The organism is Lentibacillus songyuanensis, assembly GCF_039548255.1.
Classification (GTDB): Bacteria; Bacillota; Bacilli; order Bacillales; family Amphibacillaceae; genus Lentibacillus_C; species Lentibacillus_C songyuanensis.
Genome location: NZ_JBCLVH010000004.1, coordinates 115,343 through 230,685, shown reverse-complemented (window position 1 = coordinate 230,685; position 115,343 = coordinate 115,343). Strand labels below are relative to the sequence as shown.

The following is a 115,343-nucleotide window of genomic DNA, read 5'->3' as shown; positions in this document are numbered from 1 at the left end:
CACCCATTATTTCACCACAGCCGAATACGGGTTATGGGACATCGTTGTCACAACAGTTACATTGCTTACACCATTTATTACGTTTGAATTGGTCGCTGCCGTATACCGGTGGTTGCTGGTGGAAAAGTCAATGGCGGCCAAACAGCGCATTATTACAACAGGTGCGATCACTATCCTGCGCAACCTGATTATTTTTAATGGACTCTGTGCCATCCTGTTCACGTTTATATCGATTCCCTACGACTGGCAAGCATTACTATTCGCTGATATCTCGATCTTTACCAGTTTTATGCAGCAATGTGCCAGAGGATTGGGTTATAATAAGCTTTTTGCCCTGATCGGCATCCTGCAAACGACGATCACGGTAATCCTTAATCTAATTTTTATCTTGCTACTCAACTGGCGATTGGAAGCATTTTTTTATTCGGCTATTATTGCTGGAACATGTGTCGTTATCATGGCCTGGATTGTCATGCGTTTTAACGGCTACATCACGAAAACATCCTATTCAAAAGCCATAGTCAAATCCTTTCTTGTTTACTCGATACCCATTATCCCTGGAGCAGCCAGCTGGTGGGTCATGACTATGTCTGACAGGTACATGATTGGTCTATTTTTAGGGATGGAAGCAAACGGTATTTATGCGATCGCCAATAAAATTCCCGCAATTCTGCTGATGGTAAGCTCCGTTTTTTCACTTGCCTGGAAGGACCATGCCATCTTAGCATTCGATTCCGAGGATAAAAATACTTACTACTCGAAGGTTTTCAAACACTTTTTCCGCCTCATGACAACCTCGGTCATCTGCCTGACATTATTGACCAAGCCAATTTTGGCACTTGTGATCGCCAGCGGATTCTACAGTTCGTGGAAATATATCGGTGTCCTCTTGCTGGCAACCCTGTTCAGTGCTTTTTCCCAATTTTGGGGAGCGGGTTTTCATGGAGCGAGGAAAACAAATGTTATTTTCATATCTTCGCTGGTTGGAGCGGTTGTAAATGTGGTCATTAACCTGCTGTTGATCCAGTATATCGGATTATATGCCGTGGCGATTTCGTCTTTTATCGCCTTCTTAGTGATGTGGCTGATACGGGTCTATTTTGCAGGAGCATACTTTCATATTAAAATAAATGCTCGGGATTTGCTGATTTTATTACCTATCATAGCAATCGCCATCACTGTTCCTTTTATCGTTAACTGGATCGGAATTGGAATTAGTATTTTTCTTGGTGTCTTGTTATTTTTCGTCTATAACTGGAGGTTGATTAGATTGGTGTATGCGAATATCAAAGAGATAATTATGAAGCCGAGCAGAAATCTGTGAAAAAATAGACCGTGCTCTGATCGTACTGGATCCAAGATAACTCCTCCCCTGCCTTGGATCCATACCATTCAATTCAACCCCTTTTGTAGCTGCTCAATATCCTTTTCATCCAAATGTGTCACTTCGGCAATCAAACCAATGGACATCCCTTTTTTCAACATCTCACATGCTACTTCCTTAATTCCATTTTTCTTTCCTAGTTCTTTTCCAATTTCTTTTCCAATTTCTTTTCCTAATTCTTTCCCCTTCTCTATCCCACGTTCTTCATACGAAATCGGCAACTCCATAATCTTATCCGCATTATCCAATTGTTTAATTTCCTTCATTAGCTCTTCCCCCTGTTTGGCGATTAATGTTTGAACATGTATCAAAAAAAGCTTTAAATCGATTAGATCCAAAACATTTCCCCACTGTCTTGGATCTATTACAATTAATTCAAGTTTTTCTTTAATTCCTCAATTTCCTCTTTGTCCAAATGTGTCACTTCGGCAATCAAACCAATGGACATCCCTTTTTTCAACATCTCACATGCTACTTCCTTAATTCCATTTTTCTTTCCTAGTTCTTTTCCAATTTCTTTTCCAATTTCTTTTCCTAATTCTTTTCCTAATTCTTTCCCCTTCTCTATCCCACGTTCTTCATACGAAATCGGCAATTCCATAATCTTATCTGCATTATCCAATTGTTTAATTTCCTTCATCAGCTCTTCCTCCTGTTCATCGCTTAGCGTTAAATAGGTTTCAAAAAATCCATATATCAGCCGTTGTCTTGCTGGATCTAATTCCATTCGGGCCATCATCTGCAAAAATTCCTTTTTCACCTGTATCTTCTCTTTTTCCGTATATCCCATTTTACTGAGCAATGCCGCAGCAGCTGGATTATTAGATTGAATATAGTCTCTCCAGTTCTTTGTGTGTAAAAGCAATGTTTTATAATGAAATGTTAGCACATGAAAAAAGGGAAACCCTATCGTAAATGCATCTTTCTCCCAATTTTCCTTATAACTAAAAACCGCTATTGGGATAATCGGCTTCCTGTACTTATTGTACAACAAAGTAAAATACAGAAACATCCGCTCATGGAAGTCTGGCTCTTGATAGCTTTGCGGTTCGATATGGACGATAATAACCGAATCCGTGCCCTTAAGTGTGGTCTCAACAACGATATCGAGTCTTCTGTTTCTACCTTTAACAATATCCGTATGGGTCTCCTCTGAGATTGGACTGACTGCGTGAAAATCAAGATGATCGTGAATGTCAGGAAAGAATGCTTCCAAAAACTCTTCGAAAAATGTGTGAATTAATTGTTTGAACAGCTGATCGTGCTTGGTGTAACTCGGGGAATCTTCCTTGACAAATGTTGTTACTGTCAAATAAGCACATCCTTTATGAGGGTATGAAGCGGGGGAACAGAGGTGTTCTATCTAGGTATAATGTATCAGAAGATTAACGAAAGTGCAAGAATAATGAACAGCAAAAAAGAGATGGTCTCCCACCTCTTTCGCCATTCATTCACTTCATTATGCGGTTCGAAATGATCGGAACAAAAAGCTCAAAATCAGTACGAGGATAACCGCACCGATAATGGCCGGAATAATGGAAATACCTGCAAGCTCCGGACCCCAGGATCCTAGTATTAATGTTCCCAACCATGAACCAACAAGGCCAGCTATAATATTCCCAATAATTCCTCCTGGTACGTTCCGACTAGCGATTAACCCGCCTAGCCAGCCAATCACACCACCAACAATAAGCATCCAGATTATACCCATTATATCACTCCTTACGTAAAAATATAATTGGAATCATTCAACAGTAAAACCTGTAACCAGCTATTATCGAAGGCAACTCCTTCAAATAATTAATCCTATTATTTGTTATCTCATCCAATTTATACGATGCACCGTTGAAAAAGCTATTACCTTCACGTCTGGTCACAGAAAGAATGGTTTCACTTGCTAAACAAGCGTTTGTTTCTTAAATTTTACCTTCCTTTTTGAGTTAAAACGTACATGTCCACTCGCACATCTTCTTCATTTGTAACATTCCACATCGATTTGATTTTAAAACCAGCCAGTCACATCTCTTGTACCATCTGTTCATCAAACACCCCTTCCGAATTGCAAGGTTACTTATCCTTTTCCCGTTCTTTTCCAAATTTATGCCTATCTTGGAGAAACAATCCCTAGATATGTTATGATTTAGCTAGCAAATTTTTATAGGAGAGATGCGGTTTGGCACTAAATTTTGCACATAGAGGTTCGCTTACCGAAGCACCGGAAAACACATTGCCAGCCTTCCAAAAAGCAATGGGCCATGGCGCGCAGGCATTAGAATTAGATGTCCAATTGACAAAGGATCAGCAGCTTATCATCTGTCACGACCATAAGCTTTCAAGGTTCAATAAGGAAGCTGTGGGGCTGATTAAAGATTTCACACTCGCAGAAATCAAGAACATTGACGTTGGCTCTGCTTTCTCTGAGGAATATCAAGGCACCACGCTGATAACGCTGGATGAGCTGTTGGAAATATGCCCCAGTGATCTATTGCTAAATATTGAAATTAAAAACATTCCCGTCATTTATCCAGGTATTGAACGTCTACTGCTCAATTGCTTGCAGCGGCATAATCGACTGGATAATGTGATTATCTCTTCCTTTGACCATGTCGCATTAGCGAACGTGCAGCAGCTGGCACCAGATATGCCGCTTGGAATGCTGTTTTATTATCGGATATTACGAGCATGGGAATATGTCAAAGCGAGCGGTCTTCGTATCCAGAGCATTCATCCGAATCAGGTATATGTTGATCAAACGTTTGTTCAGGAGTGTAAACGGCTTGGTTATAAGGTTTATCCATATACGGTGAATGCTGTTGAGCGGTATAAGGAATTGCTTTCATTTGGGGTAGATGGTGTGTTTTCAAATGAGCCGGGGATATTTGGGCGGTAAATTTGAATGGCTCCAGTGTACTTTTTGTGTACTGGAGCCCTAACGCCTATTTTTATATCTAGTTAGAATACTGTATATACTCTAACTTCACCAACTGCAATAATAGTTGGTCATGCGCTTTTTAACTAAGCCATCAGGGCCTTTTGTTGTTTTTCTAAAGCTTCTTTTTTATATGTCTCCTTATCTTCCTTGGACATCTTTTTATATTTCTTTAAAAACTCCTCGTACTTCGGCATAACATCCTCAACCATTCCAAAGTCTTTCACCATTCCATATTCCAACCAAAGGATCTTCTCGCAAAACTTTTTCATTTGTCCAATGGAATGACTAACAAAGATCATTGTTTTTCCCATTTCTTTAAATTCTTTCATTTTGTCTAAACTTTTTTCGGCAAACGCTTTATCACCTACAGACAATGCTTCATCAATAATTAATATATCAGGATCAACATTAACAGAGATGGCAAAGCCAAGCCGGGACTTCATTCCACTTGAATAAGATTTCACCGGTTGATCGATAAACTTCCCTAATTCAGAGAACTCAATAATTTCCGGCTCCAGTTTCTTTATTTCAGTCTTGTTAAATCCTAACATAAGACACTTTAATTCAATATTATCTCTGCCTGTAAGATCCCCTTTCAAACCAGAGGAAACTGCAATCAAAGATGCCTGTCCATTTACCTGAACGCTACCCGATGTTTCTGGGACGATGCCGGCAATAATGTTAGACAACGTGGATTTTCCGGACCCATTTATCCCAACAAAACCGACAACATCCCCCTTTTCCGCTTCAAAATCGACATCCGTTAGTGCATAAAAAGATTCGCCATAGCTTTTTGGGGTAATCAAGTCTAATATGCGTTCTTTATTCCCACTATATAACTTATACTTTTTTGTAACGTTTTTTGCAATAATTGCTTTTTCCATCGTTATCACTAGCCCCTATAAATAATCAATAAAGTGTCTGCGAAATTTTACATGCATTGTAGAGCCCACTATAAACAGTACAATAACTAGTCCCCAAAAATAAAGCGTGTAGTGCCAGTGCTCAATAAAATACCAGCCCGCTCCAAAAAATGCGGAACGATACCCCTCGATTAAATAAAGCAAAGGGTTCAACTTTAACAATTGCATTATTGTCGGAAATTGGTCGGTTAATATCGTGATTGGCCATAACACACCCGAAACATAGAGAAACATACGTAATGTAGAATTTAATAACATGTGTATATCCCTTATTATAGTTGATAGTGTCGATGTTATAAGTGATATAGCGAAAATCAAACAAAATGCAGCAAAAATAAAATAGATGAGTTGTAAATAATATATATTCACATAAAAACCATTCAATTGGAAAATGAGTATCGTGATGATTATCATGATTAGATGCACATAGAACTGCGAAAAAATAACATAGTTCGGTATAACACTCATTGGAAAGTTCATTTTTGATAACATGCGTAATCTCGTGTAAATGGATTTAGACCCTTGAATCGTTGCTTGATAAAAGAAATTCCATAGAAAAAAAGCAGCCATTAACCAGATAAAGAACGGGATTTCAACTCCCCCGACTTCCACAGGCTCTCTATTCCTTAGCGTTCCAAACACAAACCAATAAATTAATATTTGGATTGCAGGGTTAAGAATCTCCCAAGTCATGCCTAAATAATTGTTTTTATTTTGGCTTTTTAATTCATACATAGAAAGTCTTTTAATTAAGTAAAAGTTTTTTATTTGTTCTCTTAATACGGTGATTGCCGAGTTCATATTGGCTTTTCCTTTCTGTCTACTTACAATAAAAGTTCTATAAGAAAACTCTATCGAAACCTTTTGTTCTTGCCAAAGTACGATTATACCACAATATAGAGCCTAAACAACATCTATTTTGAAACATCCTATCAATAATAAACCTTCAATTAAAAACTTAATTATCAGGGAACGAATAGTGTCATAAGCACATCATCCGCTTATATGTTAAAAGCATAAAATATATCTAAATGATGTACTCATTTTACTACAGTACCTAAGCAAATGTTGGGTTCAAGTTCTTACCAGCTTTGTAAAGTTTCATATTATTTCCCTAAGGTATACTGTTTTTTAAAGTATTCCTTATATTCCCCGCTAATGATTTGTTCCCACCATTCTTTATTTTGTAAATACCATTCAATTGTTTGAGCTATACCTGTCTTAAATGTATAGGTTGGATTCCAACCGAGCTCTTCTAATTTTGTGGGATCAATTGCATATCTTTTATCATGGCCTAACCGATCCTTAACAAACTTTATAAGGCTTTCTGATTTACCAAGGGTTTCTATAATTGTTTTCACAACTTCAAGATTAGTCTTTTCATTATGGCCGCCTACATTATATACCTCCCCATTTAAGCCCTTATGAAGGACTAGGTCAATAGCTGAACAATGATCATAGACGTGAAGCCAATCTCTTATGTTTTTTCCATCGCCGTATACAGGTACAGTCTCATCATTCAACACTCTTGATATTGTGAGTGGGATTAATTTCTCCGGAAAATGATAAGGCCCGTAATTATTCGAGCAACGGGTAATATTAATCGGCAAATTATATGTTTCATGATATGCACGAACTAAAAAGTCGGAAGAAGCCTTGCTAGCACTATATGGGCTATTCGGGTTTAGCGGAGTATCCTCAGTAAAAAACTTCGCAGGATCAAAATCCAACTCCCCATACACTTCGTCTGTAGATACATGGAGAAATTTAGTAACTCCGATTTGTTTTGCTGCATCTAGTAATATTTGCGTTCCCAATACATTCGTTTTGATAAAAACCTCTGGGTCTGTAATTGAACGATCCACATGACTTTCAGCTGCGAAATGAATGATGTAATCAAACTTTTCTGTTTCAAAGTGATTCATTATTGCTTCTCTATCACTAATGTCAGCTTTTATAAAATGATAATTTCCCTTATCTTCAATTTTTTTGTGTTTCGTTAAATCGCCGGCGTATGTTAGTAAATCAAGATTAAAGATATCATATTCTTGGTATTTATCAACTATATATTGGACAAAATTCCCGCCAATAAAACCAGATCCACCAGTAACTAATACTTTTTTTCTATTCATGTCGATTACACCTCATGTTTCAGCATATTTAAATAATAGGCCAATGAATCTTGCCATTTTGGTAATGGAGTAAATCCGTTATGTTTAAGTTTTTCTTTAGACAATCGTGAATTTTTTGGTCTTGCAGCACGAGTAGGAAAATCTTTTGTAGGAATGACGTTGACAAGAACATCATTATGAGATTGCTTAAATATTTCTTCAGCAAATTCCGCCCAACTACAAATACCCTCATTAGTTGCATGATAAATTCCGTATGTTTCACTTTGAATCATTTCTAATAATAACTTCGCGAGGTCATATGTATAAGTAGGAGAGCCAATTTGATCACCTACTACATTAACCTCATTATGAGATTCGGCTAAGCGTAGCATCGTTTTAACAAAATTGTTTCCATTAATACCAAATACCCATGAAGTTCTTACAACAAAACCTTCTGTGATCCTTTGAACAATCTTTTCGCCTTCCAATTTTGTTAAGCCATAGTAGTTAACAGGATCTGTTTTATCAGTTTCTTTAAATGGGCTTTCTCCCTTACCGTCAAAAACATAATCTGTGCTAACGTACAAAAATTTGACACCGATTTTTTTTGCGACATCAACAAGATTTTTTGTTCCTATAACATTTACCTTCCAACAAAAATCCTTATCATCCTCTGCTTTATCTACTGCGGTATAAGCTGCACAATGAATAATTGCGTCTGGATTAAGCTGTTCAATATAGCTTATAACTTCATTTCTTTTAGTAATATCCAGACTTTCGCTTCCAACACCAAACATTGTAAAACCTTGCTTTGTTCCTTCGTTTACCAGATCATACCCCAATTGCCCCGTATAACCCGTAACTAAGATTTTCATTTAAAACTACTCCCCATAGGTAAAATTATTCTTTGCTTTATCCAAAGTTAGAGCTACTTTATCCTTTTCAGATAAAATAGGTTCAACATCCACCGGCCATTCAATACCAATTGTTGGGTCATTCCAGATTACCCCACCTTCACATTCAGGTGCATAATCATTATCAACCTTATATTGAACCTCAACGTCTTTGGTAATGGTTATAAATCCATGAGCAAATCCTTTTGGTATCAACAATTGCTTTTTGTTTTCTTCAGTAAGTTCAACGCCAACCCATTTCCCAAATTCAGGGCTGCCCTTTCTAATATCTACAGCAACGTCAAAAATTGCACCTCTTGTACATCTTACAATTTTTGCTTGCGCTTTAGGATTGAGCTGATAGTGCAAACCCCGTAATGTTCCTTTTACCGCTGAGTATGATTGGTTATCTTGAATAAAATTTATATTAATACCTTCTTCTTTTAACTTAGTATAATTATGTGTTTCCATAAACCAACCGCGATGATCTCCGAAAACACTTGGTTCAATTACTTTAACGCCTGTTAAGTTTGTTTCAATAATTTTCATTACGTTCACCTCTAGTATTTTATATCACCGTTTGCAACTTTTAATAAGTACTGCCCGTAACCTGTTTTGGAAAATATTTTTCCTGAGCGAAGCAATTCTTCCCGAGCAATCCATTCATTTACATATGCAATTTCTTCGGGAGCAGATATTTTGATATCTTGATGCTCCTCAATAGTTCTTACAAAATTTGTAGCGTCAACTAAGCTTTCATGAGTGCCCGTATCTAACCATGTGTAACCACGTCCCAAAAGTTCGACATGAAGGTCTCCTTGATTTAAATATGCTTCATTAATTGAGGTGATTTCCAATTCACCGCGCTCTGAGGGTTTGACATTTTTCGCAATATCTACAACTCGATTATCATAAAAGTATAAACCTGTAATGGCATAATTAGATTTAGGTACTTCCGGTTTTTCTTCCACACTTATAACTTTTCCACCCTTATCAAACTCAACAACACCAAAACGTTCTGGGTCTGAAACATGGTATCCAAAAACAGTTGCTCCCGATTTTCTTTTACTTGCACTAATAAGCTTGTTCCGTAATCCACTCCCATAATAAATATTATCACCTAAAATCATCGCAACCGAGTCACCGCCAATAAATTCCTCACCAATAATAAATGCCTGTGCTAACCCATCTGGGCTTTCTTGGACCGCAAACTGAAAACTTACTCCAAATTGTGATCCATCACCTAATAACGCTTGAAAACGTGGTATATCTTCTGGTGTTGAAATTATTAAGATATCCTTAATACCTGCAAGCATTAATGTTGATAGAGGATAATATATCATTGGTTTATCATATACAGGGAGTAACTGTTTACTCGTTACCATAGTTAGTGGATACAATCGTGTGCCACTTCCACCTGCTAAAATTATGCCTTTCATATTTTCATCTCCCGCTCTACTTCTTAAAAACTGTTTATATTTCCTATTACTTTCTTTAATTTCTCGATTCGAGAATAAGATACGTCAACATATAATTTGATATTTGACTTTCTTCCTTCAAATATTGTTGTAATCCAGTACTTACCTTCAGGTAATTTTGATGTTGCTGTAATACGTGCCCCATCATCATCCCCCACTAAATATGCCGGGTATTTAAATGAAACCTTATCCTCATCATCATTATCAAATATTATTTGACCCTTTATTTTAGTATAACCATGCACATAAGTATCCTTTAGATCAACAGTTATCTCTCCATTTTGTTTATTATAAATTAAATCTGACTGGGCTGGTTTTGATATTTTCACCACACTTTTAACTTTACTGCCTATATCTACTGTCAATAATTGGGACTTGTTTTGATAAGCAACAACTGAATAACCATTTATTAAAGCTGCTTTACTAAAACCTTTTGGAGCGACTAATCCTTTATGGAAAGTATAACCTAAGGCAGAAAACCTTGTTGCAACATCCCATGGCTGTTTATCTAAAGGATTTCCTAATGCTGCTTTTTGCAAATTGATTTTCGTTACTAGTGTTCCCGTTAATTTAACCTCATCGGAACTAATTCGTGTTGTTTCAACCTTTGATTTTTCAGCAGGAATTGACCAAGAAACTCTAGTCTTCCTCCCCAATATACTTGCTTCGTAAGTAGATGAAGCAATAAAATCAGTTATATCAAGTAAACGATCGGGAATTTCATCTTTTAATTCATTTGGGATCGCCCTATCAAGTTTATTTTGATCAATTGATAACTTATATGGTTCTTTCTCTGCTAAAGTCAGATCAGCATTCATATGAATCAACAACTCTCCATCAATCCACTTTATATCCGACACATAACTCCTAGCTGTGATACTTTCATCCTGCCTAGCTAACATTCTGAGTTCATCTATTTTTCCACGTCTTAAAAAATATGATCTTGCCTGGTCTATCAGGGTCATTTCATAATCGATTGACTCGGGCACAAAATCCTCAGCTATTTTTTTCGCATACATAAATTCCACATCAATACGTTCATCGTTTATATGGAGTAACCTGGACCCCAAAATGCCAAGTGCCCGTGTTCGATACCAATGCTTGATCATGTACTTTAAATCATCTCTATCTGCTATAGTTTCATTAAAAAATGTAAAAAGATTACGGATTTGCTCCCATTTTTCATGGGGGTCTCTGCCGAAACTGCTCGAACTATTTGATCCTGTCGCAATCCAATAATATGTTGGATAATCCGAGAGAACTGCTACCTTTGCACCGCTCACGAAGACTTTAGTATTAAAGTATACATCTTCCCATAAAACTCTTGCGCCTTCGTTAAACTTTATATCGTTCTCTAAAAGAAACTTTCTCCGATAAAATTTATGAGGAGTCATTGGCAATAACGAACTAATCCCCAGTTTTTCTGCAGATGGAATATTTTCTTTAAAGTTATTCCAGCCCCAAGACCATCCTTTAGTGCGCACTTCTTTTCCGTTTACCACATCAGCATTATTACGTATTCCAAATTCATAAACTCGCTCGAACGCTTCCGGAAATATATAATCATCGTGATCTAAAAAGAGTATGTAATCTCCACTAGCCATATTAACCCCAATATTTCTTGGCCTGCTTCCCCATCCAGAATTGGGTATTTGTTTTGTTAGAACATTTTTGCGTGAATCCTCTAAATTCTTCAATTCATCATATATATCCGTTGTCGATCCATCATCTACAAATATAAGTTCATACTCGTCTTTATTCATTGTTTGTTTATCAATAGAATCAACTAATCGCGCTAAGGCTATCGGATCTGTGTTATATGTGGGTACTACAGCACTAATCTTCATTAATTCCCATCCCTTTCAAAGTATTTCATTTACATCGTAAATAAGTGTAAAATCTCACTAACCCTTAAGACTAAGCCAACAAATTTTCCCATAAGAAACACTTATTACTAACTAACAAATTTCATAAGGTAACTCCAGATTTCATCATATCTGAATTCAATATTTTTATGGATAGTTATATAAAAACCGTATATCTGATTTCAAAAACCCTAAATTATTATAACAAAAATATATTTACAATGCATAAATACATTTCTTATAAAGATATTTTTAATTCAAAAGGTGCATCTTGCAAATTCAAAATGCACCTTTTCGTCTTCATATTATTTTAATTTATAAACCCACTAAACTCATTTGCTATATTTACAATCTTGCTTACCCAAGCTTCATCAGTTGAGTATTGATGCCAGCTGCCATCAAAACGCATATTATTAATAGTAGGTTGAGAATATGGATAACTGGATGCATACAATTCCCTGTTCACATAATTTTTGTTAATCCAAATTGCCCCGGCAACAATTCCTCCCTTTTGGGAATCAAAGGTATATGCACCTTGTGCAGGTTGTGAATCTATTGCTCCAATACCATAATAATTATACTTTTTATTTACTATACTTGACCTTCCCCAATCGGATTCAAGTGCGGAGTGAGCCAATAAATATATAGCATTTAATCCACTCTCTTTTTGAGCTGAAAGATATGCATCACCCATACCAGTCATTGATGTATTTTGTCCACCAGTCTTATAATCTATAAATTTATTGATTTGGTTTGCAGTAACAGAAGATTTAGTATCTAAAGGCGTAAAAGGTGTAATTGAATTTGTAACTTTATCCTTTTTATCAAATTCATATCTAATTAGATTGTATCCTGAATTTTCATCATCAGAAAATAGCCCTCCCCAAATCCAGCCTTTTTCACCTGAAGTTGTTTGAATTTGATACCATTTTTTATAGTTGGGATCTAATAGTTCTGAATAACCTAACACGTAAACTCCTGTACCATTATCAATGGTTCCTATGTTTTCACCAGACGTACCTGGACTAGTTCTGAAATTCCTAGTATCTTTTACAAGCCATAAATTATCCGTTAATTTGTTTGCTAAATCTTTTGTATGAACCCAACCGATTTTACCATCAGTTGTTTTTATTTGAGTAGCATATTGCTGTTCTTTTATTTTATAAACAGTATCACCATATTTCAAGGTGTCATAACGTTCATAATTAGGATTTAAATGTATATGATAATCGCTTAGTTCCTCAAAGCTCCGATATACTGGAAGTTCAATAGCTGTAACCACCAAATTATTTGTTGCCTTCTTAAATGCATCACCTTGGCTAACTGATTCACCTTTCCCTTTTGAGACTAGCTTGATTTCGATGGCCTCTACTCTTTTTGAGAGCCCCTCCGAACCAGCTTTCATCCCATTCTTTGCCCAACCTAACCAGCCAAAGTCTTGTACATGTCCACGATAATACACATCATAATGCTTTGCCATTTCACCAGTTAAGTTGATTTTTATAGCTTCCATTCGTTTACTTTGTCCAGTTGTACCGGCTATGTCACCATTGGATTTGCTTTTCATCCAGCCTTTGTTTTGCACATGGGCTGAGTAGGTGATTCCTCCGCTATATGGTGCATCCTTTAAATCAACCTTAATTGCCTCTATTCGTTTCTTCTGTCCAGTTGTGCCACCCTTTTTTCCATCTGCTACAAAGTCCATCCAACCTTTACTTTGAACATGGGTGGAATAAACGACAGATGGTTTAGTAAGTAGTGGTTTAGTTGTTGAACCGGGTGCCTTCTCACCTTTTTCAACCAACACAACTTCAATTGCTTCCATTCGTTTGGATAGCCCTTCCGTTCCCGCCGCTTGACCATTTTTCGCCCAATCTAACCACCCAAAATCTTGGACATGCCCACGATAATAGACATCATAGTGTTTTGCCATTTCGCCTGTTAAATTAATTTTAATGGCTTCCATTCGCTTCTTCTGTCCAGTTGTACCGGCTATGTCACCATTGGATTTGCTTTTCATCCAGCCTTTGTCTTGCACATGGGCTGAGTAGGTGATTCCTCCGCTATATGGTGCATCCTTTAAATCAACCTTAATTGCCTCTATTCGTTTCTTCTGTCCAGTTGTGCCACCCTTTTTTCCATCTGCTACAAAGTCCATCCAACCTTTACTTTGAACATGGGTGGAATAAACGACAGATGGTTTAGTAAGTAGTGGTTTAGTTGTTGAACCGGGTGCCTTCTCACCTTTTTCAACCAACACAACTTCAATTGCTTCCATTCGTTTGGATAGCCCTTCCGTTCCCGCCGCTTGACCATTTTTCGCCCAATCTAACCACCCAAAATCTTGGACATGCCCACGATAATAGACATCATAGTGTTTTGCCATTTCGCCTGTTAAATTAATTTTAATGGCTTCCATTCGCTTGCTTTCTCCAGTTGTACCTGATATGGCATCATTGGATTTGCTTTGCATCCAGCCTTTGCTTTGAACATGACTTGAATATGTAATCCCTCCCTTATAGGGGGTGTTATTCAAATCAATTTTAATTGCTTCTATACGTTTCTTTTTCCCTGTAGTTCCACTCTTTTCCCCATCCGCTACGTAGTCCATCCAACCCTTACTTTGAACATGCGTGGAATAAGTAATAGAAGCCGAATTACCCGCTGCCTTTTTCAAACTCCTTTCCTTTGCCACATCAGGGTTTTCTTTTTTCGCAGTCGAACTATCTTTGGAAGACCCTTTATCTTTTTGCGCATCTTTAACTTGGTCTTGTTTGTCCTCATCCGAATTTAATGTGTCATATTCTTCCTTCGTAATATCTTTCTTTTGACCATTTTCATCCGTTGAATAATAAACTAGTTCTTGTTTAATTATAGTATCATTTTCATCAATTGTTTTAACTTCTTCAATGGAAGTACCATTTTCATTTTCAGTAACTACGGTAGTCTGATTATTTAATTCCTGGGGCTTTACTTCCTCCGCTTTAAATGAATCAGATGCAACTAGTCTATATTGGAAACCTTCATTTTCCATGAAAGTAATTCCTTTTAGTTCATCGGTAACGTCTAATACAACTTCATTTATGGTTTTGGACGAATCTTTTTGATTCACAATTTTACCCTTAACAGATGTTTTCGATTCATCAGTCCAACCTGTTAGTAGTAATTGGATATTTTCATTAATTACTATTTCTTGTTCTCCACCTTCGTAATAAATAAAATAGTAGCTTAAGTCATCTGTTTCTTCATCTTTCCCACTTGGGTTCTCTAATGCATAAGCAATGTTTGTTTGTGAAACTATTACTAACAGCACTAATAACATACTGATCAACGAAAATATCTTTTTTGGCATACTCATTCTCCCTATGTAATATTAAATTCATAAAAACTTGAATGATGTTTAGTTGTAAACCAACACAATTCGAGCCTTTATCCTATTATTCTATCACAAAATCAGCAGAAGTAATTACCAATTTCGACAATGTTTAGAAATTAAAACAAACTGCTATAAAGATTGATTGAACAATTGTGACATTTAAAATAAAAAAGGGGAAGAAATCGCTATAAATTTCCATCCCTTTTAATTCGCTTTATTATTGCTAATTGAGTAAAAGACTACTTAACGTATTTAGAGTAGTTATCAACTCCATTAGTAATAGCCTTAGCTAATTTCTTCTGATAGGAACCACTTATTAAATTCTGGCGTTCGCTTGGATTAGTAATAAAACCAAGTTCTAGCAAAACTGCAGGCATTGCAGATTCGCGTAAAACTGAAAATGTGTTCCTTTTGACTCCTCGATTATACGCCCTTGTGTAGTTAATCATATATTCTTGAATTTTGTTTGCGAGCACCCCGCTTTTTAAAAGCCTTTGTGAATTATTATGCATAATCCCATTTATCTTCGAAGGATAATCTGGATCATATTCATAAAAATAGGACTCAATACCATAAGCCGCAGTTGGCCCGGAATTAATATGAATACTAATGAAAATATCAGCTTTTAAATCATTGGCCATTTGTGAACGTTCTAGTAATGATAGATAGGTATTATTATGACGGGACATATACACCGTATAGCCACGTTTTAATAATAACGATTGGACTTTTTTAGCTATAGCCAAATTTAAATCTGCTTCATGATATCCTCCACTGGTTGCACCAGAGTCATATCCACCATGTCCAGGGTCTAGAAACACCACTAACCCTTTCCGAAATGCATCACCTTGGCTAACTGATTCACCTTTCCCTTTTGAGACTAGCTTGATTTCGATGGCCTCTACTCTTTTTGAGAGCCCTTCCGAACCAGCATTCATTCCATTCTTTGCCCAGCCTAGCCATCCAAAGTCTTGAACATGTCCACGATAATACACATCATAATGTTTAGCCATTTCTCCAGTTAAATTGATTTTAATGGCTTCCATTCGTTTACTTTGTCCAGTTGTACCGGCTATGTCACCATTGGATGTACTTTTCATCCACCCTTTGCTTTGAACATGGGCTGAGTAGGTAATATCACCACTGTATGGGGCATCCTTTAAATCTATCTTAATGGCTTCTATCCGTTTCTTCTGTCCAGTTGTACCACCTTTTTTACCATCTGCTACAAAGTCCATCCAGCCTTTACTTTGAACATGGGTGGAATAAACGACAGATGGTTTGGTAAGTAATGGTTTAGTTGTTGAACCGGGGGCCTTTTTTCCTTTTTTTACTAAAACTATTTCAATGGCTTCCATTCGTTTATACAGCCCTTGTGTCCCAGATGCCTGGCCATTTTTTGCCCAATCTAACCATCCAAAGTCTTGAACATGTCCACGATAATATACGTCATAATGCTTTGCGATATCACCTGTTAATTCTATCTTAACTGCTTCCATCCGTTTCTTCTGTCCAGTTGTACCAGCTATGTCACCATTGGATGTACTTTCCATCCAGCCTTTATCTTGAACATGAGCCGAATAGGTAATTCCTCCACTATAGGGTGCATCCTTTAAATCAACCTTAATGGCTTCTATCCGTTTCTTCTGTCCAGTTGTACCACCTTTTTTACCATCTGCTACAAAATCCATCCAGCCTTTACTTTGAACATGGGTGGAATAAACGACAGATGGTTTGGTAAGTAATGGTTTAGTTGTTGAACCAGGGGCCTTTTTTCCTTTTTCAACCAACACTATTTCGATGGCCTCCATTCGTTTATACAGCCCTTCTGTTCCTGCTGCTTGACCATTTTTAGCCCAATCTAACCATCCAAAGTCTTGCACATGCCCCCGATAATATACATCATAGTGTTTGGCCATTTCTCCGGTTAAATTGATTTTAATGGCTTCCATTCGTTTGTTGTTTCCTGTTGTACCAGATATGTCACCATTGGATACACTATTTAACCAACCTTTGTCTTGAACGTGGCTTGAATATGTGATCCCCCCACTATAAGAAGCATTTTTTATATCAATCTTAATAGCTTCCATTCGTTTGTTGTTTCCTGTTGTACCGCCCATATCACCATCCGCCACAGAATCCATCCAACCTTTACTTTGAACATGGGTGGAATAAACGACAGAAGGGGTTTCTACCGCTGACTTTTTCATTAACGCTTGAGCGCTCTCTTCTTTTGTAATTGACTTTTCTTTACTAGGCTCTTTTACACTTTGTGAATCCTCAATTGGCTTTTGCTTATCCTCAGCTGAATTTAATGTCTCATATTCTTCTTTTGTAATTTCTACTTTTTGATCATTATCATCCGTTGAATAGTAAACTAATTCTTGTTTAATTATAGTATTGTTTTCATCAATTGTTTTAACTTTTTCAATGGAAGTTCCATTTTCATTTTCGGCCTCCACCGTAGCCTGCTTATTTAGTTCCTGGGGTTTTACTTCCTCAACCTTAAATGAATCGGAATCATCTAACCGATATTGGATACTTTCGTTTTCTGTTAAAGTAATTTCATCTAATTCGGGGGTAACATCCAACACAATATCATCATTTATGGTTTTAGACTCATCCTTTTGATTTACAATCTTACCATTAATTGCTGACTTCGACTTATCAGTCCAACCCGTTAATAGTAATTGGGTATTTTCATTAATTACTATTTCTTGTTCTTCTCCATCGTAATGAATGAAATAATAGCTTAAATCTCCCTCATCTTCACTTGAATTGGCTAATGCATAGGTGATATTAAGTTGAGAAACAGGCACTAAAAACACTAATAACATACTAATAAGTATAAATACTTTCTTTTGCATCCTCATTCTCCCTTGTGTAGTAAGTTCAATTATTTGTAATAAATCAGCGACATTCGGGCTCCATGTTATTTTCTATTGTTAGAATTATAAATCTGATAGATCTTGGCAACGCAAAGCAGCGTTTTAAATTCAGAAAAGGAATCACTTCACCTAATCCTGTATAATGGTAGCCAACTATGACATATGTATGTATATCAATCTCAAGAGTTTTCCATTTAAATCAATACCTACGCCTATTGTGTTTTGTTCATTATTTTGACCACCATTATGTTCCCTTTTTAGCCCATTAGACTTAGAACCGTCAGTATGTGCTAATTATGACTGCTAAAGAAACTTAAATAGACCTCAAAATATTCTTGATAAACTATTCCCCTCCTCCTATTTATTGCAAATAAGGCATTTGGTTAGTAAATTAATGAACCCCACACCTTATTATTTCGACATTTTTTTCAAATTTTAAAGTCTCATTCTTATTTTCAGGGGAGAGCATAATAGAACTTAATTTATCTATTTTAAAATACCGCATTATTATGCAGTTCTTTCATATCTAAATTAAATTTTGTTTGAAGCTGTATAAATATTGTCATTTTTAACATCCTTACCTTCAAACTTTTGATACTCATCCCACTAGCGTTGCATAAATGTAGTCAAAATGTTCAGTAAACATTGTTCTCGTAAATTTTGCCAAAAAGTCAAAGTCCAATCAAAGGTGGCTCTGCCCATTTGGTAAAATTATACAGTTAATGCTAAATTGCAACGACGACAATCACTTATTACGGAACTGTCTTGTTTTCAAATCGGTGTAGCCAAATGTAAGCCGGCTTCCAAAGCGCAGCCTTTAACCAACGGGTAATTCGGAGCAACGATTTCTTGCTTTTTGTTTCCAGTTGGATGAGCACATGCAAACAATAGGTGATGAGTGCAATATAGATTTGATTTTGTAACGCTGTTTCACTCATTCCGTAAAAATGTTTGATTTCTACGTGCTGCTTTAACCATTTGAAAAATAATTCAATGGCCCAGCGTGATCGATATATATCGCTAATTTCTTGCGGTTTCAAGTCAAATCGATTAGTGATTAATCGAAGAATGTTTCCCTTCGTATCCATCACTTCAAGAAGACGAAATATGTTTTCGCACCGATTTTGTGTGGATCCTATGTAAACCATTCTGTCGGATAGAACTGTTGATTCAGCTAGAACTGAAAACGAACATACCTCACGAATGACGGCATTTTTCTTTATTCTGGATGCAAAAAAGTATCCATCATCTGTCATTCGATCAAAGCGTTCGTAATCCACATAGCCACGATCAAAGACATACATGGCGTCCTTGTCATCGACGAGGATTTCAAGCTGATTACGGTCATGTTCTTTGGCTACTGTGATCTCAGCTTTCTCAGGATAAACAGTATCTTTATCCATGAAAACGAGACGTAAATGCAGCTTCACACCGGCCTTTGTTTTACGGAACTTTGCCCACTTATAATTGGTTAAGTTAAGTGGCAAGGTGCTAGAATCAATGATTTTTAATGGCATATTCTTGTAGGCCTTATTGTGATATCCGCGTATCTGCTGCACAAGATCAGAAAACAGGGTCGCTAATATGGATGGATCAATTTCTTTATTCTTTCGGGAAAGCTGGGATGCACTAATCGATTCGAAACCAACAGCTTTCTGAAAGTCTGCATCCAATAAAGCGTCACTTAATGCTTGAAGCCCTTCCATTTCGTGTACTTGTGCATAAAGCATCAGTTTAATATAAGCTTCCGTCGTAAGTTTTTTGGTATAGCTATCTTGTTTCAGGTTTTTAACTTGATCACAAAGTTTTTTAGAATTTATAGGCGCAATCCATTTACCAAATGCTGATTTTAGTGTATTCTTGTCCATATGTTGGTCCTTTATATTGGATTTGGACAGGAAACCACCTGACCAATTCATTATAAAGGATTTTTTGTTGTCTATACAGTCAAATATTGAACGTTACCAATATTTTTTATTATTGGATTTAATTAATGCAACGCTAGTGTCATCCCTAGACTAAATAATGAATGTCATTATTTAGTCTTATGGAGAGATAGAATACAACACATAATATATCCAAACAATAAACACCATCAGTGATTTCTAGCCATAAGTATCAAATACACTTTTCAGACATAAAAAAATAAGTAAAATTGCGTACAACAGATAAAAGTTAAACAATAAAATTGAATGACTAAATCATCGTTCGTAATACTTTTCCTCTACTAAAACTTCATTCAGGATAATTTTAATAAGAATAGTATTACGAAGATCTTATTCCAATATGATTAGAAAGGTACGTATATTGTTTCCCTTTTAATAAATATGAAGTTCTTCGACAATATGTTATAATATCCGCATCAACCATTTATGAGGTGAAAATAATTGATTTATGCAGGTATTCTAGCCGGTGGAAAAGGAACGAGAATGGGAAACGTTCCAATGCCGAAACAATTTTTGACTTTAAATGACAAACCAATCATTGTGCATACGATTGAAAAATTTTTGCTAAACGATAATTTCGAGAAAATTATCATAGCAACACCAAAAGAGTGGATCAACCACACGAATGATATACTGAAAAAATATAACATTGACCTTCCAAAAGTCGAGGTTATCAGTGGGGGATCTGACCGGAACGGAACGATTATGAACGTTATTGATTTCATTGAATTAGAAAACGGCTTGAATGATGATGATATCATTGTAACGCACGATGCAGTTAGACCTTTCTTGACACATCGTATTATTCAAGAAAACATTGATTTTGGTTTGAAGCATACAGCCGTTGATACAGTAATCAACGCTGTCGATACCATTGTGGAATCGACAGATGAAGAATTTATTTCCTCTATTCCACGCAGGGATTATATGTATCAAGGCCAAACACCACAAACGTTTCAAATCAAAAAACTAAAAGAACTTTACGGTGACTTAACAAAGGAAGATAAAGAAATTCTTTCCGATGCATGTAAAATATTTTCCATAAGTGGGGAAAAAGTAAAACTTGTACAAGGAGAGGTATTCAATATCAAGGTGACTACCCCATATGATTTAAAAGTTGCAAATGCTATTATTAAAGGGAGCTTGGATAAATGATTAATCAAGTTTATCGTCTTGTTTCGCCTAGACAATTTGAAGTTACTTATAAGGATAAAAGTATTATATCCGATGATGTCGTGGTACGTCCGACTCATTTATCAATATGTGCCGCAGATCAACGATATTATACAGGTTCTAGAGGGAAAGAAGCGATGAAAAAGAAGTTGCCAATGGCCTTAATCCACGAAGGTGTTGGCGAAGTGGTTTTTGATCCAGTTAAAAAATTGCCTGTAGGAACCAAAGTAGTGATGGTCCCCAATACACCAACAGAGAAAGATGCACATATAGCAGAAAACTATTTGCGATCAAGTAAGTTCAGATCCAGTGGTTATGACGGATATATGCAGGATTACGTTTTCATGGGACGAGATCGTTTAGTAGAGCTTCCACAGGAATTAAACATGGAAGTTGCTGCATTTACTGAACTTGTAACCATAGCTGTGCATGCGGTCAGCCGATTTGAAAACAAGGCTCATAAAAAGAGAAATACGTTTGGTGTATGGGGTGATGGCAATTTAGGTTTCATTTCCTGCCTTATTCTCAAAAAGCTGTACCCGGACAGCAAAGTAATCATCTTTGGAAAAACGGATTATAAATTAAATCATTTTTCCTTTGTGGATGATGCCATTAAAATTGACGAAATTCCCGAAGAGCTTGCCATCGACCATGCAATTGAATGCGCAGGTGGCAAAGGAAGTCAATATGCGATTGATCAAATTATTGACCATATCAACCCTGAAGGCACTATCTGCTTGCTCGGTGTTAGCGAGTATCCTATTGAAGTGAATACAAGGATGGTGTTGGAGAAAGGCTTAACACTGCTTGGAAGCAGCAGGAGTGGTACGGCAGACTTTCAAAGAGCAGTTAATATTTATAAGGAATATCCTGATGTCGTCGATTATTTAAGTACGCTGGTAGGTAATGTGCACAATGTCTCTAAGCTTGGGGAAGTGACCAATGCATTTGAAAATGACCTATCAAGTTCTTGGGGAAAGACGGTCATGAGGTGGAAAATCTAAATGAAGTATCTTCGTTTTATGAAGAATATGTATATTATGTTTTATAAAATATGCTTTCGAGCAGTTTATACATTCTTTTGTCTTGTTAGAAAAACAGATAGCAATAAAATGATTATTGCACTGTACAGAACAGATCATTTGGATGATAATTTACGCTTGATATATGAAGAAGTGCGTAGACAGGAACCTGATATTAAGATTCATCTTGTTCAAGGAGTAAACAAGATGAATCTTAAGCTGTTTAAGGAAATTATAGCGTTGGCAGATGCCCGGTATTTAATTCTGGATGACTATTATTTACCAGTATATCTTGTCAAGCAAAGAAAAAGCTTAAAGGTGATCCAATTATGGCATGCTGCAGGTGCTTTAAAAAAATTTGGACATAGTACAGTTGGAACAAAATTCGGACCATCACAATCGTACATTAACCTTGTCCCTGTTCATTCAAACTATAACTTTGTATATATTTCAGCAAAGAAATTCGTTAAATATTATGCTGAAGCATTTTATATGGATCCAAATAGAATTTTTGCGCTTGGTATCCCAAGGACAGATTTACTCACTGATGAAAAACATACTACAAAAATAAGAAATAACATGTATAGTACATATCCTTTTTTAAAAAATAAAGATATCGTTAATATCTTAATGGCGCCCACATACAGAGCAAATGGTTCCTATTTGGAATCACAACTTGATGTTGTAAAGTCAATTATGCATTTATCTCGTTTGGTGGGAAGTAACAGAAGGATAATATTTAAAGCACATCCGTATATGGATCCATCATCCGTTGAGAAACTCAAGAATTGTTCAAATGTATTTGTTGCGGAACGACAAGGCATCAATGAATGGATGCTCGTTGCTGATGCGTTCATCACAGATTATTCATCTTCTATTTTTGAATTTGCATTACTGGAAAAGCCAATGGCTCATTTTGTACCAGATTTAGCCGAATATAAGAATAACCGAGGCTTCTATGCAGAAATGGAAGAAATGTCTGATGCCGCAATAATACAGGATTTACCAAAACTGTCCGCTTGGATTAACGTTAGAAAAACAAATGAGTATTTTGATTCCAACCGGATGATTGCTTATAATTTTGATCATATTGATAACGTAACTGCCAGGATTGTTAGACATTTCCTATCAACTGATAAATAGAGGTGATTTTATTGTTTATATCTTCAATTGATAATAAAGAAGCTAATATTAAACGACACGCTAAGGTAAATATTGATATTACAAAGCTTAGTATATATGGTCCGTATTTTGATATTGAAGGCTACGCAACCATTGAAGGTTTGGCTACATATGAAGAGGACAGAATTAGAAAAACATTACTTATCATCCCCAAAATAGATTTTGATAATTATCGACAAAAACAGAAAGAATGCGCTCCAGAAAATGAATCCTATGAAGAAATGACAGATGATGAAATCCTTGAAAAAGAGATGTACCAAATTCCTTTAATGAATTGCACGCTAAGTGACGTATTAAATGATCAAGATGGTCACGCAGATAAGGAACAATTAAGTGGGTTTAAAGGCAGCATTGATTTATCATCGATTAACTTGGAAAGACCGTTAGAAGCTGGCGATTATGATGTATATATCAAATTAGAACAAATGGTCACTAATCAGGATGATGTGAAGTATGAAAAAATTATTCCACTATCAAGTGCAAAGAAATTTCTCGGGGATAAACTTTTTACAACAAAACTTCATTTTTTCTCCACTAATAAAGTGTTGAAATATAACTTACTAGTTGTAATGGATAAGTATACGAAAACGATGCGCTTCAAAAACTCCCTACTCCAATCATATGATCCGAGAGATCTTGATGACGAAAGCGAGGCAAATGAGGGCAGGTATATAAAGGCAATCAAGCGCAGGTTTTTTAAACTATTATACATTTTATTTAGCATATTTCCGATTAAGAAAAAAAAGGTTGTATTTGCTTCTGACAGCCGTTCAGATCTAAATGGGAATTTCTTTTTTGTGTATGAAGAATTATATAAACGGAACTTAGATTTGGATATCAAATTTTTGTTTAATGAACGAATTAACAATAAAAAATCATTTTTTGTTTTGATTCGAATTGCATTTCACTTTGCAACTGCAAAGATCATTTTGTTGGATGACTTTTATCCAATGGTGTATCCCTTAAATATTCGCAAAAATGCAGACCTTATCCAAGTATGGCACGCGGCAGGGGCTTTTAAAACTTTTGGTTTCAGCAGATTGGGAAGACCAGGAGGACCATCACCAAGATCGAAAAACCACCGGAACTATACAAAAGTTGCTGTAAGTAGTGAAGGTGTAAGAAAGAATTATGCAGAAGGATTTGGAATAACAATGGACAAAGTTTATGCCACTGGGGTAGCGAGATCAGACATTTTTTTTGATGAAGAATATAAAAAATACGTTGTGAATACTTTACATCAAAAATACCCTTTTTTGAAGAACAAAAAGGTTATTTTATTCGCACCAACCTTTCGTGGCAACGGTCAAGCTTCGGCGCATTACCCATTTGAAGTACTTAATTTAAAAAAGCTATATGACGCACTGCACAAAGAGTACGTATTTTTATTCAAAATCCACCCTTTCGTACAAAACAAATTGGATATCCCCTATGCATTTGCAGACTTTTTTTATGATTTAAGTGATTATAGGGAAATCAATGATTTATTGTTAATAACGGATCTTCTAGTAACCGATTATTCTTCTGTCTGCTTTGAATATGCGCTCTTAAATAAGCCGATGCTGTTCTTTGCTTATGACGTGGAAAAATATATTCAGGATCGCGATTTTTATTACAATTATTTTGATTTTATCCCAGGGCCATTGGTAAAGTCCACAGAAGAAATGCTTAAAGCAATAGATAAAAAAGACTTTGAAATGGAAAAAATCAAGCCGTTTGTACAATACTTCTTCGGTAATACGCTGGGGAGTGCATCCAGAAATGTTGTGGATGAGTTAATTATTCCAAGCCTTGAAGACCGTAATGAAGAAGGTAAAGAGATAAATGTTAAACTGTCTCCTCCAACCTCAAGAATAGAACTGTTTGAACGCTCGATTGCCGAGCAGGAAGAACAGCTATAGAACTAAATGGGTATAAGTCAATTTATGTTGTAAATATGAAAACAGCGTATATAATAAATTTGACTTTGCCCATTTTTTCTATTGTAATTCCTTAGCGATCCCCGCCATTCTTAATTTTAAGTAATCTAAATTCTCTCCTGGTGCATTAATTGTCCAAATACTAGATCAAAATATATAAAAAGTCTAAAAAATTTCTTACACATAAATTACATTGAATTCGAATGATGGATAAGTATCTCCCCCCTTTTATAAATATATTGGTAGTGTTCATCAATGCATTGGAAAAAGATTTGTGTAATTTGATGGGAAGTCAAAGTAAAATCCTCATCTATCTAGATGGGGATTTTATATATGATTAATTTAGTTGGATTCGTTGGAAACCCGACAATCTTGATTTGAAAGGAATAAACATTGTTAGTATAGTCTACCACGATGAAGAATATTTCCATAATACAACATCACAAATCTAAAGCATTAGTCGTCGGAATATTCTCTCGTAAGGCATTCCAGTAATCAGAATTGGTTTCATAATTAAAAACTTGATCAAACTGGCTATCACCAAATAGTCGTCTAGCTTCTCGCTTATATGCCCGCTTATAATAGACCTCCATTTCTTGACCGATAAACTTTCCGTGAGATTGAAAATAGTTAATTGCAGAAGCTTCTTCAAGCGTTGTTGGCATGTTCTTGTCATGTGCTATAAGGTTAATATCTGAGTTTAGCATTTCCAACATTCTTAACCTATCTTTATCCTTCGACAAAGACTTCTTCAACATTATAGAAACGATACTGTCATTTTGCTTAAGGTAATTAAGTTTATTGACGAGATTGAGGATTCCTGATTGATCACTTAACATACCACCCAAAAAGAGGCAGGATCTAACAGCTTTTTCCCGATCGACAAACCTTATATTACGGTTATCGCCATAAAAAAACCAATTTACAATCCGTTCAGTGGATTTGCCATCATCATAAGGGCAAAATCTGCTTTTTGCAGTTAAGTAATGCGAACTAGGTTTGTCATATCGAAGTTTGTCCTCAATTACAGATACCAATTGTTTGCTGGTTTTTGCCACACTCCCAGGCAATTCATCCTCATTTAGGTTTAGGCCACGTTCTTTTGTATAATCATCCACATCATAGAGGTAATGAATAATTGGACGTTCTGTCACCAAAAAGTCAAAGAACACACTCGAATAGTCACTGATAAGTATGTCAGCCAGTCCCAACAGTTCATTAGTTAGAATATCCGGTGATGGGACGATTATATTCTTTGGAAGTTCCACTTCCTTTAGCAGACGATTTGATATTGGATGCCCACGAAATACAACGTTCACATTCAAGTCCGACAACATTTTTAAGTCATGAATCAATTTGGTTGAATCAAATTTACTGTCAGACTTTGTCCCTCGCCACGTTGGTGCATAAACAACGATCTTTTTTGATGTGTCAATTCCTAATTTAGATATGATTCGACGCTTAGCATCATTCGTAATATTGAGTGTTACGTCAATACGCGGATAGCCAATCTTAGCAATTTCTCCATAATTTATACCTTTTATTGAATAACTTTTTGGCTGTTTTTCGGCCATATATTCATTAGGCACGATAATATGAGTTGCTTGCAATAAGTTACGGGTGCTCCCCGCGACACCGACCGGTGAACTTGCACTATCACGACCAACTGTTTTGTAAAATATTCCATGGCTTGTCTGCAAATAAAGTTGCTCGGGCTTACGCACAACGTAAGGATCAAATGTTGAGTTGCATATAAGGTATTTAGCGCTACTAATATATTTAAAGTATGCATCAGACCCTTTTTTCACGAATATTATGTTATTCATAGATCTGATTTCATTAGGTATTACTTGAAAAGAGTTCACTACCCATACATGGATGTAATTTTTAAAGTCATTATCATTCACAATATACTCAAAAACCGCATAGGGGCTATCCATCATTCGAGTACCACCCATACTTTCATAAAAAATCATCTTATCGTTTACGGAATAATGCTCATAACTTATAGCATAGCGAACTTTAGCGTTAGTGATATTTTTTTTATAAAAGTTCTGATCAATGGTGCTGGGATTATCAAAAAGCTTGGCTTCCCTGTATGCTATTGTGGATTCCCCAGTTCTTTCAAGCTGTTCCAGAACAAAGCCTAATCGTCTGTAGTTTCCAGGGCGATGTTTTTGTTGTCGTGCAATGGCGCTTTCGTACCATTTAACCGCATTTGAATAATCCTTTAATTGTTCATAACAGTTGGCTAGTGCGTAGTGCCACGGCGAACGGACTTTATCAAATTCCAAAGCCTCTTTATAAAGCTTTAGGGCTTGTTCAGGGATACGTAACTTCTTATCTATTAATGAAGCTAATTTAAATTTCAGTTCTGCATCCTTACAATTTTGTGACAATTGATTTTTATATTCCTCCACTGCGTATTCCCATTGCTTATAGTGTTCATGGAAAATGCCTATACCAAAACGCTGACTATTTAATTCTCGGTCAAAATTAATGACCTTATTAAACAACTTAAGAGCTTGTTTAGGGTTATTATCCTTAATTTGTATTAAGCCTAGCCAGTAATAAGAGATGGCAAGACGTTGAGCATCATATTTAGGATCGAGACTCTTCGTGGCTTGTTGATAATTGGTTTCAGCCTGCTGATAATCTTGTAATTCACGAAAACATTCAGCTAACTGAAATCTAACCCTTGAGTTTTCCGGGCACAACTTAAGGTAAGACTCGAAGCTGTTGACTGCATCTTCCCATTGGTGAAGTTTAATAAATTCATTTCCCAACTTATACCAAACTTGTTCGTTAGTTGAATCAGCCGATAAATACTCCTTTAAGCACGATACGGCTTTCGACGATTCCTCTAATTGAATTAAACAGTCGGCTTTACATAGGTAAAACTCTTTAGGAGAATTGCTTTCTGTTAGTTGAATAGCCATACTAATATGCTCTAAAGACTGCTTCCACTTTTTTTGCCGATTAGCAAGTTTTGCCAAACGATAATAATAGTGAGGATTTTTCTTATAAATGGGTTTTAATTGTTTTAGATTATGATACATCCCTTGTACATTATCACGTTTTGTATATACCTTTAGAGCCACATAACGGGGCAGCAAATCAAACAGTCTCATTGATTTTGCTTTCTTTTTATTATCCGTTTTATTTTTCATTAAATTGCACCTCTTAATATAGAAGTTAATTTGGATTTAAACGAGAATCTCGTTTAAATCTTTCCGTCAAATCAAGTGAGATTGGGCTTACTGTTTGTGTACCCTATTGTTCCCCTCAACAAGTGAACTATACGGACATTATAACTTATACGATGTAATTTGGAAAGATAGTAGTCATTACCCCATTTTCTACAATTGTTTATACAACCTGTCTAAGATAATGCGGCCTCCCCAAAAAAATAGCTTACTGAATCTATTGGCATTGTATTATGTCGCGATCAATTAGTTAAAAAATAAAATAAAAACACCTCAACTGATAGAGGCATCAACAGTTTAGAGTTAAGTGATTCTAGCAAAATTAGGGAGTATAATTTCGTTAGTTTTGTGTGTTATAATTCAGCATAGAAAAAAATCCTCTCTTTTATATTTTTATTTTATACAAAAGACCAAATTAAACAGTACAATATATTAATTTTCAAAAGACTAAAGAAAACGCAATTATTAAGAAAGGCGAGGAACGAATGAGACGCTACCTATACATTTGCATTGCTGTGTTTATAGTTATTACTTTTGCTTTTATAGGCTTAAAAGCTGCGCAAAAAGATTGGATATCCGCGTGGACAGCCAGCCTCCAGACCCCATCCGATGATGGGATTTCTTCTGAAGGATTTAAAAATCAGACGTTACGATTTATTGTCAAACCGCATATTGATGGGAAAAAAATGCGAATTCGTTTATCCAATATATTTGGATCCAATTCACTTACGATTAACCAAGTAAACGTGGCGATTATGAAAAATGGTGCTGAAAATATTCCTAGTTCAGGGAAACAACTCACCTTTAAAGGAGATGGGAAAGTGACCATTCCAAAAGGTGGACGGGTTTTCAGTGATCCGATTAATTTTGAAGTGGATACCGAGGAAACACTTTCTATCAGTGTATACGTTAAGGATTCAACTGGTCCAGCTTCATGGCATCCACATTCCCTACAAACAAGTTATATCGCTTCCGGTAACCACGCTGCAACATCTGATGCTTCAAATTTTGATAAGGGAAAAGAAGCGTGGTTTTGGCTGGATGGGATCGATGTTAAGCCTACATCATCTATAGATGGAGCAGTTGCAGTTGTTGGGGATTCGATAGCAAATGGAAATCATTCTACATTAGATAAGAACCGCCGATGGCCAGATTATTTGTCAAAAAGATTTAATAAAAAAAAGTCACAAGCTCATCTGTCCGTATTAAATGCTGGAATTTCTGCAAATCAATTGCTAAAAACGGAAAAAGGTGAACATGTGCTGGCAAGACTTGATCATGATGTATTCAACCAGTCTGGAATAGAATCTATTATCTTACATGCCGGAATTAATGATATTAGATATCATCCCGAGTATCCTGCAGAAAATTTAATTAAACGCATGAAGAAGGTAATCGATGTTACCCATAAGAAAGGGCTGAAAATTTACGGGGCAACACTAACACCTTTTAAGGATTCTGGAAAATATACAGCTGAAGGGGAACGAACAAGACAGAAGATAAATCATTGGATTCGCTCAAGTGGCGAATTTGACGGAGTAATTGACTTTGATAAAGCACTGTCGGACCCAGAAGCGCCGGAACAATTCCTACCTGAATATGATGAAGGGGATCATTTCCATCCGAATGATAAGGGATACAAGAAAATGGCTAAAATAATCGATTTATCAATGTTTAAATAACAACCGGCATACTTATTGGTGTGCTGGTTGTTCCACTGCACACTATATTAGTACCTGGTACTATTACATTCTGAGATTACTTTTTTAGTTATCGTGATGATTAGTCAAGTGAAAAAGTGACCTATTAAATCATTAAAAATAGCGCTGTTATTGATTTATAAGGTCTATCTTATTATAAAAAGATCCTCATTTGTTTTATCTTTCCATATAAGTTAATCCAGAAACTTCAATTTCTAGAGGGGGTTTCTATTCTCCGTTTTTCATAGTATACTAAGTATAGTTTTTCAATAACTGAATACCATCTTGTTAATGATTGTAAAAATTGTGTTCATACTCGGAGGTATATCAATGAAAAAAGTAATCACATACGGAACATTTGACTTACTTCACACTGGTCATATCAATATATTGCGCCGTGCGAAAGAATACGGTGACTACTTGATCGTCGCTATTTCCTCGGATGAATTTAATGCAATAAAAGGTAAAAAAGCATACTACTCATTTGAGCAGCGCAAAGCTATTCTTGAAGCTATCCGCTATGTAGATGAAGTGATCCCGGAAGATAATTGGGAACAGAAGGTGCAGGATGTTCAAAAACATAATATCAATACCTTTGTCATGGGAGACGACTGGGAAGGTAAATTCGACTTTCTTAGCGAATATTGTAAAGTCGTTTATTTGCCACGGACAGTCGGAATATCAACAACAAAGATCAAAAAAGATTTGAAGTTGTCGACGAATGGCTAGAGAACTGACAATCACCATATATTTGTTTGTTTTCCGTTTATTGTTCGACGTTTTTAAAAGCTTTCCCCAAAAGAAGAAAACGGTGTTCGTTGCTTCGTTTGGGGATAATATTTTGTATACGCTAAACGAACTGGAAAAACAAACAGATGAACCTGCTATTATTCTTAAAACCTCCCAGTGCAAAGGAAACTTTGAACAAATAACCGCCCACATACTAAATTTTAACCCTGGTAATCTGGTTCAATGGCTTCAATCGATCTATCATCTAGCTACAGCGGATAAAATATTTATAGATAACTATTTTGGATTTTTGGCGGTGACAGACTTTAAAGCGAATGTCCAATGTATTCAGCTGTGGCATGCGGCTGGAGCAATTAAACAGTTTGGGTTAAAGGACCACTCTATCACCAATCGATCCAGTCGTGCACATGAACGTTTTCAGAAGGTTTACAACCGATTTACTCATGTTGTGGTTGGTTCCGAGAAAATGGCAGAGATATTTAAAGAAAGCTTCGGACTTTCCAATAACGCCATATTACGCAGTGGGATACCACGAACGGATTTATTTTATGATAAAGAAGAACGCAAGAACGTCGAGCAAACAATACGGCAATTATATCCAATAATTAATCAGAAAAAAGTTATCCTTTATGCACCAACATATCGTGATGATCAACTGGATAATGCTACGATTGCGCTTGATATAGAGCGACTCTATCAGCACTTCCATGAAGAATATGTCTTGTTCCTCCGATTGCACCCAGCAATTAAACATGCTTTTGTCAACAATTATACTGATTTTGTTTATGACGGATCAGATATTACGGATGTCAACCATCTGTTACTAGTGACAGATATTCTGATCACGGATTACTCCTCGATTCCGTTCGAATTTGCTTTATTGGAACGTCCAATGATTTTCTTCGCTTATGATCTAGAAAAGTATGAACAAGCACGTGGATTTTGGGAGGATTACGAGACACTCGTACCAGGCCCTGTGGTAACAAAGACGGATGATATCATCGACGTTATCAAGAACGAAATTTTTGATATGAATCGTGTAAAAGACTTCGCCAATCAATGGAACCAATACTCTACAGGGAATGCGAGCAAAATACTGATCAGCACATTTTATAAAGAAGAAGAGGAACAATATCAAACGGTGGATCAGAGATAAAGTTATGAACAAGAACACTTCTTTTCAATGAAAAGAAGTGTTCTTTATTAACCTGATGTTTTCTTAATGTCCTACGTATCGCCGAACTCATGTTAACCTGATCAAATCAAATTCCAACATAACATGGAGGGGTTTTTCGCTCTTTTTTAAGAAATTCATCTAAAACAACCATTCAAAACATCGCTTTTCATTCGAAGTATTTAAATGACTGATCCTCCTTCCAAAATATATATGTTTTAGAAACTCAAATTCAGTCTAATATATTATATTATGTAAAATATCTCTATCCAATTAAGAAAGGCGAGGAATAAATGAAACGCTTATTATACATTGTCATATTCGCAACCATCCTCTTGACCATCATCAATACAACAGGGTGGAATCCCATAAATGAAGAAGAACCCAAAATAAAAAGCACAAATATAGAAAAACCTAAGAAAGACGATTGGATAGCTGCATGGACAGCAAGTCTTCAAACGCCATTAAAAGATGGTGTTTCCTCGGAAGGATTTCAAAATCAGACATTGCGATTTATCCTCAAACCGCATATCGATGGGAAGAAAATGCGAATTCGTTTATCCAATATGTTTGGATCCAATGCATTGACGATTGACCAAGTGCATGTGGCCGTTTCAAAAAATGGAGCAGAAAATGTTTCGGAAACGGATAAGCAGCTTACCTTTGGAGGAGATGAAAAGGTGACCATTCCACAAGGCAAGCGAGCCTTCAGTGATCCGATCGACCTTGATGTGAGCAGTGAAGAGAAACTCGCTGTAAGTGTATATGTAAAAGACGCCACTGGTCCAACCTCTTGGCATCCGCATTCCATACAAACAAGCTATATAGCTTCAGGCAACCATACTGCCTCGACTAACGCTTCCCCTTTTGACAAGGATGAAGAAGCGTGGTTCTGGCTGGATGGGGTTGATGTTAAACCTGAGTCGTCTATCGATGGGGCAGTTGCTGTTGTTGGGAGTTCGATTGCCAATGGAAATTATTCTACATTAAACGAGGACCACCGATGGCCGGACTATCTGGCAAAACGGTTCAAGGATGAAAATCCAAAAGCCTATTTGTCCGTATTGAATGCAGGGATTTCTGCCAATCAAATACTCAATAGCCCTTCTGATAAGGGAGAGCATGTGTTAGCGAGGCTTGACCGCGATGTGTTTAGCCAGTCAGGAATAGAATCTGTCATCTTGCATGCCGGCCTCAATGATATACGGCATCATCCTGAGTATCCTGCAGTGAAAACTATTGCACGGATGAAGGAAATTATCGATACTGCACATAAGAAAGGAATTAAAATTTATGGTGCAACACTGACACCCTTCAAGGACTCGGGTATGTATACAGAAGCTGGGGAACAGACCAGGCAGAAGGTAAATGATTGGATTCGTACGAGCGGTAATTTTGATGGCGTGATTGATTTTGATAAGGCATTGCAGGACCCGGAAGAACCAGAACGATTCCGGCCTGAATTAGATTCTGGAGACCATTTGCATCCGAATGACAAGGGATATGAGAAAATGGCTGAGGCAGTCGATCTGTCGATGTTTTGATAAAGGAACTGGTCTTTTTAAATAGCATTTCGCGAAGAATGAAGCTGCATTGGGAAATTGGAAGAGCAATAAACGAAACTTTTCAAGTAACGAATATGATATTTTTTCATGGGTAAATATAACCTGACAACTTTCATATAATAAGGCAACAAACGAAATACATCTCGGAGGTAATTCCCATGAAAAAAGTAATCACATACGGAACTTTTGATCTGCTTCATACAGGACATATCAATTTATTGCGCCGGGCCAAGGAATATGGTGACTACCTGATTGTTGCTATTTCTTCGGATGCGTTTAATGAGATGAAACATAAGCGTGCGTATTACAGCTTTGAACAGCGCAAAGTTATCTTGGAAGCCGTTCGTTATGTAGATAAAGTTATTCCAGAGAACGCCTGGGAACAAAAGGCGGATGATGTGCTGAAATATGATATCGATGTGTTCGTAATGGGTGATGACTGGAAAGGTAAGTTCGACTTTTTAACGGAATATTGCGAGGTAGTATACTTGCCGCGAACAGTTGGGATCTCCACAACCAAAATCAAGAATGACTTTAACCGGAATAATGTTTAGTGGAAAATGTCGCCATTTGGTATGTAATTACCCACAGGGACTTTTTTTGGATTAACTGCATTTCTCCGTTTGACAGTATATTGAGTAGCGTCAACTACACAGTACTGACAACTACTTACTGCATAAAGAGCAGTTGACCAGTTTAAAATTATGCCTTACATTGAAGTAATCGCTGACCTTGGTGGATGAGCGGTTACTTTTTTTATCAGGTAAACGACAGTCATAAAAATTAACGTCAGCATGGCTATTTGTAATAATCCAAATTGCGCTAGCAGACTTAATACTTTATATGTCGTCATCCTGCCACCTTCTCTCCTTAAGCATATTGCATGACTTAAGGGTCAAGGAAGGATGGCCAACCGCCCACTATACCTTTGTAGTTGCTTTATATTTTATCACAACTTGCCGGTAAATTAATAGAAAAGGTGAAGCGTTTGTTCTGTTTTTATGTTAAGGTAACACCCTTCTTTTAATTTTCCTCAACAACATAATGAACAAATTCCCTTTTACTATCTCCAGGTACATACTTGCAACAATAAGACTCATTTGTCATCTCCGAATAAAGGGAAAACGAATAATGATACACATCCCGCTTTTGCATAAAAATGCTCTGCTCTACAGTATTGGTTTGTACAAATTTTTTTAATCCGATCACCGTGTTTTTTGTAAATAATGTGACATATCGAACTGCAATAAAGGCGCCGTTAAATGTTATTCCTGCGTGCTTCCATTTTAAATAACCGCTGAACATTGCAACTGGCACCAGACAAATAACCCTTCCTAAACCAGGATGAAGCCAGGCTAAGCCGAGCGACAAAATAATGATCGGCACTGCCGGTTTCATGACGAACACAAATAATGATTGCTTATCTGGACGGTGATCAAACAATTGTGTCTGAAATTCCGGCGTATATTCATTTAAATAATGAGGAATGTCACGTTTCTTGATCATTGGATGAAAGGTTGTCCTTCCCTCATCAAGTCCGATGGTGTCCACAGCCAATTCAGCATAGCCAAACAAACGAGCAAACAATGGTTCAACAATCCGAACGGAGCGAATGCTCTCACGTGGAATATGATATTGTTTCCGATTTAGAAGGCCTCGTTCAATCGAAATAGTTGTTTTGTCATGATCAATCCGAAATCTGCCATACGCAAAGAAAATATAAATAAACGAAAAGAAATACGTGACCACCACCATAAACAACATGACGGAACCAAGCATTAGAAACGTATGAATAGCAAACCAATTCGTCTCCTTAGCGACCCCGATTATCCCAGATGGATTCTGCTTTTCGGCTTCCCCATTGAAGCGGATATACAGTTTACTGGCGAATGCAATCAATGCAGCAGCTACCGGAAAGGCCGCCAATAATATATTTTTATTAAACGATAACAGAAAAAAGCCGGTTGCAGATATATGATGTATGTTGTTCTTTCCCTTGTTATGGAGGATCATATCAGGAAACAACGCTTTTTTCAGTTCGTGGATTTCCTTATTTTGAAGAACAAATTCGTGTTTTTTGCCACCAATTAATTCGATCTGCAAATCACCAAGATGAAAGAATCGTTTCATCAGCGTATCATGGATATTAATTGACTTCACCCGATGATAAGGGAGGTCATTACTGTTTTTTGTGAATACGCCTTCTGAAATACGGATCATATCATCACCAAATTCAAATGTACGTTTGTACCACTTAAAAAATGAAAACACAACAATAAACACAACAAGAAAGTAAAAAGCGAATCGAATATATAGCGTGAACCGATTTTGTTCCCCGATGAAGCCGACTAACAGTGCCAGCAAAGGAAACATTTGGTTGCGAATCAGTTGAAAGTTGTAATACATAAATGCGATAACATGATCTCTTCGCCTAGTCATTTAAATGTACCTTTTGCTGTTTCAAATAACTAATAAGTTTATCACGCAATTGCTCTGCATCATCCTGATTTATAAATTCTATATGATGATCATCGCCAGCGGTGAAGATATGTACGCTATACTTATCGTAAAAACGCGAGGCAAATGTTTGCTCCACTGCCACATGTTGAACTTTCTTCAAAGGTATTGCCGTCTTTGATAAGATAAACACACCATCATTGATGAATAAACTCTCTTCTTCCAGCATATACAATCTATTTTTATATCGAACGGGGGAACTTATCAATTGAACGAGAACATGCAACCCTACATAAATAATAGTCAGGTAAATAATCTTGCGTAGCACATCGTATTCCCTTAGAAAATACAATGCCAGTCCCAAAATCACACCTAGAAGCAGTTTGTCAACTATGCTTTCGATCATCCATATCACAATGCTTTTTTTATGTACTTTCTGCATGAGGAAAGTGTCTCCTTTGTGCGTCTTTTTACCTATTTTAAATGATTATCTTTATTTATGAAAGTGTATGTTTCGGAAAGGACTCAAAATCATCGTTAAAACTCCATTACCATTTTAAAGAGCCCCGGTGTTGACCGGAGCTCTAAAGAATCACTGGAATGGAAACATTATGTCCCAAGCTTCACGATTACTCTTCCATCACAGAAAAGTCTAAATCATTATCAGATCCAATTTCGGATATAATCTGATACGTCCTCTTATTGCCATCCACCTCAAGCAGATAATAGTTAAAATTTGGATCATTATCATCCGGCTTACCTGTTAACGGAATATCTACTTCTTGATGATCCTCACTTCCGATACCACGAATATTTGGGACCTTCACGGCAATTCCAGTATGGCCATCATCCAATTCCACGGCCAACACCCCGTTTGTCATCGCACGCTTATCAGCAACTTCCACACCTTTTGGCAACGCAAATGCTAACCATTTATCTACAACGTCCTGGTTAGTCCAATTGTAAAATCCAGCCGTTAAAGGCAATATGTAATAACCCTCCGTATCGTCATACTCTATATCTCCTCTCGTAGAACCGTGTATTTCGGAATATTTCAGATCTTCCTCCTTTCCATTGTCGGTGTTTTCACTGTCAACTTTGGTATATTGCTCGGGTTCGTCGTCCGCTTCTTCGTCCTCGTTTTCCTCTCCCTGCTCATCATCCTTGTTCAATACGTCGTCGGATTCTGTTTCATCCTTCTCAGCTTCTTCTTCATCGCCCGCTGTTTCTGGTTCTTTCCCATCGGCCTCAACCGTTTGCACATCAGTTGAACTGTCATCCTTAGATGAATCTGCCGTCCCACAAGCCGCCATGAACGATGCAATTCCCATCAGCATTAAACTGATTATGGTTAGCTTTTTGATCATGCCATCACTCCTATTTGATTCGTATGGGTTACCCAATGCAAAGCTCGTATTTTGTATAAGTTCGGATTCCTGAAGACTTTTGCTTAAATATGTATCATTCCCAATCCCACTTTCAGCAAGCCCATCAAACGTAGTATAAGGTATTTTGTCTGCGATTGAATGAGAAAAAAGAACTATTCACGTCATGAAGTGGCTGCATTTATCATGTTTTTGCCGCAATAAGGGATAATAAGGATGATAGGAGACATTTAGCAACAGGTATTAAGAAAGGTGTTCATTAAAATCATGTTTAGAGAATGGATTATCACAGGGTATCTGCTTCTTTTTCAATTGGTATTTCAGCTGTTTCGTATCCTTCCATTACAACGGAAAATCACGCTTGTTGCGACGTTCGGCGATAATATCGTCTATACCATTCGCACGCTGGAAAAGAAAACAGGTCAATCGTTTGTGATCGTGAAAACGCCAAAATGCGCCATTCCTTTTTCCGACATCACATCGCACAAGGTATTGGATTTAAAGTCACCAACACAATGGATTGCTTCGGTTTACCATTTAGCAACTTCCCGCATCATTTTTGTTGATAATTATCTTGGAATGTTGGCCAAAATGAAAGTAAAACCACAGGTTCTGTGCATCCAATTATGGCACGCAGCCGGTGCGATTAAACGTTTTGGTCTGGAGGATCCCGCTTATCAAACACGTTCAACAAATGCTCAAAAGCGAATAAAAGCCGTTTATCAGCGGATCACCCACGTGGTTATTGGATCAGAAAAGATGGCCCCCATTTTCCAACAAAGCTTTTGCAACCCGGAACTTTCCATGTTGCGATGCGGAATACCACGCACAGATTTTTTCTTTCGCCCTATTGAAATGAAAAGCGTGGAATTAGTACTCCATCGAAAATATCCTGTTACCCAAGAGAAAAAAATTGTGTTATATGCGCCAACCTTTCGCGACCATAATAACGCAGATCCGCACATCCCGATCGATGTAGACCAATTCTGTGATGCGTTTTGTGATGATTATGTACTGTTTCTGCGACTGCACCCGGCGATAAAACATAACTTCCATAATAAATATCCTGGTGTTGTCTATGATGTATCGGACGTGAAGGACGTCAGCAAATTACTCGTACTAACGGATATCTTAATTACCGATTACTCCTCCATCCCCTTTGAATTTGCCATACTGGAACGACCAATGATCTTCTTCGCCTATGATTTGGCAGAATATCAGCAGACACGAGGTTTTTGGGAGGATTACGAGATGCTGGTCCCCGGTCCAGTTGTCATGAATTCCGAGCAATTAATTAAAGTCATGCAAGCCGCAAATTACGACTTTGCACAAATTCGCACATTTGCAGCAACGTGGAACCAATACTCGAATGGACATTCTAGTGACGATCTTGTGAAGGAAATCGTACGGAACTTATAAAATGAAACTTCATTCAGTGGGGTTCCGCACGTTTCGGGGCGGGGTTCGCACGTTTCAGGCTTCATCCCGCACGTTTCGGGGCGGGGCTCGCACGTTTTAGGCTTGATCCCGCACGTTTGGAGGTGAGGTTCGCACGTTTTGGGCTTCATCTCGCACGTTTCGGGACGGGGTTCGCACGTTTCAGACTTGATCCCGCACGTTTTGGGGCGGGGTTCGCACGTTTTAGACTTGATCCCGCACGTTTCGGGGCCGGGTTCGCACGTTTTGGGACGATTCCCGCACGTTTCGGGGCCGGGTTCGCACGTTTTAGGCCTGATCCCGCACGTTTGGAGGCGGGGTTCGCACGTTTTGGGACGATTCCCGCACGTTTCGGGGCCGGGTTCGCACGTTTTAGGCCTGATCCCGCACGTTTGGAGGCGGGGTTCGCACGTTTCAGACTTGATCTCGCACGTTTCGAGGCGGGCTCGCACGTTTTGGGACGATTCCCGCACGTTTCGGGACGGGGTTCGCACGTTTCAGACTTGATCCCGCACGTTTCGGGGCCGGGTTCGCACGTTTCAGGCTTCATCCCGCACGTTTCGGGGCGGGGTTCGCACGTTTCGGGGCGATTCCCGCACGTTTGGATGCAAGTTCCATACGTTTCAATGCAGACCTCGCCCAAAGTCAATGCAGATCCTCCCCGAATCGAGCAGTCCCTTGCCCATTGGTAACTTTTAAACCTCTCACCCCCTCTATTTCGTATCCCCTTAAAAAGGTAAAATAACCCATCTACAAATATCCTGAATTCAAGATAACTTTGTTGCATTCCTGTTCGTTAAACGATAAAGTGGAATCAACCAACGGGAATAACAAAACGCTTGAATATACAATGAAGCATAGGAGGAATCGTTTATGCCTGCCATTTCAGGACATCATCATATTTCCATGATTACAAAAGATGCAACAAAAAATAACCGTTTTTATCGTGATGTACTTGGATTACGCCGTGTGAAAATGACGGTCAATCAGGATGATCCATCAATGTATCACTTATTTTACGGGGACAAAACAGGCAGTCCAGGCACAGCGTTGACATTCTTTGAAATCCCGCCTGTCGGACATACCTACCGAGGTACAAACGCTATCACAAGAATTGGTCTGCTTGTACCAACAGAAGCGAGCTTAACCTATTGGAAAACGCGTTTTGAAGCGTATCACATACAGCATGGGGACATTACCATGTACGCCAACCGGCCCGCACTAAACTTTGAAGATCCTGAAGGTCTGTGCATGGTGCTGCTTGTATCAAACGGGGAAAAAGTGGAGCACTGGAAATCATGGGAAAAATCAAACATACCCACAGAACATCAAATTCAAGGCATGGGTTCCGTGGAAATAACTGTAAGAAGGCGTGATAAATTAGCACGAACATTAACCGAGTTGCTTGGCTACACGGCAGTATCTCGTACGGATGATGAAGCAGTTTTCCAATCCGTACAAGGAGAAGTATTTGGAGAAATCATTGTAAAACATTTAGAGGGGTCTGCTGAAAAGCCCGGACGCGGCAGTATTCATCACTTAGCCATTCGTGTGAAGGATGAGGCAGCGCTTGCCTACTGGGAAAAACAAGTACAAGCACGAGGATTCCATTCATCTGGCATTGTAGATCGTTTCTACTTTAAGAGCATATATTTCCGTGAATCAAACGGTATCCTATTTGAAATTGCAACCGACGGGCCTGGGTTCACTGCAGACGAAGATATCGAAACATTGGGTGAAACATTGGATTTACCACCATTTTTAGAGGATCGTCGAGCGGAAATTGAAGAGAATCTAAAGCCGGTCGAATAAGTCACCTTGATTCCATTAAAGGTTTAAGGATTGTTTACCCGAAGACATACCAGTCCCCGTTCTTGCCCAGCATTAGGTAATGTGATAACGTAAAATTGGGATAAAAGCAGGCAAATCTTAGGGGGAGATGCCATGAACTCATCGAAAAAAATCATTGTTGGTATCGCCATATTTGTATACACACTTGCAGTTATTGGGCTAACGACCATGATCGTGCTGCCAAATCCAAATCAGAAAACACCGCCAACACATCAAGATTGTGATTGCAATTGTTCAGACGAAACTGTGACGGATAAGTAACCAATCATTCGAAGCGGATAGCAGTTAAGCTAATGGGAGATATCTTCTGTTAGCTTTTCGTTTTATATATATCTTTATCGTTTATCATACCTCTTATTACGGGACAGCTGTCATCAGTTTGCGATTCCAGTGAGTCAAGAAAAGCTATAGTGCTTGGAATACCCCTGCGTACAATGAAATGGCTAAAGCAACGCTTGTCCAAAAGCAACTATTGTCATCTCGCAATGTACGTGGATAGAATCCTTTCGCCCAAGATAATAAAAAACATCTCCTCACCACCATCAACTACCGTGGCAAAGAGCTGTCCTTTTCATCATTCATTCTCTACTTCAATTTTCTTATCCCCCAGAATTAAGTAATTCAACTCTTCTTTTGGGATTTTATTAAATTCGGTCCGCTTCACCAAATAGAATATGGCGCCAAGGACAACCCAGGCGATCAGGGCGATTCTTGATTGGATCCCGAGGAAAGCCGGTGAGCCGGGTATCAATAATAAGGCGATAAACGATAGACTGGCCAGCATGCCAACGAGTGAAATGAATTTCTTTCCCGGGGCGATCACATTTTTCGCCGGGTTGTAGTTTTTATCCATCGAGCCTTTAAAGATAGTAAATGCCGTATAGCACGTATAGAAATAGGCAATCGACACGCCAATGGATGACATGTCTACCACCCACAATAGTGCTTCACGCCCAAACCACGGGGCAAGCATGGCGATGATCACAGTGAAAATGATGCCCACATATGGTGTTTCATTTTTTGCATGCACCTTGGAAAAAATAGCTGGCAATATTTTCGCCCGTGACATGGCAAACAACAGGCGACTGGACGAAATAATAAATCCATTCAATCCGGTAAAAATCCCCATACTTAAAGCCAACACCAGAAGTGCAATACCAAGTGTTCCGATCACATCTTTAATCGCTACGGCCGTTCCCCATAGATAATGCCCCGCAACGAGTTCTTCCCACGGACTGGCCATCGCTGTAACGAGCGTCATTAAGCTATATAAAATTCCTGAAACGAGAATAGCCAGGATAATCAGGCTAAATGCTTTTTTGGACGAAAAATTGAACTCCTCCGCTGCTTGTGGTACATTATCAAATCCAACATATGCCCATGGTGCAATTGCGACAATGGAGATGATCGCGGCAATGGAGGTCGTATTTGTCGGAAATAATGGCGCAATCGTTGCGATCTCCGTTTTAGGACTTCCCCCAACGAAAACGACAATTGCGAGCACTCCTGCCAGCATAATGCAGCAAAAGATAAATTGCATGCGGCCGGTTAGCCCAGTCCCACGCACGTTTAAAAAACCAAACACCACCAAGACAAGCATGGCAGTGATCACTTCTACACCATATACTTCCCAGCCAGCAATATGATACAGGGGCAAGTTTTCAATGATTTTTGGGAAAACAAATTTGAACATTAACGCAAACGCAGATGCATTGAGGGCTACGATGCAGATGTATCCAAGGGTTAGGAACCACCCACATATGAAGGCATGGGTCCGTCCTAGACTAATGAAGGCATAAGCAAATTCCCCGCCGGAAACGGGAAAACTTTTGATTAAAAATCCATAACTGACAGCAATCAGCATCATCAGTGCCGCTCCAATCAAAAAGCCAATCACAACCCCGAGCGGTCCGCCATCCTCCATCCAGATCGTCGGCTGTACAAACGCACCCCAGCCAATCGACGAACCAAGGGCAATCGCCCAGACCCAGTGTGGCTTCAATGATTTCTTTAATTCCTGTCGCTCTTCCATAAGTAACTAAACTCCTCGTATCTATTTTCTATCTCTTTGGTGCAAGTTCTAATCGTTTACCCCTTTTCGCTGCACGGAAAACTTTCTAAATAGTCTATTTTAGGGAATCGCTTGCATAGAAAGGCTTTTGTAACCGGATTTTGATTTACCTTAGTTGATAAAGTGCCGGTTATTGAAGAAGTTAGGAATCCGGACTAGTGTCAAGCACTCCCGGATTGATGCTGGGTTCTCCCGACCTTGAGGCGATCTCTCCCGAATTCGGGTGCTCTCTCCCGACTTCGGGGCACTCTCTCCCGACTTCAAGGCGCTCTCTCCCGACTTCGGGCACTCTCTCCCGACTTCGGGGCACTCTCTCCCGACTTCGGGGTGCCCCTCGACTCAGTCCACGGGCTTCTCAATTTTTAAGTATCCCGTATTTACTCCGTAAAATTTAGCCCTTACCATGTTTCCTAAACATCCTTCCCACCAAATCCAGCGCTGGCCGTTTTCCATTCATCACGAATCCTCCCAGCTCGGCGAGGAAATGAAACAGCACGAGTACCAAAAAGATAACAATCACCGCTACCGTTATGGTTGCGTTTGACAACAAAATAGCAATCACGCCAAACAAGGCACTAAACCCATAAATGATCCCCACTGTTTGCCGGTGGCTGAACCCTTTTTCAATTAGCTGGTAATGGATGTGCTGATTGTCCGGCAGCATGATACTTTGCCCATTGCGAATACGCCGGGCGATGGCAAACAGTGTGTCAAGAATCGGAACAGCCAACAGAATGACTGGAATTATGAAGCCAAACAAGGTGAGATTTTTAAATAAACCGAGGATAGAAACGATGGCGATCATATAACCCAGGAAATTCGATCCCGTGTCACCCATATAAATTTTTGCCGGATGAAAATTATGATACAAAAAACCAAGATTAGCGCCGATAAGGACCACGCAAAAGTAGGCTGCCAATATGCGCATATCAATGATCGCCATAATCAACATACTTATAAAGGCAATCGTGGTGACACCTGCAGCCAATCCATCAGGACCGTCAATCAAGTTAATCGCATTGGTGATGCCGACAATCCATAGAATGGTTACAAGCACACTGATCGGACCTAAGTCGATCATCCCAAAAATGGGAATCGTAATTCGTTCAATGATCAGCCCCGATGAAATGACCGAGAAGGCCGCGATCAACTGGCCGATCAGCTTTACCACAGGCCGGAGCTGGTATTTATCATCGAGGATGCCGGTGATAACAATAATGATTGCGCCAATGAAAATTTCCGTGAAATAGGTTCCATATGGCTGTAAATAAATGATCCCAAGAAATGATCCCAGAAAAATCGCCAATCCGCCCATCCTTGGCATTGCCTTTCGATGGATTTTCCGGCTATTTGGCAGATCCATGACGCCAAGCTTGCTGGCCAGCTTTTTGATCGGGAATGTTAGCAAAAATGTTGCGATGAGTGCGATTAAAAATGCAACGGACAGATCACTAAAATAAAACATAATAGCTCCTCACAGTCATTTTCTATGTGAATCGTAAGCGGACATCGAAAAGGGAAACAATGGACCTGTCCGAGATTGCTGAAGAAGTGCGACTATTTGTCTGTGGATCTGCTGTGATCAAGTGAGCCCGATAGTTGATCGAGTACGTCCGATAGTTGATCGTGCCGGGCGAAAGTTGATCGATTACGCCCGATAGTTGATCGTGCCGGGCGAAAAGTCGATCGAGTACGCCCGATAGTTGATCGTGCCGGGCGAAAAGTCGATCGAGTTGGGCACAAAATAATCAGGCATCTAGACAATTCAATCGCAACTTTCCGGGATAGTGTCCTTTTTCAGTGGCCTCGACCCGTCCCCGTGTCCCTTCTTTTTAGGTTCTTCCTATTTTCCAATTCCATGCATCAGATACGAAATGGTCTGCTTGATCTCCGCCTCATCATCCCAATCACGGTCAGGCTGTACAATAAAGCGGGTAAACAAAAATCCAAGTACTGTTGGCGCGATCATGCGAATAATCTGATCGTTGGCCATATCACGGAGTTCTCCTTCTGCCTTATAAAAATCAAGCGTCTGCTGCAATGCCGGGATAACTTTTTCAAGGGAGTTTTGCTTTAGCGCTGCTTGCAGTTCCGGATGAAACGCCACTTCCTGCACGAGAATTTTTATTAACGGAACATTGGCTTGAACAAATGCAAACCGATTCTTGATAAAGGCATACAAAAAGTCTTCAAAATGTTTATGTTGACGGCGAAACACGTCATCGACGAATTTTTCAGCAAACACAGGTACAGCAAACCGCGCAATAACGGGATGGACAATTGACATAAGCAGTTCCTTTTTGGTTCGGTAATGACGAAAAATCGTCCCCTCAGCCACCCCAGCCTTTGCGGCAATCTCACTTGTTGATGTTGCCGCATACCCTTTTTCCGCGATCAGCTGTATCGCCGCTTCCAAAATCCGGATCTGTTTCGGTGTCATTTTTTCCGTTTTCTTTAAAATCTCTGTCATCGATTGGTTGTCATCTGCCATGACTATCTTCTCCTAGCTTGTGATCTTTATTATTACGAGGATAATAATCGGTTTGAACACCTTTTACAATTGGCGATGTTTTTTCAATGCTACTATATTTAACAAAATAAATACCAGCGAAAAGCCTGCTAACACCCAAATATCGCCCCATACAGAAGATAATCCCTGTCCCCGAAGCATAATTTCCTTTAAGGCATCTCCGCCATAGGTCAGCGGCATGATTTTGCCAATCGCATGGATCCAGCCAACCTGTTCGGTATGAAATATTCCAGAAAAAAACACTTGTGGGACAATAGCAATCGGGACGAACTGGATCATCTGGAATTCATTTTTGGCATATGCTGATAATAATGTTCCCAGACTCTGTGCGGCAATCGCCAGCAAAAAGGTAATACATAAAACAGCGATAATCGAACCGGCCATATACATTCCCAGCACATACACGGAATAAAGAACAATGATAATCGACTGCAAAATGATAAACACTCCAAAGCCGCCCATATAACCAGCAACAATTTCCCAGCGTCTTAATGGTGTGGCCAGCAGCCGTTCCAATGTCCCTTGCGTGCGCTCACGCAAAAAGGACACGCCACTTAACAGGAAGACAAAGAAGAACACGAATAATCCAATTAAAACCGGGCCAATGTTATCAAACAATTGTAAATCACTTGATCCGTGCAGAAAATGAACATCAATCGTTAATTCTAAAGGATTCAATTGCTTGGATACCTTGCTTAATAATCCTTCTACTGCCCTTGTTGCCGTCGGGTCACTGCCTTCCATTGTTACCTGCGACTTGTTTTCTCCCCAGGATAAATGCGCATCAATGGTGTCCTCTGCTAATGCTGTTTTTGCTTGCTGCTCACTCATCACCTTGATGGCAGCATCCTCATCCTCTAATATTGTCTGTACTTTTTCCGGGACGTCTGTTAATGCAATCGTCGGCTCATACGCTTTCATGTCCAGCACAACCCACAGCAATGTCAGCACAAATAATGGCGCGATAAATAATAATGCCAGACTCCGTTTATCCATTTTAAACTGCTGCACAATTCGTTTCATAATCGCTCGTATTCGCATCCACTCCACCTCCTAGTTTACGTTCGTTTCACCACCGAAATATAAAAATGCTGCCTCCAGCGAATCTGTTTCACTCTCCGCGATTAATTTGTCTGGACTACCATGCGCAATCACACTTCCATCCCGTAGCAATGCCAGGTTGTCACATTTTTCTGCTTCATCCATCACATGGGTTGTCACAATAATTGTCGTCCCCTGTTTTTGCAGTTCCTTTAACTCTTTCCAAATAGAAGCCCGTAGAACCGGATCAATGCCGACAGTTGGCTCATCCAAAATGAGTAATTTGGGCTGATGCAAGAGTGCAACCGCTAATGACATCCTCCGCTTCATCCCACCCGAATACTTCTCCAGTGTTTTATCTAGATGCTCGGTTAAATTCACCATCTCGGCAACGTCGATGATTCGTTGCTTGCGCTGTTTTTTCGGAATCCCATAGATGCCTGCAAAAAAATCCAGATTCTGCCTTGCTGTTAATTCACTGTACAACGCATCGGACTGCGCCATGTAACCAATTTGCTGCATCACCTTTAATGACGGCATTTGCTGTTGGTCAATCATGACGGACCCACTCGTTGGCTGCATGAGACCGATCATAATTTTAACTAGTGTCGTTTTCCCTGAACCGGATGGCCCAAGCAATCCAAACAGCTGTCCGTCAGGTATTGAGATGTCGATGTGTTTTAGTACAGTTTCGTCCCCAAAATGCTGTTCAATCCCATTTAGTGTGATCATACGTTGTCCCTCCTTTTAGGTATCAATCATGTGATGGTAGATGTTTTTTATATTTTTCTATAATGAGTGATTACTCACTATTATAATAAGATATCATTTTTTATTTGTAAACTGTTTTATTGAAAATGTTCGCAGGCTGAATGGTCGAGGACGGGAGTCAAGCGATCAGGATTGCAGGCTGAATGGTCAAGGACGGGAGCCAAGCGATCGGGATTACAGGCTGAACGATCGAGAACATGCGCCAAGCGATCGAGATTACAGGCTGAACGATCGAGAACATGCGCCAAGCGATCAGGAGTCCGGGCTGAACGACCGAGAAGGGGTGCTTAACGATCCGAGTGGCGCTATATATGTACCTGCCCCTCATTCTTACATACGTTGCTCTGCGATCCAATGATCATCCACCACCAGATGACCTGTTTTACTTTTCATTCGTTTCATTTCACATTATACTGTTGACATGTATGTGATCTTATTTTCGATATGCGAGGTGTTTATCGCGTGAACGATTCAAATGCTATTTCCAAAGTTTGCATGCTGGCAGGAAAAATCACGTTAGAAAGCGGCGCTGAGACACACCGGGTAGAGGATACTATGAATCGTATCGCCGCTGCATACGGACTTGTCCATGCACATAGTTATGCCACCCCAACCGTTATCAATTTTTCAACTGGACCGGTTGAGTCAACCCATTTTATTCGGATTTCCAGCCGGTCAACAGATTTGCATAAAATCGCGAATGTCAATAATATCTCTCGGAAAATCACCGCAGGAGAAGTGGGGGTAACCAATGCCTTAGAAATGCTGGAAAAGGTAGATCACGCCAAGTTAACATTTCCAGGCTGGATGCAAATTGTTGCCGCTGCATTTGTCAGTGGCAGTTTCGCCATTATGTTCGGCGGGACGTGGCCAGACTACCTCCCCGCTTTTGTGACAGGCGGTGCTGGATTCGCCGCATTGCTTGGTGGCGACCGGTTCCTTGAAGCCCGATTTATTACAGAATTTCTTGCATCTGTTCTGATTGGTCTGCTGTCGTTTATGTTTATTTTTTATGGCTGGGGTGCCAATCTGGATAAAATTATTATTGGAGCGGTCATGCCGCTTGTACCTGGATTACTTATTACCAATGCAGTCCGCGATTTAATGGCAGGACACTTAGTTGCGGGGTTATCCAAGGGAGTCGAAGCATTTCTGACAGCCTCTGCCATCGGTGCTGGAGTTGCCCTTGTGGTTGGATTAATGTAATTTTCTGCAGGGTAGTTCAGCGTTGCAACAGGGCGTCGCGATCCCGATCAGAATAGCGTCATAATTATTTTACCTCTTAGAAAGGAGAAAACCTCGATGATGATTGTCGCACAGCTTTTAACTAGCTTCATTGCCGCAGCCGGGTTCGGGATATTATTCAACGCTCCAAGAAAATCACTGATCCAATGCGGTCTTGTCGGTATGCTAGGATGGATATTGTATTATTTGCTTGCTGCTAAGGGAATGGATCCTGTCCCGGCCACTGTGTTTGCAGCCATGTTAGTAGGTGCATTATGCCAAGTTTGCGCCAAATTGTTTAAAACGCCGATCATCATTTTCATCGTATCCGGAATCATCCCGCTTGTCCCCGGCGGAAGCGCATATGATGCCATGCGTCACTTTGTCGTAAACGATTATTATGCAGGAGTCCAATTAGCGACCAAGGTCATGCTCCTATCTGGCGCTATCGCCATTGGAATCATGTTCTCCGAAGCGATCACCCAACTTATCATTAAAAAACGATGAGACCACAAAATGTGGCTGAACACAAAGTTGATCGTATGAGCGTAAAAGTTGATCGAGCCAAGGATGAAATTTGCGTGTGGTAGTGGCATATTCAGTGAAAGTGGAACATTAGATATAGCAAAAGAATAGCTATCCCGCATAAATATACGAAATAGCTATTCACATTCATGAATATGCTCTTTTATCCAATCAACAACTTTTTTAAAAGAGGGTCTCGTTTCATCATTTGCTACCGCAGATACAAAAGACACAACTTCATCATCTTCGCAAATTAGTTCAAATCCATTTATATCTAAAAACATAAACGTCGCTGCGTACGCTGTTCTCTTATTACCATCCATAAAACAATGTCCAACTGCGAACTCATACAAATAGGCAGCTGCTTTCTCTGCAATCGTCGGAAACCTTTCATAATCCCCAAACCCGGACATAGGCAGCGCAAGTTTGGCTTCTAATTTACCCGGATGCCTTCCTCTAATACCACCATCTCTATCAAGCACTAAATCATGAATGCGTTCTACACCTCCTATTGTTAGATATTCAACGTCCATTAGAGCTTACTAAGCTTCTCCAGAGCTTTACCATTTGCTTTAACCAACTTTTTAAAACTTTCTTCTGCTTTTTGAGCTTGATTCGTTTTTTGAGGTTCCCCTTGAGTTGCATTCATATCTTCATCATCCTTTTTCCTCCCCATTAGCCAGCCTCCTAACATATATAATCTATAGTGTTACATATGTTAGGATCACCAATATGAGAAGTCTTTATAATATATTTACCCTATTTTAACATAGAATAATCTACCAGCCTATGAAGATAATAAAATAATTAAAACATCTTTATAAGCTCCTTTACAGTCGGAACACAGACGATAGTAGAAACTCTATATATCCTTTATCATTGGGAGACTCGAGTCCTGTCCCTTGTCTCCTCTTCTCACTTCCCTCTTCTCGTAATTTTCGCCGTCAAGTCGTCAAACAGCGTGTAAACAACCGGAATTAATAACAACGTAAAGATACTGGAAACACCTAGCCCGAAAATGATCGTTACGGCTAGTGGTTGTTGTGTCTCCGCTCCTTCACCAAGCGCCAAAGCAAGGGGCACCATTCCCAAGATGGTTGTTAAAGTTGTCATCAGGATTGGCCGCATTCTACTTGGACCCGCTTGTAAAATGGCCTCATAGCGATCCATTCCGCGCCGCCTGAGAATATTGATATAATCCACCAGTACAATCGAATTATTGACCACAATCCCAGCGAGCATGATGACCCCAATAAACGCTGGAATACTTAATGGCAGTCCGGTTACGAGCAAACCTAATATAATTCCGATAACGGTTGCCGGCATGGAGAACATGATAATCAACGGAAACAAGAAGTTCTCAAATTGGACCGCCATGACCGCGTAAACCAGAAAGATTGAAAATACGAGCGCGAGTGCCAAATCAGCAAAGGAATCAGCCATATCCTCCGCCTGGCCACCAATGGAGTAACTATATCCATCTGGAAAGTTCATTGCATCCAATTGTGTTTCGATATCTGACGTCACACTTGCCAAGTCACGATCAACGATATCGCTGGACACGCTGATTTGCGGCTGTTGGTTTTCCCTTGATAATGCAACAGGACCTTGTACTTCCTCAAAAACGGCCACTTCCTCCAGTGGAATCGTCGCTCCTTTTGGCGTTTGAATCGTCATATTTTCTAAATCATTAATGGTACTGTGCTCATCCTCAGGATAAATCAGCGTGACGTCCATTTCGTGTCCCGCCTCCCGATATTTCGTTGCCACTTGCCCCGTAAACAACAGCTGGATTTGACTGGTAATTTGCTGTTGTGATAAGCCGTACATTGCTGCTTTTTCTTTATCAATTGCAACGGTTTGCTGTGGGATTCCTGCTGCTGCGGATGATTCTGGATTGTAAACACCCTTCACATTGGAAATTTCATCTACTACCCGATCTCCCAACTCACGCAACACGTCATGCTCCGGCCCTTTCAATTCAATCTGGACCGGGGTTCCCATACCAAGTCCACTATCTGCTGAACTAACCGTAATATCGGCACCAGCAATCTTTTGCACTGCCCCGTTCATCTCCTGGACTACCTCTGACGTTGTTTGCCCCCGCTCTGATGCTTTAATCAGCTGGATGGTAAAGCTCGCTTGATTCGTGCTTGAACTAATGCCAAGCTCATCATTCCCAACCTCACTAAAATTAGTTTCCATAACATCATCGTAGTTGGCTACGACATCATTTACTTGCTCGACAACTTTTTCTGTATACTCCAGTGAGCTTCCAGCGGGCGTTTCGACCTGAATTTGGATTTGCCCCTCATCTGAGGATGGAATAAATTCAGCACCGATAAACGGTATCAGGCAAACACTGGCAATGATTGCGGCCAACGTTCCGAAAATGGTCGTTTTCCGATGCTTAAGCACCCATCGTAACACACGCTGATAACCATTATTGACCCGTGTTAGCACCCGATCAAACCAATAGCGGCGCCCATTATCCTCCATTGCCTTGGATAATAGTTTGGACGATAACATTGGCACGAGTGTAACCGCTGCAATTAAGGAAGCAATCAACGAAAAGGAAACCGTTAATGCCAGCGGAGTGAATAAATCAGATGCGATCCCTTCCACATAGACAATCGGTAAAAATACCACTACGGTTGTTGTCGTGGAGGCAATGACAGCCGGCGCCAATTCTGAAGCTCCTTTTGTCGCTGATTCAAACAGGCTATATCCGCGTTGTCGGTAGGAATAGATATTCTCCAAAATGACAATCGAACTGTCGACCATCATCCCAAGTCCCAGCGCCAAACCGCCCAACGTTAATACGTTCAATGTCTCGCCAGTAAAATACATCAACGCAAACGTGGATATAATCGCAATTGGGATCGATATACCGATAACAATTGTCGCACGAAGGCTTTTTAAAAACAGCAGTAAAACTAACACCGAAATAATGCCGCCAAGTAAAATATTCTGGACGACCGAGCTAATGGATAGTTTGATAAAGTCCGATGTATCCATAATCACGTCTAAATCGACATCGTCTGGAAGCTGATCCTTTATCTCATCCATGCTGTCCCTGACATTATCCGCAACATCGACCGTGTTTGCGTCTGTTTTCTTCATGAAGCTCATGACGATCGAGGGTTTACCATTAACCAGCGTCTTTGTTGCGGGATCTTTAAATGTATCATTTAGCTCGGCAACATCCGCTACGTGGACTTTTGTGCCATTTTCGGTTTGAACAATCGTTTGTTTTATATCTTCAACCGAGTCAAACTCACCCGTTACCCTAATTTGCAAATCCTGGTTCCCTTTATCCACCGAGCCAGCAGAGGCAGATTGATTGTCACCATTCAACGCCTGCACTAGTGTATCTGGCGTTATCCCATACTGCTGTAATTTTGCCTGATCCATAACGAGCTGAATTTCCCGTTCCTTGGCACCATCCACGGTAACTGACGCCACTCCACCTTGCCGTTCAAAATATGGTGTCAATTGTTCATCAGCGATTTTCGTTAAGGATGCAGCATCTTCACCGGTTAACCCCACCCATATAACAGGCATTTGATCCGGATTAAATCGCAGGACACTTGGATCTCCGGCAGTATCCGGCAGCGCCTCTTTCACTTGGTCAATCTTTTCCCGAACATCGATCAGCGCCTGATCCAGATCGGTCCCATTTTTAAACATCATGACCACCAATGATGATCCGGATTGTGATTGGGTTTGTACTGTATCAATTCCCTCGACAGAACTAACCGATGATTCAATTGGCCGGCTTACTAGATTTTCCACTTCCTGTGGGGCTGCATCTTGATATGTAGTCGCAACAACGGCAATGGGAAGATCGATTTTAGGGAATAAATCCACCACGAGATTCCGCATCGATACAACACCCAATGCCAGAATCGCCAAAACGATCATGATTACCCCGACTGGTCGTTTGACAGAGGTGTTTACTAGTTTCACGATGGATTCCCCGCTTTCACTACCTTAACCTTACTACCATCATCAAGTGATTGTTGTCCACTTATGACGACCTCCATACCTTTCTTTAGATCACCTTTGACGGCCGATTGGTCAGATTGTGTTTCCGTGACGGTTACTTCGGTTTTCGTGACCGTATCGTTATTCCGGATAAACACAAATGATTGGCCGTTTTCCTGTACAATCGCAGCGGTAGGCACGATAAGAGCGTCTTTTACTTTCTTTTGGGGAACAGCTAGTTTGGCAACCTCCCCTGGCAGCAGCTTCCCATCGTCATTATCGAATGTTGCCTCTACCGGGAAAAGTGCCATGTCATTCGGTACTTTATCCATGGAGGAAATTTTCGCTTGTATCTTTTTGCCATCAATGACCGCCTTATGTGTATCATCTTTATTCAATAAATCCATTTCGTCAGCGGTGACATTCATCTGTATTTTCAATATATCCAAATCAGCAATGACCGCTAATGGATCGGAATTGGATACCATTGATCCTTCGTCAGCTGACAAATTGGTAATCACACCTTCCTTTGATGCATAAATATGCTGGCCGGATATGGTGGCGATCAAGTCATCCTTTGCAACCTTGTCTCCATTTGCCACCTTAAGTGCCGTTATCTCTCCGGGGATTTCAACCATGACCGGAGTTGTCGAGGCTGGTGCTGTGCGGCCATAGAGCATTTTTTTCGTCACTAAATCTCCCTGCTCCACTTTCGCCGTTTCCACAGGTGTGGCCGTTTCCCCCTTATCTTCCTTTGTATCATCGTTTGAACTGCATGCTGCAAGTAATCCAACGACAATTACCATCAGCGCTAAGCCTACCTTTTTCATCCACGTAACCCCTCCAATAAGACATGGGGATAGGTCGAGACTACTGAAAAAGTGAAAGGGATTTGTTTAAAAAAATTACCTTATCGCCCGTTCACATGGGATTATCACTAGTCACTACCTCTCCCCGTTACCTTAGTTCTCTATCTTCCTTCATCATACATGGAGTATTATGCATGGGCAAGTGTGAAAAGTGATATTTTTGTGTGAATTTAATTTGTACAACAGCCTACCCTTATACAGACTCGAAATCGGGGCCCTTCATTTGTGCAATTACCTGGCTGGCTTTCTTAAATTGCATATCCACTGCTGCTTCTGAGGCATTAACATAGAGGCCGGTACCATCATAAAAGGCAACAAACGTTTTGTCATCCCGCTGTTCAAAATAATGTACATGATAATAAGACAACCATACACAATCCTTGTTTTTGACAGAGGCGGTTGGGAACATATATACATCTTTACGGGGAGCAACTGGAATTGGCAATTTGCTGCGGGTTTTTAAGATCTGTTCGACTGCAGTTCGCCTTCCCACCAATGAAGCCCCGTTGGTAACACAACTATGTTCGATAATATATTCCGGCTTGTAAACGGAAATTCTTTCACGTCCCGTTTCCAGAATGAGTGATCGATAATAACTGGAGTCTTTGATCATAATTGCTTTGGTATCTGGAGTTATGTCATATATCAGCGACTTCAACGCCATCATCCCCTACACATTATAATGAGACTATTGTACTATTATTTTGGAATTTTTTCTAATTAATAATCCAGTTGTTTGAAAAGTGTTCACAAATACAGAGGCTCTTGTGCTATACTTGGATGGAGGGGTGATATTTGTGGATATCGCGGCAATGTCGGCCGTTATGGCAACCAATCAAGCCCGTTCAGATGCCAGCCTTGCCATTATGGATAAAGCTATGGGGATCGCGGAACAACAGGGACAGCAGCTGATGGAAATGCTGTCACCTGAGTCTAATGCCCCACATCCAACGTTGGGCAACATAGTAGATGTAGAAGTATAAACAAGTAATGGACAGTTGATATCCGTCTTTTTGCTTTTAAGAGAGAAGGCAAAACCGATATCAATTGTCCTCGTCGTTATGTATCCTTGCCTATTACCGGTACGTCGATGCGTAAAAGTTAGTTTACTTTATTGCAAACATAATCTCTGCTTCACAGGCAACTTCACCATCAACTGTTGCAACTCCTTTTCCCTTTCCGATCGGCCCTTTTAACCGTAGAATTTCAACCTCTAAGTTCAACTGATCACCAGGTTTTACTTGCCGCTTAAATCGGCATTTATCCACACCTGCCAGAAAACCAATTTTCCCTTTATTCTCTTCCTTGCCTAACATGGTGATCGCGCCAACTTGAGCAAGCGCCTCAATAATTAACACACCAGGCATCACTGGATAGTCGGGAAAATGTCCTTGAAAAAATGGCTCATTAATCGATACATTTTTAATTCCCGCAACACGTTTTCCTTCCTCAACCTCCGTAATCTTGTCCACCAGTAAAAATGGATAGCGATGCGGAATCGTTTCCTTAATTTGTTGCACATCCATCATAACCATTCGCTCCTTTTTCTCATCTATTTTCCTTCATTATAGCAAAGATTGTTTGAACTGTTGAAAAAGAAGGTACATGAATGATATCACAACGTCTCTATTTTGCGTATGAACAGCGACAAGTTGGGACATGTTAAGGCTAACGAGGAGTGATACGATGCTATGGACAATCTTTATTATCCTGCTTGTACTATGGGCGCTTGGGCTATTCTTTAAAGTAGCAGGTGGCCTCATCCACGTTTTACTTGTTATTGCCGTTATTGTATTAATCATACGACTCGTCACAGGTGGGAGAAAGCCGTAACAAAAAGAGCAAAATCGAAAGGCATGGCTGTGCGGACAGCCATGCCTTTCGATTTATTTTTCCTTCTTCACAATATCAATGATATGCTGCCATGTACTCTTATCCAGGGCATCTAATGGCTTTCCATCACCAATAACACCAAATCCGATCATTACCCCGCTTATTAAGGCAATAACCAAAAACACAACGACAACAACAATTCGCAGCCATATCGGGAAAATACGACGGCGCGGCTTTTTTCGTTGTTTTTTCTGTTGCTTCAGGTGTTGCTTATGCTGCTTACGCGTTTTCACAGCGGCTTGTCCATCCGATACGGGATCGACTTGTGTCCTCGTCTGCTCAACAGGTGTTTTCTTTGCATCTTCCTGCGGCTGGGCTGCTGATACTTGCGTTACCTGTTTCTTTAATCGTTCGGCGCGTGATTTCTTTTCCACCATGGCTTCTCGACGCTTTTCCCAATATTGCTTCAACCATCGCTGGCAATCCCGTAATTTATATTTCACCTTGTTCATCAGCTTTTTCAAAAGAACGATCAGCTTGCTTAAGCCCACTTTGCTTTTTTGAAGCAATTTCTTCCATAGGTTACGCAGTTTTCCAAGTAATGGTTTGCATTGCTTCGCTGTTTGTTCCAGTAAATCCTGTATGCGTTTCAGCAATCGTTTGCCTTTTTTAAGCATGCTTTTTAAAAAGCTGTCGTTTGGCCGCTGATCATCAACAGGTTTTTTTGATTGGTTGGTGGACATGAGGCGGTTCTCCTTACTTTCTTGCGTTCAAAATGTACCATTTACATTCCTTTGGACAGATAAATCTATTACACTAACTATCATAAAACTACTATAGTGATTTTTGTGTGTTTCGTCAATAATGTGCACGAAGTTAGGAGTTTCCTCATTTTGAACTTCATGTTAGACACTAGCAGCCAAATACAAGTTACATAGAATCGACACATTTCTCATACTCGCAGGCACTATTCTACCGGAGTTGGTTCACAAGACCCATCATCTGATCTCCCATCGTAATGGTCTTGCCATTCATTTGATAGGCTCGCTGGGTCATAATCATATCGTTCATTTGCTTTGCCATGTCGACGTTGGATTGCTCCAGGACACCACTTTTGACGACATCTGCATTGGGGTTGACTGCTTGGATGACTTGGCCAAGCTCAATATTTGCTTCAGCTAAATTGGGCAATCGATACGCATTTTCTCCCGTCGCTTCTAACAGTTGCGGACGGGTCGTTTCCACAATCGCCAATTTACCTACCGTTTCCGTTTGATTGTCCCGTCTCACCACAATTTCCCCATTTTGCTGAATGGAAATAGCATCAAATCCATCTGCAAATGTAATCGGCCCATTTTCACCGATAACCGGGTGTCCATCTTTCGTTGTCAGCATAACCGTTTGCTGATCATTCATCGGGCTAAGGTAAAATGCGCCATCTCTTGTATAATATGTTTCCGGCTCCCCGTTATGGCTCACTTGAATTTGAAATAATTGATTTTCCCCACGTAATGCTGTATCCAGTGCTCGATCGGTTTCCTTCCATGAGCCAAGGGCGGTATTTCTATTCGTATGTCCCAATATCGCACCTGAGCCAATCCGAACCCCATCAGGAGTGAGCCGTGCCGGTTCGTTGTCAGGGTTCTTCAGGTTGTCGATTTGTTGAAATAATAACGAAGCAAAGTCGGCGTCACGTGATTTATATCCAGTGGTTTGACTGTTTGCCAGGTTATTGCCAATTAAATCAAGTTTCTGTTGTAACTGGTTCATTGTCACTGCAGCTTGAATCATGGATCGCGACATCGTGATTCCTCCCTACCCTAGTCGTGCAATGTCATTAACTGCTTTTCCCATACTCTCATCATACGCTTTTAATACACGCTGATTCGTTTCAAAATTACGGTACGATTGCATCATTTCCGACATTGCTTGTAATGAGTTCACATTAGAACGCTCCAGAAAACCCTGCTTGACGGTAAACGTTGCATCCCCTGGAACTGCTCCAGCTTCTCCGCTGAATAATCCATTTCCTTCTTTTTCAAGTTCATTCGCATTGGCCGTATAGGCAATCCCAAGTGGGACCGCTTGGCCGTCCATTTGAATAACACCATCTTGGGTAACCGTCATATGTCTGCCGTTCGTTTGGATTGGATTTCCACCTTGGTCCAATACATAATACCCCTGATTCGTCACCAAAAAACCCTGACCATCAACGGTAAAATTTCCATTCCGAGTATAGCGCTGTTCCCCTGCTTCATTCTGTACCATAAAAAACATAGAGCCCGCTTCATCCGGTAATTCACCATTTAATAATGCCATATCCGCTTCATTTCCGGTTTCTCGAATATCACCTTGGGAAAAGTCCGGGACACCCTCCTGAACATAAACCCCTGTATTTAACGATCCAATCGGCTGGTTGACCGGTATATTTAATCCTCTCGTTGTCGGAACCGTGTTGCCGCCCATTTGTTTCATTAACATTTCCGGGAAGGCACGCAATGTTGACTGATCTTCCTTGTACCCAGGAGTATTCGCATTGGCAATATTATTGGACAATGCTTCCTGCTGTCGCTGTTGGGCAATCATCCCGCTAGCAGCTGTATAAAAACCTCTAAGCATTTCCGTCACGCTCCCTTTTTGGAGTATCGTTTTCATGATGTTATCCCTGTATTGATTTATGTATTTCGTTTTCACCTGTAAAATTCAAAAAAATACGTTTATGTAATGGCAAACAGGGTATATACTTTATACCGACGACCCATAGGGATTTTCCGATGCGAAAATCCCTATCCAAAAAGAAATACCCTTGCTTGTCTATCTAATAGAGGTGTACCTTTTAGAATCCGATACTAAACAATTTTGCGACGCTCAATTTTGTCAATATTTTCGAGCATGATACCGGTTCCTTTGGCAACACAATTCATTGGTTCTTCTGAAATAAACACAGGAACCTTTAATTCTTCGGCTAACAGCTGATCAATGCCATGAATTAATGCGCCACCACCTGTGAGAATAACACCACGATCGATAATGTCTGCGGATAATTCCGGTGGTGTATGCTCAAGCACGGACTTTGCGGCTTGTGTAATTAATCCCGCTGATTCATGGAGTGCTTCTTCAATTTCATCCGAATAAACGGTAATTGTTCGTGGTAATCCCGATACCATATCACGTCCGCGAATATCCATTTCTTCTTTGCGCGAATCTTTAAAAACAGTTGCTACATTAATCTTGATATCCTCAGCCGTACGTTCTCCAATAAGCAATTTATACTTTTTCTTAATATATTGAAGAATTTCCCCATCAAATTTATCGCCGGCCATTTTAATCGACTTCGCGGTTACGATGTCCCCCATGGATAACACAGCAACATCCGTGGTACCGCCACCAATATCAACAACCATATTCCCGCTAGGCTGAAAAATTTCCATACCGGATCCAATCGCTGCAACCTTAGGCTCTTCTTCCAAGTAAACCCGCTTTCCGCCAGACTTCTCTGCCGCTTCCTTAATTGCCTTTTGCTCCACCTTAGTGATATTCGTTGGGCAACAAATCAACATTCTTGGTTTCGATAAAAAACCTTTTACATTAATTTTATCAATAAAATGTTTTAACATCGCTTCTGTCACATCAAAATCTGCAATAACGCCATCCTGCAACGGACGGATTGCCTCAATATTCCCTGGTGTACGCCCAACCATTCTTCGTGCAGATTCGCCCACTTCCAGCACTTTGCCTGTCGTGCGGTCCATTGCAACAACGGAAGGCTCATTCAGTACAATTCCTTTACCCTTCAAATGAATCAAAACATTAGCCGTCCCAAGATCAATTCCAATATCCCTAGAAAACATGAATCAAGATCCTCCTTAGCTCTGTACTATCGCGCATCTGTCAGAGGACATAATGCTACTAATATAATATTTTACCACAAATTTCAACAATTAACTGCAAAAAATACAAAAAAAATAGGAACTCTGACATGCGGTCAGGTCCATTGTCCCATTTTATGTATGCAGGTGACAGGTGAACATGGACTTGGAACAGGTTACGGTTAATATCCTCATTCGAGGGGGGTCGATGTTCGTCACGTTTCGGTCGATATGTGCGTTCGCGGGTCGATGTTCGTCGCTTTTCGGTCGATGCGCTCGCTCTTGGGTTGATGTTCCCGTTCCTCGGTCGATTCGCTCGTTCTTGGATCGATGTTTCCCGTTCCTCGGTCGATGCGCTCGTGCTTGGGGCGATGTTTCCCGTTCCTCGGTCGATGCGCTCGTGCTTGGGGCGATGTTTCCCGTTCCTCGGTCGATGCGCCTATTCTTGGGTCGATGTTTTCCGCTCTTCGGTCGATGCGCCTGTTCTTGGGTCGATGTTTCCCGTTCCTCGGTCGATGCGCTCGTTCTTGGGTCGATGTTTTCCGTTCCTTGGTCGATGCGCTCATTCCTGGGTCGATGTTTCCCGTTCCTCGGTCGATGCGCCCGTTCTTGGGTCGATGTTTTCACATTTTCGGTCGATCCGCCCATTCGCGGGTCGATGTTTCCCGTTCCTCGGTCGATGCGCTCATTCTTGGGTCGATGTTTTTCGCTCTTCGGTCGATGCGCTCGTTCTTGGGTCGATGTTTTTCGCTTCTCGATCGACAGCCTCGTTCGTGGGTTTGAAGCATTGGTTTCAAGCTAACGATACTTGATTTTCTGTTACTTATTTGCAACGTCATCATGGTTTCGATTAGCCCATTTATACCTCTTGACAACCCCACATATTAAAATTAATCAAAAAAGTTTCTAAAAAATAAAGGATTTTTTAACCTTTTGTCGAATTGTGTTATAAGACGAAATACATTATGGAAGGAGTAATCCATTGAGAACAATCAAATATAGAAAAAAACCGTATATTATTTTATGTTACGAAGCACTTTTCCGCAATTTGAACGGTCGTTACAGAACAAACCGAAAACTTCGTGAAAACTACCAACGCTTTCATGCAGGCTACCAAGGGGAAAAGACTGTTGATTACAACTTGATGCAATTCCCCCAAAAAAACTTCTTCGTCCTTCACGATATTCGATTAAAAATCCACAACGTTCATTTCCAAATTGACACATTAATTATTTATGAAAAGTTTATCTTGATTTTAGAAATTAAAAACCTTGCTGGTATTATAGAGTATGACAGCAAATTAAGGCAATTAGTGCAAATTAATAGTGAAAAAAAGATTGCTTTACAAGACCCGATACTACAGGCTGAAACGCAAAAGGAACATTTAAAAGCTTGGCTACAGCAACTAAACATATCCATTCCCATTGATACATTAGTGGTTAACGCTAACCCTTCTACCATTATTAATATCAAACAAGACGATCCTGCTATTTACCTAAAATTGATCCGGAACGAAAATTTGCATTTGACGCTAAATAAAATTACCGAGAAATATACAAGTAAAGTATTACTTGCTACAGAAATCAGCAAATTGAGTAACACTATTTTAAATTGGAATACGCCGCTTCACCCTAATTTGATAAAGCAATTCAACGTACAAGAACGCCATTTAAAAACCGCTATTACGTGTCCCGAATGCGGACAACCATCAATAAAACGCGCGCGCGGTAAATGGGTATGCCAAAAATGTCACACGATAGAAAGCAATTTGCATGAACAAATCATTTTAGATTATTTTCTCCTTCATCATAGCACTATAACAAACAGACAATGCCGCAGTTTACTGAATATTGATTCTCCACGCGTTGTCTACAAATTACTAAATTCATTGAGTTTAAAATATACAGGCCAAAACAGTGCAAGAATTTATTACGCACCGGAACTCGATGATTATCCCCAAGACACCATTTTCCCAGGAAAGTTCCAATCAATTTTAGATACCTTTGACTAATATAATTCGATCAAAATATATAACGTTCTTAGTTTGATTCATCACTTTGAACCAATAGTGATCGCTAGGTTGATGTTTTCCACTTCCCGGTCGATGCGCTCGTTCCTGGGTTGATGTTGCACGTGCCTCGGTCGATTCGCTCGTTCTTGGGTCGATGTTTCCCGTGCCTCGGTCGATTCGCTCATTCCTGGGTTGATGTTGCACGTGCCTCGGTCGATGCGCTTGTTCTTGGGTCGATGTTTCCCGTTCCTCGGTCGATCCGCCCATGCGTGGGTCGATGTTTTCCGTGCCTTGGTCGATTCGCTCGTTCCTGGGTCGATATTTCCCGTGCCTCGGTCGATTCGCTCGTTCTTGGGTCGATGTTGCACGTGCCTCGGTCGATTCGCTCATTCCTGGGTTGATGTTGCACGTGCCTCGGTCGATGCGCTTGTTCTTGGGTCGATGTTTCCCGTTCCTCGGTCGATCCGCCCATGCGTGGGTCGATGTTTTCCGTGCCTTGGTCGATTCGCTCGTTCCTGGGTTGATGTTGCACGTGCCTCGGTCGATGCGCTCATTCCTGGGTCGATGTTTTCCGTGCCTCGGTCGATGCGCTCGTTCCTGGGTCGATGTTTTCCGTGCCTTGGTCGATTCGCTCGTTCCTGGGTCGATATTTCCCACTTCTCGGTTGATGGGCTCATTCCTGGGTCGATGTTTTCCGTGCCTCGGTCGATGCACTTGTTCCTGGGTCGATATTTTCCGCTTCTCGATCGATAACCTCGTTCTCCGGTAAATTCGTCCGCTCCCGAATCCCGACGCGCCCGCCACCCAGATTGATGCTTCCCTTTTCAGTCGCATCCCTTCCCAGACAGATTGCCACATCCATACAAATACCGAGAAATCCACTATCACCGGATTTCTCGGTATTAAGGAAAGGAAACAATCGCTTCATCTTCTTCTGTACCCACCACCCCCTCAAATTGATGCCATCGTCCCTGCTCATCCTACCGGTTCAATCGTGGTTTCCTTTTTAGGCTCAACTTTGTACTTTTTTCTAGTTGCTTCGCCTCCACGGAGATGCCGGATGGATTTGTGATATTCCAGAATATCTTTTACCTGATTTGCAAGTTCTGGATGTATTTCTGGCAGTCTTTCAGTTAAATCTTTGTGGACTGTACTTTTAGATACTCCAAACTCTTTCGCTATCGTACGGACAGTTTTCCTCGTCTCAACGACATATTTTCCTATCCTGATAGTCCTTTCCTTGATGTAATCGTGCACACCGTTCGCCTCCCTAAGTTGTCTGTTTCCGAGGTGTGTACCTGAGACAAGGTGGTCAAAAAATTGTGGCTGCGTATTAACTGGAAATGCTTCATTGTGCAGCAGTGTCTTGTATAGTTTTAAATTTTCAAAAAATGAAGGGCGTCATTATCCCTCGATGGCATGTTTTGCTCCAGTAATGATATATTTTAAAAATGAACGCAAATTGAAAAGGAATGTATGTATTAGGGTTGTATAAAATGACTTGACATGCTACACAAGCTCTCACCTCAGACATAAATTGATTGCTTGGTTTGTAACATTTTATTATAGCTTTTAATGGATTATGATTAAATTTACGCGTTTCATGGAGGAGACAAGCTTTATTTTTGAGGCGGCGATTGACGGACATATGAAAAAGGCTTAACAAATGACACGGAGGACCCTTTCGTAACAAAAAAAAGGAGCTTTTATGATACGTCACGATGATCGTCAACGTCAAAGCTCCCACACCCTATGTGCGTATGCTACGAAAACAGTAGCATCGCAAACTTTTACTTAACTATTGTTAACCTACCGAACCGCTCCTGAAAAAGATACAGGTGTTCAGTAATACCTCTTTAAAAAACCAACCTAATACCGTCATTACTCTCATATTAAGAAGAAATGCAAATCCAATGATGTAAAACCCATTTAGCAACAATCAATCAATGTCACCATATTCTGGGTCCTTTGCGATCGAATAACCAGGGGCATTGGCTGCTCCAACAGTAAATACGATCCCTAATGACATGACAATTGCAAGTGCAAACATACGCGTCTTTTTCATTTGTATCCCTCCCTTCACCGTTCATGTAATAACGTTTTGGAAGTCTGGTTCCTCATGGTGTATTGAGAATATAAGTAAAGCGGGGCATTCATTTGAATATCCCCACTAAAACAGCGTGGGTTCATCCTGGTTATCCGTTCATGTTTACTAAAACATTCAGTGGCAATCGACAGAAGAAATAATCACTTCTTTTTTCAATAAAGTTGTTATACGATCGAAGTAGTAAGTCCTTGTCCTGCTTGGCAACACCTAAATAATACATTTTAAATGGACTGTTGATCGGCAGTTCTGACAAGATAGCATTTGCTGCTTGATAATTGCCCTTAGCAATCTCGATATGAGCTTGTTCACTCTTATCATCGGTGTCAATCCCATCCACCTGCTTAAAATGGGCGGATAAGAATGGTATATTATTCTTTCTAATACTGTTCATACTGCTATGATAATGGTGCTTTTCCGCCAGCTTTAAGGCTTCATTCAGGTGATACATGCCCTGAAAATAGGTATCAAATGTGTACGTGAGCCCCAAATTAATATGCATATTTACAATTGTTTTGCTATTAGATGTTTCATTTAGCACGCGAAACGCATATTTTCTGGCCATAATTAACTCGTTTCTTGTCCAATAATAAATAAACAAGTTTTGATAGAGCCTTAAATTAAAATAGGATAATAGAAGCGTATCCTCTACTGCATCGAACAAAACGGTTTGTTTATCAAGAAAATTTCCAATCTGCCCAAATTCTCTTAGGTTAAAGTGAATGGCAATTTTAAGAAATTCAATCACACAGCGAAGTTCGGGATCGTCGGTCTGGTATACATTTAGTTTTTTTAATAATTCACGCGAATAACGACCATGCTGGCGTTTTCGGTCGATGATGAGCTGATAGATTTCTGCCCATTCCTGGTTTGACCTATTTCCCGATTCTTTATTTTTGTTCACAAGCAATTGCAAATCATTTATATAGCCGTTTGTATATAAAAATTCCATTCCCTTTTTCATGATTTCATCTGATGTCGACTGCAAGCAAAAGTTACGCATCAGCTGTAAAGCCGTTTCACTATCATGTTCCTGCAATAACATAAGGTTGACCTGTTCTAATGATAATTCACCTTCACGTGGAATGGAGGTTAAAGAATTTGCTGTTATGTCAGCCTTGGGGTACTTCACAATCAGCTCTCCCTTCCTGCAACGTATACTCTCAAAATTAAAAAGAGTATTGGACATGACCCTGACTCTCTATTGCGACAAATTCAGTCAAACTCTAGCAATATGTGACATCTGCTTTTATAATACCATATTTTTTGCAAATATAAAGTACAATCGTTCGACAATTTTCGCACCATTCCAATAATTGTAAACTTTTTCGGAAGATACTCCTGCTTTAAGGTGGCCCCAGGACATAGCTGCGGCGCAAGTATGAATAATTTACACTAGCATATATTCTAGCACAAAAAAATAACCCTAGTACAATTACTAGGGTAAATCTTACAGTTTAGAAGCCTGTCGACTATTAAGCATTTTTCGATGGATTGGATGATTGTGATGTAGCTCCATCATCGGCATCTGATTCAGGATCCTCACTCTTGTCTGGATCGCTTTCGTTGTCACCTGATTGATCAGCGTCATCTGCCTTATCATTCTCCTCGGACTCATCCGTCGCTTCTGGATCTTCCGTTTGGTTTGCATCATCGTCTGAAACGTTGGCGTCATCTTCCCCAGATTCATCTGTAGCGTTTGGCTCGTCTGTTGCATTGGATTCATCTGTAGCATTTGACTCGTCTGCAGCATTTGATTCGTCTGTACTTGCTTCATCCGTTTTTACACTGTCTAGCTTACTAACAGATTGATTGAAAAATTCTTCCGGATTAACAGGTTGTCCGTCTTTTCTCAACTCAAAGTGGACATGCGTATCTTTGTCTTTATTAAAAATGTTCTTACCGCCTGTACCAATGACATCACCTTGCTTCACCTTGTCGTTCGCTTCTACCTTTACTTCACCAAGACTTGCATAGTATGTTGTCACGTCATTTTCATGCGTTAATTCAACAACATTACCTAATAGCGGATCTTCTTTTACTTCTTTCACTGTACCACTCAATGCAGCTGTAACGTTAAATTTTTCCGTGTCCGGGGATGTAATGTCAACACCAGTACTTTGATAGTATCGGTTATTGTAATGGACAAGGGCACTTTCCTGGTCCTTCTCATCCGCGTTGTAATCAAAAAATTTAGTTACGATTTCTGCTTGATCCGCCGTTTCGACAGGCATTTTGATAACTTCCTGCTGATCAGCTACCGTTTCTGCATCTTGGTCAAATGAACCATCCGCGTAATCCTCTGCAACATCCTGACCATCATCCGACTCTTTGACTTGGTTATCCAAATTCTGATACCAGATTACTGCCGTTAAAAGAACTGCGGCAATCGCCAGGTATAATGCTGGAAAAAACCACTTCTTGCGGAAAATGCGGCTCCATTTGTTTTTTGGAGTACCATTGTTTTCTTCTTTCATGATCATCACCTCAACAACCATTCTGATCAGAAAAAAGAAAAACTATACATTTTCCAGAAAAAAATTCACTATTTTATACATTTTTCTTGCAATCCGGGGCAAGGTAAGAAATTTACTGACGAATCTATTGTTTGGATTGGCCACTCTGGTGATTATAGAAGGACACTGTGACCGAACGTTTTTGATGCTGCTGCTCATCAGTTGGCTAGCCGCTACAATCAGGCTATAATGTTTGGTCGGTTAGCTGACGTTCTCCCTCGCTTTTGCTAAACCATGTATCTACAATTAAATAACCACCCTTTAGCCTAAATCGCCATTGAGTGGTGGTTACCTGTTATTTTGTTACATTGCCACACCAGATGTTCTAACTTAGTAACGATCCTTTATTTCGCCACAAGCGTAGGCGCCGTCTCCGTTATTTTACTTATTTTAACTCCTTTATAATAATGCGCTACAATGTCTTTATAGTTTTTTCCATCCTTCGCCATGCCGTTTGCGCCATATTGACTCATGCCAATTCCATGACCGAATCCTTTTGTTGTAAATATGATATGGCCATTTTTTTGTTCAATGGTAAAATCACTGGAACGCAGATCAAACTTTTCCCGGATCTCTTTTCCGGTAAATTCCTTCCCGCCAATATTCAGTTTGCTGACACGCTTCCCGTCCGTTCTTGACATATCTGCTTGCAAGTCCCCAGCGATCTGAACACCCAGTTGCTGCTCCGCATCCGCAATCGAGACAATTTTTTGGTCTAAAAATTTTGGTGATTTTTTATCCCATGGACTTTTTACACTGCGAAGGTAAGGTAATTTATTATCCCAGTAATCCTCCGAGTTTTCCGTATAACCATTACTCGTTGAAAAAAATGCCGGGAAAATCGGATTGTCATCGTACGTCAAAATTTCTCCTTTTGTCGCTGCAACAGCTTCGGTTACCTTTTCCATATTTCCTGCATAATCTTTTCCCCACTTTTTCTGAAGCTCCGTTTTATTGCTGTATACCTGATTATCAGTGGTATCCGTAACTTGCGGCTGATCGTCCTTATCCTGGTTATGATGTAACAGCACATCCACTACATATGTCCGGGCAGCAAGCGCTTGAGCCTTTAATGCCTCCATTTCAAAATCAATCGGCATTTCAGAAGCCACTACTCGTGATACATACGTCTCCAATGGCACATCTTCCACTTTATTATCGGTATTGGCCCGCATGACCTCAACGGAAAAAGGAGAGTCCGCTGCGGTTAGTTCCACTTCTTCCTGCTTATTCTTTGCTGCTTTTTCATCGTTTGTCTTTGCGCTTATTTGTGCCTGTTCATTATCCTTATCGGGCAAAACAATTAATGTAGGAATAATCAAGATAATCATGATTAGACTAGCTAGAAATACCGTTGTGGGAAGTTTCCAAGTGGACGGTTTTCTCCCTAGCTGCTTGTTTGGCTTAGCTGGTAGCCCTTTTTTCCACTTCGAAAATTGCGACGTCCTTTTGGAATGAAATGACGGTTTCTTCTTTTTCCAAGCTTTAGGCGTTGGATTCGTTTTATAGTGGTATTTGCGATTATTCATCTGCCGCCTCCTCGTATGAATTTAATATGCTACTCTCGCCTGCTGTTATTCCAGCTGGATTCATGCTCGATGAAAGAAGAACATTCCTAGTTTCCTACTACTAAACTTATACAAATTCCAAAAACAATAGAACCAGAAATTCAAAATGAGACAAGGAACAGTCGAGACCACTGAAAGCATCCTGTCTCTCATTTATCGGCTATTCCAACCAGCTTTACCGCGTCGTGGAATAAGTTCCGTGGCCACATTTATCAGCAGAGAGAAGTAGAAGTTTTCAGCGTTCTCGGACAGGTCCAGCGTCTTATTTCCAATCCTGAAGTTATGGGATAGTGTTGAATAAAACCTAAGTGGCTTCCCTCCCGAATTTGACAGGCTCTCTCACGTTTAGGTGTGCCGCTCTCTCTACCTGCTATGCTTCCTTCTCAACTAAAGGCTCTCCTTTCTTTTTTATTCCAGGATTAGAAAGGCGCAAGCGCCCGTTTATAGACGTATAGACTGCGCCCTGCCAAGCAGGGTGGTTTAGTGTTGCTGCGCAAAGCAGCGGTCTTAACTGAATATTCCTACCGTAGGAGATAAAGGAAACACGGTGAGCTGGGGGCTACAAGATGTAGGTCAGTTCGGTGTTGCGACAGGACGTCGCGGTTTTAACCGAACTTCCCCTAAGCCTATGTTGACTTATCGTACGGAGGCGGGTATTGGCTACTAGTCTCTAGGCGCTGGAGCCGGACTGGCTATCGCTGACAGTAAAATTAACAACGCCAAATTTTATACTTTCAATGAAAAACAGCTCCCGCCAAAGCAGGAGCTGTCCATTTCACATAATCCAAAAACATCTATACATCTTGAATCCTTTCTCAACCATATATTGTACACCGTCAATATATCCAGTGATCCTCCTCTTTCCTTCCCTTTCTAGCCAAACCTAAGCGAATCTATCAGACCGAAACATAGTGAAACCGTTCATCCGCCAGTTACCAACGACCCCGCTTCATATTTATCTCTGGAACACGGGACCGCACTTCTTTGCTCGAATTACGGTCCACCCTACCGCTCAACTCGTCTTTCGTATATAGGTGACAGGCGACATGGTGATGGGGGTGTACTTCTTGCCATATTGGTTTTTCATGTGCGCAGATGTCCATAGCCATTGGACAGCGGGTACGGAATACGCAGCCGCTTGGCGGGTTAATTGGGCTGGGAAGTTCGCCTTTTAAAATGATGCGCTCACGACTTTCTTCAATATCCGGATCCGGAATCGGGATAGCGGATAATAATGCTTTGGTATATGGATGCAATGGGTTGTCATAGAGGGCTTCACTTGTTGTTAATTCAACCATATTCCCAAGGTACATCACACCAATTCGGTCGGAAATCTGTTTTACCATCGATAAATCATGGGCAATAAATAAGAAGGTTAAGCCCTTATCTAACTGTAATTCCTTCAACAAGTTGACGACCTGTGCCTGAACGGAGACATCAAGGGCCGAGATTGGTTCATCGGCAATGATAAAATCCGGATCCAATGCCAATGCCCGGGCAATCCCGATTCGCTGACGCTGGCCACCACTGAATTCATGTGGATACCGATTGGCATGATCCCGGTTTAAGCCAACTTCCTCCAACAGCTCATAAACACGTTCCAGCTGCTCCTTTTTACTAGAGAAGATCCCATGCACCTCTAATGGCTCAGCAATCACTTCTCTCACGGTTGAGCGCGGGTTTAATGAGGCATATGGGTCCTGAAAAATCATTTGCATCCTGCGGTAAAATTGAAACTTTTCCTTGTCGTTCAACGCATGCACATGCTTCCCGTCATAAATTACATCGCCATCCGTTTTTTCATACAATCCCATGATCGTACGTCCAATTGTCGACTTGCCACATCCAGATTCCCCGACAAGCCCAAACGTTTCGCCCTTATAAATATAAAAGCTGACGCCATCGACTGCTTGTAACAGCTTGCCTTTTCCCATGTCAAAGTACTTCTTCAATTCGTTCACTTGTAACACTTTCTCATTGTCCATCATCATTCGCCCCTTGCCAATAACGTGTTGCTATACAAAGCTCCTGTTCATATACGGTACCCTTCAGCTTGAGAATTTCAATTTGCCGTCCTGTTTTAGGAGAATGCAGCATATGACCATCCCCATAGTACATGCCAACATGATGAAGTTTGCCCTTCCCATTGTCGTATGCGAAGAATAATAAATCACCTGGGAGCACATGATCAAGTCGGATCCTCTGCCCGTTAGCTGCCTGATCGCCAGCATCGCGCGGTATTCGATATCCATTTGCCTTGTGCATGACATAACAAAAACCCGAGCAATCATAGCCAAAAGCACTCATGCCACCCCAGAAATAATCCAGTCCAAGGAACCGTTTCCCCTCTTGGATCAGTCGTTCGCCAGATTGTTTAGCAAGCCCTTTCGTTGTTTCAAATATACATATGGCCGCTTTTTTTATAAATAATTGGCCATGAGACGTCACGACCTCGACACGGTCAGTTGCTTCCCGCCGCAATGGCAGGTGTGTTTGATAACTGACCTTTATCACCCGTTTTCCCGACTTATCCTCCAGCCAGGCAAATTTATCCGTAACCGTAATGGTTCGTTCTGTTTCCCAATCCTGCTTCGACACGCGCTCCAGCTGCCGGAACGGAACCCAGCCGGGATAGCCACGTTCCTCTTTATGCGATGGCTGGGTTGGAATAATGACATGGGCCCAATCTGCTTTCACTGCAAGCACAATAACACGTTCACCATACAACAGCTGGGTTTGCACCCGATTTTCGTCACATAAAGCTGCCCGATTCGTAAACGTTTGGCCAGCTACCCATTGGTCAATATCTGTTGGATTGCTTATTCCCGCTTTATCTATTTCTCTAGCAGATTCCGGATTTGTCCAGACAGTTGCCACTTGAACCGCAGTCACCCAGCATTCATCCAAAGATTGTTCAAACGTTTGTTCAATCATCTTTAAGGCTCCCTTCCCCACATTTTTACCTATTGTTACCCGCTCCTATCGAACGCCCGGTTCCATTACAAGCGTTTTATCCAATGTCGATAACCTCGCTTCAACACCCAACGGTATCGAAAAATTGGGGGTGCAATGACCAATGGAAAAGCCAGACATAACGGGAAAAGGTAATTCGCTGACATATTGCTGAATGACTTCTTCTAATCGAAAGGAAGGCTTTTCACTTTTTGGTTTAGCCAAGGCAAAATCCCCAATAATTAGCCCCGCTAAATTATCCAGTTTACCAGCATGCTTCAACTGATTCAGCATCGCATCCACACGATAAGGCTCTTCACCAATATCCTCAATCACCAGCAATTTTCCTGCAGTTTCGATTTCAAATGGCGTTCCCAATGTACTAATTAATAGCGACAAGTTCCCGCCAGCCAATTCCCCTTTGGCCTCTCCCGGCACAAACATCTTTAATGGCGATACCGTTTCTGAATAACACAACTTCGTCGGTGAAAATAATTGATCAAACAAACTCGCCGACAACGCATCAAATGTATCTTTGGCAATATCCGATGCAACCATTGGGCCGTGAAAAGTAACCAGTCCAGCTTCGTTGTGAATCGCTGTATGTAAATAAGTAATATCACTATACCCCCAGAAAATTTTCGGGTTATTTTTTATCAGTTCATAATCTAGGTTTGCAGCTAACCTTCCTGTCCCATACCCACCGCGCGCACAAATAATTGCTTTTACGGTCGGATCAGCAAACATGGCATGAATATCCGCTAACCGCTCCTCATCCGTGCCGGCTAAATAGCCATATGTACGGTTAACCGACTTTCCCAGTTTCACTTGCAAGCCCATCTGTTCAAAAAATGGGATGCCACAAGTTAATTCATGCCAATGCACCGGGCTGGCAGGTGCAATGATTCCGATCGTATCCCCTTTACGCAATCGCTCTGGCTGAATCATGATTTTAAACCTTCTTTCCTTTATATATGTATACAAAACGAGAGGGTGGCCCACTTAGATTGTAAGTGGGCCATTCCTTCACTGATCCGCGAATTTTGAAGGGTCCCCCCCATATCAGGAGTGCTCTCGCACGTTTCTGGAACGTTCCCGCACGTTCTCAGGTCATTTTCGCACGTTTTTGGAGTATTCCTGCACGGTTTCTGGTCGCTCTCGCACGTTTCTGGAGTGTTCCTGCACGTTCTTAGGTCACTTTCGCATGTTTCTGGAATGTTCCTGCACGTTTTCAAGAGTGCTATCGCCTGACTCCTCGCAGAACGCTACTTTTTATCCGCCCATTTCAACTCCAAATATCCGACCGGATGGCGGACAATTCCAGAAATGTTATCCTTGTAAATATACACTTGATTATAATAATGAATTGGGAAAAACGGCATTTCATCGGCTAATAGCTTCTCTGCATCTTCCATTTTTTCCCAACGCTTCTGCTCATCCTTTTCTGACTTCGCCTGTTTGATCAGTTCATCGTATTTTTCATTAGACCATCCTGTCCGGTTCATCGTGGAATCCGTGATGAAACCTTCCAGGAAGTTGATTGGATCACCATAATCAAATAAGAATGAACTTCGGGACAGCTGGTGTTTCAGTGCCTTTTGATCCTCTAAGAATACGTTCCATTCCGTATTTTTCAAGGTAACATCGACACCAAGATTATCACTGAACATATTTTGCAACGTTTCCGCAATCGCCTTATGATCTTCATCGGTATTGTATGTGAGTGTCACATCTGGTAATTCATCATATCCTTCTTCTTCCATTCCCTCTTTTAACAGTTCCTTGGCCTTATCCGGGTCGAATTCCACCAAATCGCCATTCGCCTCACGGAAGTCAGTACCAGATGGATCCTTAAACCCTGGTGAAACAAATGCATGGGCAGCTTCTTCCTTATTTTTCGTAACATAATCAACGATATCATTCTGGTTGACGGCCATGGCGAATGCTTTACGGATTTTCTTGTTTTGGAACGGCTCTTTTTCTACATTAAATCGATAAAAATAAAGTCCAGCTTGGTCATCAATTACGACATCATCTCCATCAATGAGCTGATCGGCCAAAGCGGATGGGATTTCGGTCATATCCAACTCATCACTTTGAAACATTTGGTATTCTGTCTTTGTTTCTGGTACCATTGCCCAGTCGACTTTATCCAATTTCACCGTATCTTTATCCCAGTATTGATCATTTCTTACCATCACGATTTTTTTGTCGTGTTCCCATGTCTCCATCTTAAAGGGGCCATTTGCAACAAAGGAATCGGCATCGCTGTACCATTTTTCATTATCTTGTGCTATCTTTTCATTAACCGGAAAAAAAGCCGGATTGGTAATGATATTCAGAAAATATCCTGTTGGCTCTTTCAAGGTAACCTCTAGCGTCTTATCATCCTTTGCGGTTATCTGAACATCGTCGGCATCTGCATCACCACTATTAAATTCCTCGCCACCTTCAAAAACATAGCCTAAAAACGCTGCTGGAGACCCGGTTTCTGGATCGAGCAACTGTTTCCAGGCGAATTCAAAATCTCCCGCAGTTACGGGGTCACCGTTGGACCAGTTGGCGTCATCACGAATATGAAAGGTGTATGTTTTTTGGTCATCCGATACATCCCAATCTTCTGCCATTGCTGCTTCTGGTTCATCATCCTGTCCCAGACGTGTCATCCCTTCCATCAGGTTATTTAATACATTGTAGGACATGTTATCAAAACCTTCTGGCGGGTTTAACGATGTTGGCTCCTCTCCATTATTCATGAGCAATACTTTTTCTTCAGCCTGTGCTGCGTCCTCCCCGTTACCACTGTCCTCATCTTTCGCTTTACCGGCATCTTCATTGGCAGTGCACGCGACCAAAACGGCAAACATCAACGCAAGTAAACCTAATAAAAAGCCTTTCTTCATGAACCTTTCCCCCTTTGAATCGATTATTTTACGGCTGTTTGAGCCAAAAGCTGTTTCGCCCTTTCATCCTGCAGCCAGCAGTCCACATGATGGGTAGCTGACAGCGTTGACTGAAAAGGATAAACTTTATCACACACCTCCATAGCCATAGGACATCGTGCTGTAAACGGACATCCTTTTGGAGGGGAGAATAAATCTGGTGGGGTGCCATCAATTGGGGTCAACGTTTCCCCTTGTACATCAAGTCTTGGCACCGACTTGAGCAATCCCTTTGTATAAGGATGCTGGGGCTGATAAAAAATTTCCCGCTTGGTGCCAACTTCAATGATTTTACCGGCATACATAACAGCGATCCGATCGGCAATCTTGGCAACAACCCCTAAGTCATGGGTGATTAATATAATCGAAACACCCGTCTGGTCCTGAATTTTTTCGAATAGCTCTAGTATTTGTGCCTGAATCGTTACGTCCAGTGCGGTTGTTGGTTCATCCGCAATCAGCAGCTCCGGTTCACAGATCAAGGCCATCGCAATAACAATCCGTTGCCGCATACCACCACTGAACTGATGCGGATATTGCTTAAGACGGATATCCGGATTCGGGATACCAACCAGATCCATCATTTCCAGTGCCTTTTTCTTGGCGTTGGCGTGTGTTATGTGTTGATGCTGCTTTAGTCCCTCGATCAGTTGACTGCCAATCGTTAATGTCGGGTTTAACGCAGTCATCGGATCCTGAAAAATCATGGACATGTCAGCACCGCGAATCTGTCGCATTTCTTTATCCGAAAGCTTGGTTAATTCCCGGCCTTGAAATTGGATCGAGCCGTCAGCTATTTTACCGGGCGGATCAGGAATCAGCCTTATTATCGCGTTCGAGGTCACACTTTTTCCACAGCCTGACTCCCCAACAATTGCCAGCGTTTCTCCTTTATGTAAATCAAAATGAACACCGCGAACCGCCTTAACTGTTCCCCCATATGTGGCAAAGGTTACATGCAGATTGTTCACTTCTAATATTTTCTCCAACTACATCCCCTACTTTCTCAGCTTCGGATCAAGTGCATCCTGCAATCCATCCCCCAAAACGTTAAATGCAAACATGGTAAACGATATGAAAAACGCCGGGAAGAACAAAGTCCACCAATTACCAGATAAAATGGCTCCCAGCGCATCATTGGCCATCATCCCCCAGCTCGCATACGGCGATTGAATTCCTAATCCCAGAAAGCTTAAAAAAGCCTCGGCAAAAATGGCACTTGGAACAGTTAAAGTCATCTGGACAATAATCGGCCCCATCGTGTTCGGCAGCAAATTTTTACGAATAATCCGCTTGGTTTTCGTTCCAAATGATTTCGAAGCAAGCACAAATTCATAGTTCTTAATTTGCAATACCTGTCCGCGGACAATCCGGGCCATCCCAACCCAACCGGTTACCGTCAACGCCACAATTATAGTCGTCAAGCTTGGCCCCATAACAACGAGCAACAAAATCACAACGAGCAAATATGGCAGCCCATACAATACCTCAATGATCCGCATCATAACATTATCTGTCCGACCACCCTTATAACCGGAGACACCGCCATAAATAACGCCAATAAACAAATCAATCAGTGCAGCCATCAAGCCGACAAACAATGATATCCGCGCCCCATACCAAGTTCGGGTAAAAACATCACGCCCAAGAGAATCCGTGCCAAACCAATGGTCAGCAGAGGGAGCCATAAACTGTTCCGGCAAATTCCCTTCTCTTACGGTATAGGGAGAAAGCATCGGGCCTACAATCGCCATCATACTTAATAGAATTAAAAAAACGAGTCCAGACATTGCCAGTTTATTCGTGACAAGCCGTTTCCATGCATCCTGCCAGTAGGACAGAGAAGGTCTGGAAACAGCTTCAGCAGCTGTTAAGTCCTTTTTCTTCCAGGTAAACCATTCATCCGCTACATCAGAAACGGCAGGAGAATGCTCCATCGTTTGGTCATTTACTTGTTCCATCTCATTCTCCTCCCTTCTTATGCAGTTTAATTCTCGGATCTAACACTCCATATGCAATGTCGACGAGAAATAGCATAAAAATAAGAAAAGCACTATAGAACACTGTTGTCCCCATAATAACTGGGTAATCCCGCTGGTTAATACTTTCTACAAAATATTTCCCCATCCCAGGTATGGCAAATATTTTCTCGATAACAAAGGTACCGGTCAAAATACTTGCCAGTAATGTCCCTAAAATTGTAACCACCGGCATCAGCGCATTTTTTAATGCGTGTTTCACAATTATTTTCCATGGGCTCAGACCTTTTGCCCGGGCCATTTTAATATAATCCTGGGTTAACACTTCCAGCATGGTAGATCTGGTTAACCTAGCAATGATCGCCATCGGACCAGTTGCCAGTGCAATAATTGGTAACACCATATGCATCGGAGACGACCATGTGGCAGGCGGAAATAATTTGATATTAACGGCCAGTTCCTGGATCAACAACGTTGCCAGCACAAAATTCGGAATCGAGATCCCCAATACGGCAAGGCTCATTGCTGCATAATCGATGATTTTGTTATGCTTTAGCGCAGCAATAATTCCCAAGATAATTCCTGAAATAACGGCGACAATGATGGTAGCAAACCCCAGTTCAAAGGAAATCGGGAATCCGCGGCCAAGCAAATCATTTACCGTCTCCGTTGGCTGCTTAATTGATGGACCAAAGTCGAACGTGACAATGGATTTTAAATATAGCAGATACTGCATGTAATACGGCTTATCCAGATTATAGTGAGCCTCCAAATTAGCCTGAACCGTCTCATTCGTTCCACGTTCCTCATTAAACGGTGACCCAGGGATCGAGACCATTAAAATGAATGTGAGCGAAACAATAATCCAGATCGTCACAATCATCATGAGAAACCGTTTTAGAATGTATCGTGTCATATAGTCACCCCATTACAGCAAGCTCAATGGTTGCCAGCAATTTTGTATTCATAATGATTCTGAAATAGGATTTATATTCGAAAAGCTATCACCATCTGAAAACGTTTTCAACATTATGTAACAAAACATTTATTGGAATGATTGGCCGCTATATTATCGTGATGATAATTTGAAGCACCATTTGGTATGTTATCGAATGTTAAGCGTTTCTCCAATCCGCTATTCATATTGCTCCTCCTTATGTATAATTACTAATTTTCCCATAATTTTACCATACATGAACAGGATTGGAAAGAGTAATTTGGACAAAACGACAGGACTGGTTGCAGATTGATAGACTTATATTTTCTGGCCCAGGAGGAAAGACTGTTTTTAGACGCGTGGTTGATGTGCGCTCTGTTCGGTCGATGATTCGCCTGATTTGGTTAATATGTGTTCAGTTCGGTCGATAGTTCATCAGATTCGGTTGATGCGTACCCTTTTCGGTCGATGATTCATCAGATTCGGTTGATATGCGCTCTGTTCAGTCGATAGTTCATCAGATTCGGTTGATTTGCGCTCTGTTCGGTCGATGGTTCACCAGATTCGGTTGATGCGCACTCTGTCCGGTCGATGTTCCATCAGATTCGGTTGATGCGTACCCTTTTCGGTCGATGGTTCATCAGATTCGGTTGATTTGCGCTTTGTTCGGTCGATGGTTCATCAGATTCGGTTGATGCGCACTTTGTTCGGTCGATGGTTCACCTGATTCGGTTGATGCGCGCTTTGTTCGGTCGATGATTCACCTGATTCGGTTGATGCGCACTCTGTCCGGTCGATGGTTCATCAGATTCGGTTGATATGCGCTTTGCTCGGTCGATGGTTCATCAGATTCGGTTGATATGCGCTCTGTTCGGTCGATGGTTCACCAGATTCGGTTGATGCGCGCTCTGTCCGGTCGATGTTCCATCAGATTCGGTTGATATGCGCTCTGTTCGGTCGATGGTTCACCAGATTCGGTTGATGCGTACTCTGTCCGGTCGATGTTCCATCCTGTTCCCGCTTAAGACAGCCAACTACACGGCTAGCATTAAAACCAAGACGAAAAAGCAGAAACCCCGAACTGGGTTCCTGCTTCATTCATACGTTATCATATTCATTACACGTTAAGAAAACTTTGCTACTAGATTGTTAAAACGATAATCCATATCGACTTGCGGGGCTTCTGTCTCTACCTTTACCTCTTCCGCTTTTTCATTTTCAGTAATGCGTTCAATATCCGCGCCAAGTGCAGCCAATTTACCGGCAAAATCCACATACCCGCGGTCAAGATGTTTTAATTCGGTAACACGCGTATATCCTTCTGCACGCAATCCGGCAAGGATCAACGCTGCAGCAGCACGTAAATCGGTAGCAGCTACTTCCGCACCTTGTAAGTCGGAATTCCCATCGACGATTACACTGCGTCCTTCAATTTTCATTTTCGCATTCATCCGGCGAAATTCTTCTACGTGCATGAAGCGATTTTCAAATACGGTCTCGGTAATGACACTTGTACCCTCTGCATAGAGCATCAAGGCCATCATTTGTGACTGCATATCTGTTGGAAACCCAGGATGTGGCAGTGTTTTAATATCGGTAGACTTTAATTGCTTCGGTCCGATTACACGTAAACCGCCTTGTTCATCTTGAATCGATACGTTCATTTCTTCAAGCTTGGAAATAACGGAACGTAAATGCTCGCTCACCGCATTCTTGATTAAAACATTTCCACCCGTAACAGCAGCTGCGACCATAAATGTACCTGCTTCCACCCGGTCAGGAATAATCGTATGTTCTGCCCCATGCAACTTTTGGGTTCCTTCAATCCGGATCGTTTCTGTACCAGCGCCAACAACCTTTGCGCCCATTTTATTTAAGAAATTCGCTAAATCAACAATCTCCGGCTCTTTGGCACAGTTTTCAATTACTGTCTTTCCTTCAGCCAAAGCTGCAGCCATCATAATATTTTCCGTTGCACCTACACTTGGGACATCCAAATAAATCTTTGCCCCTTGCAGTCTGCCATTCACTTTCGCTTCGACAAAGCCATTGCCCACATGTACTTCGGCACCCATTGCTTCGAATCCCTTTAGATGCAAGTCAATTGGTCTTGACCCGATTGCACAGCCACCAGGCATCGCCACTTTTGCATGCCCATAACGCGCTAAAAGCGGACCAAGTACTAATACAGATGCACGCATTTTTCGGACATATTCAAAAGGGGCTTCCGTTAGTAAGTCCCGTGATGCGTCAACCGTAACCGTATTATTTTCGAAATGTACATCTGCATTCATATTGCGAATGACTTCGTTTATTGTATATACATCAGCCAAAACCGGAACATCATGTAAAACACTTTTTCCTTCACTTGCAATAATGCTAGCAGCGATTACTGGGAGTACTGCATTCTTAGCACCTTCAACCTTTACGGCACCATTAAGTTGTCTTCCGCCGCGAACGATGATCTTTTCCATGTTTCAATCTCCTTCAGTTGCAATTTCACTATATTAATATTCAGTTACCAAGATAGGTGTTCCAATTGTCAATTTCGTGTTCTCATTATTGTCGTTGACCGCTACTTGTACATTCGTCGCAGTACCGTTCACATCTATGTAACGATCCCATAATGGTGTATACCCGTAAATGTTTTTTTTAATCGTTGAATGTTTAACGGTGTCCGTTTGTGTCGAAACTTGGTCAATTTGAAAATCCTGCATAAATTTCTTTAAAAATACATCACTGTCTATTATACCATTACTTTCAGTTGTCAGACAAGTAAATTTCTGTGCATTCTTTGTGAACATATTTTCCGGCAGTGCATTTATTGTCGAAGTATAATTTTGTTTCACTGACTTATCCCAGTGATTTCCTTCAATAACAGCAATGACCTCTGATTTATATGCAGGATTTTTTGGAATAATCACCTTAAATGATTCGATAATACCCACCGTTTTATGGGCATCACTAAATGAATATTTTATAACGTTTTCTGTTTTTTCTGTAGAGACTAAATAACTATTTTTTAGTTGCTTTACCAAATTCCTGATTTCTTTTCGACTCTTCTCTTCCTTTACAGTCACTTGCCATGTTTCCACGGTCAAATCGTGTTTCATAACAACTGCAGCTAAATCTATCATTTCATCGTTCGCTGATGCTGTGTATCCAATCGTCACTTTAGCCAGTAATACCAGTACTAATACAAAAATAAGTGCTATCTTCTTCATAACAATGCCCCCCTGTTCTTCTTATAACTTCAGTATGAACAGAGGGCAGCAAAATCATACCGTACAAATTTCGACATGATTACGAGTCTGCTAGATTGATAGCGACTGTAATTACGGGCGAGTTCGTATTCCAGTGCGTAATTTAATTTCCTATACAACCACCGTTAAAAAAGATAAATAAGATCCTGTGACCACTGCAAAATCTCCAGGAAGAACCTGCTGACACCAGCACCAATCACGATCGTGATCAATAGTAACATTACCCGTGCCTCCGTGCCCCGGCCCTTGCGAATGAGCGGATCAATATTTATTGTCTGAACGACCTTCCATGTAATAAAAATAAAAATTAAATGCGAGATAATACTCACGATTGCGAGCTGTCCAATTGAAAACATTTGCTTCACACCTTATTATGAAAATTAGTTATGCTAACTTATCGACCTCGTTCATGAATTGCCTTCGTTCGACTTTGATTGTCAACAAACCTGCCATTTAAATGGAACTTAGATCTCATTATGCGTTTACTATTAAATACTTTGCCATGGATATTGTCGAATGTCAATGGATTACATGTGCTCTTTGAACCTGACTGTCGAAATGGGTTCGCTTGCCAAAACAAATACTTCATTTCCCGGGAAATATCGACTTAATTTTCGATTTATGATACGAGGTACTTAGAAAATTTAAAAACCAGCTTCAACAAAAAAAGCCCTCACAATCGTGAGAGACTTTCTTTTTTTATCGAGCAATATTCAAGCGGTTGACCGCTCGTTTGAGTGCTAATTCTGCCCGTTGGAAGTCGACTTCATCCTGTTTGGACTGGAGACGTTGCTCTGCACGTGTTTTTGCACGTTCAGCGCGGTCAACATTGATATCTGAAGGTCGTTCGGCAGACTGGGCAAGGATCGTCACTTTCTCCGGACGCACTTCCAAAAAACCGCCATTAACTGCTAAACTATCCGTATCATTTCCATTTTTCAAACGTACTGCGCTGATCGTCAATGGAGCGACTAATGGAATGTGTCCTGCTAAAATACCAAGTTCCCCGTTTTCAGCTTTACAACTAACCATCTCATATTTATCTTCCAAAACTGGACCATCAGGAGTAACAACACTCACCGTTAGTGTTTTCAATGTAACCCCTCCTTCAAAGACCCCGTGAAGCAGCACCATTATAGTACAATTACTACCTGCTGCCCCATAAGTCTTCGTTATTATTCCATTTCTTTCGCTTTTTCCACTACCTCTTCAATTCGTCCAACCAAACGGAAGGCATCCTCTGGTAGATCATCATATTTTCCATCAAGAAGATCTCTAAAGCCTTTAACCGTCTCATTAACTGGAACGTATGAACCAGGCTGGCCGGTAAATTGTTCAGCAACATGGAAGTTTTGTGACAAGAAGAATTGAACGCGACGTGCCCGCGCCACAGTTAACTTATCTTCATCAGAAAGCTCATCCATACCGAGAATAGCGATGATATCCTGTAATTCCTTATAACGTTGAAGTGTTTGTTGCACTTCACGAGCAACTTCATAATGTTCGCTTCCAACAATTTCCGGATCTAGTGCACGCGATGTCGATGCTAATGGATCCACGGCTGGATAGATACCTTGCTCGGACAAACCACGATCAAGGTTCGTTGTTGCATCCAAGTGAGCAAATGTTGTTGCTGGCGCCGGGTCGGTATAGTCATCGGCAGGTACATAAATTGCCTGGATGGACGTTACCGATCCTTTATTGGTCGACGTAATCCGTTCTTGTAACTGCCCCATTTCTGTGGCAAGTGTTGGCTGATAACCAACAGCAGAAGGCATCCGGCCAAGTAAGGCAGAAACCTCAGAACCTGCTTGGGTGAAACGGAAAATATTATCGATAAATAAGAGCACATCCTGTCCTTGTTCATCACGGAAATATTCCGCCATCGTCAAACCAGTTAATGCCACACGCATCCGTGCACCAGGCGGCTCGTTCATTTGTCCGAATACCATCGCTGTTTTCGCGATAACTCCGGAGTCTTTCATTTCATAATACAGGTCATTACCTTCACGTGTCCGTTCACCAACCCCGGCAAAAACGGAAATACCACCATGTTCTTGGGCAATGTTGTTGATTAATTCCTGGATTAAAACAGTTTTTCCTACACCTGCACCACCAAACAAGCCGATTTTACCACCCTTGATATATGGTGCAAGCAGATCAACAACTTTAATCCCTGTTTCCAGAATTTCTGTTTCTGTTGCAAGGTCTTCAAACTTCGGTGATTCACGGTGGATTGGATCCCTGCGAACCCCTTTATCTAATGGCTCATCCAAATCAATATTATCACCTAGTACATTAAATACCCGGCCTAATGTATTGTCTCCAACTGGTACAGAGATCGGACCGCCTAAATCTTCTACTTCGATGCCGCGCATAACACCATCGGTCGATTCCATTGCAATCGTACGCACTGTATTGTCGCCGAGATGAAGTGCCACTTCTAACGTAAGGTCAATACTTACATGCGTTTCATCATCCGCATGGTAACCAATATGCAATGCGTTATAAATATCAGGGAGCTGACCGTCTTCAAATCTTACATCGACAACCGGCCCCATGACCTGTGTAACGTAACCTTTCGACATTAATTTCCCTCCTAACTAACTTTCAGCTTTCCATTGGCAGGTTATTCTAACGCAGCTACTCCACCAACAATTTCCGTGATTTCTTGCGTGATTGCTGCTTGGCGCGCACGGTTATACGTTAATGACAAATCATCAATAATATCTGTTGCGTTATCCGTTGCACTCCGCATCGCATTCATCCGGGCTGCGTGCTCACTTGCTTTTCCATCGAGTAATGCCCCGTAAATTAAACTCTCGGCATACTGCGGTAGAAGAACATCTAAAATCACTTCTTCTTCTGGCTCATATTCATACGAGCTTCCCGTTACTGATCCAGTTTGAATATCCGTTAATGGCAAAAGCTTCTTCGTCGTTACCTGCTGTGAGATGCGGCTGACGAAATGGCTGTAGAAGATGTTTAATTCATCAATTTCTTGATCAACAAACATTTGCACCGTTTCTCGTGCCAAATCTTTAATATCAGCAAAATTCGGCTGATCCGCAAGCCCAAGGATACTTTTCGCTACTGGTATATTACGATTGTTGAAAAACTCATAACCAACGCGTCCCGCAACAATAATCACATATTCATCTGTTGATTGATGACGTTCTGTGATCGTTTTATGCAATTGCCTTAGAACACTACTGTTGTACGCACCTGCCAGACCGCGATCAGATGTAATAACGAGATAGCCCGTTCGTTTCACATCGCGTGCTTGTAACATTGGATGATCCACACTCGTATTGTTTGCGGCAATACTTGCAACAACCTCTTGTATCTTTTCACTATACGGCACAAAAGAACGTGCATTTTGTTCCGCGCGGGTCAATTTGGATGCAGATACCATCTCCATTGCCCCAGTGATTTTCTTCATATTCTTGGTTGAGTCAATTCGATGCTTAATATCTCTAAGTGATGCCAAGCTTGTTCACCGCCTTTCGTAACAGAGGTCGGAGGTTAGAGGTCAGCAAGGCTTCATTCAAAACAAGCGTTCCATTTGATGACCCTGAATCCCTCTATCATCCGTTCACTTTCCATTCAATTATCAGATCTAGTTTCAGCTTTCACTTGATAAAAATGTTTTCTTAAATGCTTCGACTGCTTCTTTCATTTCACCGTTATCATCTTGAAGTTTTCCAGTGCTTCGGATGGCTTCAAGCAATTCTTTACGGTTTTCATCCAGCCACAAATGGAATTCTTCTTCAAAACGAGTGATATCTACCACTGGAACATCGTCAAGGTGTCCTTTGGTCAAGGCATAAATAATCATGACCTGCTTTTCAACAGCAAGTGGTTTATGCAGTCCTTGTTTTAGTACTTCAACCGTCCGTTCCCCACGATCCAGCTTTGCCTTCGTTGCTTTATCCAGATCGGAACCAAATTGCGCAAATGATTCCAGTTCACGGAAGGAAGCTAAGTCCAGTCGTAATGTACCAGCAACTTTTTTCATCGCTTTAATTTGTGCGGAACCACCAACACGAGATACCGAAAGTCCTGGGTTGATCGCCGGTCTTACCCCTGAGAAGAACAAATCCGATTGCAGGAAGATTTGACCGTCCGTGATGGAGATAACGTTTGTTGGGATATACGCAGCAATGTCCCCTGCTTGCGTTTCAACAAATGGCAAAGCAGTTAGTGAACCGCCGCCTAAATCATCACTTAATTTCGCTGCACGTTCCAGCAGGCGTGAGTGCAAATAGAATACGTCCCCTGGGAACGCTTCACGGCCTGGCGGGCGACGTAATAGCAAGGAAAGTTCACGATAAGCAGCAGCCTGTTTCGAAAGGTCATCGTATACTACTAATACGTGTTTTCCGTTATACATATATTCTTCACCCATCGATACCCCTGCATATGGAGCAAGGTATAACAATGGTGCCGGGTCAGATGCACCTGCAGAGACAACAATCGTCTTGTCGAGTACACCATAGCGGCGGAATGTTTCCACGGTTCCACGAACAGTTGATTCTTTTTGTCCGATGGCAACGTAGATACAAAGCATATCCTGATCTTTTTGGTTAATAATCGCATCAACCGCAACCGTTGTTTTACCGGTTTGGCGGTCTCCAATGATCAATTCACGCTGTCCCCGTCCAATTGGTACAAGGGCGTCAATTGCTTTAATCCCTGTTTGTAATGGCTCATCAACCGATTTACGCGCCATAACACCAGGTGCTGGAGATTCAATTGGGCGTGTTTTGGTTGTTTCTACTGGTCCTTTGCCATCAACTGGCTGTCCCAGCGGATTTACCACGCGTCCCAATAATTCCTCTCCCACTGGTACTTGCATAATTCTACCTGTACGACGAACTTCATCGCCTTCTTTAATTTCTGTATATGGGCCCAAGATGACAATTCCGACGTTTCCTTCTTCCAGGTTTTGCGCCATTCCCATAACTCCATTGGAGAATTCAATCAGCTCACCGGCCATACAATTGTCCAGACCATGAGCCCGAGCGATCCCGTCACCGATTTCAATAACTGTTCCAACATCACTTACTTCAATTTGAGAGTCAAAATCCTCAATTTGCTGCTTGATCAGTGTACTGATCTCTTCAGCCTTGATGCTCATACCATTTCACCCCTATCGTCAGTTATTTGCAGTTAAAATACTCCGTTCAATTCGCTTCAATTTTCCGCTGATGGACCCATCATAGATCGTATTTCCCATGTGGATTTTAATCCCGCCAATGATCGATGGATCGATTTTATTTGTCAGCTTGATGGCTGTTTTATTTAATCGCTTTGCAAATGTTTGCGCAAGCTGTTCCAATTCAGCCTCAGATAATGCACGAACCGAATAGGCATCCGCTTCTGCAGTTCCTTTCGCATCATTTGCCAACAAGCTTAAATGATCAATAATGGATGGAATGATTTCAATACGATGGCGCTCAACAAGCATCTTCAATGTGTTTACTACATCGTTTGACATACCTTGAAACACTTCTTCTATGAATTGTTTCTTCTTCGCATTATGAACACGAGGATGCTTCAGGAATGTAACTAATTTCTGATTTTCTTGAAAAACTTCTTTCACAACAAGAAAATCTTCTACTAATGTATCTGTTATTTGCTTTTCGTTTCCAAGTTGAAAAAGAGCATCTGCATATCGTCTGGCAACTATTGCTTCACTCATCGCTCTTCTCCTACCTCTTTAATATAGTCTTCAATCAGTTTTTCCTGATCACTTGCACTAATTTCTTTTTCAATTACCTTGCTTGCGATAAGAACCGATAAAGATGCCACCTTATCTTGAAGTGCCTGAATGGCCTTTTCCTTCTCATTTTGAATTTCTTCTTGTGCAGCCTGTTTAATCCGTTCTGCCTCTTGCTTGGCCGTATCAATAATATCTTGTTCTTGTCTGATACCAAGCTTTTTCGCATCTTCTATGATCGCTTGTGCTTCTTGCTTGGTTTGTTTTAGCTGTGCCTGTGCTTCTTCTTGAGCACGTTCTGCCTCGGTACGACTCTTCTCTGCGGCTTCAATCTCGGATACCACATATTCTTCACGCTGTTGCATGATATTCATTAATGGTTTCCAAGCAAACTTGCGCAGTAATAGGAGCAATATAATAAAAGCTACTAATTGGACAATCATATCGCCAACATGTAATCCGCCGATTGCTGCATTAATCGTAGAAACTCCAGTGAATGCTTGCACAGTATTCACTCCTTTCCCATAGCTTGAAATAGCTCTACTACTTTAGATCTTAGTCTAGCTCCAGCGCCCAACGGCCGCTTACGCTTTTCTTTTAAAAATAACGGCGAAGATTCTACTCCGCCATTGTTCAATTCTATTGACCCATAACGATAAATGCGATAACAACCGCGATGATCGGAACAACCTCAACCAGACCAACACCAATAAATGCAGTTGTTTGTAATTGACCTCTTAATTCTGGTTGGCGTGCAATTCCTTCTACTGTACGACTAAAGATAAGACCGTTACCAATACCACCGCCAATTGCGGCTAATCCTACTGCAATTGCAGCTGCTAAAATACCCAAACTCATTATAAATTCCTCCTAAGAAATTGTTTTTTTATATGCACCGTTTAAACAAATTGTTTAACCAGCTCATTACCACTGTTAAAACCTAATGCTCGCTGCTCACTTTGTGGGACATGTAAACAAGCGTCAATAGCGTAAAGATAAATGCCTGGATTCCACCGACAAATATACTAAACCCTTGCCAAGCAAGCATTGGTATAATTCCGCCAAGAAATCCCCCAATACCGGAAGCCATTACACCGGCCAACAGTCCCAATAGAACCTCACCAGCATAGATGTTTCCAAATAAACGAAGTCCTAATGTAAGGGAGTTTGACAGTTCCTCAATTATTTTAATTGGGAAGAATATCCAAAATGGTTTAAAAAAGTCCTTCGCGTATTCTTTTCCACCCCTTGCCTTTATCCCATAGAAGTTTGTCAGCAGGATGATCATTACGGATAATGTGAGTGTTACCCCCGCATCTGACGTTGGCGATTTCCACCATAGGTCATGTCCAAATGTCATCATGGTGACAACCCCCATCAGGTTACTGACAAAAATATATGTAATTAATGTCAATGCAAGTGGAAAGAATGTTCTTCCTGTTTTCCAATCCATTGTGTCTGTGACCATGCCTTTAACGAAATCAATAATCCATTCCATTACATTTTGCACTTTTGTTGGTTTCATTTTTAAGTTTCTGGTAGCGGCCACGCATAAAACAAACACAATTACTGATGCTATAATGATCGTCAGGACGTTGGATAAATTAAAATCAAGCCAGGATATTCCGAATACATCCTCTACAATCGGTGCCTCATGATCCAACCTTTTCACCCCTCTCTCTACAAATTACTTCTTAAATTCAGAAACAAAAAAATCTATCATAATGACAACATAAGAAGTCATTAATCCAATTACAACAGCAATAATGTTAAAATACGCTTCATAGTGAAGTGCAATCATTACTGCAATCCCAACAGCAGCAAGCCTTGACAAAATGCTGACGTCTTTAACTTTCTGCTCGTCGTTTACAACCGCTTCCCCGATCGAATTCATTCTCCTTTGCAAGAGCCATAGATTATAAAGACTAACCGCGCTCCCTAAGAGAAGTCCAAGGAATATTTGTTGAAATGGTGTGAATCCAGCGCCGAGCACCCAAATTGCGAGAAGATAAAACATCCATTTGCGTTGTCTAGCTATCATATTTTCATATTGCGACATGATTGATTCTTCTCCCATTTTCATACTCGTTCAAGGCATGTTTCATAGCCGACTCTCTTCATGCAAGCCAGCCAATCCATTACATAACAACCTGCGTACAGAACACATTATTTTTGTCGTCATCATGTACCTTCGTTAAAAGTGAACAAAATCACTGACTTTGCTGAAAAGTTCCCTTATACTGTTGTTATTTGCATGTCCAGCTCAAAGAGTGAGCGGTCATTTAGCACGGCGCAAAAATTGTCGCTATACAGGCATACTTCACCCTTGCATTCTGAAAATTCTCTATATATGCCCATTATATTAAAAATAAGCGCAATCTGGTGTAAACCCTACCATTCCACACTATGCAGTGTACAATAGCCACCCCCTATTGTCAATTAGTTCACTGGATAAAAAATAAATTGGAAATTAACCCAATTATCCGACCGTTGATTGTCGATATTTCGCCCATACGAACATAAAAGCACAAGGCTTTGGCCAATCTGAACAATGGCTTACAACAGGCCTTATTTCCATTATAAAGGATATTTCCGTACCTATTTATGACATTTATGTGAACGAATCTATTGCACCCAATTAAATGAAATAATGAACTTCACTTATCTATAACAGCCCCCCCTCCTTAGCGTGTAAGCTACAGGAAGGGGGCACACCAATCAATCATTATTACTGATTTCTAATTCCGTTTCATAGCTTTCATAATCCCCATTTTCCAGTTCAACCGTAATGAGGGCTTTATACGTGCCCGGATCACCAAGATCGTGCTTCGTCATTTCTCCTTCATTCAATCCTATATTCGGATTATCAATCGTAATAAATGGACGATCATATAACAAAGTGCCTGCTTGATATAACTGAACTTCCACACGTTTTGCCTGTTCTGTAACATATAATTCATACTTGTAGCTATCATCTGAAAGCGGCTTTAATGCCAAATCAAATCCCATTGCCTTTGGAAAATCTGCTGTCTGATTTACAAATAGATATGGCAAATGAAAGATTTGTTTTCCTTGATGTAGCGTTACCCAGCCTTGGTGGATGCCCTTATCCAAAACTTGACTGGTTACTCCAAGTTTTATCTGCACTTTTTTACGCTCGTTGGCTTCAACCGTGAATGTTTGTGGTAATTGGAAATGCAACCCCTGCTCATGCTTTGGAATGTCAAAGGAATAGCTTTGGTCCTTATTTGTTGTATTTTCAATGACAAGCGTTGCCGTTTTATCTTGCCGATAGCCATTGACTTTCCCAAAGGATAGCAAAGGGTCATCGATAATGGTACGTGTTTTACTGGCTTGGTCTGGCCTGATTTGCCCCATCCCCTGGTCGATTGGAGCAGACAGTTTGTTGCCTTCCCCTTTCAATGGCAGGGCGGTCGTCTTTAACGCACCCTCTAATTGCTTAACGGACCAATCAGGATGAGCCTCTTTCAATAACGCCAATGCTCCAGTAACATGTGGTGCTGCCATACTGGTTCCCTGTAATTCACGATATCCTTCAGGAACGGTACTAAGTATATTGGCTCCTGGTGCAATAACTTCAGGTTTGATGTCCCAATCAATTGTTACCGGTCCGCGCGAGCTAAACTCTGTCACCATTTCGTCTGTTTGTTGATATTTTGTTTCCAAATAAACCGTGTCCTCTTGCATTTTTTGCTGCAACCACCGCCCTGTCTGTTGTGTAACAGCTGCAACCGGGATCGTTATTGGCTCCTGGTCATTTTCTACCGATCCTTGGAATCCGCCTTTTTCATTGTTGTAGATGATTACCGCTTTGGCCCCCGCCTCCTCCGCCTGTTTCGCCTTTTCATAAAATGGAACCTTCCCTCGCTCGATTAGGGCAATTTTTCCATTCATGGACTTGTCCTTACCTGTTAGCTTTTCGATCGAATAATCATTATCCAAATGCCATGCGGGTGATCCCATCATTGGGAGTATCGGGAGCGATTTATCCGCAGTTGGTTCATACAAAAAAGGTAATGCTTGTGGCATGGCTAATGCACCGACAGATAATGCCTTGGATGCCGTTGCCGGTGATCCAACCGTCCAATCATCGGGCCCACTGTTGCCATTTGCAATCACGACAGCAACACCATGTTCAACCGCCCGATTAACGGCAATGCTTGTCGGATAATCGGGACCATTAACAGTGTTTCCCAATGATAAATTAATCACGTCTACCCCGTCATCCACCGCCTGTTCCAAAGCTGCAATCACTTGTACAGAGGTCCCTTGTCCACCTGGCCCCAATGCACGATAAGCGAAAATTTTTGCATCCGGTGCCACCCCTTTTAATTTCCCATCTGCCGCAATAATTCCGGCAACATGCGTCCCATGAAATGTCGGCTCCCCTTGGGAAGCGGTTGTTTCCATCGGGTCATCATCCAAATCAACCAAGTCATACCCCTGTTGATAATTACTTTTGAGGTCAGGATGATTATAATCGATCCCTGTATCGATAATCCCTACCTTGACCCCTTTTCCTGTATAAGACGTATCATTGAGATCGCCGGGAAGAACGGCATTTGTGTTATCTTCGTCTAATTGATCTTTATTCCTAGAAAACGTACGGTCATTGGCTTCATACGTTGCAACAGGGTGAACTGCTTTAATGAATTCAAGTGAACCCATTTTTGATAATTTCTTTGGATCGCCCCGGAGCGCCAACCCATGAAATAACTTGTTATAGGTCGCCACCACTTCCACATTCGGGTAATATGTCTCGATATAGTCTTTATGCTCCGCCGGATCTCCATCGACTTCAATGATGATGGAGGTGGTGTCATCCTTATCCTCATCGACATCCTGATGGGCCGATACCACGTGTTGCCCAAGTAACAGGGTAAATGAGATAAACAGGCATGTAAGTCTTCGCATGTAAAAGTCCCCCTTTTATCCATAGTTTTTGGAAAAAGTTGAGAATCATGCATGAAAATGGGGAATGAATTTAAAAATCGGAAGGTGTAGTTGTTGGTTGGTGAGAAATCGAAAAACTTACTGCAGTCCTATCCAATTTACTATCCGAACTGATGAAAATACTGTCCTAACTCACGAAAATACTATCCAAGCCTTGGATTTTGCTTTTACAAATATTAAAGAAGGATCCAGCCCACCAGTCTGAATCCTTCCTTGACGTTACTCCTATACTATTTTTGAAAATAATCCCACGTTGCATCGGTAATCCGCTTCGATGCATGTCCATCCCCATATGGGTTAGCGGTTTGGGCCATTTGTTCATGCGCCTCATGATCAGACAGAAGTTCATCTGCAAGACAAAAAATCGTATCCTCGTCCGTTCCCGCTAGCTTTAAAGTTCCTGCATCAATACCTTCCGGGCGTTCTGTCGTATCACGCAGTACTAGTACAGGAACACCAAGTGATGGCGCTTCCTCTTGAACACCGCCCGAATCAGTTAAAATTAAATGAGCGCGGGCGGCGAAATTGTGGAAATCAATGACACTCAGTGGATCAATCAACGTGATCCGGCTATCGTTTCCTAAAATGTCAGCAGCTGTCTGTCGAACAACCGGATTTAAATGAACAGGATAGATAACCTGGATATCATCATGCGCTTCAACTAACCGCTTAATCGCACGAAACATTTGCTCCATGTTTTTTCCTAAGTTCTCTCGGCGGTGCGCTGTCATTAGCACCAATCGCTTTTCACCTAATTGATCAAGTATCGGGCTGTTATAATCCGGGTTCACAGTTGTCTTCAACGCATCGATTGCAGTATTTCCAGTAACGAAAATTCGATCAGCAGGTTTGTTTTCCCGCAACAGATTTTGCTTGGATTGTTCCGTCGGGGCAAAATACAAATCTGCCATGATATCTGTCAGCTGGCGGTTCATTTCTTCCGGATATGGGGAGTACTTATCCCATGTCCTAAGTCCTGCCTCCACGTGTCCAACAGCGATTTGATTATAATAGGCTGCAAGTGATGCAACAAAGGTTGTTGTCGTATCCCCGTGTACGAAGACGATGTCTGGTTTGATCTTTTTCATCACTTCATCCAGACCCTCCAACGCACTCGTGGTGATTTGGGCTAATGTTTGCCGTTGTTTCATGATGTTTAAATCATAATCTGGCGTTATGTTAAAAATATCCAATACTTGATCAAGCATTTCCCGATGCTGGGCTGTAACGGTGACAATGGATTCAAACTGGTCAGACCGCTTTTGCAATTCGAGTACGAGCGGAGCCATCTTGATTGCTTCCGGTCTTGTACCAAAAATAGTCATGACTTTCATACGCGTTGTCAACTTTGCTCACTCCACTCTATTTCGTGCCAAACAAACGGTCACCAGCATCACCCAAGCCTGGAACGATATAGCCATGATCATCCAGTCCTTCATCTAGTGCCCCAAGATAAATATCTACATCTGGATGCGCTTCTTGAATCTTCTTCACGCCTTCAGGTGCAGCAACCAGGCACATGAGCCGAATCTGTTTTGCCCCACGCTTTTTCAATGAAGCGATCGCATCGTTAGCAGAACCACCGGTAGCAAGCATCGGATCAATCACGATCAATTCACGTTCAGAAATATCGGATGGCAGTTTAATATAATATTCATGCGGCTGCAGTGTTTCCGGATCACGATAAAGCCCAACATGCCCAACTTTGGCAGCCGGAATCAGATTAAGCATCCCATCGACCATCCCTAAACCTGCACGCAGAATTGGGATCAAGCCAATTTTCTTCCCTGCCAGCACCTTTGTTTTTGCCGATGTCACTGGAGTGTTCGTCTCAATTTCCTGTGTCGGAAGGTTGCGGGTAATTTCGAACGCCATCAACATGGAAACTTCGTCAACAAGCTCGCGAAATTCCTTTGTTCCCGTTTCTTTATCTCGTATGTACGTCAATTTATGCTGAATTAACGGATGATCGAGTACGTGTACATTTCCCATAAAGCTGATCACTCCCATATATTAGTTATCCTTAAAATTGTACTGAAAAATTGTCCATGTTTCAAGCATAAGTAAAAGCGTTGACATCGTTTTATAATTTTTTGGGACATATTTGGATTTTATCAGACTCCGGATGAGGGACATGTTTTATCTGCTAATAACGTGTGTGCTGACAGAACAGAACTTTGCTAATCATGAATCCACTTGGGAGGATCCATTAATGGTTGTCTACCATGGAAAAACAATTCGTGCACCGCCACCAAATTCAGAAGGGATGGCAAAAAAGTGAAAGATTCGTTTTGAAACCTTTTCATTTCGTACATTTCGGACTTGCCCTCGCACGTTTCTGGACTGCTCTCGCACGTTTCAGACTTGCTCTCGCACGTTCTCGGACTGCTCTCGCACGTTTCAGACTTGCTCTCGCACGTTTCTGGACTACCCTCGCACGTTTCAGACTTGCTCTCGCACGTTCTTGGACTGCTCTCGCACGTTTCAGACTTGCTCTCGCACGTTTCTGGACTACCCTCGCACGTTTCGGGCCTGCTGCCGCACGTCTCTGCCCATTTCTTCCAAACGATCATATTTCGTTTTATAGTTTAAATAACATAGCGCTTACACTAGTTTGCCGCTTGTCTATCATAAAGATACATAATATAATCCGTCGATATACTGGCATGACCCTGTTGGCGTATCATCGCAGTAATATTGCCACGATGGTAGGTACCATGATTGACGACATGCTGCACGAGTTCTGAAAGATAGGTTTCCAATCGCCCAAAAGCTGGATGTTCTGGAGCCATAGGTTTGTCCATATCCTCCAAACTACTGAAAAAAGCTTCATACTGTTCGGTCAGTTCTTCAAACAATGCCTCCATTTCGTCTATGGTTTTTCCTTTTGAATTTTGCGTTGCTTGAACGCTGACTTCTTGAACCTTATCAAACGGATCTTCCCTCATAACACCGAGCCAAACAGAATCAACGATGTAGATATGAGCAAGCGTTTCTGCAATCGAGGGGAAAACACTTTCAATTTCCTGCGTATAAACGCTATTCGGCAGCTCTTTTAACCTTGCAATAAATTTGTTGTTTGCCCAGATGTGATAATCGTATAATTGTAAAACACGATGTTTCATGTAAGGTTCCTCCCTTTTTCGCATTATTATGACGATACTCTACTATACTATCACAACACCAGTCAGAGAAGTTCATTTATTTCTAAGTAAGCGGAGTCTTACTACCCGTTAAGAGTGGGATAAAAACGGTAAAGCGCATGTAATTCCTGTAGAGTGTGTGTGAACTTCCACCTTAATCTTTTTCCTATTCAGAAAGGCTTATATACCATCCTCATTCATTTCATAAAAATAGCCAACCAGAAAATACATTCTGATTGACCTCATAATACGATCGTGCCAGTTAATGGGACCGCTATTTAGTATTTTACCCCAAAAATATTTTGTCTCGCTCAAATTGATCAATTAAATGATAAAAACTCAGGCCGTTGTTGTTCATGCTTGTCGAGCATAATCTGTTCCGGCTTGATACCTTGCTCACGCAGTACTTCAATATTCTGCGCAAGAAATTCGTCACTGCCAACAACATAGAAAATCCCATCTTTGTCTGCTGCAAGATTGCTCACTTCTTCATAGTATTCTTTACGGTTATCGACGAACTGTGATGTGAACTTCTTGTCAGGTGCGGGTTTAAAAATATTAGTGAACAAAAAATCGTTTGATGAATCGATGTTCAGGGAATGCATGTGATTGACATTATCAGTACGTTCAAAGTAATCAAGGGCAAGTGGTCTGAAAGTTGCCAGGCCGACACCTGATGACAGCAGGTAAACATTCTTGTCTTCTCTTTTTAACGGTACATTTGAATGTGTCTTAAATATTGCAACCTCCTTACCGATCTCAAGATTTCTTAAAATCGTTTTAAACGCAGAGCACTGCTCTCTGATTCGTGTTGTGATACCAATTGAAGTTTCGTGCGGCAAAGTGGAAATTGACATGTGGCGGATCAGGCTGCGGTTTGGTTTATCTCCAGCATTAAAACCTTCCAGTGCGAAGTGGGTGTGGGAACCTTCTTCCCATGTAAAACCTTCCGGACAGTCGAGCAGATACGTTTTAACCTCCGGCGTTTCTTCAATAATCTTATTTATTTTAGTCCAGTATATTTGCATTCGATATTCTCCTTACTCAATTATATGTGTCATTACTTACTAATATACAATAAATGATAACAATTCTCAATTATAAGGACTAATTATTTCAGATAAATGAATATAATCCTTACCTGCACCATTCTTGCAGCACTTTTATCATACAGTTAACGCCCACTTGTCTTTGTTGGTTTCACCTTAAAATCTTACAATGGGAGTCTTACTGTCCGTTAAAAATGGGATAACAAATAGCATACCAAACCATCATGTGATTTGGTATGCTGGATAACCTTTATTTTCTTAGTGGCAAGTAAACCTATTTTAAATCAACGCATTCTCTTATTTATGCATACAACGGAAACTGGTCAGTTAACGCTTTGACACGTTTTGCTGCTTCTTTCAATGTCGCTTCATCTTCGTTATTTTTTAGTGTAAGCGAAATAATCGCTGCAATTTCTTTCATTTCCGCTTCTCCAAATCCGCGCGTTGTCACAGCAGCGGTGCCAATGCGAAGGCCACTGGTAACAAACGGACTTTCGGTATCAAACGGAATAGTATTTTTATTTGCCGTAATTCCAATATCGTCGAGTACCTTTTCAGCAACTTTTCCAGTCAGATTTAATGGTGTCACATCAAGCAATAACAAGTGATTGTCGGTGCCTCCAGATACAATGCGGATTCCTTCGTTTGTCAATGCTTCACCAAGCACCTGCGCATTTTTAATGATCTGATTGGCATATGCTTTGAAATCATCGGACAATGCTTCTTTAAACGAAGCTGCCTTAGCCGCAATAACATGCATCAACGGACCACCTTGGATACCCGGGAATATGGATTTGTCAATCTTTTTAGCAAATTCCTCTTTACATAAAATCATTCCGCCACGTGGACCGCGCAATGTTTTGTGGGTTGTTGTTGTGACAAAGTGCGCATGTGGAACCGGATTCGGATGTAAGCCGGCCGCAACTAATCCGGCAATATGGGCCATGTCAACCAGCAAATACGCACCAACACTATCGGCAATCTCGCGGAACTTGGCAAAATCAAGCGTCCGGGAATAAGCACTGGCACCAGCTACAATCAACTTTGGCTGTACTTCTTCTGCTTTGGCTAAAACCGCATCATAATCAAGCTGTTCTGTTTCTTTGTCAACACCATAATCAACCACATTGTAAAGCTTCCCGCTAAAATTCACCGGGCTGCCATGCGTTAAATGGCCACCATGGTTTAAGTTCATACCCAGAATCGTGTCACCTGGATCCAAAAAGGCGAAATAAACCGCCATGTTGGCCTGAGCACCAGAGTGTGGCTGAACATTTGCATGATCGGCGCCAAATAATTGCTTCGCACGGTCACGGGCTAAATTCTCGGCTACATCTACAAATTCACAGCCGCCATAATACCGCTTACCAGGGTACCCTTCCGCATATTTATTGGTCAAAACAGAACCCATTGCCTCCATTACGGCTTCCGAGACAAAGTTTTCTGATGCGATCAATTCGATTTTTTGTTTTTGCCGTTGCTTTTCATTCTGGATCGCCTCATACAGTTCCTGATCATTCTCTTTTAGGGTTGTAGCTGATGTTGTTGTTTCCATATGGTTGAACCTCCTATGTAATATTAGATTTTATTATATCAGAGTTATACAGAAATTCAGATACCTTATTTAGAATAGATGGCACGTTCTCCACCAATTAATCTTGGACGGGTCCGGGCTGCCGTTAGACGGGCGTTGCCGATCTGGCGCTGGTTAAATCGTAATGGAACAGCTACCCGCTTCAAGTGCATCCCAATCATCGTTTCACCAATATCTATTCCGGCATGGGCCTGAATCGTTTCCACAACAACTGGGTCGTCCATATGTTTATAGGCATACGAAGCCATGGATCCACCTGCACTTGGCTGCGGGATGACAGAAACCTCTTCCAACCGATACTGTTCCATAGTATTTCTTTCTACTACCAGTGCCCGGTTTAAATGCTCACAACATTGAAATGCTAGTTGGAGCTGCTCATCCTGTTTAAGTGTTCGAAGCTTGTCAAAAATAATCGCCGCAATCTCCTCACTGCCCGCTGTTCCAATATGCTCACCCGCAACTTCACTTGTTGAGCAGCCAATGACAAACAGATTTCCATCCGCTATAAACTCACTTGCTAGCCATTCCTGAACAATTGCATCCATATCATCACAAACTTGTTGATGTAAATCGGCCATTTATTTTCACCGCCCCTTTTTATCTGTCTAACCTGTTTCCTAGTATCTCACCAAAACATAACCCGCTTTTACAGTTATCCTTCGTATGTCGTAATTTTACCAATACGGTTGGCATGACGTCCACCATCAAATTCCGTTTCCAGCCATACCTTAGCAATTTCACGGGCAAGTCCTGGTCCAATAACACGTTCACCCATTGCCAATACATTGGAATCATTATGGTTCCTGGTCAATTTGGCGCTATATACGTCATGGACCAATGCACAACGAACACCTTTTACTTTATTGGCTGCAATCGACATGCCAATACCAGTTCCGCAAATAAAAATACCACGATCGAATTCCCCCTTGGCTACCCGCTCAGCAGCTGGCAGCGCATAGTCTGGATAATCAACCGAACGTTGGCAGTCGCAACCAGTGTCCTCATAGGTAATACCCATTTCCTCCATCAAACTTTTCACTTCATTACGGACGGTCATTCCTGCATGGTCCGCTGTTAAAATCACTTTCATTGCTATCGCTCCTATCGTATTTAGCCCACGACCGCGGCTCGGATTTCAGCCACATAAAATGCAGGCTCGTACTTTCTATGATACGTTAAATTTCCCGATTTGCTTGTTTAACGTTTGTGCCTGCTGTTCCAGTTCAGTGGCCATATCATCCATATGTTCGATAATACTGGTTTGCTCTTGAATAGAGGCATTAACCTCCTCTGCACCGGCTGATGTTTCTTCAGCAATGGCAGCCACTTCCTGCGATTGCACACTTGTAGATTGAATCGATTCAAGTTGTTGATTGACCGCTTCTGAAATGGCATCAATTTCAGCAGCTACATCGTTAATCGAACTGGTCATTTCCTCAATCGCCTGCTGTGTTTTGACTCCATTCTCGGTTTCCTTATTAGCATATACAACATTGGCATTAATTTTTTTCACTACTACCTGAACATCTTCCTGAATAGCTGTGATTAAATCAGAAATACGTTTAACAGCATGTGCACTCTGATCCGCCAATTTGCGAATTTCCTCAGCTACGACCGCAAACCCACGGCCATGCTCTCCTGCACGGGCTGCTTCGATCGAGGCATTTAAGGCCAATAGATTGGTTTGTTCCGATATTTCACCGACCATGGTAATGATCGTTTCCACCTGCAATGCGTTTTGCTTTAAATTATCGACATCGTGCAGGGAATCTTGCTGGTCTTGTGTAACGTTCTGAAAACCGGTAACTAACCGGTTTACAGCCTGTTCACTAGCAGTTAATGTTTCCAGCATCGTGTTAGATTTCTCTTTTGATCGGCTGGCCTTATGCTGTACCTCTTCCGCTAATTCAGCAGCTGTTTCTACCGATCGCACCGTTTGCTGGATCGCGTCGGACGAGCCCTCGGCACCTTTGGAAATTTCATCGATCGAGGCTCCGATCAACTGCGAATGCTGTGTTGCTTCATTAGAGGCATGTTTTAATTGGCGCACCGATTGATTCGTATCATCAAAATGCTTATCAATATTATGCACCATCTCTTTTAAATTTTTAAGCATGGTATCAAACGAAATACTAAGTGCGCGAATCTCATCATCTGATTTCGGTAAATCGATCGACTGATTCAATTCCCCATTTGCCGCACCTGAGGCGACTTTCTCCAATTTTTCCAACGGCTTCGTTACAAACCTAGCAGCAACATAAGCCAATATCGCTGACCAGAGAATTCCCATAATGAGCGTGATGATGGTAAACCACTGCTGTCCAATCCCCCAATATGGCTCAATAAAATCGTACACAAAATAAATGAACAAAGCGGTAAAAGAATACGTGATCAGTGCTAAAATTGTTGTTAACAGTACAAGTTTTATTCGTAGGCTAAAACGGTATCCCTGCTTCATCTCGATCCCCCTGCATGCCGTATATAAAAGGAAGGTCAAAAAGTCCGGTAAAGCTATACATCTAATTTCTTCGAGGTTGCTGAGAAAGTTTAAAAAATTCGTTTTGAAGACATCTGCATCTTGCACGTTTCAAACCAGTCCTTGCACGTTTGAGGTCTGCTCTCGCACGTTTCGAACCTGCCCTCGCACGTTTTAGGAACGCTCTCGCACGTTTCGAACCTGTTCTTGCACGTTTTAGGCCTGATGCCGCACGTTTCGAACCCGTTATTGCACGTTTTAGGCACGCCCTCACACGTTTTAGGTCTGAAGCCGGATGTCTTCGCCCATTTCTTCCAAACGATTATGAAAGGTTCTTTTTCAGCAATCTCAATTTCTTCCCGGGCTTTTTATTCTCCTTTTGCATACACATTTAATTATTATCTATCTTCCTAATTAATAAATCGACATTTTTCACTAGTTCTTGTAGTGTTTTTTGATAAATATGCAAATCTCCGCCAAATGGATCGGAAATATCATAATCAATTAAACTGGCCTCCATTTGCTGAATACGCCGTAAGTCCTCTTGTACATGCTCCATCAGCCCCTGCTCCAACTTCCTTTTATCCTTTTCATGCTGGTGCCTTTGCATATAGATCATGCGTTTTTCTTCATAATCGGCATAGGCCCATTTCAGTTCCTGCCATACCTGTTTATCCGCCTCGGAAACATATTCCTTTAAGGCGAAATATTTATCTTGATAATCGGGATATTGCTGAATCAGCGACTGCTTATGCTGCATCGTCATCACCAGTACCAAATCAGCCCAGTTAAGCAGCCTCTCGGTAACAGGCTGTGAACGGTGCTCCAACTGAATTCCTTCCAGTTGCAATGCCTCGATTGCTGTATGGTTCGCACGTTGATTTCTTCCAGCATAAATCCCGGCAGATTGTACTTCTGCCTGTGGATATTTATGTTTTAATAATGCCTCTGCCATCGGACTGCGACATGTATTTCCAGTACAAATAAATAATATCTTCATGAAAGGAAACCTCCGTCATCCATAAAGTGAAACTGCCCTACTTCCCGTAAGCGTTGGATCAATCTCAACATCTCCCGTTTTCACAGCATTTAAATGTTACCTGTTGTGGAGAAGCACAACACGTTTATTCCTGGCGAGCAAGTGGATTAATCTTCTATCCAAACTATACCACAGAAAGTGAGCAAGTGTCAGAAAAAAATGAAACGATTGGACGGGTGGATAACATGAGCTGCTAAGCCTTTGTACAGGCAATTTTTTGTAGTGAAGTCGACATTTTCAAGGATTATAAATGGGGTTGGATTGATGCGCAGCCCGTCTTGTCAATGTTCATTTTCTTCGGTTGATATTTTGCCCATTTTGGTCGATGTCTGCGCTCCCCGGTCGATACTTCCTGCATTTCGGGCGATATCCGTGCTCCCCGGTCGATACTTCCTGCATTTCGGTTGATATCCGTGCTCCCCAGTCGATACTTCCTGCATTCCGGTTGATGCCCACACTCCACCGGGCGACGCTCCCTGCATTCTGGGCGATGTCCACACTCCACCGGTTGATCGACATCCACCGCTCATCAATACTGCTTTCGCAACACAAAAACGAGCACCATTTCTGTTCTGGCACTCGTTTTAATGTCCAACAAACATCCGGCAACGATGATTCACTCGCCATGCTTTATCCAAATATCATATTCAGTCCAAAGCCACATAGAATACTGCCACCTAATATTTCGCCATACACCCCGAGCAGCCCGTGTACTTTTTTTCCTAATATCAAACCGATCCACGTTAATAGCATGCTGACCGCACCAAATAAGAATAAGGCAATCGCTGTTTTCACACCGGACATGCCCAGACTTAAACCGACCGAGAAACTGTCCATGCTTACACTTAATGAAAAAAACAAAAGCCCGATGCCCGCGGGCTTGACAATTTTTTTAACTTCATGATTAAAAGCTGAGAAAACCATTTGTGAACCGATTGCAATTAACAGCATGCCGGCAATCAGGGTAGTTAGCTGACCAATTTGGGTGGATATCGCCCTTCCAACAATAATTCCGCTAAACGGCATCATGATATGAAATAGTCCGATGACAAGTCCAATCAATGCGATCCGCTTCAGTCGCAGCTGTTGCATTCCCATCCCCAGACTAACCGAAAATGCATCCATTCCCAGCGCTACAGACATAAATAATAAAGAGACAATTTCACCAATATGATATCCCGACATCCAAAATCCCCCTCGGACATGCTATTAGATAAATATGCATGTCCGAGGCGCTTTATGCTGGAAAGCTATTATCAGGAAACACGGATGAATCAAGCTTGAACATATGCACTTGCAGCCTTTTTCAACCGATTCATTATTGCCTGACCGATTTCTTTTTCCGGAAATGTCTCGCATATAATCAGATCGACATCGCCATCCTTAAACGTACGTAATGCGTCATAAATGTTGGCAGCAATTTCGGTTAACGACACCTTTGATCCGAGTGAAATTATCTGATCGGCTGTTAGTGATGCAGCCGTTTCCTTGCTTGCGATCACACCAATCCGCGGGAAGTTTTTCTGTTCCCTGATCAAAACTTCAGCTAACTTTTCTGCCGGCCCTTCGACAAGCCACATTGGAACCTCTGGTGCATAATGGCGATATTTCATGCCTGGTGCCTTGGGCCGGTCATTTGCATTAGCCAGTGCCGGATCAACCATTACATCACCAATGACTTGTTGCAGCTGCTCCCTCGTCACACCACCGGGACGTAAAATAATCGGAATGTCACTCGTACAATCAAGCACCGTTGATTCCAAGCCAACACCAGTCGCACCCCCATCAAGGATACCAGCAATTTTTCCATTCAGATCCTGCCACACATGATCAGCCGTTGTGGGGCTTGGCTTACCAGATAAATTAGCACTTGGAGCGGCAATAGGAATATCACATGCTTGCAATAGCCTTTGGGCAAGTGGATGACTCGGCATCCTTACGCCAATGGTTGATTGTCCAGCTGTTACATTCGTTGCGCACGTTCCATTACTTGGCAAAATATAGGTTAATGGCCCAGGGGAAAACGCATCGATTAACTTATCCACAAATGGAGGCACGATGGATACCAATTTTTCCAACTGTTCTTTGGTTGCCACATGAGCAATCAACGGGTTATCAGCTGGACGCCCCTTTGCTTGAAAAATTTTAGCTACTGCTTCTTCACTTGTAGCATCGGCACCAAGACCGTACACTGTCTCGGTTGGGAAAGCTACCGTCTCCCCACGCCGTAATAGCCGCGCAGCCTCGTTAATACCTTGTTGTTTATTTTGATCTTTACTATTCCAACACTTGGTTTGCATCGATTACTTACCTCTTTTCCACACGTGTTACTGATTCATGTTAAGCACATATCCACAATTCACAACTAAGTTATCCACATTATACACAAAGGAAAGATGACTCTTTCTCCGAGTTTTAATAAAAGTCTGCCAAAAAAGGCTGTCGATTGGGGATAACCGTTTCCAGACGACTAACAGCCAGTTCCTCTCCATGTAAGCGACCAGCTTGATAATAGTCACTCGGCCTTCTAAACGCTAACATCATGCTTGTGAACACCTGAATCGAACAATGAATAACTGGATAATTATCCACAGGTTGGTCAAGCATCACTGTTGTTTCATCTGTTGTGATCTTCAACTGGTAGGATCCATTATTTTCGGGAAAAAAATCATCCGTGATAACAAGGGTCAAATTCCCTTCACCGTGAAATGGATATTCCTGAAGAAAACGCTGTACATCCACAATCCGTGCCATAAAGTAAGGAACCAGCTTTTGTTCAAATCGTGGCTCGTCAAGTAATAGCGGCAGATTATTCTGTTCCGGAGCCGTGAGTTTTACCTTTTCTGCCATGGAATCATGGTTCGCGATAAAATGGAGTAATTGCTTCTGCCCATGGCCATCGGTATAGGCCAGCTCCCTAACGTCGAATACATTTTCTTTCACATTGTAAATCATGTATCCAGCTGGCTCGCCCTGTTTATTATAGGCAACGGCAATCTGATCATTTTCGCTTAATACCCGCTGTTTCCACCACGCCTCATCGCGAACAAGCATACCATTGTAGACTTTGGCAAATTCCGTATAAATCCGATGTAATAGCGGAATGTTCGGCTGAATACGCCGTACATAAGATCCTTCCTCGAGGTTCCAGTTTCTCTTTAGCTGCTCTATCGGAATTGAATCATGCTGTTCGGTAAACGCATGCTCCCAGCCATATTTACGATAAAATGAGAAGGCAAATGGATGAAGGAACGAAATGCTCTGTCCATTCTCCTTCATCGATGTTAATGCATGGTAAAGCAGCTGTTTGATCATCCCTTGCCTGCGATATTCCGGCCATGTCGCAACCGCACTGACTCCCCCCATCGAAAAAGCCTGTCCATTTATGTAACAGGACAACGGAATAAGGTGAACCTTGGCTGCCAGCTGGCCCGCTTCCATCCATCCCCAAATGGTATGCCGTTGAGCTTCTTCTTTCTTTTTCTGCAATTCTTCTGCGGATAATTTATACTGAAACGCAAACTCAGAAAGCGAAAAGACAGCATCGTAGTCCGCTTCTGTCAATGTTTGAATGTGACCCATGACACCTCACCCCTCGTTTGATCCATTATTATCCCATAATCATATCACTTTTAGGCGCTACTTTCGATTCTACGCTTTTTACAACATTAAAAAAGGTCTGCAGAAAATTATCCACAAACCTGATAAATTAAATCCAGTTATTCACATTGGTAACACCCTTGCCCCCGGTTATTCACACGATTTTGTGGATAAGTCATTCAGGATACGTTATACGTCCACCAATTTCCTGGCTTCCTTTGTTGACTATCCACAAATGAGCCTTTTGCTTGTGGATGAAATTGTAATGCATCAAGTAACAAATCAACTACTGGCTGGTGACTGTGTACATATACGCTTTTCGCATTTCGTTTCTTGGCAATCACAAGCACCGACTCCAATAATACTGGCAGCGAGGGAGCGGCCTTTTTGGTTACATGCAATTGTTTTAGCCAGTAAACACCCGGTTCAACCGATTGTAAGACAAAACATCCCTCAATTTTCTGTTCTATTTCAACGACATAGCCATTTTCAAGCAGAGCATCCTCTGCGACATCCTGATTATAATGTAAAAATTGTTCGATCTTTTCTTTTGGTGCTTGGTTTGCGGCAATTAGATTCATGTTCCTCACCTCTACTAAAATTTGATAGATTTGCACTTCTATTGCGCTTTCTACGATTCTATGCACATGTTGGAGAAACTATGACAAACCAAGCCATTCAAATAAGAAAAATTTCACTTCCACCTCTTCTTCCTCATTCGCTTGCTCTTCTGGTACAACTTCCTTTTCTGAACTGGCGGCTTTGGCAACAGTCGTTCCATTTGAGAAATCCAAAAAGCATAATGGCGGGAACAGCACACACCACCAATTTGCGCCTTCCCCTTCTCCAAGGGTAATTAGCACAGCTTCATATTCCCCAGCAGGATATAGAAAATTACCATATACTTTCGTTGGAAACGAAACCTTTTCGCCATACTCCACTTGAAACGATTGAGGTGCATTTTCCTTTTCTAATACAGTGTCCACAATTGTTTCAATTTCTGGCAGCTTCCCTTGAATGACCTTTCGTGCTTTATCGATATCAGCAATGTCCTCAACCCAGCCAGCAATCGATTTGTTCACCTCATCGCGAACCGCACGTTTAACACGTTGATCTTCATCATTATCACTATTTGCCAAAATCCGAAGCCGAATCGCATCATCTGGAATCACTTGATAACCTTGTTCACTACTAGCTTGTTGAAACATACCCTTTGTCGGCATTATTAAGAAAATAAGAATAATAACTGCAATAAAAAATACTAGTTTTTTCATCGTTTCCAGCCCTTTCCGATTGAATTTACAACCAGTATGGACGGAGAAAAATGATTTTAAACTAGTATTCTAGTAAAAATAATATTATTGTCGGTCGTGCGCAGACATTTCAGCAAATCTGCCCTGCTCTATTGGCTAATTGTTGCGGAGATAATCCGCTCCTTACCATTGATATCCGCTATAATGGCAACATCCTCTTGTGGAAACTGATGTTGAATGAGACGCTTAACCGCTTCTGCCTGCTGGGAACCAATTTCAAACGCAACAAGCGCCTTCTCTAAGATGACCTCGGGAAGCCACTTGACGATATCGCGATAAGCTGCCAGCCCGCTCTCTTTGGAAAATAAAGCCAGTGCTGGATCATAGTTGGATACTGTATCGGATAGCAGGGCTTTCTCCGTTTCCGCTATATATGGCGGGTTGGACACTAGGATATCTACTTTAAGATACTGCTGGATTAGCGGTTGTAAAAAGTCCCCTTGTAAAAACGTCACCTCCGCTTGAAGATCGCTGGCGTTTTGGCTGGCAACCACTAACGCAGCTTGGGAAATATCCGTTGCATACACGATCGCTTCGGGCAATTCAAGTGCCAATGTACAAGCAATCACACCACTCCCCGTACCAATGTCAGCAATCACCAACGGCTCGTTTTGCTTCTCCCATTTACGTGCCTGTGTGATTACATGCTGCACCAGTTCTTCCGTTTCCGGTCTGGGGATGAGTACGTCACCATTCACATGAAATTTTCGTCCGTAAAACCATTCATATCCAGTCAAATGCTGAACAGGAATTCCCGTTTCGGCATGGACCCGGATAGCATTTTCAAATTGGTGCTGGATCGGCTCTGGCACTGGATCTCGCATTGCAGCAAAGAATGCCGTCTTTGATACACCTAAATAATGCTGCAGCAGGATTTGCGCAACATGTTCTTCCCGATGATGGTCTGCTAAAAAAGACGAAGCCCATTTTAGGACTTCGTATTGTCTCTTTGATTGTTCCATGTTAGTCACCAATCTGTTCCAGTTTTTTCGTTTGTTCTTCAATAAGAAGAGCATCAACGATCTCTTCCAGCTTCCCAGTCAGGATTTGATCCAGCTTTTGAATCGTTAGGTTAATTCGGTGATCGGTTACCCGGTTCTGCGGAAAGTTATACGTCCTTATCCGTTCCGAGCGATCCCCAGTACCAACCGCGGACTTACGTGACTCATCATACTCCGCCTGTGCCTCTTGCTGGAATTTATCATAAATCCGAGCGCGTAACACTTTCATCGCTTTTTCCTTATTCTTAATTTGCGATTTCTCATCTTGAATGGAAACGACAATTCCGGTCGGCTCGTGGGTTAAGCGGACAGCAGACATGGTCGTGTTTACACTTTGTCCCCCCGGACCGCTTGATGCATACGTGTCCACACGAATGTCTTTTTCATGAATGTCCACTTCGACCTCTTCCGTCTCTGGCAAAACAGCAACCGTCGCTGTCGATGTATGGATACGGCCGCCAGATTCCGTCTCCGGTACCCGTTGCACCCGATGCGCTCCATTTTCATATTTCAGTTTGGAATAAGCACCAGTTCCATTGATCATAAAGATAATTTCTTTATAGCCACCAACACCGGTTGTGTGGGCTTCCAGCACTTCAGTTTTCCACCCCTGCGACTCGGCATAACGTGAATACATCCGGTACAAGTCACCCGCAAACAATGCTGCTTCATCCCCGCCAGCTGCTCCGCGAATTTCCATGATGACGTTCTTATCATCATTCGGATCCTTTGGCAACAGAAGCACTTTCATTTTCTCTTCCAAGTTTTCCTTGGATGCCGCAAGCTCTGCAATTTCTGCCTTAACCATCTCGGTCATTTCTTCGTCCAGATTATCCTCCAGCATCGTCCTGGCATCTTTCAGCTGGGTCGTCACATCTTTATACTCCCGGTACACCGTGACAACCTCCTGTAAATCAGACTGCTCTTTGGAGTATTCCCGCAGCTTTTTTGTATCACTAATCACGTCTGGATCACTAAGCAATTCATTTAATTTATCATAACGATCTTCCAACGATTGTAAACGGTCTAACATCACGTCCACCTCTTTTTCGATTAACAGTCTAATTATAGTATACTCACCGTGGGAGGTCAAAATTCTTTGTGGTGGAGTATGTAGACGGGTCGATGTCTCACTTTTAACAGCGGTTTTAGCCTTTTTATCGAAGATTTGACCTCTTTTATCGGCGGCTTTGCGTTATTTATCGGCGGTTCCCAAATTAGGAGTGACAGCGCATGAACAAGCCCCATCGGCAACCCTACAGCAATGCTTCCTGCTCAACTAAATAATCATACGGAATATCAAGAAAAACATAACGTTCCTCTGATAAAGGATAGGCATATGTTCGGATTAATTCATCTCGGTCAATATCAGTATATAAATCGGATAAGATACCTTTTTTCTCTACGTTCATACGGATTATATTTTCAAAAAAGTACGGCCGCCAGCTCCAGTTTTTATGTCGTCCTTCGTAATGGAGCTCCCACGCACCTTCCGTATTTTTCTCCGCATTGGAGGACAGCTGAATCCCTTCTTCATTACAAAGGTAAACTCGAAATGCAAATGGGTTGCACGCTTGCCCAATCGAGAGAACCATCTCATCGTATGACGCTTCCCGCTGCAGGCTGTTCCAGATCGCATCAAATTGTGCGTTTATTTGGCGGCTTAATTCCAGCTGCGCCTTCATTTTCTTCCGCTCAAAGTTAACGAAATGCTGAAAATCGCTTGTCATCCGCTCCTTACAGCAATCCGGGGATGACCACGTGGGTTGGGCCTTCTGTATATAACCGCCTTGGTAAAATTGCCCGCCATTACGCCAGGCATAATTTAATTGCTGATAGGTGGAAATACCTTTAAACATTAGTGTAGCGCCAATTTTTCTCGAAAGCATAGAGATGGAGTGGTGAACATCCCGATATAAATGCGGCAACAAATCATCTTTTAAAAAGCTGGTATCTACTTTAATGACAGTTGGCTCAATTACAGCCAAACGATCGAGGTTGCCAATCCGCTGCCCCACATTATCAATCGCAATCCCAATGCCTAATGATTTCATATATGTAAATAATCCGTTTAATGCATCCATCTGATCCGCTAACGGTGTTTCCTTGATTTGCATGATAATTTTCGTTACATCCAACCCGTTATCCAGATATGATTGCAAAAGCGACAGGAACTGTTGTCCGTTGTCGTCCAGTAACACGCTCGCCTCATACGGAAAAAACAATAACGTCGATTGGTCGGACTGCATAAACTGATTCAATACTTTCCGCTGGATATCGTTATATGCATCAAGAAGAAAATCAACTGGAATGTTAGAGTCGTTGAAGAAGCCAGATAATTCCTGCACATCCTTTTCTCGCTTGAGAACCGGAATGACCTCATAGCCAACCACCAATTGCGTATCGGCACGAACAATTGGCTGGTAATAAGGTATAACCTGTTCTAAATGCAGCATGATATCTAACGCATCCATAGCGCACACCCCCACCATCATTATATCATAGCAAAAGATTGTCCTAACCAACGTACGTTTTGATTTTTTGCAGTAAAAAAATACACCTCATGACGAGATGTATTTTTCTTTCATAAAAATTATTGCTCAATCGCGTTTTCTTTCACATCATCCGGTACTTCAATCGCATCTACCTTGTTGATATTGGAGTACTCGGATTCCACCTGCTGGACAATATTTAATTCTTCATTATCCGCATGCATCGTCATATCCATATCCATGTTGAATGTTTTCATTTCATAGGTTTCTTTATCCACAGAAAACTCAAAGGACATACTGTTGATATCCATATTCTCCAACGCTTCCTGACCTTCTTTACCCATTTGCTCCAATAATTCATCCGGCATGTTTTCCTGCATCATCTTTTGCATTAAATCGTTAAACTTGTCACCGTCTGCATCCAACTTAAGTATAAATTCGTCATCAGATTGCTCAAAAGACAGGTCCTCTGCATAATCCTGCATCATTTTTAATTGCTCAGACGGATCAGGCTGTTGTCCGGCCATTTGTTCAATCATATCCATTGATGAATTATCCATCTTCACCCAATCGCCAATCTGATCGCTGTATAAGTACATTCCGTCATCTACCATGTAGATCTCCATGTCCATCGCTGGAATTTCTTCATCACCAGCTCCATCCATTTCCATTTTTGTTACACCTTTCATGTAAAGGGCAATGGGATCCATCGTCATTTTGGTATCATAATTGCTTTTTGTTTCCATTGCAACGGAATCGTCACTTGCTTGAATCTGCTGGTTTACATTCATGGAAACCTCTGCACTCTTCATATCTTCAGATGCTTCCAATGCTTTCGAGTAAACTTCCTCCGCTGTCAACTTACTTTCTTTTTCCTTGCTCGCACCTTCCGTCGGTTCAGCAGTATCATTACATGCTGCCAAGACAAGCGCCATTACGCCAGCCACGAGTACTAAAAAGACTTTTTTCAAATTTATCCACCTTTCTAATGTTTACTACTACTCTACAATACTATATACGGGTAATAATAAAAATGGTTTCATTTTTTAATAATTTTTGGTTCTACATATTACTGGAAAAATGAATACCGCCACAAGAGACATTGCAAAATAACATATCGTATCCAGAGAAGATCGAACATTATAACCGTTGGATTACACATTTTTTCCACATTACTTCCATATTCCTCCCAATTTCTTTTTTTATCCTATGGACAAGTCAACATACTTTAACAGAAAGTCGGTGAAACAGTTGGAACTATTACGGATTAGCAGTTTAAGCCGCATTGTTGACGTTCCACCAAGCACAATCGCTAATTGGGTAGAGGAATACCATATGTTTATCCCAAAAACCAAAAAACGAGGTGGCATGTACTATCATCCTGAGGCGATTGGTGTCTTATCATTTATCAAAAAATATAACGACCAAAACTATGAACAGTCCAAAATAATGGATATGTTAGCGAACCAACGCTTTTCTAAACCAACGGAACAGTCATTACTCGATAGACAGACTTCCTTGCACCAAGGAAATTATGCGGAAAACCTCTTCGTCGTCATGCAAACCATTGGAAAAACGGTAGCAAATGTGATGAGTCAGGAGAAAATGCTGCAAGCCTTGCAAGAGCAACAAAGCAAACACCATCGACGGATGAAAATAATCGAAAAGCGAACCGAAGAGATAGAGGACTTAAAACAAGCTATGCAAAAAATACAGCAAGAAACCCCTTCTAGTGAAGAATATCAGATAAAAAAGCAGGCATTTGCACAACTATTTAGGAGCGACTAATAGATGTGATTATGCACGCGCTACATCTTTTTTATCAAATGAGCCAAACTACAAATTAAGGAGGGTGTTCTATGGCGAAAAATAAAACAAAAACCAAGAACAAAAGTAAACAAGAACTAAACGACATGAAGAACCAGAATAAATATCGCACGAATCGCCCGCCAGGTAATTAGGGCAATCAATCATCCTGCCAATCCTCTTCCTTTCTCGCTTGGATAGAAGGATGGCGGGATGATTTTTTCCCTTTTAAAGCAAATAAAATCCAATTCCCATAATAAAATATGCTGCCAGCAAGATCAAACCATCAAACCAATTCGAATCTCCATCAACCGAAATCATGATCATTAATAACACGGCCATGACCATACTAATTAGCTCCGGCCATGTAAATACAAGTGCCATTGACGTCGGAAAAAAAACCGACAGTAATACAAGTAAAGGTAACACAAACATCGCAATTTGCAACGTAGAACCAACTGCAATTTCCACGGCTACTTCCATTTTATTTTTATATGCCATTATAACTGCTGAGGCATGTTCAGCCGCGTTTCCGACAATTGCTACAATAACAACACCTATAAAGAGTTCTGACCATCCAAACGTTTCGCCAACCAAATGAAACGTATGAACAAGTTTTTCGGAAACATAGGCAACCGCAATTGTTGCTGCCGCCAGGATAATAACTGCCTTTGTTTTCCCCCATTCCGGCACTTCCGCTTCCTGATTATCTTGTTTTGCCTCCTCTGAATCGGAATATATCCCACGATGTGTGACCAGCTTAAATAATAATGCCGCACCATATAAAATAATTAAAATAATCGAGATGCCGATACTAAGCGCCATTGTTTCCCAATCATTCATCCTGCTGGAAAACACTTCTGGAATGACAAAGGCTACCAGGACAGCAAAGATCAACAATCCTGCGTTATGCTGTGCATTATAAACATTAAATGTCTGGCGTTTATACTTTAAGCCACCAACAAAAAAGGAAAGCCCGGCGACTAATAATAAATTCCCAAGCACGGAACCTGTCAACGATGCCAATACAATGCCAATGAGCCCTGCCTTTAGCGAGAAAATCGAGATAATCAGCTCCACAGCATTACCAAACGTGGCATTTAACAATCCACCAATCCTCGGTCCCATGACAATTGCCAAACTATCTGTCGCCCTGCCGATAAAAGCCGCTAACGCTATGATCGTTAAACAATATACACCAAACATGATAACAGCAGGCCATCCAAGCAACGCACCAATTACGGAAACAGGCAATCCAATAGCCACCAAAATGATAAAAATAAGATTCATCATTTTCCAATTCCTCCTTTCATGCCCCTTTTAAAATATATTACCCATTTAATACGGATATTATTTTTACGTTAAACATGGCAGGAGGATCTATGGCAGTTTGCTGTCCAGGGTTTTTATATAATATGGTTACATCGCAGGCAGGTATTATCGTCAAACAACTAAAAAATATATAACGTCAAAAATAGCCCGATTAAGGTTATAAACAAAATAGGAATCGTTAAAATGATACCCGTTTTAAAATAGGTCCCCCATGAAATTTTCACACCTTTTTGGGATAAAACATGGAGCCATACCAAAGTCGCAAGGGAACCAATTGGTGTAATTTTTGGACCTAAGTCCGCTCCAACCACATTGGCGTAAATAAGCCCCTCTCTTACTACACCAGATGTACTTGTTTCGGCAATCGCCAACGCATCAATCATAACGGTGGGCATGTTATTCATAATCGAGGATAAAAATGCTGCGATAAAACCCATTACGACCGTAGCTATGAATAAACCTTTCCCGGCTGTTACCTGAATGACTGCGGCTAACACATTAGTGAGTCCCGCATTTCCTAATCCATAAACCACCACATACATCCCAATGGAGAAAAACACAATATTCCATGGCGCACCTTTTAGGACTGCTTTGGTATCAACTGCCTTACTATTTCTCGCCATAAGAATGAAGAAAATCGCGATAACACCGGCAATAATAGATACAGGGAGATGGATGAACTCACTTACAAAATATCCAAGAACTAATAATCCCAGAACATACCATGATAGGTGAAACATGTTATGATCCTTTATAGCTGATTCCGGTTCACTTAACTTTGAAATGTCATATGATCTCGGAATGCTTTTTCGGAAGTAAATGAACAACACCGTTATCGTTGCAGCTAACGAAAACAGGTTTGGAATAATCATTCTGGATGCATATTCCACAAATCCAATTCCAAAGAAATCTGCGGAAACGATATTAACCAAGTTACTTACGATAAATGGCAGCGAGGTTGTATCCGCAATAAAACCGCTTGCCATAATAAACGGAAAAATCATCTTTTCATTGAAATTTAGATTCCGAACCATTGCCAGCACAATTGGCGTAAGTATTAACGCTGCACCATCATTGGCAAAAAAGGCAGCCACTATTGCACCTAGAATACTGATATAGACAAACATCTTTATCCCATTGCCCTTTGCAACCCGGGCCATATGAAGCGCCGCCCACTCAAATAACCCAATTTCATCCAATATTAATGATATGAGGATAATAGCGACAAATGCCAACGTTGCATTCCAGACAATTTCGGTTACTTCTATTACATCATTCAATCCAACGACGCCCACTAGCAAGGCGATGATTGCGCCCCCAATTGCGGTCCATCCAATCGATAGTCCTTTAGGTTGCCAAATAACGAAAACAAGTGTTACCAAAAAGATTAAAATTGCTAATATAAGCGTTGAAGACAAAGTATCCCTCCCATTAACAACAATTGATTCGTGTACCTTTTTCTTCTAGTTCTTTTAGTTTTTCATCTTGACTTGGTAATTGATCGAGAATTTGTTGAACAAATGGATAAAATTCATTATTTTTATTAATAGAGTAAAAAATCCATTGCCCTTTTCGTTCTTCTTTAACCAATCCAACGTCCCTCAATTTTCTAAGATGTTGGCTAATGGATGGTTGGCTTGCCTTAAAAATCTCAACAAATTCGCAAACACAACAATCACGAATGTCGAGTATTTTTACCATGGTTAGCCGGGTTTTATCTCCTAGCAGCTTTAAAATCATTGCTGCCTTTTTCATTTCATCTATCGTTTTCAGCATGTGCAAATCACCTCCAATGGATTTTATACATTATTATATAATTAAATACTTATATATAACAAGCGAAAATTACAAAATCAGCCGCAAAATGATTATGAAGAGTTTTTTACTTTTACCCTTATAGACGATGGAAGAGAAATCCTAAAAATGTGATATACTATCGTTAATGACATGCATGGGGGAGAACGCTATGAAAAAGTTATCCATCTTACTCGTAATTGCCGGACTCATTTTATTGGGAATTGGCGCTTATCAATGGGTTAAAACTACAAGGGCCCAGCATGAGAGTTTAGCTGAAGCAAAAGAATTGTTACATAAAAATAAACAAGCAGAGGACGCTTCTACATCCACCGTTTCAAAAGACAGTACATTTACATTTCAACCGGGGGTGGGAGAAACAGTAGGATTGTTGCATATTCCTAAACTTGATTCAGACTTACCAATTGTCGAGGGAACCGATGAAGATGAATTAGAAAAAGGAGTGGGACATTATAAAGGAACCGCCTACCCACAGCAGCGGGACCAGATTGTCTTATCCGGCCATCGGGATACCGTATTTCGCCGCATGGGCGAGCTGGAGATTGGTGATATTTTAACTATGCAACTCCCCTATGGAGACTTTTCCTATGAAATCGTTCATACAAAAATTGTCGATGCCGATGATCGCACGGTTATCTCCTCTACATCCCCTAATGAAGAGTTAACCGTCACGACCTGTTATCCTTTTTCTTATATTGGTGATGCGCCTGAACGGTACATTATCAAAGCATTGCCTGTAGATGGTGGGGGAAAATAGTAAGGGAATGATATGACGTTTACGGATTTGCTCGATCATGAACCATTACTAGCCACGTCAACGTTTATCTGTTTTTCCTCGCCCATTTCTTTAAACTCCATGGACGCAATTGGCGGGTATATAGTCATTTGCATATTTTGAATTTTTTTATCAGGGGTATCCAATACCCATAGTACATAGCCTTCCTTTTCCTGTGTGCCATCAAACTCGTCCCACACATCATCATTGACCATCCTTGCAAATACTTCCTCTCCTGTATCGGTCGTTAATTTTGATGTATCCGCATGAAATTCCATCAGTTCGTCTGTTGTACTATGTATTTTCACCTTGGCCACCACGACCTGTGCTATTTCATCATTATCAAAAATGGTTCCAATTACATCGTTACTTGGCTTCACTTCTAACACCTTTACCGATTCAATTGTCAATCTGATCGGTCCTAGTTTAACTGGTTTTAATGGGGTATCTGCATTACCATCAATCCCAAGCTCATCATTATACCCTTCTCCTATAACCTTATATTCCCCAAGGCTTTCATTCGAAAAAAACTGTTGAAGTTCCTCATCATCTGCCATTTCCGCCTGGCTCTTCGTTGTGTCCTTTACCTTCCCGCTTTCGTTATTATCATGATATTTATGTTGCCCTTGTTTTTGATTATCTTCTTCCTTATTGGCTTCGTTAGAACACCCCATTGCAAACAACATCAGACTGGCAGCGAATAATACCATTACCTTTTTCTTACGCATGATTTTATAATCTCCTTTAATAGCTAACCAATCTATACGTATTCCATGTGAAATCTATTTCAGAAGTGCACTTCCCCCTATTAATAGCAAATCACTTCCATATATTATCATGTTCTATTCCTTTTTAGAATGCCTAAAATGTTTCATTTTCTTTTATCTGCTTTCCATGTAATATAAGTATGCAATATCTTCGGAATTTAATGTGGGAGGCAAATTAGCGGCATGAAAACTCGTTTTCTTTTAATCATTCTAGCAGTTCTTTTAACTGCATGTAATAGTGAACAAAGTGAGAAAGTTGATCACAGCGAAGAAAAAACGGTTCATGATGATAGTAACTCTAATGATGGAGATGAAAAAGAAAATTTGCATGATGGCACGGTTAAGGATGGGAAAATTGAATTTCTTTATGATATAGAAAGCGTGCAGGGAGAAACAGAAGAGATCAGGCTGTTAAAAAGTTTAAATTCCTTATTCTATAATTTAGGTGATGGATATTCTGATTTCGAATCATTTCGTGGAGAAGACTACAATGATGAAGAGTGGGATCATTTCATGCAAAAATGGTCTAATGACATGAAAACGGTCTGGGATGACATTGAAAGTAATAAGAAAATACGTAAGGAAGTAAATGAAAAAATGTTGATTGCATGCGAGAACCTGAATGATTTAGGTGATTTATACTGGAATATCCTTGAAGCTGATTTAGATAAGAAGAAAGAAGAAAAATTTAAACAAGGATTTATGGATAAAAGTGTTGAACTAGGAGAAATAGTCAATCAAAACTAGATTGGTATTCATTAAAACAATTGCCCCTAAACGGCACTCCCTAATGCCGACAAAATTTCAAAAGACGATCATTTTAACCGGCCGGGCCA

At 40.9% G+C, this 115,343-nt stretch carries 109 protein-coding genes (1 of these 109 cut by a window edge); 23 read left to right on the top strand and 86 right to left on the bottom strand.

What is annotated here, in order from left to right:
• Window positions 1–1,324, top strand: partial view of a lipopolysaccharide biosynthesis protein gene (locus WMZ97_RS06675; RefSeq protein WP_343271308.1) — the 3' portion only. 95 nt of this gene lie to the left of the window's left edge; only the last 1,324 of its 1,419 coding nucleotides appear in the window; the start codon falls outside the window, past its left edge; the stop codon is at window positions 1,322–1,324.
• Window positions 1,325–1,392: 68 nt separating this feature from the next.
• On the opposite strand, the gene WMZ97_RS06670 is transcribed toward WMZ97_RS06675, so the two are convergent.
• From WMZ97_RS06670 to WMZ97_RS06660, 3 genes are all read right to left on the bottom strand, one after another.
• A complete protein-coding gene (locus WMZ97_RS06670; protein WP_343271307.1) occupies window positions 1,393–1,650 on the bottom strand; it encodes an RpnC/YadD family protein in 258 nt (85 codons plus the stop codon).
• Between the two features lie 104 nt (window positions 1,651–1,754).
• The gene (locus WMZ97_RS06665; protein WP_343271306.1) at window positions 1,755–2,696 is read right to left on the bottom strand and encodes an RpnC/YadD family protein; all 942 of its coding nucleotides are present in this window, start codon (window positions 2,694–2,696) and stop codon (window positions 1,755–1,757) included.
• Between the two features lie 147 nt (window positions 2,697–2,843).
• Window positions 2,844–3,095 (bottom strand): GlsB/YeaQ/YmgE family stress response membrane protein, encoded by a 252-nt coding sequence (locus WMZ97_RS06660; protein ID WP_343271305.1) that lies wholly within the window; start codon window positions 3,093–3,095, stop codon window positions 2,844–2,846.
• A 462-nt stretch (window positions 3,096–3,557) separates the two neighbouring features.
• Between WMZ97_RS06660 and WMZ97_RS06655 the strand changes: the two genes are divergently transcribed.
• Window positions 3,558–4,274, top strand: a complete 717-nt coding sequence (locus tag WMZ97_RS06655) for a glycerophosphodiester phosphodiesterase (RefSeq protein ID WP_343271304.1) — start codon at window positions 3,558–3,560, stop codon at window positions 4,272–4,274.
• 125 nt (window positions 4,275–4,399) lie between these two features.
• Here the strand turns inward: WMZ97_RS06655 and tagH are convergent, their stop codons facing one another.
• The 10 genes from tagH to WMZ97_RS06605 all read right to left on the bottom strand — a co-directional run bounded on the left by tagH (window position 4,400) and on the right by WMZ97_RS06605 (window position 19,718).
• Window positions 4,400–5,200 (bottom strand): teichoic acids export ABC transporter ATP-binding subunit TagH, encoded by an 801-nt coding sequence (gene tagH, locus WMZ97_RS06650; RefSeq protein ID WP_343271303.1) that lies wholly within the window; start codon window positions 5,198–5,200, stop codon window positions 4,400–4,402.
• Between the two features lie 15 nt (window positions 5,201–5,215).
• Window positions 5,216–6,040, bottom strand: coding sequence for an ABC transporter permease (locus WMZ97_RS06645; protein WP_343271302.1), 825 nt, complete (start codon window positions 6,038–6,040; stop codon window positions 5,216–5,218).
• A 305-nt stretch (window positions 6,041–6,345) separates the two neighbouring features.
• Window positions 6,346–7,371, bottom strand: a complete 1,026-nt coding sequence (gene rfbB, locus WMZ97_RS06640; protein WP_343271301.1) for a dTDP-glucose 4,6-dehydratase — start codon at window positions 7,369–7,371, stop codon at window positions 6,346–6,348.
• Between the two features lie 5 nt (window positions 7,372–7,376).
• Complete coding sequence (gene rfbD / locus WMZ97_RS06635) at window positions 7,377–8,225, bottom strand: dTDP-4-dehydrorhamnose reductase (RefSeq protein WP_343271300.1); 849 nt, start codon at window positions 8,223–8,225, stop codon at window positions 7,377–7,379.
• Window positions 8,226–8,231: 6 nt separating this feature from the next.
• Window positions 8,232–8,792, bottom strand: a complete 561-nt coding sequence (gene rfbC, locus WMZ97_RS06630; RefSeq protein ID WP_343271299.1) for a dTDP-4-dehydrorhamnose 3,5-epimerase — start codon at window positions 8,790–8,792, stop codon at window positions 8,232–8,234.
• Between the two features lie 11 nt (window positions 8,793–8,803).
• Complete coding sequence (gene rfbA / locus WMZ97_RS06625) at window positions 8,804–9,682, bottom strand: glucose-1-phosphate thymidylyltransferase RfbA (RefSeq protein ID WP_343271298.1); 879 nt, start codon at window positions 9,680–9,682, stop codon at window positions 8,804–8,806.
• 23 nt (window positions 9,683–9,705) lie between these two features.
• Window positions 9,706–11,568 carry a glycosyltransferase family 2 protein gene (locus WMZ97_RS06620; protein WP_343271297.1) on the bottom strand — a complete coding sequence of 621 codons (1,863 nt, stop codon included), beginning with the start codon at window positions 11,566–11,568 and terminating at the stop codon, window positions 9,706–9,708.
• Window positions 11,569–11,896: 328 nt separating this feature from the next.
• The gene (locus WMZ97_RS06615) at window positions 11,897–14,908 is read right to left on the bottom strand and encodes a glucosaminidase domain-containing protein (RefSeq protein WP_343271296.1); all 3,012 of its coding nucleotides are present in this window, start codon (window positions 14,906–14,908) and stop codon (window positions 11,897–11,899) included.
• Between the two features lie 293 nt (window positions 14,909–15,201).
• A complete protein-coding gene (locus WMZ97_RS06610; RefSeq protein WP_343271295.1) occupies window positions 15,202–17,829 on the bottom strand; it encodes an N-acetylmuramoyl-L-alanine amidase in 2,628 nt (875 codons plus the stop codon).
• Window positions 17,830–18,602: 773 nt separating this feature from the next.
• Window positions 18,603–19,718 carry an IS4 family transposase gene (locus tag WMZ97_RS06605; protein WP_343271294.1) on the bottom strand — a complete coding sequence of 372 codons (1,116 nt, stop codon included), beginning with the start codon at window positions 19,716–19,718 and terminating at the stop codon, window positions 18,603–18,605.
• Window positions 19,719–20,237: 519 nt separating this feature from the next.
• On the opposite strand from WMZ97_RS06605, the gene WMZ97_RS06600 reads away from it, so the two are divergent.
• The 4 genes from WMZ97_RS06600 to WMZ97_RS06585 are packed head-to-tail and all read left to right on the top strand — an operon-like array spanning window position 20,238 to window position 25,074.
• Complete coding sequence (locus WMZ97_RS06600) at window positions 20,238–20,951, top strand: IspD/TarI family cytidylyltransferase (RefSeq protein WP_343271293.1); 714 nt, start codon at window positions 20,238–20,240, stop codon at window positions 20,949–20,951.
• Complete coding sequence (locus WMZ97_RS06595) at window positions 20,948–21,973, top strand: ribitol-5-phosphate dehydrogenase (protein WP_343271292.1); 1,026 nt, start codon at window positions 20,948–20,950, stop codon at window positions 21,971–21,973. The genes WMZ97_RS06600 and WMZ97_RS06595 overlap by 4 nt, the downstream gene beginning before the upstream one ends.
• Window positions 21,974–23,134, top strand: coding sequence for a CDP-glycerol glycerophosphotransferase family protein (locus tag WMZ97_RS06590; RefSeq protein ID WP_343271291.1), 1,161 nt, complete (start codon window positions 21,974–21,976; stop codon window positions 23,132–23,134).
• An 11-nt stretch (window positions 23,135–23,145) separates the two neighbouring features.
• Window positions 23,146–25,074: a CDP-glycerol glycerophosphotransferase family protein gene (locus WMZ97_RS06585; protein WP_343271290.1), complete on the top strand. Its 1,929-nt coding sequence runs from the start codon at window positions 23,146–23,148 to the stop codon at window positions 25,072–25,074.
• A 458-nt stretch (window positions 25,075–25,532) separates the two neighbouring features.
• Here the strand turns inward: WMZ97_RS06585 and WMZ97_RS06580 are convergent, their stop codons facing one another.
• Window positions 25,533–28,262, bottom strand: coding sequence for a CDP-glycerol glycerophosphotransferase family protein (locus tag WMZ97_RS06580; protein ID WP_343271289.1), 2,730 nt, complete (start codon window positions 28,260–28,262; stop codon window positions 25,533–25,535).
• Between the two features lie 521 nt (window positions 28,263–28,783).
• On the opposite strand from WMZ97_RS06580, the gene WMZ97_RS06575 reads away from it, so the two are divergent.
• The 5 genes from WMZ97_RS06575 to tagD (WMZ97_RS06555) all read left to right on the top strand — a co-directional run bounded on the left by WMZ97_RS06575 (window position 28,784) and on the right by tagD (WMZ97_RS06555) (window position 34,041).
• On the top strand, window positions 28,784–29,980 hold the full coding sequence (locus tag WMZ97_RS06575; protein ID WP_343271288.1) for an SGNH/GDSL hydrolase family protein: 1,197 nt from the start codon (window positions 28,784–28,786) through the stop codon (window positions 29,978–29,980).
• A gap of 348 nt (window positions 29,981–30,328) precedes the next feature.
• Window positions 30,329–30,727, top strand: a complete 399-nt coding sequence (gene tagD / locus WMZ97_RS06570) for a glycerol-3-phosphate cytidylyltransferase (protein WP_343271287.1) — start codon at window positions 30,329–30,331, stop codon at window positions 30,725–30,727.
• Window positions 30,720–31,904 (top strand): CDP-glycerol glycerophosphotransferase family protein, encoded by a 1,185-nt coding sequence (locus WMZ97_RS06565; protein ID WP_343271286.1) that lies wholly within the window; start codon window positions 30,720–30,722, stop codon window positions 31,902–31,904. The genes tagD (WMZ97_RS06570) and WMZ97_RS06565 overlap by 8 nt, the downstream gene beginning before the upstream one ends.
• Window positions 31,905–32,215: 311 nt before the next feature.
• Window positions 32,216–33,466 carry an SGNH/GDSL hydrolase family protein gene (locus tag WMZ97_RS06560; RefSeq protein WP_343271285.1) on the top strand — a complete coding sequence of 417 codons (1,251 nt, stop codon included), beginning with the start codon at window positions 32,216–32,218 and terminating at the stop codon, window positions 33,464–33,466.
• A gap of 179 nt (window positions 33,467–33,645) precedes the next feature.
• Window positions 33,646–34,041: a glycerol-3-phosphate cytidylyltransferase gene (gene tagD, locus WMZ97_RS06555; RefSeq protein ID WP_343271284.1), complete on the top strand. Its 396-nt coding sequence runs from the start codon at window positions 33,646–33,648 to the stop codon at window positions 34,039–34,041.
• Window positions 34,042–34,196: 155 nt separating this feature from the next.
• On the opposite strand, the gene WMZ97_RS06550 is transcribed toward tagD (WMZ97_RS06555), so the two are convergent.
• The 4 genes from WMZ97_RS06550 to WMZ97_RS06535 form a co-directional block, all read right to left on the bottom strand.
• Entirely contained in the window at window positions 34,197–34,340 is a 144-nt protein-coding gene (locus WMZ97_RS06550; protein WP_343271283.1) for a putative holin-like toxin, read from the bottom strand.
• Window positions 34,341–34,510: 170 nt separating this feature from the next.
• Entirely contained in the window at window positions 34,511–35,926 is a 1,416-nt protein-coding gene (locus WMZ97_RS06545) for a PH domain-containing protein (RefSeq protein WP_343271282.1), read from the bottom strand.
• On the bottom strand, window positions 35,919–36,386 hold the full coding sequence (locus tag WMZ97_RS06540; protein ID WP_343271281.1) for a PH domain-containing protein: 468 nt from the start codon (window positions 36,384–36,386) through the stop codon (window positions 35,919–35,921). The genes WMZ97_RS06545 and WMZ97_RS06540 overlap by 8 nt, the downstream gene beginning before the upstream one ends.
• Window positions 36,387–36,573: 187 nt before the next feature.
• On the bottom strand, window positions 36,574–37,311 hold the full coding sequence (locus WMZ97_RS06535; RefSeq protein ID WP_343271280.1) for a hypothetical protein: 738 nt from the start codon (window positions 37,309–37,311) through the stop codon (window positions 36,574–36,576).
• Window positions 37,312–37,596: 285 nt separating this feature from the next.
• On the opposite strand from WMZ97_RS06535, the gene WMZ97_RS06530 reads away from it, so the two are divergent.
• A complete protein-coding gene (locus tag WMZ97_RS06530) occupies window positions 37,597–38,748 on the top strand; it encodes a CDP-glycerol glycerophosphotransferase family protein (protein WP_343271279.1) in 1,152 nt (383 codons plus the stop codon).
• Window positions 38,749–38,893: 145 nt separating this feature from the next.
• Here WMZ97_RS06530 and WMZ97_RS06525 read toward each other — a convergent pair whose 3' ends face one another.
• Entirely contained in the window at window positions 38,894–39,415 is a 522-nt protein-coding gene (locus WMZ97_RS06525) for a hypothetical protein (RefSeq protein WP_343271278.1), read from the bottom strand.
• 224 nt (window positions 39,416–39,639) lie between these two features.
• Here WMZ97_RS06525 and WMZ97_RS06520 point away from each other — a divergent pair, with 224 nt between their 5' ends.
• Together WMZ97_RS06520 and WMZ97_RS06515 are read left to right on the top strand one after the other, a co-directional pair.
• Window positions 39,640–40,578 carry a ring-cleaving dioxygenase gene (locus WMZ97_RS06520; protein WP_343271277.1) on the top strand — a complete coding sequence of 313 codons (939 nt, stop codon included), beginning with the start codon at window positions 39,640–39,642 and terminating at the stop codon, window positions 40,576–40,578.
• A gap of 132 nt (window positions 40,579–40,710) precedes the next feature.
• Window positions 40,711–40,878, top strand: coding sequence for a hypothetical protein (locus WMZ97_RS06515; protein ID WP_343271276.1), 168 nt, complete (start codon window positions 40,711–40,713; stop codon window positions 40,876–40,878).
• Between the two features lie 313 nt (window positions 40,879–41,191).
• On the opposite strand, the gene WMZ97_RS06510 is transcribed toward WMZ97_RS06515, so the two are convergent.
• The 5 genes from WMZ97_RS06510 to WMZ97_RS06490 all read right to left on the bottom strand — a co-directional run bounded on the left by WMZ97_RS06510 (window position 41,192) and on the right by WMZ97_RS06490 (window position 46,991).
• Complete coding sequence (locus WMZ97_RS06510; RefSeq protein WP_343271275.1) at window positions 41,192–42,649, bottom strand: APC family permease; 1,458 nt, start codon at window positions 42,647–42,649, stop codon at window positions 41,192–41,194.
• A 430-nt stretch (window positions 42,650–43,079) separates the two neighbouring features.
• On the bottom strand, window positions 43,080–44,153 hold the full coding sequence (locus tag WMZ97_RS06505; RefSeq protein ID WP_343271274.1) for a glycosyltransferase family 4 protein: 1,074 nt from the start codon (window positions 44,151–44,153) through the stop codon (window positions 43,080–43,082).
• A 378-nt stretch (window positions 44,154–44,531) separates the two neighbouring features.
• Complete coding sequence (locus tag WMZ97_RS06500) at window positions 44,532–45,179, bottom strand: TetR/AcrR family transcriptional regulator (protein ID WP_343271273.1); 648 nt, start codon at window positions 45,177–45,179, stop codon at window positions 44,532–44,534.
• A 63-nt stretch (window positions 45,180–45,242) separates the two neighbouring features.
• A complete protein-coding gene (locus WMZ97_RS06495) occupies window positions 45,243–46,259 on the bottom strand; it encodes an ABC transporter permease (protein ID WP_343271272.1) in 1,017 nt (338 codons plus the stop codon).
• A gap of 12 nt (window positions 46,260–46,271) precedes the next feature.
• The gene (locus tag WMZ97_RS06490; RefSeq protein WP_343271271.1) at window positions 46,272–46,991 is read right to left on the bottom strand and encodes an ABC transporter ATP-binding protein; all 720 of its coding nucleotides are present in this window, start codon (window positions 46,989–46,991) and stop codon (window positions 46,272–46,274) included.
• Window positions 46,992–47,492: 501 nt separating this feature from the next.
• On the opposite strand from WMZ97_RS06490, the gene WMZ97_RS06485 reads away from it, so the two are divergent.
• Together WMZ97_RS06485 and WMZ97_RS06480 are read left to right on the top strand one after the other, a co-directional pair.
• On the top strand, window positions 47,493–48,236 hold the full coding sequence (locus tag WMZ97_RS06485) for a threonine/serine exporter family protein (RefSeq protein ID WP_343271270.1): 744 nt from the start codon (window positions 47,493–47,495) through the stop codon (window positions 48,234–48,236).
• A 96-nt stretch (window positions 48,237–48,332) separates the two neighbouring features.
• On the top strand, window positions 48,333–48,761 hold the full coding sequence (locus WMZ97_RS06480; protein WP_343271269.1) for a threonine/serine exporter family protein: 429 nt from the start codon (window positions 48,333–48,335) through the stop codon (window positions 48,759–48,761).
• Window positions 48,762–48,916: 155 nt separating this feature from the next.
• On the opposite strand, the gene WMZ97_RS06475 is transcribed toward WMZ97_RS06480, so the two are convergent.
• The 5 genes from WMZ97_RS06475 to WMZ97_RS06455 form a co-directional block, all read right to left on the bottom strand.
• Entirely contained in the window at window positions 48,917–49,312 is a 396-nt protein-coding gene (locus WMZ97_RS06475) for a type II toxin-antitoxin system death-on-curing family toxin (RefSeq protein ID WP_343271268.1), read from the bottom strand.
• On the bottom strand, window positions 49,312–49,455 hold the full coding sequence (locus tag WMZ97_RS06470) for a hypothetical protein (RefSeq protein WP_343271267.1): 144 nt from the start codon (window positions 49,453–49,455) through the stop codon (window positions 49,312–49,314). The genes WMZ97_RS06475 and WMZ97_RS06470 overlap by 1 nt, the downstream gene beginning before the upstream one ends.
• A gap of 239 nt (window positions 49,456–49,694) precedes the next feature.
• On the bottom strand, window positions 49,695–52,748 hold the full coding sequence (locus WMZ97_RS06465) for an efflux RND transporter permease subunit (protein ID WP_343271266.1): 3,054 nt from the start codon (window positions 52,746–52,748) through the stop codon (window positions 49,695–49,697).
• Window positions 52,745–53,596 carry an efflux RND transporter periplasmic adaptor subunit gene (locus tag WMZ97_RS06460; RefSeq protein ID WP_343271265.1) on the bottom strand — a complete coding sequence of 284 codons (852 nt, stop codon included), beginning with the start codon at window positions 53,594–53,596 and terminating at the stop codon, window positions 52,745–52,747. The genes WMZ97_RS06465 and WMZ97_RS06460 overlap by 4 nt, the downstream gene beginning before the upstream one ends.
• Window positions 53,597–53,828: 232 nt before the next feature.
• Window positions 53,829–54,299 (bottom strand): competence protein ComK, encoded by a 471-nt coding sequence (locus WMZ97_RS06455; protein ID WP_343271339.1) that lies wholly within the window; start codon window positions 54,297–54,299, stop codon window positions 53,829–53,831.
• Window positions 54,300–54,432: 133 nt separating this feature from the next.
• Between WMZ97_RS06455 and WMZ97_RS06450 the strand changes: the two genes are divergently transcribed.
• Window positions 54,433–54,618: a YjfB family protein gene (locus WMZ97_RS06450; RefSeq protein ID WP_343271264.1), complete on the top strand. Its 186-nt coding sequence runs from the start codon at window positions 54,433–54,435 to the stop codon at window positions 54,616–54,618.
• A 123-nt stretch (window positions 54,619–54,741) separates the two neighbouring features.
• On the opposite strand, the gene fabZ is transcribed toward WMZ97_RS06450, so the two are convergent.
• Complete coding sequence (gene fabZ / locus WMZ97_RS06445; RefSeq protein WP_343271263.1) at window positions 54,742–55,164, bottom strand: 3-hydroxyacyl-ACP dehydratase FabZ; 423 nt, start codon at window positions 55,162–55,164, stop codon at window positions 54,742–54,744.
• A gap of 157 nt (window positions 55,165–55,321) precedes the next feature.
• Here fabZ and WMZ97_RS06440 point away from each other — a divergent pair, with 157 nt between their 5' ends.
• Complete coding sequence (locus WMZ97_RS06440; RefSeq protein ID WP_343271262.1) at window positions 55,322–55,468, top strand: lmo0937 family membrane protein; 147 nt, start codon at window positions 55,322–55,324, stop codon at window positions 55,466–55,468.
• A 53-nt stretch (window positions 55,469–55,521) separates the two neighbouring features.
• On the opposite strand, the gene WMZ97_RS06435 is transcribed toward WMZ97_RS06440, so the two are convergent.
• From WMZ97_RS06435 to WMZ97_RS06410, 6 genes are all read right to left on the bottom strand, one after another.
• Window positions 55,522–56,211, bottom strand: coding sequence for a DNA-directed RNA polymerase subunit beta (locus tag WMZ97_RS06435; RefSeq protein WP_343271261.1), 690 nt, complete (start codon window positions 56,209–56,211; stop codon window positions 55,522–55,524).
• A 229-nt stretch (window positions 56,212–56,440) separates the two neighbouring features.
• The gene (locus WMZ97_RS06430) at window positions 56,441–57,271 is read right to left on the bottom strand and encodes a flagellar hook-basal body protein (RefSeq protein WP_343271260.1); all 831 of its coding nucleotides are present in this window, start codon (window positions 57,269–57,271) and stop codon (window positions 56,441–56,443) included.
• 12 nt (window positions 57,272–57,283) lie between these two features.
• Window positions 57,284–58,087, bottom strand: coding sequence for a flagellar hook-basal body protein (locus WMZ97_RS06425; protein WP_343271338.1), 804 nt, complete (start codon window positions 58,085–58,087; stop codon window positions 57,284–57,286).
• Window positions 58,088–58,317: 230 nt separating this feature from the next.
• A complete protein-coding gene (gene mreB, locus WMZ97_RS06420; protein ID WP_343271259.1) occupies window positions 58,318–59,319 on the bottom strand; it encodes a rod shape-determining protein in 1,002 nt (333 codons plus the stop codon).
• Window positions 59,320–59,472: 153 nt separating this feature from the next.
• A complete protein-coding gene (locus WMZ97_RS06415) occupies window positions 59,473–59,964 on the bottom strand; it encodes a hypothetical protein (protein WP_343271258.1) in 492 nt (163 codons plus the stop codon).
• On the bottom strand, window positions 59,961–60,179 hold the full coding sequence (locus WMZ97_RS06410) for a hypothetical protein (RefSeq protein ID WP_343271257.1): 219 nt from the start codon (window positions 60,177–60,179) through the stop codon (window positions 59,961–59,963). The genes WMZ97_RS06415 and WMZ97_RS06410 overlap by 4 nt, the downstream gene beginning before the upstream one ends.
• A gap of 140 nt (window positions 60,180–60,319) precedes the next feature.
• Between WMZ97_RS06410 and WMZ97_RS06405 the strand changes: the two genes are divergently transcribed.
• Window positions 60,320–61,348: an NERD domain-containing protein gene (locus tag WMZ97_RS06405; RefSeq protein ID WP_343271256.1), complete on the top strand. Its 1,029-nt coding sequence runs from the start codon at window positions 60,320–60,322 to the stop codon at window positions 61,346–61,348.
• Here WMZ97_RS06405 and WMZ97_RS06400 read toward each other — a convergent pair.
• The 29 genes from WMZ97_RS06400 to upp all read right to left on the bottom strand — a co-directional run bounded on the left by WMZ97_RS06400 (window position 61,331) and on the right by upp (window position 92,297).
• Entirely contained in the window at window positions 61,331–62,005 is a 675-nt protein-coding gene (locus WMZ97_RS06400) for a hypothetical protein (protein WP_343271255.1), read from the bottom strand. The genes WMZ97_RS06405 and WMZ97_RS06400 overlap by 18 nt on opposite strands.
• 16 nt (window positions 62,006–62,021) lie before the next feature.
• Complete coding sequence (locus tag WMZ97_RS06395) at window positions 62,022–62,276, bottom strand: hypothetical protein (RefSeq protein WP_343271254.1); 255 nt, start codon at window positions 62,274–62,276, stop codon at window positions 62,022–62,024.
• Window positions 62,277–62,323: 47 nt separating this feature from the next.
• Window positions 62,324–62,605 carry a sporulation transcriptional regulator SpoIIID gene (gene spoIIID, locus WMZ97_RS06390; protein ID WP_343271253.1) on the bottom strand — a complete coding sequence of 94 codons (282 nt, stop codon included), beginning with the start codon at window positions 62,603–62,605 and terminating at the stop codon, window positions 62,324–62,326.
• A gap of 682 nt (window positions 62,606–63,287) precedes the next feature.
• Window positions 63,288–63,413 (bottom strand): hypothetical protein, encoded by a 126-nt coding sequence (locus tag WMZ97_RS06385; RefSeq protein ID WP_343271252.1) that lies wholly within the window; start codon window positions 63,411–63,413, stop codon window positions 63,288–63,290.
• Between the two features lie 130 nt (window positions 63,414–63,543).
• Window positions 63,544–64,584, bottom strand: a complete 1,041-nt coding sequence (locus tag WMZ97_RS06380) for an AimR family lysis-lysogeny pheromone receptor (RefSeq protein ID WP_343271251.1) — start codon at window positions 64,582–64,584, stop codon at window positions 63,544–63,546.
• A gap of 343 nt (window positions 64,585–64,927) precedes the next feature.
• Window positions 64,928–65,929, bottom strand: a complete 1,002-nt coding sequence (locus tag WMZ97_RS06375; RefSeq protein ID WP_343271250.1) for a peptidoglycan DD-metalloendopeptidase family protein — start codon at window positions 65,927–65,929, stop codon at window positions 64,928–64,930.
• 383 nt (window positions 65,930–66,312) lie between these two features.
• Window positions 66,313–67,497 carry a stage II sporulation protein D gene (gene spoIID, locus WMZ97_RS06370; RefSeq protein ID WP_343271249.1) on the bottom strand — a complete coding sequence of 395 codons (1,185 nt, stop codon included), beginning with the start codon at window positions 67,495–67,497 and terminating at the stop codon, window positions 66,313–66,315.
• Between the two features lie 971 nt (window positions 67,498–68,468).
• Complete coding sequence (locus tag WMZ97_RS06365) at window positions 68,469–69,521, bottom strand: ABC transporter ATP-binding protein (protein WP_343271337.1); 1,053 nt, start codon at window positions 69,519–69,521, stop codon at window positions 68,469–68,471.
• Entirely contained in the window at window positions 69,511–70,470 is a 960-nt protein-coding gene (locus tag WMZ97_RS06360; RefSeq protein ID WP_343271248.1) for a C40 family peptidase, read from the bottom strand. Before WMZ97_RS06360 ends, WMZ97_RS06365 begins: the two co-directional genes overlap by 11 nt.
• A 45-nt stretch (window positions 70,471–70,515) precedes the next feature.
• Complete coding sequence (locus tag WMZ97_RS06355) at window positions 70,516–71,436, bottom strand: S66 peptidase family protein (protein ID WP_343271247.1); 921 nt, start codon at window positions 71,434–71,436, stop codon at window positions 70,516–70,518.
• A gap of 317 nt (window positions 71,437–71,753) precedes the next feature.
• Window positions 71,754–73,391 carry a peptide ABC transporter substrate-binding protein gene (locus tag WMZ97_RS06350; RefSeq protein ID WP_343271246.1) on the bottom strand — a complete coding sequence of 546 codons (1,638 nt, stop codon included), beginning with the start codon at window positions 73,389–73,391 and terminating at the stop codon, window positions 71,754–71,756.
• A 23-nt stretch (window positions 73,392–73,414) separates the two neighbouring features.
• Window positions 73,415–74,419: an ABC transporter ATP-binding protein gene (locus WMZ97_RS06345; protein WP_343271245.1), complete on the bottom strand. Its 1,005-nt coding sequence runs from the start codon at window positions 74,417–74,419 to the stop codon at window positions 73,415–73,417.
• Window positions 74,420–74,428: 9 nt separating this feature from the next.
• Window positions 74,429–75,391, bottom strand: a complete 963-nt coding sequence (locus WMZ97_RS06340) for an ABC transporter permease (protein WP_343271244.1) — start codon at window positions 75,389–75,391, stop codon at window positions 74,429–74,431.
• A gap of 1 nt (window position 75,392) precedes the next feature.
• Window positions 75,393–76,325, bottom strand: coding sequence for an ABC transporter permease (locus WMZ97_RS06335; protein ID WP_343271243.1), 933 nt, complete (start codon window positions 76,323–76,325; stop codon window positions 75,393–75,395).
• A gap of 1,145 nt (window positions 76,326–77,470) precedes the next feature.
• A complete protein-coding gene (gene murA / locus WMZ97_RS06330; RefSeq protein WP_343271242.1) occupies window positions 77,471–78,820 on the bottom strand; it encodes a UDP-N-acetylglucosamine 1-carboxyvinyltransferase in 1,350 nt (449 codons plus the stop codon).
• Window positions 78,821–78,853: 33 nt separating this feature from the next.
• Window positions 78,854–79,570: a YwmB family TATA-box binding protein gene (locus tag WMZ97_RS06325; RefSeq protein ID WP_343271241.1), complete on the bottom strand. Its 717-nt coding sequence runs from the start codon at window positions 79,568–79,570 to the stop codon at window positions 78,854–78,856.
• Between the two features lie 164 nt (window positions 79,571–79,734).
• Entirely contained in the window at window positions 79,735–79,965 is a 231-nt protein-coding gene (locus WMZ97_RS06320; RefSeq protein ID WP_343271240.1) for a DUF1146 family protein, read from the bottom strand.
• 343 nt (window positions 79,966–80,308) lie between these two features.
• Window positions 80,309–80,704: a F0F1 ATP synthase subunit epsilon gene (locus WMZ97_RS06315; RefSeq protein WP_343271239.1), complete on the bottom strand. Its 396-nt coding sequence runs from the start codon at window positions 80,702–80,704 to the stop codon at window positions 80,309–80,311.
• A gap of 80 nt (window positions 80,705–80,784) precedes the next feature.
• Complete coding sequence (gene atpD, locus WMZ97_RS06310) at window positions 80,785–82,197, bottom strand: F0F1 ATP synthase subunit beta (protein WP_343271238.1); 1,413 nt, start codon at window positions 82,195–82,197, stop codon at window positions 80,785–80,787.
• A 41-nt stretch (window positions 82,198–82,238) separates the two neighbouring features.
• Entirely contained in the window at window positions 82,239–83,099 is an 861-nt protein-coding gene (atpG, locus tag WMZ97_RS06305; RefSeq protein WP_343271237.1) for an ATP synthase F1 subunit gamma, read from the bottom strand.
• A 135-nt stretch (window positions 83,100–83,234) separates the two neighbouring features.
• A complete protein-coding gene (gene atpA / locus WMZ97_RS06300; protein ID WP_343271236.1) occupies window positions 83,235–84,749 on the bottom strand; it encodes a F0F1 ATP synthase subunit alpha in 1,515 nt (504 codons plus the stop codon).
• A gap of 18 nt (window positions 84,750–84,767) precedes the next feature.
• Complete coding sequence (locus WMZ97_RS06295; protein WP_343271235.1) at window positions 84,768–85,313, bottom strand: F0F1 ATP synthase subunit delta; 546 nt, start codon at window positions 85,311–85,313, stop codon at window positions 84,768–84,770.
• Complete coding sequence (atpF, locus tag WMZ97_RS06290; protein ID WP_343271234.1) at window positions 85,310–85,837, bottom strand: F0F1 ATP synthase subunit B; 528 nt, start codon at window positions 85,835–85,837, stop codon at window positions 85,310–85,312. Before atpF ends, WMZ97_RS06295 begins: the two co-directional genes overlap by 4 nt.
• A gap of 133 nt (window positions 85,838–85,970) precedes the next feature.
• A complete protein-coding gene (atpE, locus tag WMZ97_RS06285; protein WP_343271336.1) occupies window positions 85,971–86,183 on the bottom strand; it encodes a F0F1 ATP synthase subunit C in 213 nt (70 codons plus the stop codon).
• A gap of 88 nt (window positions 86,184–86,271) precedes the next feature.
• Entirely contained in the window at window positions 86,272–86,994 is a 723-nt protein-coding gene (gene atpB / locus WMZ97_RS06280) for a F0F1 ATP synthase subunit A (RefSeq protein ID WP_343271233.1), read from the bottom strand.
• Between the two features lie 24 nt (window positions 86,995–87,018).
• Entirely contained in the window at window positions 87,019–87,390 is a 372-nt protein-coding gene (locus tag WMZ97_RS06275) for an ATP synthase subunit I (protein WP_343271232.1), read from the bottom strand.
• A 659-nt stretch (window positions 87,391–88,049) separates the two neighbouring features.
• Complete coding sequence (locus WMZ97_RS06270; RefSeq protein ID WP_343271231.1) at window positions 88,050–90,266, bottom strand: S8 family serine peptidase; 2,217 nt, start codon at window positions 90,264–90,266, stop codon at window positions 88,050–88,052.
• Window positions 90,267–90,535: 269 nt separating this feature from the next.
• On the bottom strand, window positions 90,536–91,651 hold the full coding sequence (wecB, locus tag WMZ97_RS06265; RefSeq protein ID WP_343271230.1) for a non-hydrolyzing UDP-N-acetylglucosamine 2-epimerase: 1,116 nt from the start codon (window positions 91,649–91,651) through the stop codon (window positions 90,536–90,538).
• 16 nt (window positions 91,652–91,667) lie between these two features.
• Window positions 91,668–92,297, bottom strand: coding sequence for a uracil phosphoribosyltransferase (gene upp / locus WMZ97_RS06260; RefSeq protein ID WP_343271229.1), 630 nt, complete (start codon window positions 92,295–92,297; stop codon window positions 91,668–91,670).
• A 142-nt stretch (window positions 92,298–92,439) separates the two neighbouring features.
• Between upp and WMZ97_RS06255 the strand changes: the two genes are divergently transcribed.
• Window positions 92,440–92,586 carry a hypothetical protein gene (locus WMZ97_RS06255; RefSeq protein ID WP_343271228.1) on the top strand — a complete coding sequence of 49 codons (147 nt, stop codon included), beginning with the start codon at window positions 92,440–92,442 and terminating at the stop codon, window positions 92,584–92,586.
• A gap of 328 nt (window positions 92,587–92,914) precedes the next feature.
• On the opposite strand, the gene WMZ97_RS06250 is transcribed toward WMZ97_RS06255, so the two are convergent.
• From WMZ97_RS06250 to WMZ97_RS06170, 17 genes are all read right to left on the bottom strand, one after another.
• On the bottom strand, window positions 92,915–93,430 hold the full coding sequence (locus tag WMZ97_RS06250) for a DinB family protein (protein ID WP_343271227.1): 516 nt from the start codon (window positions 93,428–93,430) through the stop codon (window positions 92,915–92,917).
• A 338-nt stretch (window positions 93,431–93,768) separates the two neighbouring features.
• On the bottom strand, window positions 93,769–94,476 hold the full coding sequence (locus WMZ97_RS06245; protein WP_343271226.1) for a dihydropteridine reductase: 708 nt from the start codon (window positions 94,474–94,476) through the stop codon (window positions 93,769–93,771).
• A gap of 322 nt (window positions 94,477–94,798) precedes the next feature.
• Complete coding sequence (locus tag WMZ97_RS06240) at window positions 94,799–96,052, bottom strand: serine hydroxymethyltransferase (protein ID WP_343271225.1); 1,254 nt, start codon at window positions 96,050–96,052, stop codon at window positions 94,799–94,801.
• A gap of 65 nt (window positions 96,053–96,117) precedes the next feature.
• Window positions 96,118–96,669, bottom strand: a complete 552-nt coding sequence (locus tag WMZ97_RS06235; RefSeq protein ID WP_343271224.1) for a TIGR01440 family protein — start codon at window positions 96,667–96,669, stop codon at window positions 96,118–96,120.
• A 74-nt stretch (window positions 96,670–96,743) separates the two neighbouring features.
• Window positions 96,744–97,181, bottom strand: coding sequence for a ribose 5-phosphate isomerase B (gene rpiB, locus WMZ97_RS06230; RefSeq protein WP_343271223.1), 438 nt, complete (start codon window positions 97,179–97,181; stop codon window positions 96,744–96,746).
• A gap of 75 nt (window positions 97,182–97,256) precedes the next feature.
• Window positions 97,257–98,549: a methyl-accepting chemotaxis protein gene (locus tag WMZ97_RS06225; protein ID WP_343271222.1), complete on the bottom strand. Its 1,293-nt coding sequence runs from the start codon at window positions 98,547–98,549 to the stop codon at window positions 97,257–97,259.
• A 409-nt stretch (window positions 98,550–98,958) separates the two neighbouring features.
• A complete protein-coding gene (locus WMZ97_RS06220) occupies window positions 98,959–99,567 on the bottom strand; it encodes a low molecular weight protein arginine phosphatase (RefSeq protein ID WP_343271221.1) in 609 nt (202 codons plus the stop codon).
• Window positions 99,568–99,887: 320 nt separating this feature from the next.
• Window positions 99,888–100,088 (bottom strand): hypothetical protein, encoded by a 201-nt coding sequence (locus tag WMZ97_RS06215; protein WP_343271220.1) that lies wholly within the window; start codon window positions 100,086–100,088, stop codon window positions 99,888–99,890.
• A 148-nt stretch (window positions 100,089–100,236) separates the two neighbouring features.
• A complete protein-coding gene (locus WMZ97_RS06210) occupies window positions 100,237–100,791 on the bottom strand; it encodes a manganese efflux pump MntP (RefSeq protein WP_343271219.1) in 555 nt (184 codons plus the stop codon).
• An 89-nt stretch (window positions 100,792–100,880) separates the two neighbouring features.
• Window positions 100,881–101,906 (bottom strand): L-threonylcarbamoyladenylate synthase, encoded by a 1,026-nt coding sequence (locus WMZ97_RS06205; protein ID WP_343271218.1) that lies wholly within the window; start codon window positions 101,904–101,906, stop codon window positions 100,881–100,883.
• A gap of 115 nt (window positions 101,907–102,021) precedes the next feature.
• Window positions 102,022–103,188 (bottom strand): GNAT family N-acetyltransferase, encoded by a 1,167-nt coding sequence (locus WMZ97_RS06200; protein ID WP_343271217.1) that lies wholly within the window; start codon window positions 103,186–103,188, stop codon window positions 102,022–102,024.
• A gap of 197 nt (window positions 103,189–103,385) precedes the next feature.
• A complete protein-coding gene (locus WMZ97_RS06195; protein ID WP_343271216.1) occupies window positions 103,386–103,787 on the bottom strand; it encodes a GNAT family N-acetyltransferase in 402 nt (133 codons plus the stop codon).
• A gap of 78 nt (window positions 103,788–103,865) precedes the next feature.
• The gene (gene spoIIR, locus WMZ97_RS06190; RefSeq protein WP_343271215.1) at window positions 103,866–104,480 is read right to left on the bottom strand and encodes a stage II sporulation protein R; all 615 of its coding nucleotides are present in this window, start codon (window positions 104,478–104,480) and stop codon (window positions 103,866–103,868) included.
• Between the two features lie 128 nt (window positions 104,481–104,608).
• Window positions 104,609–105,481 (bottom strand): peptide chain release factor N(5)-glutamine methyltransferase, encoded by an 873-nt coding sequence (gene prmC / locus WMZ97_RS06185; RefSeq protein ID WP_343271214.1) that lies wholly within the window; start codon window positions 105,479–105,481, stop codon window positions 104,609–104,611.
• A gap of 1 nt (window position 105,482) precedes the next feature.
• The gene (gene prfA / locus WMZ97_RS06180) at window positions 105,483–106,553 is read right to left on the bottom strand and encodes a peptide chain release factor 1 (RefSeq protein ID WP_343271213.1); all 1,071 of its coding nucleotides are present in this window, start codon (window positions 106,551–106,553) and stop codon (window positions 105,483–105,485) included.
• A 223-nt stretch (window positions 106,554–106,776) separates the two neighbouring features.
• Entirely contained in the window at window positions 106,777–107,994 is a 1,218-nt protein-coding gene (locus WMZ97_RS06175; RefSeq protein ID WP_343271212.1) for an EAL-associated domain-containing protein, read from the bottom strand.
• 119 nt (window positions 107,995–108,113) lie between these two features.
• Window positions 108,114–108,983, bottom strand: a complete 870-nt coding sequence (locus WMZ97_RS06170; protein WP_343271211.1) for a DUF6612 family protein — start codon at window positions 108,981–108,983, stop codon at window positions 108,114–108,116.
• A gap of 271 nt (window positions 108,984–109,254) precedes the next feature.
• On the opposite strand from WMZ97_RS06170, the gene WMZ97_RS06165 reads away from it, so the two are divergent.
• Window positions 109,255–109,800: a MerR family transcriptional regulator gene (locus WMZ97_RS06165; RefSeq protein ID WP_343271210.1), complete on the top strand. Its 546-nt coding sequence runs from the start codon at window positions 109,255–109,257 to the stop codon at window positions 109,798–109,800.
• A 246-nt stretch (window positions 109,801–110,046) separates the two neighbouring features.
• Here WMZ97_RS06165 and cax read toward each other — a convergent pair whose 3' ends face one another.
• From cax to WMZ97_RS06150, 3 genes are all read right to left on the bottom strand, one after another.
• Window positions 110,047–111,108, bottom strand: a complete 1,062-nt coding sequence (gene cax, locus WMZ97_RS06160) for a calcium/proton exchanger (RefSeq protein WP_343271335.1) — start codon at window positions 111,106–111,108, stop codon at window positions 110,047–110,049.
• 161 nt (window positions 111,109–111,269) lie between these two features.
• On the bottom strand, window positions 111,270–112,568 hold the full coding sequence (locus WMZ97_RS06155; RefSeq protein ID WP_343271209.1) for an arsenic transporter: 1,299 nt from the start codon (window positions 112,566–112,568) through the stop codon (window positions 111,270–111,272).
• Between the two features lie 13 nt (window positions 112,569–112,581).
• Window positions 112,582–112,926, bottom strand: a complete 345-nt coding sequence (locus tag WMZ97_RS06150; protein ID WP_343271208.1) for an ArsR/SmtB family transcription factor — start codon at window positions 112,924–112,926, stop codon at window positions 112,582–112,584.
• 190 nt (window positions 112,927–113,116) lie between these two features.
• Here WMZ97_RS06150 and WMZ97_RS06145 point away from each other — a divergent pair, with 190 nt between their 5' ends.
• Complete coding sequence (locus tag WMZ97_RS06145; protein ID WP_343271207.1) at window positions 113,117–113,722, top strand: class D sortase; 606 nt, start codon at window positions 113,117–113,119, stop codon at window positions 113,720–113,722.
• Window positions 113,723–113,757: 35 nt separating this feature from the next.
• Here the strand turns inward: WMZ97_RS06145 and WMZ97_RS06140 are convergent, their stop codons facing one another.
• On the bottom strand, window positions 113,758–114,468 hold the full coding sequence (locus WMZ97_RS06140) for a hypothetical protein (RefSeq protein WP_343271206.1): 711 nt from the start codon (window positions 114,466–114,468) through the stop codon (window positions 113,758–113,760).
• Window positions 114,469–114,690: 222 nt separating this feature from the next.
• On the opposite strand from WMZ97_RS06140, the gene WMZ97_RS06135 reads away from it, so the two are divergent.
• Window positions 114,691–115,254: a hypothetical protein gene (locus WMZ97_RS06135; RefSeq protein ID WP_343271205.1), complete on the top strand. Its 564-nt coding sequence runs from the start codon at window positions 114,691–114,693 to the stop codon at window positions 115,252–115,254.
• Window positions 115,255–115,343: the final 89 nt, after the last annotated feature.

Bases quoted from the DNA above. Each gene is read 5' to 3' on its own strand.
- WMZ97_RS06670 (WP_343271307.1), bottom strand. From the start codon at position 1,650: ATGAAGGAAATTAAACAATTGGATAATGCGGATAAGATTATGGAGTTG.
- WMZ97_RS06660 (WP_343271305.1), bottom strand. From the start codon at position 3,095: ATGGGTATAATCTGGATGCTTATTGTTGGTGGTGTGATTGGCTGGCTA.
- tagH (WP_343271303.1), bottom strand. From the start codon at position 5,200: ATGGAAAAAGCAATTATTGCAAAAAACGTTACAAAAAAGTATAAGTTA.
- WMZ97_RS06645 (WP_343271302.1), bottom strand. From the start codon at position 6,040: ATGAACTCGGCAATCACCGTATTAAGAGAACAAATAAAAAACTTTTAC.
- rfbB (WP_343271301.1), bottom strand. From the start codon at position 7,371: ATGAATAGAAAAAAAGTATTAGTTACTGGTGGATCTGGTTTTATTGGC.
- rfbD (WP_343271300.1), bottom strand. From the start codon at position 8,225: ATGAAAATCTTAGTTACGGGTTATACGGGGCAATTGGGGTATGATCTG.
- rfbC (WP_343271299.1), bottom strand. From the start codon at position 8,792: ATGAAAATTATTGAAACAAACTTAACAGGCGTTAAAGTAATTGAACCA.
- rfbA (WP_343271298.1), bottom strand. From the start codon at position 9,682: ATGAAAGGCATAATTTTAGCAGGTGGAAGTGGCACACGATTGTATCCA.
- WMZ97_RS06620 (WP_343271297.1), bottom strand. From the start codon at position 11,568: ATGAAGATTAGTGCTGTAGTACCCACATATAACACAGATCCGATAGCC.
- WMZ97_RS06615 (WP_343271296.1), bottom strand. From the start codon at position 14,908: ATGTTATTAGTGCTGTTAGTAATAGTTTCACAAACAAACATTGCTTAT.
- WMZ97_RS06610 (WP_343271295.1), bottom strand. From the start codon at position 17,829: ATGCAAAAGAAAGTATTTATACTTATTAGTATGTTATTAGTGTTTTTA.
- WMZ97_RS06605 (WP_343271294.1), bottom strand. From the start codon at position 19,718: ATGGACAAGAATACACTAAAATCAGCATTTGGTAAATGGATTGCGCCT.
- WMZ97_RS06595 (WP_343271292.1), top strand. From the start codon at position 20,948: ATGATTAATCAAGTTTATCGTCTTGTTTCGCCTAGACAATTTGAAGTT.
- WMZ97_RS06590 (WP_343271291.1), top strand. From the start codon at position 21,974: ATGAAGTATCTTCGTTTTATGAAGAATATGTATATTATGTTTTATAAA.
- WMZ97_RS06580 (WP_343271289.1), bottom strand. From the start codon at position 28,262: ATGAAAAATAAAACGGATAATAAAAAGAAAGCAAAATCAATGAGACTG.
- WMZ97_RS06575 (WP_343271288.1), top strand. From the start codon at position 28,784: ATGAGACGCTACCTATACATTTGCATTGCTGTGTTTATAGTTATTACT.
- tagD (WP_343271287.1), top strand. From the start codon at position 30,329: ATGAAAAAAGTAATCACATACGGAACATTTGACTTACTTCACACTGGT.
- WMZ97_RS06565 (WP_343271286.1), top strand. From the start codon at position 30,720: ATGGCTAGAGAACTGACAATCACCATATATTTGTTTGTTTTCCGTTTA.
- WMZ97_RS06560 (WP_343271285.1), top strand. From the start codon at position 32,216: ATGAAACGCTTATTATACATTGTCATATTCGCAACCATCCTCTTGACC.
- tagD (WP_343271284.1), top strand. From the start codon at position 33,646: ATGAAAAAAGTAATCACATACGGAACTTTTGATCTGCTTCATACAGGA.
- WMZ97_RS06550 (WP_343271283.1), bottom strand. From the start codon at position 34,340: ATGACGACATATAAAGTATTAAGTCTGCTAGCGCAATTTGGATTATTA.
- WMZ97_RS06545 (WP_343271282.1), bottom strand. From the start codon at position 35,926: ATGACTAGGCGAAGAGATCATGTTATCGCATTTATGTATTACAACTTT.
- WMZ97_RS06540 (WP_343271281.1), bottom strand. From the start codon at position 36,386: ATGCAGAAAGTACATAAAAAAAGCATTGTGATATGGATGATCGAAAGC.
- WMZ97_RS06535 (WP_343271280.1), bottom strand. From the start codon at position 37,311: ATGATCAAAAAGCTAACCATAATCAGTTTAATGCTGATGGGAATTGCA.
- WMZ97_RS06530 (WP_343271279.1), top strand. From the start codon at position 37,597: ATGTTTAGAGAATGGATTATCACAGGGTATCTGCTTCTTTTTCAATTG.
- WMZ97_RS06520 (WP_343271277.1), top strand. From the start codon at position 39,640: ATGCCTGCCATTTCAGGACATCATCATATTTCCATGATTACAAAAGAT.
- WMZ97_RS06515 (WP_343271276.1), top strand. From the start codon at position 40,711: ATGAACTCATCGAAAAAAATCATTGTTGGTATCGCCATATTTGTATAC.
- WMZ97_RS06510 (WP_343271275.1), bottom strand. From the start codon at position 42,649: ATGGAAGAGCGACAGGAATTAAAGAAATCATTGAAGCCACACTGGGTC.
- WMZ97_RS06505 (WP_343271274.1), bottom strand. From the start codon at position 44,153: ATGTTTTATTTTAGTGATCTGTCCGTTGCATTTTTAATCGCACTCATC.
- WMZ97_RS06500 (WP_343271273.1), bottom strand. From the start codon at position 45,179: ATGGCAGATGACAACCAATCGATGACAGAGATTTTAAAGAAAACGGAA.
- WMZ97_RS06495 (WP_343271272.1), bottom strand. From the start codon at position 46,259: ATGCGAATACGAGCGATTATGAAACGAATTGTGCAGCAGTTTAAAATG.
- WMZ97_RS06490 (WP_343271271.1), bottom strand. From the start codon at position 46,991: ATGATCACACTAAATGGGATTGAACAGCATTTTGGGGACGAAACTGTA.
- WMZ97_RS06480 (WP_343271269.1), top strand. From the start codon at position 48,333: ATGATGATTGTCGCACAGCTTTTAACTAGCTTCATTGCCGCAGCCGGG.
- WMZ97_RS06475 (WP_343271268.1), bottom strand. From the start codon at position 49,312: ATGGACGTTGAATATCTAACAATAGGAGGTGTAGAACGCATTCATGAT.
- WMZ97_RS06470 (WP_343271267.1), bottom strand. From the start codon at position 49,455: ATGGGGAGGAAAAAGGATGATGAAGATATGAATGCAACTCAAGGGGAA.
- WMZ97_RS06460 (WP_343271265.1), bottom strand. From the start codon at position 53,596: ATGAAAAAGGTAGGCTTAGCGCTGATGGTAATTGTCGTTGGATTACTT.
- WMZ97_RS06455 (WP_343271339.1), bottom strand. From the start codon at position 54,299: ATGGCGTTGAAGTCGCTGATATATGACATAACTCCAGATACCAAAGCA.
- fabZ (WP_343271263.1), bottom strand. From the start codon at position 55,164: ATGATGGATGTGCAACAAATTAAGGAAACGATTCCGCATCGCTATCCA.
- WMZ97_RS06440 (WP_343271262.1), top strand. From the start codon at position 55,322: ATGCTATGGACAATCTTTATTATCCTGCTTGTACTATGGGCGCTTGGG.
- WMZ97_RS06435 (WP_343271261.1), bottom strand. From the start codon at position 56,211: ATGTCCACCAACCAATCAAAAAAACCTGTTGATGATCAGCGGCCAAAC.
- WMZ97_RS06430 (WP_343271260.1), bottom strand. From the start codon at position 57,271: ATGTCGCGATCCATGATTCAAGCTGCAGTGACAATGAACCAGTTACAA.
- WMZ97_RS06425 (WP_343271338.1), bottom strand. From the start codon at position 58,087: ATGCTTAGAGGTTTTTATACAGCTGCTAGCGGGATGATTGCCCAACAG.
- mreB (WP_343271259.1), bottom strand. From the start codon at position 59,319: ATGTTTTCTAGGGATATTGGAATTGATCTTGGGACGGCTAATGTTTTG.
- WMZ97_RS06410 (WP_343271257.1), bottom strand. From the start codon at position 60,179: ATGATGACGTTGCAAATAAGTAACAGAAAATCAAGTATCGTTAGCTTG.
- WMZ97_RS06395 (WP_343271254.1), bottom strand. From the start codon at position 62,276: ATGAAGCGATTGTTTCCTTTCCTTAATACCGAGAAATCCGGTGATAGT.
- WMZ97_RS06385 (WP_343271252.1), bottom strand. From the start codon at position 63,413: ATGAAAAAGACGCGTATGTTTGCACTTGCAATTGTCATGTCATTAGGG.
- WMZ97_RS06375 (WP_343271250.1), bottom strand. From the start codon at position 65,929: ATGAAAGAAGAAAACAATGGTACTCCAAAAAACAAATGGAGCCGCATT.
- spoIID (WP_343271249.1), bottom strand. From the start codon at position 67,497: ATGAATAATCGCAAATACCACTATAAAACGAATCCAACGCCTAAAGCT.
- WMZ97_RS06365 (WP_343271337.1), bottom strand. From the start codon at position 69,521: ATGGACAATGAGAAAGTGTTACAAGTGAACGAATTGAAGAAGTACTTT.
- WMZ97_RS06360 (WP_343271248.1), bottom strand. From the start codon at position 70,470: ATGATTGAACAAACGTTTGAACAATCTTTGGATGAATGCTGGGTGACT.
- WMZ97_RS06355 (WP_343271247.1), bottom strand. From the start codon at position 71,436: ATGATTCAGCCAGAGCGATTGCGTAAAGGGGATACGATCGGAATCATT.
- WMZ97_RS06350 (WP_343271246.1), bottom strand. From the start codon at position 73,391: ATGAAGAAAGGCTTTTTATTAGGTTTACTTGCGTTGATGTTTGCCGTT.
- WMZ97_RS06340 (WP_343271244.1), bottom strand. From the start codon at position 75,391: ATGGAACAAGTAAATGACCAAACGATGGAGCATTCTCCTGCCGTTTCT.
- WMZ97_RS06335 (WP_343271243.1), bottom strand. From the start codon at position 76,325: ATGACACGATACATTCTAAAACGGTTTCTCATGATGATTGTGACGATC.
- murA (WP_343271242.1), bottom strand. From the start codon at position 78,820: ATGGAAAAGATCATCGTTCGCGGCGGAAGACAACTTAATGGTGCCGTA.
- WMZ97_RS06325 (WP_343271241.1), bottom strand. From the start codon at position 79,570: ATGAAGAAGATAGCACTTATTTTTGTATTAGTACTGGTATTACTGGCT.
- WMZ97_RS06320 (WP_343271240.1), bottom strand. From the start codon at position 79,965: ATGTTTTCAATTGGACAGCTCGCAATCGTGAGTATTATCTCGCATTTA.
- atpD (WP_343271238.1), bottom strand. From the start codon at position 82,197: ATGTCGAAAGGTTACGTTACACAGGTCATGGGGCCGGTTGTCGATGTA.
- atpA (WP_343271236.1), bottom strand. From the start codon at position 84,749: ATGAGCATCAAGGCTGAAGAGATCAGTACACTGATCAAGCAGCAAATT.
- WMZ97_RS06295 (WP_343271235.1), bottom strand. From the start codon at position 85,313: ATGAGTGAAGCAATAGTTGCCAGACGATATGCAGATGCTCTTTTTCAA.
- WMZ97_RS06275 (WP_343271232.1), bottom strand. From the start codon at position 87,390: ATGTCGCAATATGAAAATATGATAGCTAGACAACGCAAATGGATGTTT.
- WMZ97_RS06270 (WP_343271231.1), bottom strand. From the start codon at position 90,266: ATGCGAAGACTTACATGCCTGTTTATCTCATTTACCCTGTTACTTGGG.
- upp (WP_343271229.1), bottom strand. From the start codon at position 92,297: ATGGGAAATGTACACGTACTCGATCATCCGTTAATTCAGCATAAATTG.
- WMZ97_RS06255 (WP_343271228.1), top strand. From the start codon at position 92,440: ATGTTTTATCTGCTAATAACGTGTGTGCTGACAGAACAGAACTTTGCT.
- WMZ97_RS06250 (WP_343271227.1), bottom strand. From the start codon at position 93,430: ATGAAACATCGTGTTTTACAATTATACGATTATCACATCTGGGCAAAC.
- WMZ97_RS06245 (WP_343271226.1), bottom strand. From the start codon at position 94,476: ATGCAAATATACTGGACTAAAATAAATAAGATTATTGAAGAAACGCCG.
- WMZ97_RS06240 (WP_343271225.1), bottom strand. From the start codon at position 96,052: ATGGAAACAACAACATCAGCTACAACCCTAAAAGAGAATGATCAGGAA.
- WMZ97_RS06235 (WP_343271224.1), bottom strand. From the start codon at position 96,669: ATGGCCGATTTACATCAACAAGTTTGTGATGATATGGATGCAATTGTT.
- rpiB (WP_343271223.1), bottom strand. From the start codon at position 97,181: ATGAAAGTGATTTTAACAGCGGACCATGCAGGAATGACCGTCCGTAAT.
- WMZ97_RS06225 (WP_343271222.1), bottom strand. From the start codon at position 98,549: ATGAAGCAGGGATACCGTTTTAGCCTACGAATAAAACTTGTACTGTTA.
- WMZ97_RS06220 (WP_343271221.1), bottom strand. From the start codon at position 99,567: ATGAAGATATTATTTATTTGTACTGGAAATACATGTCGCAGTCCGATG.
- WMZ97_RS06215 (WP_343271220.1), bottom strand. From the start codon at position 100,088: ATGCAGGGAGCGTCGCCCGGTGGAGTGTGGGCATCAACCGGAATGCAG.
- WMZ97_RS06210 (WP_343271219.1), bottom strand. From the start codon at position 100,791: ATGTCGGGATATCATATTGGTGAAATTGTCTCTTTATTATTTATGTCT.
- WMZ97_RS06205 (WP_343271218.1), bottom strand. From the start codon at position 101,906: ATGCAAACCAAGTGTTGGAATAGTAAAGATCAAAATAAACAACAAGGT.
- WMZ97_RS06200 (WP_343271217.1), bottom strand. From the start codon at position 103,188: ATGGGTCACATTCAAACATTGACAGAAGCGGACTACGATGCTGTCTTT.
- WMZ97_RS06195 (WP_343271216.1), bottom strand. From the start codon at position 103,787: ATGAATCTAATTGCCGCAAACCAAGCACCAAAAGAAAAGATCGAACAA.
- spoIIR (WP_343271215.1), bottom strand. From the start codon at position 104,480: ATGAAAAAACTAGTATTTTTTATTGCAGTTATTATTCTTATTTTCTTA.
- prmC (WP_343271214.1), bottom strand. From the start codon at position 105,481: ATGGAACAATCAAAGAGACAATACGAAGTCCTAAAATGGGCTTCGTCT.
- prfA (WP_343271213.1), bottom strand. From the start codon at position 106,553: ATGTTAGACCGTTTACAATCGTTGGAAGATCGTTATGATAAATTAAAT.
- WMZ97_RS06175 (WP_343271212.1), bottom strand. From the start codon at position 107,994: ATGGATGCGTTAGATATCATGCTGCATTTAGAACAGGTTATACCTTAT.
- cax (WP_343271335.1), bottom strand. From the start codon at position 111,108: ATGAATCTTATTTTTATCATTTTGGTGGCTATTGGATTGCCTGTTTCC.
- WMZ97_RS06150 (WP_343271208.1), bottom strand. From the start codon at position 112,926: ATGCTGAAAACGATAGATGAAATGAAAAAGGCAGCAATGATTTTAAAG.
- WMZ97_RS06145 (WP_343271207.1), top strand. From the start codon at position 113,117: ATGAAAAAGTTATCCATCTTACTCGTAATTGCCGGACTCATTTTATTG.
- WMZ97_RS06140 (WP_343271206.1), bottom strand. From the start codon at position 114,468: ATGCGTAAGAAAAAGGTAATGGTATTATTCGCTGCCAGTCTGATGTTG.
- WMZ97_RS06135 (WP_343271205.1), top strand. From the start codon at position 114,691: ATGAAAACTCGTTTTCTTTTAATCATTCTAGCAGTTCTTTTAACTGCA.